Source organism: Geodermatophilus sp. SYSU D00696 (assembly GCF_054050235.1).
Map to the genome: position 1 here is coordinate 1 of NZ_JBJGYY010000001.1, position 114,112 is coordinate 114,112.

General features: G+C 77.0%; 101 protein-coding genes, 1 pseudogene and 1 riboswitch (1 of these 103 cut by a window edge). Of the genes and pseudogenes, 50 read left to right on the plus strand and 52 right to left on the minus strand.

The window, feature by feature from the left end; translation table 11 throughout:
• Positions 1-177: 177 nt before the first annotated feature.
• From ACI79O_RS00005 to xylA, 5 genes are all read right to left on the minus strand, one after another.
• Positions 178-1,458: a hydroxyacid-oxoacid transhydrogenase gene (locus ACI79O_RS00005; protein WP_456885654.1), complete on the minus strand. Its 1,281-nt coding sequence runs from the start codon at positions 1,456-1,458 to the stop codon at positions 178-180.
• A gap of 95 nt (positions 1,459-1,553) precedes the next feature.
• Positions 1,554-2,450, minus strand: coding sequence for a hypothetical protein (locus ACI79O_RS00010; RefSeq protein ID WP_456913046.1), 897 nt, complete (start codon positions 2,448-2,450; stop codon positions 1,554-1,556).
• 105 nt (positions 2,451-2,555) lie between these two features.
• The gene (locus tag ACI79O_RS00015) at positions 2,556-3,359 is read right to left on the minus strand and encodes a sulfite exporter TauE/SafE family protein (protein WP_456885659.1); all 804 of its coding nucleotides are present in this window, start codon (positions 3,357-3,359) and stop codon (positions 2,556-2,558) included.
• Positions 3,360-3,464: 105 nt separating this feature from the next.
• Complete coding sequence (xylB, locus tag ACI79O_RS00020) at positions 3,465-4,862, minus strand: xylulokinase (protein ID WP_456885661.1); 1,398 nt, start codon at positions 4,860-4,862, stop codon at positions 3,465-3,467.
• A complete protein-coding gene (gene xylA, locus ACI79O_RS00025; RefSeq protein WP_456885666.1) occupies positions 4,862-6,049 on the minus strand; it encodes a xylose isomerase in 1,188 nt (395 codons plus the stop codon). Before xylA ends, xylB begins: the two co-directional genes overlap by 1 nt.
• A 103-nt stretch (positions 6,050-6,152) precedes the next feature.
• Between xylA and ACI79O_RS00030 the strand changes: the two genes are divergently transcribed.
• Positions 6,153-7,385 (plus strand): ROK family transcriptional regulator, encoded by a 1,233-nt coding sequence (locus ACI79O_RS00030; RefSeq protein ID WP_456885669.1) that lies wholly within the window; start codon positions 6,153-6,155, stop codon positions 7,383-7,385.
• Here the strand turns inward: ACI79O_RS00030 and ACI79O_RS00035 are convergent.
• From ACI79O_RS00035 to ACI79O_RS00045, 3 genes are all read right to left on the minus strand, one after another.
• Positions 7,373-8,341, minus strand: coding sequence for a hypothetical protein (locus ACI79O_RS00035; RefSeq protein ID WP_456885672.1), 969 nt, complete (start codon positions 8,339-8,341; stop codon positions 7,373-7,375). The genes ACI79O_RS00030 and ACI79O_RS00035 overlap by 13 nt on opposite strands.
• A gap of 253 nt (positions 8,342-8,594) precedes the next feature.
• Positions 8,595-8,748: riboswitch (cyclic di-AMP (ydaO/yuaA leader) on the minus strand.
• 127 nt (positions 8,749-8,875) lie between these two features.
• Positions 8,876-9,472: a DNA-directed RNA polymerase subunit alpha C-terminal domain-containing protein gene (locus tag ACI79O_RS00040; RefSeq protein WP_456913047.1), complete on the minus strand. Its 597-nt coding sequence runs from the start codon at positions 9,470-9,472 to the stop codon at positions 8,876-8,878.
• 25 nt (positions 9,473-9,497) lie between these two features.
• Positions 9,498-11,417: a protein kinase domain-containing protein gene (locus tag ACI79O_RS00045; RefSeq protein WP_456913048.1), complete on the minus strand. Its 1,920-nt coding sequence runs from the start codon at positions 11,415-11,417 to the stop codon at positions 9,498-9,500.
• A gap of 248 nt (positions 11,418-11,665) precedes the next feature.
• Between ACI79O_RS00045 and ACI79O_RS00050 the strand changes: the two genes are divergently transcribed.
• Positions 11,666-12,544, plus strand: a complete 879-nt coding sequence (locus ACI79O_RS00050; protein ID WP_456913049.1) for a bile acid:sodium symporter family protein — start codon at positions 11,666-11,668, stop codon at positions 12,542-12,544.
• Here ACI79O_RS00050 and ACI79O_RS00055 read toward each other — a convergent pair.
• The 3 genes from ACI79O_RS00055 to ACI79O_RS00065 form a co-directional block, all read right to left on the minus strand.
• Positions 12,457-17,076 (minus strand): HAD-IC family P-type ATPase, encoded by a 4,620-nt coding sequence (locus ACI79O_RS00055; protein ID WP_456913050.1) that lies wholly within the window; start codon positions 17,074-17,076, stop codon positions 12,457-12,459. The two genes, ACI79O_RS00050 and ACI79O_RS00055, sit on opposite strands and share 88 nt — an antisense overlap.
• Before the next feature lie 113 nt (positions 17,077-17,189).
• Entirely contained in the window at positions 17,190-18,206 is a 1,017-nt protein-coding gene (locus ACI79O_RS00060) for a serine hydrolase domain-containing protein (protein WP_456913051.1), read from the minus strand.
• A 133-nt stretch (positions 18,207-18,339) separates the two neighbouring features.
• Positions 18,340-19,983 carry a bifunctional 3'-5' exonuclease/DNA polymerase gene (locus ACI79O_RS00065; RefSeq protein ID WP_456885689.1) on the minus strand — a complete coding sequence of 548 codons (1,644 nt, stop codon included), beginning with the start codon at positions 19,981-19,983 and terminating at the stop codon, positions 18,340-18,342.
• A gap of 61 nt (positions 19,984-20,044) precedes the next feature.
• Here ACI79O_RS00065 and ACI79O_RS00070 point away from each other — a divergent pair, with 61 nt between their 5' ends.
• From ACI79O_RS00070 to ACI79O_RS00080, 3 genes are all read left to right on the plus strand, one after another.
• The gene (locus tag ACI79O_RS00070) at positions 20,045-20,326 is read left to right on the plus strand and encodes a hypothetical protein (protein WP_456885691.1); all 282 of its coding nucleotides are present in this window, start codon (positions 20,045-20,047) and stop codon (positions 20,324-20,326) included.
• Positions 20,327-20,393: 67 nt separating this feature from the next.
• Positions 20,394-21,230, plus strand: coding sequence for a helix-turn-helix domain-containing protein (locus ACI79O_RS00075; RefSeq protein ID WP_456885693.1), 837 nt, complete (start codon positions 20,394-20,396; stop codon positions 21,228-21,230).
• A 98-nt stretch (positions 21,231-21,328) separates the two neighbouring features.
• Entirely contained in the window at positions 21,329-21,748 is a 420-nt protein-coding gene (locus ACI79O_RS00080) for a nuclear transport factor 2 family protein (protein ID WP_456885695.1), read from the plus strand.
• Positions 21,749-21,790: 42 nt separating this feature from the next.
• Here the strand turns inward: ACI79O_RS00080 and ACI79O_RS00085 are convergent, their stop codons facing one another.
• A complete protein-coding gene (locus tag ACI79O_RS00085) occupies positions 21,791-22,690 on the minus strand; it encodes a hypothetical protein (protein ID WP_456885696.1) in 900 nt (299 codons plus the stop codon).
• 165 nt (positions 22,691-22,855) lie between these two features.
• On the opposite strand from ACI79O_RS00085, the gene ACI79O_RS00090 reads away from it, so the two are divergent.
• The 7 genes from ACI79O_RS00090 to ACI79O_RS00120 all read left to right on the plus strand — a co-directional run bounded on the left by ACI79O_RS00090 (position 22,856) and on the right by ACI79O_RS00120 (position 30,321).
• Positions 22,856-23,548, plus strand: coding sequence for an IclR family transcriptional regulator (locus ACI79O_RS00090; protein WP_456885698.1), 693 nt, complete (start codon positions 22,856-22,858; stop codon positions 23,546-23,548).
• 112 nt (positions 23,549-23,660) lie between these two features.
• Positions 23,661-24,623 carry an MBL fold metallo-hydrolase gene (locus ACI79O_RS00095; protein WP_456913052.1) on the plus strand — a complete coding sequence of 321 codons (963 nt, stop codon included), beginning with the start codon at positions 23,661-23,663 and terminating at the stop codon, positions 24,621-24,623.
• 5 nt (positions 24,624-24,628) lie between these two features.
• Positions 24,629-26,233 carry an FAD-dependent monooxygenase gene (locus tag ACI79O_RS00100; protein WP_456913053.1) on the plus strand — a complete coding sequence of 535 codons (1,605 nt, stop codon included), beginning with the start codon at positions 24,629-24,631 and terminating at the stop codon, positions 26,231-26,233.
• Between the two features lie 15 nt (positions 26,234-26,248).
• A complete protein-coding gene (locus ACI79O_RS00105; protein WP_456885704.1) occupies positions 26,249-27,454 on the plus strand; it encodes a cupin domain-containing protein in 1,206 nt (401 codons plus the stop codon).
• Positions 27,451-28,290 carry a hypothetical protein gene (locus ACI79O_RS00110; protein ID WP_456913054.1) on the plus strand — a complete coding sequence of 280 codons (840 nt, stop codon included), beginning with the start codon at positions 27,451-27,453 and terminating at the stop codon, positions 28,288-28,290. The genes ACI79O_RS00105 and ACI79O_RS00110 overlap by 4 nt, the downstream gene beginning before the upstream one ends.
• Positions 28,287-29,486 carry a fumarylacetoacetase gene (gene fahA / locus ACI79O_RS00115; RefSeq protein ID WP_456885707.1) on the plus strand — a complete coding sequence of 400 codons (1,200 nt, stop codon included), beginning with the start codon at positions 28,287-28,289 and terminating at the stop codon, positions 29,484-29,486. Before ACI79O_RS00110 ends, fahA begins: the two co-directional genes overlap by 4 nt.
• Before the next feature lie 73 nt (positions 29,487-29,559).
• Positions 29,560-30,321 carry an alpha/beta fold hydrolase gene (locus ACI79O_RS00120; protein ID WP_456913055.1) on the plus strand — a complete coding sequence of 254 codons (762 nt, stop codon included), beginning with the start codon at positions 29,560-29,562 and terminating at the stop codon, positions 30,319-30,321.
• Here the strand turns inward: ACI79O_RS00120 and ACI79O_RS00125 are convergent.
• Positions 30,252-31,781, minus strand: coding sequence for a peptide ligase PGM1-related protein (locus ACI79O_RS00125; RefSeq protein ID WP_456885712.1), 1,530 nt, complete (start codon positions 31,779-31,781; stop codon positions 30,252-30,254). The two genes, ACI79O_RS00120 and ACI79O_RS00125, sit on opposite strands and share 70 nt — an antisense overlap.
• Positions 31,782-31,915: 134 nt before the next feature.
• On the opposite strand from ACI79O_RS00125, the gene ACI79O_RS00130 reads away from it, so the two are divergent.
• On the plus strand, positions 31,916-33,268 hold the full coding sequence (locus ACI79O_RS00130; protein WP_456913056.1) for a cytochrome P450: 1,353 nt from the start codon (positions 31,916-31,918) through the stop codon (positions 33,266-33,268).
• A 12-nt stretch (positions 33,269-33,280) separates the two neighbouring features.
• Here ACI79O_RS00130 and paaZ read toward each other — a convergent pair whose 3' ends face one another.
• From paaZ to paaK, 3 genes are read right to left on the minus strand one after another with little or no spacing between them, the layout of a single operon-like run.
• Positions 33,281-35,338: a phenylacetic acid degradation bifunctional protein PaaZ gene (paaZ, locus tag ACI79O_RS00135; RefSeq protein ID WP_456885716.1), complete on the minus strand. Its 2,058-nt coding sequence runs from the start codon at positions 35,336-35,338 to the stop codon at positions 33,281-33,283.
• Positions 35,335-35,952 carry a TetR/AcrR family transcriptional regulator gene (locus ACI79O_RS00140; protein WP_456876142.1) on the minus strand — a complete coding sequence of 206 codons (618 nt, stop codon included), beginning with the start codon at positions 35,950-35,952 and terminating at the stop codon, positions 35,335-35,337. The genes paaZ and ACI79O_RS00140 overlap by 4 nt, the downstream gene beginning before the upstream one ends.
• On the minus strand, positions 35,949-37,289 hold the full coding sequence (paaK, locus tag ACI79O_RS00145) for a phenylacetate--CoA ligase PaaK (protein ID WP_456913057.1): 1,341 nt from the start codon (positions 37,287-37,289) through the stop codon (positions 35,949-35,951). Before paaK ends, ACI79O_RS00140 begins: the two co-directional genes overlap by 4 nt.
• Positions 37,290-37,511: 222 nt before the next feature.
• Here paaK and paaA point away from each other — a divergent pair, with 222 nt between their 5' ends.
• The 6 genes and pseudogenes from paaA to ACI79O_RS00175 all read left to right on the plus strand — a co-directional run.
• Entirely contained in the window at positions 37,512-38,513 is a 1,002-nt protein-coding gene (paaA, locus tag ACI79O_RS00150; protein WP_456913058.1) for a 1,2-phenylacetyl-CoA epoxidase subunit PaaA, read from the plus strand.
• Complete coding sequence (gene paaB, locus ACI79O_RS00155; protein ID WP_456913059.1) at positions 38,510-38,878, plus strand: 1,2-phenylacetyl-CoA epoxidase subunit PaaB; 369 nt, start codon at positions 38,510-38,512, stop codon at positions 38,876-38,878. The genes paaA and paaB overlap by 4 nt, the downstream gene beginning before the upstream one ends.
• Before the next feature lie 101 nt (positions 38,879-38,979).
• Complete coding sequence (gene paaC / locus ACI79O_RS00160) at positions 38,980-39,891, plus strand: 1,2-phenylacetyl-CoA epoxidase subunit PaaC (protein ID WP_456885723.1); 912 nt, start codon at positions 38,980-38,982, stop codon at positions 39,889-39,891.
• 5 nt (positions 39,892-39,896) lie between these two features.
• Positions 39,897-40,403: a 1,2-phenylacetyl-CoA epoxidase subunit PaaD gene (paaD, locus tag ACI79O_RS00165; protein WP_456876147.1), complete on the plus strand. Its 507-nt coding sequence runs from the start codon at positions 39,897-39,899 to the stop codon at positions 40,401-40,403.
• A 1-nt stretch (position 40,404) separates the two neighbouring features.
• The gene (paaE, locus tag ACI79O_RS00170) at positions 40,405-41,481 is read left to right on the plus strand and encodes a 1,2-phenylacetyl-CoA epoxidase subunit PaaE (protein WP_456885725.1); all 1,077 of its coding nucleotides are present in this window, start codon (positions 40,405-40,407) and stop codon (positions 41,479-41,481) included.
• Between the two features lie 20 nt (positions 41,482-41,501).
• A pseudogene (locus ACI79O_RS00175) lies at positions 41,502-41,873 on the plus strand (thioesterase family protein); the annotation flags it as partial.
• A 76-nt stretch (positions 41,874-41,949) separates the two neighbouring features.
• Here the strand turns inward: ACI79O_RS00175 and ACI79O_RS00180 are convergent.
• Both ACI79O_RS00180 and ACI79O_RS00185 read right to left on the minus strand, forming a co-directional pair.
• Positions 41,950-42,816, minus strand: coding sequence for a DivIVA domain-containing protein (locus ACI79O_RS00180; protein ID WP_456885729.1), 867 nt, complete (start codon positions 42,814-42,816; stop codon positions 41,950-41,952).
• Positions 42,813-43,937: a globin domain-containing protein gene (locus ACI79O_RS00185; RefSeq protein WP_456885731.1), complete on the minus strand. Its 1,125-nt coding sequence runs from the start codon at positions 43,935-43,937 to the stop codon at positions 42,813-42,815. The genes ACI79O_RS00180 and ACI79O_RS00185 overlap by 4 nt, the downstream gene beginning before the upstream one ends.
• Before the next feature lie 193 nt (positions 43,938-44,130).
• On the opposite strand from ACI79O_RS00185, the gene ACI79O_RS00190 reads away from it, so the two are divergent.
• Positions 44,131-45,372, plus strand: coding sequence for a globin domain-containing protein (locus tag ACI79O_RS00190; protein WP_456885733.1), 1,242 nt, complete (start codon positions 44,131-44,133; stop codon positions 45,370-45,372).
• Between the two features lie 100 nt (positions 45,373-45,472).
• On the opposite strand, the gene ACI79O_RS00195 is transcribed toward ACI79O_RS00190, so the two are convergent.
• Positions 45,473-46,768: an FAD-binding oxidoreductase gene (locus tag ACI79O_RS00195; RefSeq protein WP_456885735.1), complete on the minus strand. Its 1,296-nt coding sequence runs from the start codon at positions 46,766-46,768 to the stop codon at positions 45,473-45,475.
• Between the two features lie 164 nt (positions 46,769-46,932).
• Here ACI79O_RS00195 and ACI79O_RS00200 point away from each other — a divergent pair, with 164 nt between their 5' ends.
• Complete coding sequence (locus ACI79O_RS00200) at positions 46,933-49,833, plus strand: BTAD domain-containing putative transcriptional regulator (RefSeq protein ID WP_456885737.1); 2,901 nt, start codon at positions 46,933-46,935, stop codon at positions 49,831-49,833.
• A 1-nt stretch (position 49,834) separates the two neighbouring features.
• Here ACI79O_RS00200 and mug read toward each other — a convergent pair whose 3' ends face one another.
• The gene (mug, locus tag ACI79O_RS00205) at positions 49,835-50,353 is read right to left on the minus strand and encodes a G/U mismatch-specific DNA glycosylase (protein ID WP_456913189.1); all 519 of its coding nucleotides are present in this window, start codon (positions 50,351-50,353) and stop codon (positions 49,835-49,837) included.
• Positions 50,350-50,709, minus strand: coding sequence for a hypothetical protein (locus ACI79O_RS00210; protein ID WP_456886259.1), 360 nt, complete (start codon positions 50,707-50,709; stop codon positions 50,350-50,352). The genes mug and ACI79O_RS00210 overlap by 4 nt, the downstream gene beginning before the upstream one ends.
• A gap of 216 nt (positions 50,710-50,925) precedes the next feature.
• On the opposite strand from ACI79O_RS00210, the gene ACI79O_RS00215 reads away from it, so the two are divergent.
• Positions 50,926-51,630: an alpha/beta fold hydrolase gene (locus tag ACI79O_RS00215; RefSeq protein ID WP_456885739.1), complete on the plus strand. Its 705-nt coding sequence runs from the start codon at positions 50,926-50,928 to the stop codon at positions 51,628-51,630.
• A 9-nt stretch (positions 51,631-51,639) separates the two neighbouring features.
• Here ACI79O_RS00215 and ACI79O_RS00220 read toward each other — a convergent pair whose 3' ends face one another.
• Positions 51,640-52,392, minus strand: a complete 753-nt coding sequence (locus ACI79O_RS00220) for an alpha/beta hydrolase (RefSeq protein ID WP_456885740.1) — start codon at positions 52,390-52,392, stop codon at positions 51,640-51,642.
• 62 nt (positions 52,393-52,454) lie between these two features.
• Between ACI79O_RS00220 and ACI79O_RS00225 the strand changes: the two genes are divergently transcribed.
• On the plus strand, positions 52,455-53,657 hold the full coding sequence (locus ACI79O_RS00225) for an MFS transporter (protein WP_456885742.1): 1,203 nt from the start codon (positions 52,455-52,457) through the stop codon (positions 53,655-53,657).
• Positions 53,658-53,673: 16 nt separating this feature from the next.
• On the opposite strand, the gene ACI79O_RS00230 is transcribed toward ACI79O_RS00225, so the two are convergent.
• Together ACI79O_RS00230 and ACI79O_RS00235 are read right to left on the minus strand one after the other, a co-directional pair.
• The gene (locus ACI79O_RS00230; RefSeq protein ID WP_456876157.1) at positions 53,674-53,841 is read right to left on the minus strand and encodes a hypothetical protein; all 168 of its coding nucleotides are present in this window, start codon (positions 53,839-53,841) and stop codon (positions 53,674-53,676) included.
• A 101-nt stretch (positions 53,842-53,942) separates the two neighbouring features.
• Positions 53,943-55,136 (minus strand): FAD-dependent oxidoreductase, encoded by a 1,194-nt coding sequence (locus ACI79O_RS00235; RefSeq protein WP_456913060.1) that lies wholly within the window; start codon positions 55,134-55,136, stop codon positions 53,943-53,945.
• 128 nt (positions 55,137-55,264) lie between these two features.
• Between ACI79O_RS00235 and ACI79O_RS00240 the strand changes: the two genes are divergently transcribed.
• Complete coding sequence (locus ACI79O_RS00240; protein WP_456913061.1) at positions 55,265-56,008, plus strand: dienelactone hydrolase family protein; 744 nt, start codon at positions 55,265-55,267, stop codon at positions 56,006-56,008.
• Here ACI79O_RS00240 and ACI79O_RS00245 read toward each other — a convergent pair.
• Positions 55,998-56,477, minus strand: a complete 480-nt coding sequence (locus tag ACI79O_RS00245) for a VOC family protein (protein WP_456885745.1) — start codon at positions 56,475-56,477, stop codon at positions 55,998-56,000. The genes ACI79O_RS00240 and ACI79O_RS00245 overlap by 11 nt on opposite strands.
• 100 nt (positions 56,478-56,577) lie before the next feature.
• On the opposite strand from ACI79O_RS00245, the gene ACI79O_RS00250 reads away from it, so the two are divergent.
• Positions 56,578-59,391: an AAA family ATPase gene (locus ACI79O_RS00250; RefSeq protein ID WP_456913062.1), complete on the plus strand. Its 2,814-nt coding sequence runs from the start codon at positions 56,578-56,580 to the stop codon at positions 59,389-59,391.
• A 60-nt stretch (positions 59,392-59,451) separates the two neighbouring features.
• On the opposite strand, the gene ACI79O_RS00255 is transcribed toward ACI79O_RS00250, so the two are convergent.
• Entirely contained in the window at positions 59,452-59,733 is a 282-nt protein-coding gene (locus tag ACI79O_RS00255; protein WP_456913063.1) for a PspC domain-containing protein, read from the minus strand.
• 134 nt (positions 59,734-59,867) lie between these two features.
• On the opposite strand from ACI79O_RS00255, the gene ACI79O_RS00260 reads away from it, so the two are divergent.
• Positions 59,868-60,860 (plus strand): YihY/virulence factor BrkB family protein, encoded by a 993-nt coding sequence (locus ACI79O_RS00260; protein WP_456877363.1) that lies wholly within the window; start codon positions 59,868-59,870, stop codon positions 60,858-60,860.
• Positions 60,861-60,953: 93 nt separating this feature from the next.
• Here the strand turns inward: ACI79O_RS00260 and ACI79O_RS00265 are convergent, their stop codons facing one another.
• On the minus strand, positions 60,954-61,982 hold the full coding sequence (locus tag ACI79O_RS00265) for an LLM class flavin-dependent oxidoreductase (RefSeq protein ID WP_456885748.1): 1,029 nt from the start codon (positions 61,980-61,982) through the stop codon (positions 60,954-60,956).
• 518 nt (positions 61,983-62,500) lie between these two features.
• On the opposite strand from ACI79O_RS00265, the gene ACI79O_RS00270 reads away from it, so the two are divergent.
• Positions 62,501-64,141 (plus strand): alpha-amylase family glycosyl hydrolase, encoded by a 1,641-nt coding sequence (locus tag ACI79O_RS00270; protein WP_456885749.1) that lies wholly within the window; start codon positions 62,501-62,503, stop codon positions 64,139-64,141.
• Positions 64,142-64,145: 4 nt separating this feature from the next.
• Positions 64,146-64,529 carry a YchJ family protein gene (locus ACI79O_RS00275; protein WP_456913064.1) on the plus strand — a complete coding sequence of 128 codons (384 nt, stop codon included), beginning with the start codon at positions 64,146-64,148 and terminating at the stop codon, positions 64,527-64,529.
• Here the strand turns inward: ACI79O_RS00275 and ACI79O_RS00280 are convergent.
• Complete coding sequence (locus ACI79O_RS00280; RefSeq protein WP_456913065.1) at positions 64,505-65,179, minus strand: dienelactone hydrolase family protein; 675 nt, start codon at positions 65,177-65,179, stop codon at positions 64,505-64,507. The genes ACI79O_RS00275 and ACI79O_RS00280 overlap by 25 nt on opposite strands.
• Before the next feature lie 111 nt (positions 65,180-65,290).
• On the opposite strand from ACI79O_RS00280, the gene ACI79O_RS00285 reads away from it, so the two are divergent.
• The gene (locus ACI79O_RS00285) at positions 65,291-66,475 is read left to right on the plus strand and encodes a lycopene cyclase family protein (RefSeq protein WP_456885755.1); all 1,185 of its coding nucleotides are present in this window, start codon (positions 65,291-65,293) and stop codon (positions 66,473-66,475) included.
• On the opposite strand, the gene ACI79O_RS00290 is transcribed toward ACI79O_RS00285, so the two are convergent.
• Complete coding sequence (locus tag ACI79O_RS00290; protein WP_456885756.1) at positions 66,441-67,985, minus strand: APC family permease; 1,545 nt, start codon at positions 67,983-67,985, stop codon at positions 66,441-66,443. The two genes, ACI79O_RS00285 and ACI79O_RS00290, sit on opposite strands and share 35 nt — an antisense overlap.
• Before the next feature lie 102 nt (positions 67,986-68,087).
• Between ACI79O_RS00290 and ACI79O_RS00295 the strand changes: the two genes are divergently transcribed.
• The gene (locus tag ACI79O_RS00295; RefSeq protein WP_456913066.1) at positions 68,088-70,400 is read left to right on the plus strand and encodes an ATP-binding protein; all 2,313 of its coding nucleotides are present in this window, start codon (positions 68,088-68,090) and stop codon (positions 70,398-70,400) included.
• Here ACI79O_RS00295 and ACI79O_RS00300 read toward each other — a convergent pair.
• Complete coding sequence (locus tag ACI79O_RS00300; RefSeq protein ID WP_456913067.1) at positions 70,375-71,046, minus strand: hemerythrin domain-containing protein; 672 nt, start codon at positions 71,044-71,046, stop codon at positions 70,375-70,377. The genes ACI79O_RS00295 and ACI79O_RS00300 overlap by 26 nt on opposite strands.
• Positions 71,047-71,174: 128 nt before the next feature.
• Between ACI79O_RS00300 and ACI79O_RS00305 the strand changes: the two genes are divergently transcribed.
• The gene (locus ACI79O_RS00305) at positions 71,175-72,674 is read left to right on the plus strand and encodes a DUF222 domain-containing protein (RefSeq protein WP_456913068.1); all 1,500 of its coding nucleotides are present in this window, start codon (positions 71,175-71,177) and stop codon (positions 72,672-72,674) included.
• 134 nt (positions 72,675-72,808) lie between these two features.
• On the opposite strand, the gene ACI79O_RS00310 is transcribed toward ACI79O_RS00305, so the two are convergent.
• From ACI79O_RS00310 to ACI79O_RS00330, 5 genes are all read right to left on the minus strand, one after another.
• On the minus strand, positions 72,809-73,153 hold the full coding sequence (locus ACI79O_RS00310) for a hypothetical protein (protein ID WP_456913069.1): 345 nt from the start codon (positions 73,151-73,153) through the stop codon (positions 72,809-72,811).
• A 90-nt stretch (positions 73,154-73,243) separates the two neighbouring features.
• A complete protein-coding gene (locus ACI79O_RS00315) occupies positions 73,244-74,443 on the minus strand; it encodes a low temperature requirement protein A (RefSeq protein ID WP_456885767.1) in 1,200 nt (399 codons plus the stop codon).
• Between the two features lie 24 nt (positions 74,444-74,467).
• The gene (locus ACI79O_RS00320; protein ID WP_456913070.1) at positions 74,468-76,192 is read right to left on the minus strand and encodes a potassium channel family protein; all 1,725 of its coding nucleotides are present in this window, start codon (positions 76,190-76,192) and stop codon (positions 74,468-74,470) included.
• 68 nt (positions 76,193-76,260) lie between these two features.
• A complete protein-coding gene (locus ACI79O_RS00325; RefSeq protein ID WP_456877376.1) occupies positions 76,261-76,647 on the minus strand; it encodes a DUF6394 family protein in 387 nt (128 codons plus the stop codon).
• Between the two features lie 121 nt (positions 76,648-76,768).
• The gene (locus ACI79O_RS00330; protein ID WP_456913071.1) at positions 76,769-78,592 is read right to left on the minus strand and encodes a flavin-containing monooxygenase; all 1,824 of its coding nucleotides are present in this window, start codon (positions 78,590-78,592) and stop codon (positions 76,769-76,771) included.
• A gap of 105 nt (positions 78,593-78,697) precedes the next feature.
• Here ACI79O_RS00330 and ACI79O_RS00335 point away from each other — a divergent pair, with 105 nt between their 5' ends.
• The 5 genes from ACI79O_RS00335 to ACI79O_RS00355 all read left to right on the plus strand — a co-directional run bounded on the left by ACI79O_RS00335 (position 78,698) and on the right by ACI79O_RS00355 (position 84,070).
• Positions 78,698-79,897 (plus strand): GAF domain-containing protein, encoded by a 1,200-nt coding sequence (locus ACI79O_RS00335; RefSeq protein WP_456913072.1) that lies wholly within the window; start codon positions 78,698-78,700, stop codon positions 79,895-79,897.
• Between the two features lie 37 nt (positions 79,898-79,934).
• Positions 79,935-80,249 carry a DUF2795 domain-containing protein gene (locus tag ACI79O_RS00340; RefSeq protein WP_456885774.1) on the plus strand — a complete coding sequence of 105 codons (315 nt, stop codon included), beginning with the start codon at positions 79,935-79,937 and terminating at the stop codon, positions 80,247-80,249.
• An 82-nt stretch (positions 80,250-80,331) separates the two neighbouring features.
• Positions 80,332-81,864, plus strand: a complete 1,533-nt coding sequence (locus ACI79O_RS00345; RefSeq protein ID WP_456913073.1) for an ATP-dependent DNA ligase — start codon at positions 80,332-80,334, stop codon at positions 81,862-81,864.
• Between the two features lie 4 nt (positions 81,865-81,868).
• On the plus strand, positions 81,869-83,464 hold the full coding sequence (locus ACI79O_RS00350) for a diguanylate cyclase (protein WP_456913074.1): 1,596 nt from the start codon (positions 81,869-81,871) through the stop codon (positions 83,462-83,464).
• 18 nt (positions 83,465-83,482) lie between these two features.
• Positions 83,483-84,070: a peroxidase-related enzyme gene (locus tag ACI79O_RS00355; protein WP_456913075.1), complete on the plus strand. Its 588-nt coding sequence runs from the start codon at positions 83,483-83,485 to the stop codon at positions 84,068-84,070.
• A gap of 42 nt (positions 84,071-84,112) precedes the next feature.
• On the opposite strand, the gene ACI79O_RS00360 is transcribed toward ACI79O_RS00355, so the two are convergent.
• Positions 84,113-85,291, minus strand: coding sequence for a glycerophosphodiester phosphodiesterase (locus ACI79O_RS00360; RefSeq protein ID WP_456913076.1), 1,179 nt, complete (start codon positions 85,289-85,291; stop codon positions 84,113-84,115).
• A gap of 120 nt (positions 85,292-85,411) precedes the next feature.
• The gene (locus tag ACI79O_RS00365) at positions 85,412-86,527 is read right to left on the minus strand and encodes an alpha/beta hydrolase fold domain-containing protein (protein ID WP_456885783.1); all 1,116 of its coding nucleotides are present in this window, start codon (positions 86,525-86,527) and stop codon (positions 85,412-85,414) included.
• Positions 86,528-86,745: 218 nt separating this feature from the next.
• Between ACI79O_RS00365 and ACI79O_RS00370 the strand changes: the two genes are divergently transcribed.
• Positions 86,746-88,203: a M1 family metallopeptidase gene (locus tag ACI79O_RS00370; RefSeq protein WP_456885786.1), complete on the plus strand. Its 1,458-nt coding sequence runs from the start codon at positions 86,746-86,748 to the stop codon at positions 88,201-88,203.
• Positions 88,204-88,235: 32 nt separating this feature from the next.
• A complete protein-coding gene (locus ACI79O_RS00375) occupies positions 88,236-89,252 on the plus strand; it encodes an LLM class flavin-dependent oxidoreductase (RefSeq protein ID WP_456885788.1) in 1,017 nt (338 codons plus the stop codon).
• On the opposite strand, the gene ACI79O_RS00380 is transcribed toward ACI79O_RS00375, so the two are convergent.
• On the minus strand, positions 89,238-90,161 hold the full coding sequence (locus tag ACI79O_RS00380; RefSeq protein WP_456913077.1) for a diacylglycerol/lipid kinase family protein: 924 nt from the start codon (positions 90,159-90,161) through the stop codon (positions 89,238-89,240). The two genes, ACI79O_RS00375 and ACI79O_RS00380, sit on opposite strands and share 15 nt — an antisense overlap.
• A 57-nt stretch (positions 90,162-90,218) precedes the next feature.
• On the opposite strand from ACI79O_RS00380, the gene ACI79O_RS00385 reads away from it, so the two are divergent.
• Complete coding sequence (locus tag ACI79O_RS00385; protein WP_456885792.1) at positions 90,219-91,361, plus strand: MalY/PatB family protein; 1,143 nt, start codon at positions 90,219-90,221, stop codon at positions 91,359-91,361.
• 12 nt (positions 91,362-91,373) lie between these two features.
• On the opposite strand, the gene ACI79O_RS00390 is transcribed toward ACI79O_RS00385, so the two are convergent.
• The 3 genes from ACI79O_RS00390 to ACI79O_RS00400 form a co-directional block, all read right to left on the minus strand.
• Positions 91,374-91,847, minus strand: coding sequence for a DUF3237 domain-containing protein (locus ACI79O_RS00390; protein WP_456885794.1), 474 nt, complete (start codon positions 91,845-91,847; stop codon positions 91,374-91,376).
• Positions 91,848-92,003: 156 nt separating this feature from the next.
• The gene (locus ACI79O_RS00395; RefSeq protein WP_456885796.1) at positions 92,004-93,380 is read right to left on the minus strand and encodes an FAD-dependent oxidoreductase; all 1,377 of its coding nucleotides are present in this window, start codon (positions 93,378-93,380) and stop codon (positions 92,004-92,006) included.
• A gap of 25 nt (positions 93,381-93,405) precedes the next feature.
• A complete protein-coding gene (locus tag ACI79O_RS00400; RefSeq protein ID WP_456876435.1) occupies positions 93,406-93,846 on the minus strand; it encodes a flavodoxin family protein in 441 nt (146 codons plus the stop codon).
• Positions 93,847-93,902: 56 nt separating this feature from the next.
• Here ACI79O_RS00400 and ACI79O_RS00405 point away from each other — a divergent pair, with 56 nt between their 5' ends.
• The 3 genes from ACI79O_RS00405 (at position 93,903) to ACI79O_RS00415 (ending at position 96,058) form a co-directional block, all read left to right on the plus strand.
• Positions 93,903-94,262 (plus strand): VOC family protein, encoded by a 360-nt coding sequence (locus ACI79O_RS00405; RefSeq protein ID WP_456885797.1) that lies wholly within the window; start codon positions 93,903-93,905, stop codon positions 94,260-94,262.
• A gap of 141 nt (positions 94,263-94,403) precedes the next feature.
• Positions 94,404-94,973, plus strand: a complete 570-nt coding sequence (locus ACI79O_RS00410) for a hypothetical protein (protein ID WP_456885799.1) — start codon at positions 94,404-94,406, stop codon at positions 94,971-94,973.
• Between the two features lie 185 nt (positions 94,974-95,158).
• Positions 95,159-96,058: an SDR family NAD(P)-dependent oxidoreductase gene (locus tag ACI79O_RS00415; protein ID WP_456913078.1), complete on the plus strand. Its 900-nt coding sequence runs from the start codon at positions 95,159-95,161 to the stop codon at positions 96,056-96,058.
• Positions 96,059-96,128: 70 nt separating this feature from the next.
• On the opposite strand, the gene ACI79O_RS00420 is transcribed toward ACI79O_RS00415, so the two are convergent.
• From ACI79O_RS00420 to ACI79O_RS00430, 3 genes are all read right to left on the minus strand, one after another.
• Complete coding sequence (locus ACI79O_RS00420) at positions 96,129-96,824, minus strand: hypothetical protein (RefSeq protein ID WP_456885802.1); 696 nt, start codon at positions 96,822-96,824, stop codon at positions 96,129-96,131.
• Between the two features lie 86 nt (positions 96,825-96,910).
• Positions 96,911-98,284, minus strand: coding sequence for a vanadium-dependent haloperoxidase (locus ACI79O_RS00425; protein WP_456913079.1), 1,374 nt, complete (start codon positions 98,282-98,284; stop codon positions 96,911-96,913).
• 154 nt (positions 98,285-98,438) lie between these two features.
• Positions 98,439-98,765 (minus strand): hypothetical protein, encoded by a 327-nt coding sequence (locus tag ACI79O_RS00430; RefSeq protein ID WP_456913080.1) that lies wholly within the window; start codon positions 98,763-98,765, stop codon positions 98,439-98,441.
• Between the two features lie 104 nt (positions 98,766-98,869).
• On the opposite strand from ACI79O_RS00430, the gene ACI79O_RS00435 reads away from it, so the two are divergent.
• Both ACI79O_RS00435 and ACI79O_RS00440 read left to right on the plus strand, forming a co-directional pair.
• Positions 98,870-99,472, plus strand: a complete 603-nt coding sequence (locus tag ACI79O_RS00435) for a TetR/AcrR family transcriptional regulator (protein ID WP_456913081.1) — start codon at positions 98,870-98,872, stop codon at positions 99,470-99,472.
• Between the two features lie 21 nt (positions 99,473-99,493).
• On the plus strand, positions 99,494-100,159 hold the full coding sequence (locus tag ACI79O_RS00440) for an enoyl-CoA hydratase-related protein (RefSeq protein WP_456913082.1): 666 nt from the start codon (positions 99,494-99,496) through the stop codon (positions 100,157-100,159).
• Between the two features lie 140 nt (positions 100,160-100,299).
• Here ACI79O_RS00440 and ACI79O_RS00445 read toward each other — a convergent pair whose 3' ends face one another.
• The 3 genes from ACI79O_RS00445 to icmF form a co-directional block, all read right to left on the minus strand.
• A complete protein-coding gene (locus ACI79O_RS00445) occupies positions 100,300-101,421 on the minus strand; it encodes an NDMA-dependent alcohol dehydrogenase (RefSeq protein WP_456913083.1) in 1,122 nt (373 codons plus the stop codon).
• A gap of 87 nt (positions 101,422-101,508) precedes the next feature.
• A complete protein-coding gene (locus ACI79O_RS00450) occupies positions 101,509-102,264 on the minus strand; it encodes a helical backbone metal receptor (protein ID WP_456885813.1) in 756 nt (251 codons plus the stop codon).
• The gene (gene icmF, locus ACI79O_RS00455) at positions 102,264-105,500 is read right to left on the minus strand and encodes a fused isobutyryl-CoA mutase/GTPase IcmF (RefSeq protein WP_456913084.1); all 3,237 of its coding nucleotides are present in this window, start codon (positions 105,498-105,500) and stop codon (positions 102,264-102,266) included. Before icmF ends, ACI79O_RS00450 begins: the two co-directional genes overlap by 1 nt.
• Before the next feature lie 155 nt (positions 105,501-105,655).
• Between icmF and ACI79O_RS00460 the strand changes: the two genes are divergently transcribed.
• Together ACI79O_RS00460 and ACI79O_RS00465 are read left to right on the plus strand one after the other, a co-directional pair.
• Positions 105,656-106,435 (plus strand): sporulation protein, encoded by a 780-nt coding sequence (locus ACI79O_RS00460; RefSeq protein ID WP_456885817.1) that lies wholly within the window; start codon positions 105,656-105,658, stop codon positions 106,433-106,435.
• A gap of 68 nt (positions 106,436-106,503) precedes the next feature.
• Complete coding sequence (locus ACI79O_RS00465; RefSeq protein WP_456886246.1) at positions 106,504-107,031, plus strand: NUDIX hydrolase; 528 nt, start codon at positions 106,504-106,506, stop codon at positions 107,029-107,031.
• Between the two features lie 43 nt (positions 107,032-107,074).
• On the opposite strand, the gene ACI79O_RS00470 is transcribed toward ACI79O_RS00465, so the two are convergent.
• From ACI79O_RS00470 to ACI79O_RS00485, 4 genes are read right to left on the minus strand one after another with little or no spacing between them, the layout of a single operon-like run.
• The gene (locus ACI79O_RS00470) at positions 107,075-107,455 is read right to left on the minus strand and encodes a DUF4267 domain-containing protein (protein WP_456885819.1); all 381 of its coding nucleotides are present in this window, start codon (positions 107,453-107,455) and stop codon (positions 107,075-107,077) included.
• Positions 107,452-108,009 (minus strand): hypothetical protein, encoded by a 558-nt coding sequence (locus ACI79O_RS00475; protein WP_456885821.1) that lies wholly within the window; start codon positions 108,007-108,009, stop codon positions 107,452-107,454. Before ACI79O_RS00475 ends, ACI79O_RS00470 begins: the two co-directional genes overlap by 4 nt.
• Positions 108,006-108,638, minus strand: coding sequence for a class I SAM-dependent methyltransferase (locus tag ACI79O_RS00480; RefSeq protein WP_456885823.1), 633 nt, complete (start codon positions 108,636-108,638; stop codon positions 108,006-108,008). The genes ACI79O_RS00475 and ACI79O_RS00480 overlap by 4 nt, the downstream gene beginning before the upstream one ends.
• A gap of 29 nt (positions 108,639-108,667) precedes the next feature.
• The gene (locus tag ACI79O_RS00485) at positions 108,668-109,555 is read right to left on the minus strand and encodes an alpha/beta fold hydrolase (RefSeq protein WP_456885825.1); all 888 of its coding nucleotides are present in this window, start codon (positions 109,553-109,555) and stop codon (positions 108,668-108,670) included.
• A gap of 73 nt (positions 109,556-109,628) precedes the next feature.
• On the opposite strand from ACI79O_RS00485, the gene ACI79O_RS00490 reads away from it, so the two are divergent.
• From ACI79O_RS00490 to ACI79O_RS00505, 4 genes are all read left to right on the plus strand, one after another.
• Positions 109,629-110,513, plus strand: a complete 885-nt coding sequence (locus tag ACI79O_RS00490) for a helix-turn-helix domain-containing protein (RefSeq protein ID WP_456885827.1) — start codon at positions 109,629-109,631, stop codon at positions 110,511-110,513.
• A gap of 159 nt (positions 110,514-110,672) precedes the next feature.
• Positions 110,673-111,380 (plus strand): GAF and ANTAR domain-containing protein, encoded by a 708-nt coding sequence (locus tag ACI79O_RS00495; RefSeq protein WP_456885828.1) that lies wholly within the window; start codon positions 110,673-110,675, stop codon positions 111,378-111,380.
• Positions 111,381-111,402: 22 nt separating this feature from the next.
• On the plus strand, positions 111,403-112,050 hold the full coding sequence (locus tag ACI79O_RS00500) for an endonuclease V (protein WP_456913085.1): 648 nt from the start codon (positions 111,403-111,405) through the stop codon (positions 112,048-112,050).
• Between the two features lie 96 nt (positions 112,051-112,146).
• The gene (locus ACI79O_RS00505; RefSeq protein WP_456913086.1) at positions 112,147-113,598 is read left to right on the plus strand and encodes a dihydrolipoyl dehydrogenase family protein; all 1,452 of its coding nucleotides are present in this window, start codon (positions 112,147-112,149) and stop codon (positions 113,596-113,598) included.
• A gap of 31 nt (positions 113,599-113,629) precedes the next feature.
• On the opposite strand, the gene ACI79O_RS00510 is transcribed toward ACI79O_RS00505, so the two are convergent.
• A protein-coding gene (locus tag ACI79O_RS00510; protein WP_456913087.1) for an MFS transporter crosses the window boundary here: on the minus strand, positions 113,630-114,112 show its end. Its footprint extends 1,041 nt past the window's final position; 483 of the gene's 1,524 nt are visible here — the last part of the coding sequence; its start codon lies off the right edge, out of view; its stop codon occupies positions 113,630-113,632.

Below are 114,112 nucleotides of genomic sequence, written 5' to 3' on the forward strand. Positions count from 1 at the left end.
GCGCCGCCCCCCCCCCCCCCCCCCCCCCCCCCCCCCCCCCCCCCCCCCCCCCCCCCCCCCCCCCCCCCCCCCCCCCCCCCCCCCCCCCCCCCCCCCCCCCCCCCCCCCCCCCCCCCCCCCCCGGCGCGGGGTCGGGGCGCGGGGTCGGGGTCGGCCGCGCTCAGCCGGGCGGCGTCGTCACCACAGCGTCATCGAGCGGCGGAAGATGCCCGCGACGTCGTCCTCGGTCACCTCCCGGGGACAGGTGGCGAGCAGCCGCTGCTGCTTCATCGTCCCCGCGACCAGGTCGGGTACGTCGCCGTCGTCGAAGCCGACCGCGGCGATGCCGTTGGGCATGTCGATGTCGCGCATCAGGTCGGTGAGCACGGTCGGCAGGAACTCGGCGGGGTCGTCGGGCTCGCCGGCGTTGGGCGCGAGCAGCTGCGCGGCGCGCACGTGCCGCTCCGGCGCGGCCGCGAAGGTGAACCGGAAGGCCTCCGGCGCGGTCAGGGCCACCGACATCCCGTGCGGCACCATCGGCTCGCCGGCCGGGTAGTCCTTCGGGTGGAAGTCCTTCACCTGCCCGGCGATCGGGTAGGCGTTGGCGTGCGGGACGTGCACCCCGGCGTTGCCGAACCCCATCCCGGCGAAGGTCGCGGCCATCGCCATGTCCCCCCGCGCCTGCCGGTCGTCGCCGTGGCGGACCGCCCGGCGGAAGGACCCGGCCAGCAGCGACAGCGCCTTCTCCGACCACATGTCCGAGATCGGGTTGGAGCCGCAGTAGGGCACCCGTTGCTCGGCGGTCTTGCGGTCGTAGGTGGTGTACCAGCGCGCCGTGTAGCTCTCCAGCGCGTGGCAGAGGATGTCCATGCCCGACGCCGCGGTCACCCCCGGCGGCTGGGTGAGGGTCAGGTCCGGGTCGACGACGGCGAGGGTCGGGCGCAGCCGGGCGTGGCTGATGCCGGTCTTCACCCGCTGCGCGAGCACGTCCATCACGCAGATGGTGGTGCTCTCCGACCCGGTGCCGGTCGTGGTCGGGACGGCGACCAGCGGCTTGAGCGGCTCGGTCGGCGCCTTGCCCCTCCCCACCGGCACGTTGACGTAGTCCAGGAGCTCGCCGGGGTTGGTGGTGAGCAGGTCGACGGCCTTGGCGGTGTCGATGGCCGACCCGCCGCCCACGGCCACGAACGCGTCCCACGGCCCCGACGCGCGCGCCTCCTCCGCCGCCGCGGTGAGGCTGACGTCGGTGGGCTCGACGTGCACGCCGTCGTACACCCGCGCCTCGATGCCGAAGCGGCCCATCTGGTCGGCCACCCGCTGCGGCAGCCCGGTGGCCGCCACCCCGGGGTCGGTCACCACCAGCACGCGGCGCACGCCGAGCCGGCTGAGGTCGAAGCCGATCTCCTCCGACGCGCCGCTGCCGAACTTGAGCTGCGGCGCTCCGTAGGTGAAGACGGACTCGGGAACGGGGGCGCTCACGGGGACCTCCGGGACGGCCTGGATCGGGGACGGTCGTCGGTGCGTCGATGGTGCCCGCTGGTCGTGCCCGGCACCACAGCGCGGCGACGCCCCGGTCAGCCGGCCGTCTCCGGCGCCGAACTCGTACCGCCGCGCCGGGCGGCCCGGGCGGCGCGGGCGCCGACGGCGCCGGTGACGACGACCGCGACCAGGAACAGGCCGTAGGCCCACACCCACCCGTCGCCGGTGTCCATCTCGGGCAGGTACCAGACCAGCGCCACGAGCTCGAGCGACCCGAAGACGGTGTAGGTGACGCCCGCGACGAACAGCCGGCCGAGGTCCCGGTCACGGAGGACCAGCGCCGCGGCGACGCCGAGGGCGAGCAGCCAGGCACCGATCACCTGGGAGCTGAGCGGGGTGATCTCCCACGGCCAGAACGACGTGACGGTCTCGACGTGGTGGTGCACGAACAGCCCGCCGGCGAAGAGGACCCCGCCGGCCGCGAGCAGCAGCACCCCCTCGACGGCCAGCAGCCCGGCCAGCCAGCCCGGCACCGGCCGCAGCACCGCCGGCCGCCCGGTGCGGCGGACCTCCTGGGCGAGCACCACCGCCAGGCACAGCGCCGGGACGATCAGGTAGACGGCCAGCCAGGTCCAGGCCGTCACCCGGGCCACCGGCCCGCCGCTGAGCAGGTGCAGGCGGTGGGTGTGGACCAGCGTCGCGACGCACGTGACGACGGTGACCGTGAGCACCGGGATCCGGATCCGGCTCCAGCGGTCCTCCCGCAGCGACAGCGCCGACAGCACCGCGCCGGCGCCGTAGGCCGCGCCGAGGAACGCGGCGGTCGGCTCGGTGCGGATCGTCCAGGCCCAGTAGCGGTCGGCCACGTCGGCGAGGACGAACAGCTGGTTGACGGCGAGCAGGGTGAGCACCAGGAAGGCGACCAGCAGGCGCCGGGTGCCGGGGCGGACCTCCTCGCCCGTCTCCCGCGCCCGCTCCTCGACCTGCCCCATCGGCTGCCGCCAGCCCCTCGGCCCGGGTCCCCCTCCTGCGCCGGACACCGCGACCGGCGCCCCAGGCTCGCGCGCCCGCCTCACCTGCGCCAGGGCCCATCGGCCTCAGCCGCGCACGTTCTCCGTCCAGACGTCCCAGCCCAGCCGCACGATGAGCGCGCTCACCACCACGAGGAAGACGACCCGGATGAACCCGGTGCCCCGGCTGGTCGCCGTCCGGGAGCCGACGTAGCCGCCCAGCGTGTTGGCCGCACCGAGCGCGAGGCCCAGGCCCCAGACCACCGACCCGTGCGGCACGAAGAACGCCAGCGCCCCGAGGTTGGTGGCGACGTTGACGATCTTGGCCTTGGCGCTGGCGTTGAGGAAGTCGTAGCCGAGCAGCGACACCAGCGCGAAGACGAGGAACGAGCCCGTGCCCGGCCCCAGGACGCCGTCGTAGAAGCCGATGACCGCCCCGACCGCCAGCGCCGTGCCGTGGTGCCGGCGGCCGGTGTGCCGCAGCGCCGTCACCTCGCCCAGCGACGGGCGGAGCGCGGTGAACAGCGCGATGCCCACCAGCGCGACCACGATGACCGGCTTGAACACCTCCGCCGGCAGCAGCGCCGCCACCGACGCCCCGCAGAACGAGCCCACCAGGGCGACCGCGGCCATCGGCAGCGCCGTGCGCAGGTCGGGGTGCACCCGCCGCTGGTAGGTGACCGCGCTGGTGGTGGTGCCGAACACCGACCCCAGCTTGTTGGTGGCCAGCGCCTGCACCGGGGACAGGCCCGGGACGAGCAGCAGCGCCGGCAGCTGGATCAGCCCGCCGCCCCCGACGACGGCGTCCACCCAGCCGGCCGTCAGCGCGGCGAGCAGGACGAGGGCGAGCAGCGGCCCGGTGAGGCCCTCCGGGAGGAACGCGTCGGTCACCGGCAGCCCGCCCGCACTGCCGGCGTCCCCGTCGTCACGGGGACCCAGTCTCCCCCAGGCGCGCGGCTGCGGAACGGGCGGGTCCGGCCGGGCCGCCGGCCGCGGTCAGACGCGGCCGGCGGTCAGGTCGCGGACCTCGGCGTAGCGCTCGCGCACCGCCGGGGTCGGGTCGGCCTCGTGCAGCTCGGTGCCCGGCCGCTCCCACGCCGGCGGCTCAGCGTCCCCGGACAGCACCCAGGCGGCCTGCCGGGCGGCGCCGTCGGCGACGTACTCCCCCGGCGGCGGCACCAGCACCGGCACGCCGAGCACGGCCGGGGCGATCGCCCGCACCGCGGCCGACCGGGCGCCGCCGCCGACCAGCAGCACCCGCCGCACCTGCGCGCCGGTCGCGCGGACGGCGTCCAGGCCGTCGGCCAGCCCGCACAGCAGCCCCTCGACCGCGGCGCGCGCGAGGTGCGCCGGGGTCGACGTCGCGAGGGTGAGCCCGTGCAGCGCGCCGGTGGAGTCCGGCCGGTCCGGCGTCCGCTCGCCCTCCAGGTACGGGACCAGCGCCAGCCCGCCGGCCCCCGCGGGTGCCGACAGCGCCAGCCGGGACAGCTCGTCGTGGTCGACGCCCAGCAGCCGGGCCGTGGCGTCGAGGACGCGGGCGGCGTTGAGCGTGGCCACCAGCGGCAGGTACCGGCCGGTGGCGTCGGCGAACCCGGCGACCGCACCGGTGGCGTCGGCGGCCGGGGTGTCGGACACGATCGACACCACCCCGGAGGTGCCGACCGAGCAGACGACGTCGCCGGGCTCGGCGGCCAGCCCGAGCGCCGCCGCGGCGTTGTCCCCCGTGCCCGGCCCGAGCACCGCGCCGGTGGCCGAGGTGCCCGCGGCCTCGGCCGGGCCGAGCACCCGCGGGACGGCCGGCGTGCGGCCGAGGGCCCGCTCGAGCAGGTCGGGGCGGTACTCGCCGGTGGCCGCCGACCAGTAGCCGGTGCCGCTGGCGTCGCCGCGGTCGGTGACCAGGGCGCCGAGGCCGGGCGTCCCGGCCAGCACCCAGGTCAGCCAGTCGTGCGGCAGGCACACCGCGGCGGTGCGCTGTGCGTTCTCCGGCTCGTGCTCGGCCAGCCAGCGCAGCTTGGTGACGGTGAACGACGCCACCGGCACCAGGCCGACGGCGTCGGCCCACGCCCGCGGGCCGCCGAGCTCACGGGTGAGGTCGGCGGCCGCGCCGGCGGAGCGGGTGTCGTTCCAGAGCAGGGCGTCGCGCACGACCCGGCCGTCCTCGTCGAGGCAGACCATGCCGTGCTGCTGCCCGCCGACGGCCACGGCGGCGACGTCGTCGAGCCCGCCGGCCTGCGCCACCGCCTGATCCAGGGCGGCCGCCCAGGCCGCGGGGGCCACCTCGGTGCCCTCCGGGTGCGGCGCCCGGCCCTCGCGCACGAGGGCACCGGACGCCGCGTCCCGGACGACGACCTTGCAGGCCTGGGTCGAGGTGTCGACCCCCGCGACCAGAGGCATCAGCGGGCGCCGAGCAGGTGCTCGAGGGCGAGCTGGGACAGCCGCACCTGGCCGCCCCGGCGGGCGCCGGCGGACTCGGCGTCGAAGTCCTCGAACGCCGAGCGGTCGGCCAGCAGCTGCTCGTGGGACTCGCCGTCGCCGAGGGTCGGCTGGGCGAGCTCCGGGACGGCGGCGTCGGCGAGGGCCTCCTGGACCTCCGGGTCGGCGCGGAACGCGGCGGCCCGCTCCTTGAGCAGCAGGTAGGTGCGCATGTTGGCCTCGGCCGACTCCCAGACGCCCTTCAGGTCCTCGGTGCGCAGCGGCTTGTAGTCGAAGTGGCGCGGGCCCTCGTAACGGGGACCCCCGGAGGGGAAGCCGTTCTCCAGCAGGTCGACGGTGGCGAAGGCGGAGAGCAGGTCGCCGTGGCCGAACACGAAGTCCTGGTCGTAGCGCGGGCCCTTCTGGCCGTTGAGGTCGATGTGGAAGAGCTTGTCCTGCCACAGCGCCTGGGCGATGCCGTGGGTGTAGTTGAGGCCGGCCATCTGCTCGTGGCCGACCTCGGGGTTCACACCCACCAGGTCGGCGTGCTCGAGGCCGTGGATGAAGGCGATGGCGTGGCCGATGGTCGGCAGGAAGATGTCGCCGCGCGGCTCGTTGGGCTTGGGCTCCAGGGCGAAGCGCAGGCCGTAGCCGCGGTCCTCGGAGTACTGGGCCAGGGTGTCGATGCCCTCGCGGTAGCGGTCCAGCGCGGCCTTGAGGTCCTTGGCACTGTCGACCTCGGTGCCCTCGCGGCCGCCCCACAGCACGTAGGTGGAGGCGCCGAGCTCGGCGGCGAGGTCCATGTTGCGCATGACCTTGCGCAGCGCGTACCGGCGGACGCCGCGGTCGTTGGCGGTGAGCGCACCCTCCTTGAACACCGGGTGGGTGAACAGGTTGGTGGTCACCATCGGCACGACCAGGCCGGTGTCGGCCAGCGCCTGCTTGAAGCGCTCGATGGTCTTGGCGCGCTGGTCGTCGTCGCTGCCGAACGGGATCACGTCGTCGTCGTGGAAGGTGACGCCGTAGGCGCCCAGCTCGGCGAGCTTCTCGACGGACTCGACCGGGTCGATCGCCGGACGGGTCGCGTCACCGAAGGGGTCGCGGGCCGGCCAGCCGACCGTCCACAGACCGAAGGTGAACCTGTCCTCACGGGTGGGCTGCAGGGGCATGGGGATCCTTCCGCCGGGCACCGGGGCGCTCGTCCGGGTGACGCGGGCCACCGCTTTTGTGCTGCGGTAGAACATAAACGATCCACCCGGCTAACCTCAACCCGTGTCCGACGGCCGCGTCCTCACCGGTGCCCGGCAGTCGACGCTGCGGGCGACCAACCTGGCGCTGGTCCTGCGCGCGGTGTGCGCCGACCCCGGCGAGCTGTCGCGGGCCGGCGTCGCGGCGGCGCTGGGCACCACGCGCGGCACGGCGTCCCGGCTGGTCGACGACCTGGTCGCCGGCGGCCTGCTCGACGAGGTCGAGCGCGGGCCGGCGTCGCGCCGGGGCCGGCCGGCCACCCCGCTGGCACCGGGGTCGGGGCCGGCGGGGCTGGGCATGCAGGTCGACGCCGGGCTGGTCGCGGTCCGGGTGGTCGACCTGCGCGGGCGGACGGTCGCCGAGCGGCTGCACGAGGAGGACCTGCGCGGCAGCGACCCGGTCGCCACGCTGGACCGGCTCGGCCGGCTGGGCGCCGAGGTGCTCGGGTCGCTGCCCGCCGGTGTGCGGGTGGTGGGCGCCGGGCTCGCGCTGCCCGGCCTGGTCGACGCCGGGCGGGGCCTGCTGCTGCGGGCGCCCAACCTCGGCTGGTCGCGGGTGCGCCCCGCCGACGTGCTGGCCGACCTGCTCCCCGACGGGCTGGTCCCGGTGCTCGGCAACGAGGCCGACCTCGCCGCGCGCTGCGTCGCGCAGAGCGCCCCGGGCCGGCCGGGGCCGCACCGGGACTTCGTCTACCTGTCGGGGCAGATCGGCATCGGCGGGGCCGCGGTGCTCGGCGGCCGGGTGATGACCGGCAGCTCGGGCTGGGCCGGCGAGATCGGCCACGTCTGCGTCGACCCGGCCGGGCCGGACTGCCCGTGCGGGTCGACCGGGTGCCTGGAGCGCTACGCCGGCCGGCTGGCGCTGCTGGCCGCCGCCGGGGTGCCCGCCGACGCCGGCCCCGCGGAGCTGCGGGCCCGCGCCGAGGCCGGCGACCCCGGCGCCCGCCGCGCGCTCGACCGCGCGGCGTGGGCGCTGGGCGTCGCGCTGGCCGGGGTGGTCAACGTGCTCGACATCCCCACGGTGGTGCTCGGCGGTCACCTCGCCGAGCTGACCGACCTGCTGCGCCCGGGGCTGGAGGAGCACCTGGCCCGGCGGGTGCTCTCGGCCCGGTGGCGCCGGCCGTTCGTGGCGGCGGGCGGCGCCGTGCCGGCCGCGGGGGCGACCGGCGCGGCGCTGCGCGCGCTCGACGCGGTGCTCGAGGACCCGGTGCGCTGGCTGGCGCCCGCGGCGCGGGAGGTCGCGGCTCAGCCCACGTAGTTGACGTGCACGTGGTCGTAGTGGTTGGCCGTGACGCCGCCCCGGTCGGCCATGGTCGACCACGAGCCACCCGGCGAGGAGAGCATCCGCTGCTCCCAGATGAGGTAGTCGACGCCGAGCTCGTCCCAGTGCTCGACGTGGTACTGCACGATCGCGTCGCCGAGGGCGGCGTCGGTCAGCACCATGTAGTCCAGCGCCAGGCCGGAGGGGTGCCCGCCCGGGTCGGCCGCGCTCGCGCGGGTGCCGCCGAGGGTGATCGACGCGGCGCCGGGGACGTTGCTGACCACGGCGTCGGCGGCGGCCTGCACCACCGAGCGCACCGGGCCCGAGGTGTTGGTGATCCGGGCGACGCGGGAGGCCGTGGTCCCCGACGACGAGGACGAGGCCGACGACGAGGCGGCCGGGGAGGACGCCGCCTCCGACCCGCCGGACTCCCCCTCGGCCTCCTCCGCCGCCGCCTGCGCCTCCGCGGCCTCCGCGGCGGTCTGGGCCTCCGCGGCCGCGGCCGCCTCGGCGGCGGCCCGCTCGGCGGCGGCCTGCGCCTCCGCGGCGGCCTGCGCCTCGGCGGCGAGCCGCGCGGCCTCGGCCGCCTGCGCGTCGCGCACGGCCTGGTCGGCACCGGCCTGCGCCTGTGCGGCGGCGGTCTCGGCGGCCTCGCGGCTGCCGCGGCTGGCCGCCAGCTCCTCGAGCACCTGCAGGTCCTGCGGCTGCACCTGCGGGACCTCGGTCGCGGTGCCGGTCTGCGCGGGCAGGCCCAGCGCCTGGGCGACGGTCACGGTCTCCGACGTCCCCGCCTGCGCCTCGGCGGCCGGGTCGGGGCCGACCAGCACGTTGGCCACCAGCGCGCCGGCGGCGGCGACGCCGAGCAGCAGCGCGGGGCGGCGGACGGGGGCGCGGCGGGACCGGCGGGCGGCGCCGGCGGCGGGCCGCGGGATCTCGGCGGTGGGGGCGTCCATCGGGGGGAGGTGCTCCAGGGGTACGGGCACGGCGCGGCCGGCGGCGGCGCCGTGGAGGGGTGCGGGGCAGTGGGCGGCACCGGCCGTCGGGGCGACGCGGGCGCACCGGCGGGCACCACCCGAGGAGCTCGGGTGGGCGCGGTGCGGCGTCGGGACGGCCGGGCGCGGTCAGATGCGGGAGCGCACCCGGGTGCGGCGGAGCCGGCGGGGTGGTGCGGTCGTGCTGCAGAAGCGCGCCATCCGGCGGGCTCTCCGTTTCTCCCGTGGGCCGCCTACCGGGTCAGCTGACGGGTTCGGGCGGGAAGCAGCCCTACCCGCGGCCGGACGGTGTCCGGCGGGCGGGATTCACCCCAGTGGTGCGGTGGGTCCCCGGCTCGCCCGGGAGGGCGACTCGGCGGCATCCGTCCGGACTCCCCGGACGGGGACTGACGGCCGGTCGGACGGCGGCCACGGTAACCGTCGTTACCGCACCGTGACAATCCCGCGGCGGCGGAGCGTGACGAGCATCGCGTGTCGCGGCGGCGTGTCGGGCCGTCAGGCGCCGAGCAGCCGCCGCAGCCAGTCGACCTGGGTGCGCACCGACCACAGCGCGAGGCGGCCGGGCACGGTCACCGCGGCGCGGGCCACCCGCACCCCGAGCCGCACCAGGTCGGCGTACTCGGCCGGCCGGGGTGCAGGCGCCGGGCGGGCGGCGCGGCGCGGGGCGGACGCGGGCGGGGCCGCCTCCGCCTCGGGCTGCGGACCGGGCGCCGTCCCCTGCTCCGGCGCGGGGGCCCCGGGCACCAGCAGGTCGAGGCCGCTGCGCCGGCGGGGGTCCCGCAGCGAGGCGAAGGAGGGGATCTCCGGCGCGTCGGGCGCCCCGTCGTCCTCGGCCGGCAGCGACAGCTGCCCGTCGCGCGCCGCCGTCCCCGATCGGGGCAGCGGCGTGGGCGGCTCCGGCACGACGCGGCGGATCGCCGTCACCAGGCCCGCGCCCAGCCCGGGCACGGCGGCGAGCTCACGGCGGCTGAGGGCGGCGAGCGCGGCGACGTCGGTGATGCCGGCGCGGGTCAGCGCGGTGACTGCCCGGGTGGGCAGGCCCAGCGTCTCGATCGTCCCCGCCGGAGCGTCCCCCGGTGACCTGGTCGGCATGGCGGAGGACCCTAACCGCCCGCGGTCAGCCGGCCGCACCCGTGTCGGGAGCCGCGCTGCCCCCGTCGGGTGCCGACGACGTCGCCGACCCCGGGGACGTCGCGCCCGACGACCCCGACGGCGCGGGCTCCGAGGGCTCGCTCGGGGCGGGCTCCGACGGCTCGCTCGGGGCCGCCCCGGTCGGGTCGGTCGGGGCCGGCTCGGTCGGGGCGCTGTCCGAGGGCGCCGGCTCGGTCGGCGCGGGCCCGGTGGGGTCGGTCGGGGCCGGCTCGGTCGGGACGCTGTCCGAGGGCGCGGGCTCGGACGGGGCGGGCTCCGAGGACACCGCGTCCGAGGGGGCCGCGTCGGAGGGGGCCGCGTCGGAGGGCGCGGGCTCGGCCGGCGCGGGCTCGGCCGGCGCGGGCTCGGGGGACGCTGCGTCCGGGGACACGGCGGCGTCCGACGGTCCCGGTTCCGCGGGCGCGGGCTCGGCCGGCGCGGGCGCGGCCGGGCCGGACCCGGACGGCACCGACAGCGCCGCCTCGGGACCCTCACCTCCCGCGGGCGCACCGCCCTCGGGCGCCGGTGCCGGTGCTGCCGGGGTGACCGCGACGCGCAGCGTCACGGGGGCGCCGGGCTGCAGCGGGACACCGACCGGGTCGAGGCCCGAGACCGTGCCCGGCTCGACGGCGGTCGTCACCTCGTCCTGCCGCTGCACGGTGAGACCCAGCGCGGTGAGGTCCGCGGCGACGTCGTCAGCAGGGCGCCCGACGTGGTCGTTGGCGGCGAGGACCACCGAGCCGGCCGCCGCGGCGCCCTCGCCGGTGCCGGCGCCGGTCTCCGCGGCCTGCGCGGGAGGCTGCCCGCCGCCGGAGCCACCCGGCCAGAGGAGGACCGCGAGCAGGCCCGCGAGCAGCACCGCCAGCACCGGCACCAGCACCGCCGGGCGCCGGCGCGGCGACCGCGAGGCACCGGACACCTCCGCGGTCTCCCCGGGTGGCAGGTCGTCCGGGGACACCGGCTCCGGGGAGGGCACCGTGACCGCGGCCGTCTCGACCAGCGCGGCCGACGGGGCCGCGGCGACCGCCCGGGAGGGCGACGGCGCCCCGGGGCGCGGCCGGGCGGTCTGCTCGATCGTCTCCTCGACGGCGGTCAGGAACGCGTCCGCGTCGGGCAACCGCTCACCGGGGTCCTTGACCAGGGCGGCGTCGATGAGGGAGCGGACGCCGGGCGGGACGTCCTCGGGCAGTGGCTCGGGAGCCTCGCGCACCTGCTTGAGCGCCACGGTGACCGGGTTGGTGCCGTCGAACGGCGCGTGCCCGGTGAGCGACTCGTAGCCGACCAGGCCGAGGGCGTAGACGTCGCTGGCCGGGCTGACCCGGTCGCCGGCGGCCTGCTCCGGCGACATGTAGCGGGCGGTGCCGATCACCTGCCCGGTGCCGGTCAGCGGCACGCTCTCCGCCGACCACGCGATGCCGAAGTCGGTGAGCTTCACCCGGCCGTCGGGCCGGACCAGGATGTTGGCCGGCTTGACGTCGCGGTGCACCAGGCCCGCGCGGTGGGCCTCGGCCAGACCCGCCGCCGTCTGCTGCAGCACCGAGAGCGCGGCCTCGGGTTCCAGCGGCCCGTCGGTCGAGAGCCGGTCCGACAGCGGCGCGCCGTCGACGAGCTCCATGACCAGGTAGGCCAGGTGCTCGCCGGTCGCCTCGTCGTCGGACTCGCCGTAGTCGAGGACGGCGGCGATGTTCGGGTGGCTCAGCGCCGCGGCGTGCCGGGCCTCGCAGCGGAACCGCTCGAGGAACACCGGGTCGTCGGCGTACTCGCTGCGCAGGACCTTGACCGCGACCGGCCGGAGGAGCAGCCGGTCGCGCCCCCGCCACACCTGGCCCATGCCGCCGCGGGCGATCAGCTCCTGGAGCTCGTAGCGGTCCCCCAGCGTCTGCCGGCCCGTCTCCAGCGAGGTCACGTCCCTGGCTCCGTCCCGTACTGCCCCCGAGGGGCTGTGTCCCCCAGGGCTCCGTCCCCCGATCCACGCGGCCCCCGTCCGGGGGCTCGTGCGGCGTGCCGGTGGTCTGACGCGCCGCTCCCCTGTGGTTCCCACCGGGCACCGTCCTCAACCCCCAGGTGGGACAGCCCTCGCCGTCCGGCAGCCGGTCGGCGAGGATCCCCGGGAAGCCGCGGCACCGGCGCCGCGGAGGCACCCGGAGGTCGCCCGTGGACTCGGCTCTCGCCACCGTCGCCCTGCCCGCGGCCCTGGCCGTGGTCATGCTCGGCCTGGGCCTGTCGCTGACCGTCGACGACTTCGTCCGCGTCACCCGCCGGCCGCGGGCCGCGGTGGTCGCGCTGGCGCTGCAGCTGCTCGTGCTCCCGGCCCTGTGCTTCGGCCTGGTGGTGCTCGCGGGGCTCGAGCCGGTGCTGGCGGTGGGCATGGTGCTGCTGGCCGCCTCCCCCGGCGGGACGACGGCGAACCTGTTCAGCCACCTGTTCCGCGGCGACGTCGCCCTCAACGTGTCGCTGACCGCGGTGAACTCGCTCCTCGCGGTGGTCACCCTGCCCCTGGTCACCAACCTGGCGGTCGCGGTGTTCGACCCGCCCGGCGCCGGGGAGATCGGCCTGCAGTTCGGCAAGACGGTGCAGGTCTTCGCGATCGTGCTGGTGCCGGTGGCGCTCGGCATGCTGGTGCGGCGCTGGTCGCCGGCCTTCGCCGACCGGATGGACAAGCCGGTGCGCGTCCTCTCGGCGGTCGTGCTCGCCCTGGTCATCGTCGGCACCGTCGTCGCCGAGCGGGAGAACGTGGCCGGCTACCTGCGCGAGGTCGGGCTGGTCGCGCTGGCCTTCTGCCTGCTGAGCCTGCTGATCGGGTTCGCCGTCCCCCGGGCGGTCGGCGTCGGGCACCGGCAGGCGGTGGCGTGCGCGTTCGAGATCGGGGTGCACAACAGCACGCTGGCCATCGCCGTCGCGATCAGCGTGCTCGGCAGCGTGGAGCTCGCGGTCCCGGCCGCCGTCTACGGCGTGCTGATGTTCCCGGTGGCGGCCCTCGTCGGGTGGGCCATCACCCGCTCGGCCCGCTCGTCGGAGCGCGTCCCCGCCTGACCGGACCACCGGCGCGCCAGCGCCGGGACGACCTCCGCGCCGGCGGTGCCGGCAGCGGCCCACCCGAGGACGACCAGCCAGGCCAGCGGGTCCAGCGGCGTGCAGCCGAAGAACCGGCTGACCCCCGGGGTCTGCACGACCAGGGCCAGCACCGCCAGCGACCCGGCCGCGGTGGCCAGCACCAGCGGGCTGCGGCGGCCGGCCCAGGCGGTCTGGCCCAGCTGGGTGGCGATCAGCGCGGCGAGGCCCATGGTGCTCGCGCGCCGGCGCAGCAGCGGCGGCCAGCCGGTGGCCCACGCACCCACCGCGCCCGCCGCGGTGGCCGCGCCGCGGACGGCGACCTGGTGCCGCACCGCCTCGGTGAAGCCGCGGTAGGGCCCGGCGAGCAGCACCGGCGCCAGCGGGTGGCCGGCCAGCGGCCCGTCGTCCGCGTCCGGGGCGGCCGCCCGCGGCTGGGCGACCGCGACGGCCAGTGCCGGGAACATGTCGGTGAGCAGGTTGACCAGCAGCAGCTGGCGGGTGCCGATCGGCGCGCGCCCGCCCAGCGCGGTGCCGAGCACGGTGAAGGTGACCTCGCCGGCGTTGCCCCCGACGAGGATGGCGACGGCGTCGCGGACGCGGGACCACAGCGCCCGCCCCTCGGCGACCGCGTCGACCAGCCGGGTCAGGTCCAGGTCGGTGATCACCAGGTCGGCGGCGCTGCGCGCGGCGGGCGACTCGGCGCCGGCCACGCCGACCCCGACGTCGGCCAGGCGGATCGCGGCGGCGTCGTTGACCCCGTCGCCGGTCATCGCCAGCGTGGCCCCGGCGCGGCGCAGCGCGGCCACCAGCGTCACCTTGTGCTCGGGGGTGAGCCGGGCGAACACCGCCGACTCCCGCACCAGGCGGGCCCGCTCCCCCTCCGAGGCCCGGGCCAGCTGCGCGCCGGTGACCACCCGGTCGGCGTCGGGCACGCCCGCCTGCGCCGCGATCGCGGCCGCGGTCTCGGGGTGGTCGCCGGTGGCCACCAGCACCCGGATGCCCGCCGCGCCCAGCTGCTCGACCGCCGCCGCCGACGAGTCGCGCACCGTGTCGGCCAGCCCCACCAGGCCGCGCAGGGTGAGCCCGGCCGCCGCCGCCTCGAGGTCCTCCGGCTGCCCCTCGACCGCCCGGTCGGCGACGGCGAGCACCCGCAGCCCGTCGCAGGCCAGCTCCTGCACCCGGTCGGCGGCGTCCCCGGCGTCGGTGCACAGCCGGAGCACGACCTCGGGCGCACCCTTGACCACCAGCCGGCCCGAGCGCAGCGCCGCGGAGAAGCCGCGCCCGGTGGCGAAGGGCACCGAGGCCTCCGGCTCCCCGTCGCACGCCACGCCGCGGTCGTCGGCGGCGGCCACGACGGCGCGGTCGGTCTCGTGCGCGTCGGTGTCGCCGGTGCCCACCCCGGCCGCGGCGAGGCGGAGCAGGCCGTCCTCGCCGTCCTCGCCGTCCCCGCCGTCGGCCAGCGGCAGCAGCCGCACCACCTGCAGCCGGTTCTCGGTGAGGGTGCCGGTCTTGTCGAAGCAGACGGTGTCCACCCGCCCGAGCGCCTCGAGGACGCGGGCGCTGCGGACCACGGCGCCGCGCCGGGACAGCCGCCGGGCCGCGGCCTGCTGCGCCACCGTGGCGACCAGCGGGAGGCCCTCCGGGACCGCGGCGACCGCGACGGCGACCCCCGCGCTGACCGCCTCGCGCAGCGGCCGCCGCCACAGCACGCCGAGCGCGGTCACCGCGCCGCCCCCGGCCAGGGTCAGCGGGAGCACCGACCGGGTGAGCTCGGCCAGGCGGGCCTGCACGCCCGCCGGCGGCGCCGTCCCCCCGGCCGCCCGCGCGGCCCGCCCGGCCTGGGTGGCCGGCCCGACGGCGACGACGACGGCGCGGCCGCTGCCGGCGACCACGGTCGTCCCGTCGAAGAGCATGCAGCGCCGGTCGGCCACCTCGGCGCCCGGCGTCGCGGCCACGGCCTTGGCCACCGCCAGCGACTCCCCGGTCAGGCTGGACTCGTCGACCTCGAGGTCCTCGGCGGCGAGCAGCCGCGCGTCGGCGGTGACGACGTCGCCGGAGCCCACGAGGAGCACGTCCCCGACCCGCAGCGCGCCCGCGGGCACCTCCTCGGACCCGCCGTCGGTCTCCCGCCGCACGCAGGCGTCCTGCTCCAGCAGCAGCGACTCCAGGGCCGTCTCCGCGCGCATCCGCTGGGCGGCCCCGAGCAGGGCGTTGCCGACGGTGACCCCGCCGACCAGGAACGCGTCCGCGGTCTCGCCGAGCACGGCCGTGGCCCCGGCGCCGGCGCCGAGGACGGGGGTGAGCGGGTCGGCGAGCTCGGCGGCGACCGTGCGCCCGAACCGGACCGGCACCCGGACCACCGCCACGCCGGTCCCCCGCCGCCACGCCCGCGCCAGCGGCCCGGGTGGCGCGTCGTCGGCCCGGGGCAGCTCGGCGAGCCGGCGCAGGACGTCGTCGGGGTCGAGGGCGTGCCACGGCGTGTGCACCGACGGCGCGGGCGGCGGGCGGCGCGCGGCCCGGACCCCCGTCACCGTGCCGTCGAGCATGGTCCAGACGGTCGCGGTCTTGCCCGGCGTCGTCGCCCGCTTCTGCCCGCCGCGGGCCGAGCCGACGGCGGCCAGCAGGCTGCCCAGGACGTTGCCGGTCACCGCGCTCTGCACCGCTCGCCGGGCCACCGCCCGCGCGTCGGTCACCGCCCGCACCACCCGGCAGGCGTCGGCCAGGCCGGACCCGGTGACCAGGTCCGCGCCCCAGGCGGGCGACCGGCCCGGCCGGACGGGGGCCACGGCGACGTCGGCGGCGAGCAGGGCGGCGGTGTCGGCCGCGGCGACGAGCAGCACGCCGGGCCCGTCGGCCTGCAGGCGGCGGACCACGTGCAGCAGCGACTCGTCCGCCGGGGCCACCTCGTCGGCGAGCCCGGCGACCTCGCGCGCACCAGCGTGGGGCGTGAGCACCAGGCGGCACCCGGTCGCGGCCGCGGTGGTCAGCAGCGCCTCGGCGTGCGGGTCGAGCTCGGGGGCGACCAGCACGGAGCCGACCCGGCGGCGCCCGTCGTAGAGGGTCCGCAGCGACGCGCCGGGGGCGTCCGGGGCCTCCCGCGGGTCACCGAGCCGGGTCCCGCGCCGGCCCGCCCCGTCCCCGCCGGTGGCGAGCAGCCGGGCGGCGGCGGTCCAGACGGCGGCGTCGTCCCACCCCTCCGCCTCGGCGGTCGCCTCGAGGACGACCGGCGGGCCGGTGCACAGCGTGCCGCCGTCGACGACCACGACGCCGACGCGGTCGAGGCGGCGGTAGGCCATGCCGTCCAGCGGCAGGACGCCGGCGCGGCACATCAGCAGGTCCAGCGTGGCGGCGAAGCACTCCCGGCCCTGCAGCGCGGCCTTCGGCGAGAGCGCCTTGACCAGGTCGGCCGACCGGCCCGGCCGGCCGGTGAGGGCCAGCACGGTGAGCACGGCGGCGGTCGTCGTCGGCCCGAGCCGGGACTGGTAGCGGCCCACGAGGCCCGGGGCCAGCGGCACCGGCCGCTTCCCGGCGTCGGCGGGGCCGGGGTCGGGGTCGGCCGCGTCCGGCTCGGGGCGGCACAGCTCGTCCTCGCGCCGTTGCCACACCTGGCGCCGGGCGCGCACCTCCAGCACCTGCTGGGCGGAGGCGACGGCGTTGATCGCGGGCACCGTGGGGCTCTGGGTGGCCGAGTGCAGCACCGCCGAGAGCCCCTCGAGGACCAGCCGGGCGCCGAACCGGCCGACCCGCCGGACGAGGAGGTCGGTGAACCAGTCCTGCGAGTCGAGCAGCGTGACCGCCAGCGTGGCGTGCCGGCTGAGGGCGGGGACGGGCAGCACCCGGCCCGTGAGCGCGGCGGCGACGCCCAGCGCGTCCACCGCCGCCGCGGCCGCCGCGGCCAGCAGCGGCTCGAGGTCGGCGGGGTGGTCGGCCGGCTCGTGGAGGACCCCGCTCCGGCGCCCGGCGGTCTGCACCGCCCGGACGCTCTCGACGACGTCCTCCACGTCGACCCGCCGCTCGTCGACGGCGACCAGCACCCGGCCCAGGACGTCGTTGACCGTCGCCCACTGCACGCCCTCGAGGCGCTCGAGCTGCCGGCGCATCGCGCGGCGGGCGTCGGGCGGGGCGTCCGGGGGCGGGGCGGGGACCTCGACCTGCACCAGCCCCCGGTCGGCCCAGACGCGCGGCGTGTGCCGCCCGCCCACCGGCTCGAACATGCCCGAGGCGACCTCGGCCAGTTCGCGCAGCCGGCCGGTGGGCAGCGGGTCGGCACCGGTCACCAGCGTGCCGACCGCCCGCACGCCGGAGGCGGCCGCCGAGGCGAGGTCGACCGGCCGGCCGGCCACCCGGGAGGTCAGCCCGGCGGCGGTCTTGACCGCGGCCCGCGACGAGCCGACGAGCAGCCCGGTGGTGAGCAGGGCCGGGGCGGCGGCCACCTGCGCGCCGGCGACCGCGAGGCGGGCCGTCGCGCGCAGGGCGCGCCGGGCCGTGGCGGCCCGGCGGAGGACGCTCACCCCGCCGTCCCCGTCCGGGTTCCCCGCCGTCCGGCCACTGTTCGCCTCCCCGTGCCCCAGGTCACAGCATCCACCGGACCGGGTCCGTCCGCATCCCCCTCGACGGATCGGGTTCAGGACCACACGCCGGGCAGGACCCGCCAGATGCGCTCGATGTCGGCCACGCCCGGCTCGTCGCCGTTGCAACTGGCCGCCACCGCCGTGTGCCGGTCGGCCGAGACCCGCATGATGCTGAGGGAGCCGGCCCAGTCGCCAGCGTGCTCGAGCGCGCCGCCCCGGGCGAGCCCGATGCCCGCGCCGTAGTCGACGGTGCCGTTGACCGGCGCCGGGTCGGCCAGCCGGGCGGCGAGCAGCGCCTCGCCCCCGAGCCGGGGCGCGCGGTACTCGTCGGCCCAGCGCACCAGCTCTGACGGCGTCGTCACGACCGACCCGGGGCCGAGGGCCTCGAACCGCGAGCCGGCGACCCGCCACGGTGCCGTGGCCGAGTCCCTGAGGTGGCCGCGCGCGGAGGAGTCGTCGGGCGAGTCGGGATCGGCGACCGTGGGATCGAGCTCCATGGCGAGGCCGAGGGGCTCGAAGACCCGGATGCGGAGGAAGTCCCCGAGCGGCTGCCCGGTCGCCGCCCGCACGACCTCGGCCAGCAGCACGTAGTTCGAGTTCGAGTAGGCGAAGCCCTCCGCCTCCGGCAGCTCCGGATGAGCGGCGATCGCCTGCACCGCCTGCTCCTGCGTGGTCACGTCGGTGGCCGCGGACCCGGCGGCCTCGAGGTCGGCGACGTGGTCGGGGATGCCGCTGGTGTGGTGCACGAGCTGGTCGAGCGTCACCTCCTGCGCCCAGGCGGGCAGGCCCGGCAGCCACCGGGACACCGGGTCGCCGAGGGTCAGGACGCCGTCCTGCGCGAGCAGGAGCACGGCCGTGGCGGTGAACTGCTTGCTCACCGACGCGACGTCGAACCTGGTCTCGGGGGTGAGCGGGCGCCCCGTGCGCACGTCGGCGACGCCCCGGGCGGCCGCCCACACCACCTCTCCGTCGACGCCGACCGCCAGGGAGCACCCGGGCTCGTCGTCGGCCAGCACCTCGTCGACGAGCGCCTCGCTGCGGGCGATCCGCTGCTCCAGGCCGGACGCCACCGTCGCCGCGGCCTCCTCCCCGGAGGTCCCGGTGGACGAGGTGCACGCCCCGAGGACCGCGACCGCGGCCGCCAGGGCGGCGGCTCGGCGGAGCGCGGGACGACGGTGGGCCCCCGCACCGGCCGCGGGGAGGTCATCCGGCGTCGGCCCAGGACCGGACGACGGCGACGTCGAGGGGGAAGTCGACCGGGAAGTCGCCGAACAGCAGCCGCCCGGCCGTGCCCGCCGCCGCCCGCACCTGCTCGGTGACCGCGTCGGCCAGGTGCGCCGGGGTGTGGACGACGACCTCGTCGTGGAGGAAGAACACCAGGTGCGGGCGCCGGTCGAGCCGGCCCTCGCCCAGCGACCACAGCCGGTTGCGCAGGTCGGCGAGCCAGCACAGCGCCCACTCCGCGCCGGTGCCCTGGACGACGAAGTTGCGGGTGAACCGGCCCCACGAGCGGCGGGCGCGGTCGGTGTCGCGGCCGCCGGGCTCGGGTGCCTCGCCGAGGTCGGCGTCCCGCTGCGCCCACGCGCCGCCGGGGGCCGGGGAGCCGCGGCCGAGCAGGGTGTGCACCACCGCGCCCCGCTCGCCGGCCCGCGCGGCGTCCTCGACCAGGCCGATGGCCCGCGGGTAGCGGCGGGCCAGGCGCGGCATCACCCGCCCGCTCTCGCCTCGGGTGCCGCCGTAGAGCGCGCCCAGCACGCCGACCTTCGCCTCCGCCCGCGTGCCCACCACCCCGGCGGCGACCATCCCGGCGTAGAGGTCGGCCGCCCGCGCCGCCTCGGCCAGCGCGCCGTCGCGGCTCATGCCGGCGAGCACCCGCGGCTCGAGCTGGGCGACGTCGGCGACGACCAGCCGCCACCCCTCGTCGGCGACCGCCGCCGGCCGCACCTGCACGGGCACCGACAGCGCGCCGCCGCCGGAGGAGGCCCAGCGCCCGGTGACCACGCCGCCGGGGAGGAACACCGGGCGGAACCGGCCCTCGCGCACCCAGGCGTCCAGCCAGCTCCAGCCGTTGGCCGCCAGCAGCCGGGCCAGCCGCCTGTACTCCAGCAGCGGCGGCACCACCGGGTGCTCGAACCGCTCCAGCGTCCACGACCGGGTGTCCTCGACCGGCAGCCCGGCGGTCTGCAGCGCGCGCAGCAGCGCGGCGGGCGAGTCGGGGTTGAGGTCGGGCGCGCGCAGGACCGCGCGCACCTCGCCGGCCAGCCGCTCCAGCACCGGCGGGCGCATCCCGGGCGGTGGCCGGTCGCCGAGCAGCGCGGTGAGCAGCCGGCCGTGTTCGTCGGCGCGCCAGGGCAGCCCGGCCCAGGTCATCTCCGCGGCCGCCAGCGCCCCGGAGGACTCCGCGGCCAGCAGCAGCCCGAGCCGGCCCCGGTGCGCCGACGCGGCGACGGCGGCCTGCTGGCGCCGGTGCTCGGCGACCGGGTCGAGCCGGTCGGCGGGGTCGGCGAGGCAGAACAGCGCCGGGTCGTCCGCGGTCACCGGTTCCAGCGCCGCCCAGCCCGGGTCCTCCGCCGGGCCGGGAGCGGCGAAGGGCGACCCGCGCAGGACGGCGGCACACAGCCGCAGGTCGGTGCACCGCTCCACCCGCACGCCGGCGTCGAGCAGCGCCGGGTACCAGCGGGTGGTGTCGTCCCACACCCAGCGCACCGGGGCCGCCCGCTCCCGCGCGGCGACCCAGCCCGGCAGCTCGCCGGCGGACAGGACGGTGACCGCGCCGGGCGTGCCGTCCTCGGCGCACGCGGTGGCCGTCACCGCCGCGCCGTCGCGGCGCAGCAGCACCCGGTCCACCCGCGCAGTCTCGCCGACCGGTGCGACAGCGCCCGGGACACCGGGCGCGCAGACTGGCGGCGTGCCCGTCTCCGCCGTCACCCGCCGGGGCGTGGTGCGCCTGCTGAACACCTCCGGCGGGCGGGTGCTGGTCCTGGCCGGGGAGGTCGACGCGGCGGCGGTGGAGGCGTTCTGGCGCTGCTATGGCCGCGAGCCGGTGCGGGTCGACGTCGTCGACGCCCGCTCGGTCACCGCGCTGTCGCCCTCGGGCCGGGAGCTGCTGGCCGGCACGCTCGAGTGTGCCGAGCGGTCCGGCCGGCCCGTGGCGCTGCGCTCCTCCCCCGCCGTGCCGGGACCCCGCTGACGGACCCGTCGACGTCGCGGACCGGAGCGGCCACGATCGGCGGCACCCCCGCCGCGAGGAGGTCCCGGTGACCGCACCGCTGCAGCTGCGCCCCGGCCTGACCGTGTCGTCGGTGCGCGGGCCGGTCGGCGAGCGCGCCCGCCCGCCGGCTCCCGAGCACCGGGTGCTGGTCAACGTCGGCCGCCCCTACCGGCTGCTGGAGACCCTCGCCGGGACCGAGCACCGCACGCCCGGCCTGCCCGGCGACGTCGCGGTGGTCCCCGCGGGCGCGCCGTTCGCCGTCCGCAGCCGGGACGGGACGCCGCAGCAGGTCGCCGCGCTCGTCGTCGCGGTGACGCCGGAGCTGCTGGGCGAGGTGCTCGCCGAGGGCGGGGTGCGGCGGGCCGCCGAGCTGCTGCCGGTGGTCGGCGCCCGGTCGCCGGCCGTCGCCGCCCTCGCGGGACTGCTGTCGGCCGGCCTCGACGACCGCACCGACGTCGGCCGGCTGGCCCTGGGGACGTTGGCGCAGGCGCTGGTCGCGGCGCTGGCCCGCGACCACACCACCGCGCCCCCGGCCGCCCCGCGCCCCGGCGGGCTGTCGCCGGCCCAGCTCGACCGCGTGCTGCGGCACGTCGAGGAGCACCTGGCCGGGCCGATCGGCGTCGCCGACCTCGCCGCCCGCGCGCAGGTGAGCGAGTTCCACTTCAGCCGGCAGTTCCGCGCGGCCACCGGCACCAGCCCGCACCGGTACGTGGTGCGGCGCCGCGTCGAGCGCGCCCGCGAGCTGCTCACCCGCTCCGACCTCCCGCTCGCCCAGGTCGCCGTCCGCTGCGGGTTCGCCGACCAGAGCCACCTCACCCGGCACACCCGCCGGGAGCTCGGCGCCGCCCCCGGTGCGCTGCGGGCCGCGGCCCGCGGCCGCTGAGCAGGAACCGACGACCGGACGGCAGGGACGTCCACGCGCACGGCCGGCGCGCCCGGCCAGGCTCGCTGCACCGACACCCGAGAGGACGGAGACCCGCCGTGCAGACCACGACCACCGACCCGCAGGCCGACACCGACGTCGTGGCGGAGGTGTACGCCGCGTTCGCGCGCCGCGACCTCGCCCGCATCGCCGCGCTGTTCGCCGCCGACGGCGTCATCACCCAGTCACCCGCGCTGCCCTGGGGCGGCACGCACACCGGTCCCGAGGGACTGGCGACCTTCCTCGGCACGCTCACCGCGCACCTGGACTCCACCCCGGTGACCGAGCGGCTGTTCGCCGACGGCGCGGGCCGGGTGGTGCAGGTCGGCCGCACCCGCGGCACGGTGCGGGCGACCGGCGCCGCCTTCGACGTCCCCGAGGTGCACCTGTGGACCGTCGCCGACGGGCGGGTGCGGCGGTTCGAGGCCTACGTCGACACCCCGGCCATGCTCGCGGCGCTCGAGCGGCCGGCGTCCTGACCGGCGGGTGCCGGGCACGTCCCCCGCGGGGACGTGCCCGGCTCAGGACCGGTGGCGGGCGGCGTGCGCCGCGCGCTCCGGTACCGGGGCCAGGCGCCAGCCGGCCGCCCCGGTGAGCACGATCGCGACGGCGAAGGCGACGTAGAGCCAGGCGGCCGGGCGGTCCCAGGCCACGTGCTCCCGGTGCAGCAGCACCACGAGCAGCTCGAGGGCGCCGAAGAGGGTGTAGGCGATCGTCGCGGTGCGCAGCCGCTCCAGGTCGCCGGCCAGCGCGGCCAGCGCCGTGGCGATGCCGAACGCGATCAGCCAGGCACCCACCACCCGCGCGGTGAGCGGGGTCAGCGTCCAGGGCCACAGCGTCTCCGAGGTCGTCGGCGACACCGAGATCGCGGCGCCGACGGCCAGGAGCACCACCGACTCGACGGCCAGCGCCGCCCGCAGCACCACCGGGACCGGGAACCGCCGGGGCGGGTCGGTGCCCGGCGCCCGCTCCTGGAAGGCCAGGACGACGAGGATGCCCACCGGGATGAGCACGTAGACGGCGGTCCAGAACCAGGCCGCGCCGCGCGCCAGGGCCGGGGCGTCGGCGAACTCGGCCGCGAAGTGCATGCGGTCGGCGTGCACCAGCGTGGCGACCAGCGTGAGCAGGGTGAACACCAGCACGGTGAGCACCGGCACCCGCGTGTGCGCCCAGACCGGGTCGCGCAGCGACAGGACGACGAGGGTGAAGCCGGCGGCGTAGCCCGCGCCGAGGAAGGCGGCGGTCGCCGGCGGCTGGATGGTCCACGCGAAGCTCTCGGCGGTGCGGCTCGACAGGACGAACAGCGCGCCGAAGCCGAGCGCGGTGAGCACGCTGAAGACGAGCAGCAACCCGCGCATGGCCGGCAGGAGCTCGCGACGACGGTCGGCCGCGGGGCGCACGGCCGTGGTGGCAGGGTCCACCGGGGACCTCCGTACTCGGTTGCCTCCCCGTGCGCGGCCCATTGCAGCACCGCGGCGGGGCCCTGTCACCGGAGTTGCGCCCGCCTCGCGGACGTGGCCGACGACACGGCCGGCCGGGGCGGCGACCGTAGGCTGGACCGGACCCGACCGAGGAGGCACCCGGGGATGGCGGCCGACGACGGCGCGAGCGCGCCCCAGTCCCAGACGCTCGACCGCGGGCTGCGCATCCTCGAGCACCTGGCGACCGCGGGCTCGCCCCGGCCGGTCGCCGAGGTCGCCGCGGCCGTCGGGCTGCACCGTTCCATCGCCTACCGCCTGCTGCGCACGCTGGAGGACCACCAGCTCGTCGAGCGCGACGCCGCGGGCCACTACCGCCTCGGCCTCGGCATGGCCGCACTCGCCCGCGGGGTGCGCGCCGACCTGCAGACCGCGGCGCTCCCCCGGCTCGACGCGCTGGCCGCCGAACTGGGCATGACGGCGTTCCTCGTCGTCCGCGCCGGCGACGAGGCGGTGACCGTGGTCAGCGTGGAGCCGCACGACACCGCCGCCCACGTGGCCTACCGGCCCGGCACCCGGCACCCCGTCGGCCGCGGCGCCCCCGGGCTGGCGCTGCTCGTGCCGCAGCCGCCCGCGCCGGACGACCGCGCCGCGCTCGTCGAGGCGCGGCGCGTGGGCTGGGCCGCCTCGCACGGCGAGGTCGTCCCGGGCCTCCGGTCGGTCGCGGCACCGGTCCTCGGCCCCGACGGCGGGGCGCGCGCCGCGATCGCCGTCGTCTACGTCGACGACGGCGCCGACGTCGACCGGGTGGGCCGCCGCGTGGCCGCCGCCGCCGCCGAGGTCGCTGCCGCGCTGCGCTGAGCCTCTGCCCTGTGCCGAGCCGCCGCCCGTCCTTGTGCCGGCGACCGCGGCGATCTACGGTCGGACCACAACGTGAACGGTTCGTCCGTTTATCGAACAGCCGGGAGATCCCATGGCCGCCAAGCCCTTCGCCTCCTCCGCGGACCTCGGCGTCAAGGAGCAGACCCTCGAGGTGCTCGCCGACGGCGTCTACGCGCTCACCGCCGAGGGCGACCCGAACGTCGGGGCGATCGAGGGCGAGGACTTCCTCGTCTGCTTCGAGGCCCTGGCCACCCCGGTCGCCGCCCGCCGCTGGCTGGCCAGGCTCCGCGAGCACACCGACAAGCCGGTCCGCTACCTGGTGCTCAGCCACTACCACGCCGTCCGGGTGCTGGGCGCCAGCGCGTTCGACGCGCAGGTGGTCGTCAGCTCCGAGCAGACCAGGCACCTGATCGCCGAACGCGGGCAGCAGGACTGGGAGAGCGAGTACGGCCGGATGCCGCGGCTGTTCGAGGAGCCCGAGTCCATCCCCGGCCTGACCTGGCCCACGATGACCTTCCGCGACCGGCTGACCATCGAGCTCGGCGGCGACCGCGGCGAGCTGGTGCTCGAGTTCCTCGGCCGCGGCCACACCGAGGGCGACATCGTGGCCTGGCTGCCGAAGCAGGAGGTCCTCTTCGCCGGCGACCTCGTGGAGTCCCAGGCCGCGCTCTACACCGGCGACGCGTTCCACTTCGACTGGGCCGCCGGCACCCTCGACCGGGTCGCGGCCCTCGGGGCGCAGCAGCTGGTCGGCGGGCGCGGGCGGATCGCCCGGGGCCGTGAGGAGGTCGGCGCCGCGATCGAGCAGACCCGCGACTTCCTGCTCACCATGCAGCACACCGTCGGCGACGTGCACCGCGCCGGCGGCACCCTCCAGCAGGCCTTCGAGGCCACCCACGCCGCGTTGGCCCCGGCGTACGGGCGGTGGCCGATCTTCGAGCACTGCCTGCCCTTCGACGTCTCCCGGCTGTGGGACGAGTTCTCGGGCATCGAGCGCCCCGTCATCTGGACCGCCGAGCGCGACCGCGCCGTCTGGGACCAGCTGCAGGGCTGACGGCGATGACCACCCCGCCGGACGTGCCGGTGCTGGTCCTGGGTGCGGGCCCGGTCGGGCAGACCGCCGCCCTGCTGCTGGCCCGGTGGGGCCTGCCGGTCGTCGTCCTCGACGCCCGCGCCGAACGCGACCCGGTCGGCTCCAAGGCGATCTGCCAGCAGCGCGACGTCCTCGACGTGTGGGACTCCGTCGGCGTCGGCGCCGCGGTCGCCCGCCGCGGGGTCACCTGGACCACCGCGCGGACCTTCCACCGCGACGCCGAGCTGTTCGGCTTCACCTTCGCCGACCGCGGCCGCTCGCCGTTCCCGCCGTTCGTCAACGTCTCCCAGTGCGAGACCGAGGCGCTGCTCGACGAGCGGATCGCCGCCTCGCCGCTGGTCGACGTCCGCTGGGGGCACCGGGTCACCGGCATCGAGCAGGACGACGCCGGCGTCACCGTCACCTGTGAGACCCCCGGCGGCGAGGTGCGGCTGGCCGGCTCGCACGCCGTCGCCTGCCCCGGCCCGCGCAGCGACGCGATCCGCTCGATGCTCGGGCTGACCTTCCCCGGCGAGTCCTTCGACGACTCCTTCCTCATCTGCGACATCCGCACCGACCTGCCCGGGTGGCAGACCGAGCGCCGGTTCTACTTCGACCCGGCGTGGAACCCCGGCCGGCAGGTGCTGATCCACCCGTGCCCGGACTCCACCTTCCGCATCGACTGGCAGGTGCCGCCGGACTTCGACCTGGCCGCCGAGGAGACCTCCGGCGGGCTGGACCGGCGCATCCGCCAGGTCGTCGGCGACCGGCCCTACGAGGTCGTGTGGAAGTCGGTCTACCGCTTCCACTCGCGGCTGGTCGACCGGATGCGGGTCGGCCGGGTGCTGGTCGCCGGCGACGCCGCGCACCTGGTCAGCCCGTTCGGCGCCCGCGGGCTGAACTCCGGCGTCCTCGACGCCGAGAACGCCGCCTGGAAGGTCGCCTTCGTCCGCCGCGGCTGGGCGCCCGAGGAGCTGCTGGAGAGCTACCACGCCGAACGGCACGCGGCGGCGCAGGAGAACATCGACGTCACCACCGCGACCATGCGCTTCCTCGTCCCACGCACCGCCGAGGAGGCCCGCCACCGGCTCGACGTCCTCGAGCGGGCCGCCGGTGACCCCGCGGCCCGCGCCCAGGTCGACTCCGGCCGGCTCGCCGAACCGTTCTGGTACGTCGACTCCCCGCTCACCACCCCCGACCCGGCGCGGCCGTTCCCCGGCCGGCCGGCCCGCGGCGACGTCCCGGTGCCGGCCCCCGGCGTCCTCGTCCCCGACTGGCCGGTGACCGTGCCCGGCCGGCCCGACGTCGTCCGGTTGCGGCAGCTGGCCCGCGAGGGCGTCACCGTCCTGCTCGGCGACGACGCGCCGGCCCCCGAGCTGCCCGACCTCGGCGGCCTGCCGGTGGCCGTCCACCGGATGGGCGACCTGGACACCGCCGGTCTGCTCGGCGAGGCTCTGGGCGCCCGGCCCGGGGAGGCCTGGGTGCTGCGCCCGGACGCGCACGTCGCCGCCGTGCTGACCCGCGCCGCCGACGTCGCCCCCGCGGTGGCCCGCGCGCTCGCCCGTCCGCTCCCCGCTACCGTCCCGGCCTGAACAGGGAGGCACCCGATGGCGTTCTACCGGCAGGTGGGCGAGGTCCCGCCCAAGCGGCACACCCAGTTCCGCCGTCCCGACGGCGGCCTCTACTCCGAGGAGCTGGTCGGCGAGGAGGGCTTCTCCTCGGACTCCTCGCTGCTCTACCACCGCGGCGTGCCGTCGGCGATCGTCGACGCCCGCCCCTGGGAGCTGCCCGACCAGACGCTCACGCCGAACGCGCCGCTGGTGCCGCGGCACCTGAGGCTGCACGACCTGTTCCCCGGCGAGGAGCACAAGGCCACCGACCCGGTCACCGGGCGGCGGCTGGTGCTGGGCAACGCCGACGTCCGCATCTCCTACGCCGTCTCGTCGCTGACCAGCCCGTACTACCGCAACGCCACCGGCGACGAGTGCGTCTACGTCGAGCGCGGCGCCGCCACCGTCGAGACGACCTTCGGCGCGCTGGAGGTCGGCCAGGGCGACTACGTGGTCATCCCGCGCACCACCACCCACCGCTGGATCCCCACCGGCAGCGAGCCGCTGCGCACCTACGCGATCGAGGCCAACAGCCACATCGCCCCGCCCAGGCGCTACCTGTCGCGGTACGGGCAGTTCCTCGAGCACGCCCCGTACTGCGAGCGCGACCTGCGCGGCCCGGCCGAGCCACTGCTCGCCGAGGGCACCGACGTCGAGGTCCACGTCAAGCACCGCGGTCCCGGCCCCGGCGGGCTGGCCGGCACGGTCCACGTCGTCCCGGAGCACCCCTTCGACGTCGTGGGCTGGGACGGGCACCTCTACCCCTACGCCTTCAACATCGCCGACTTCGAGCCGATCACCGGCCGCGTGCACCAGCCGCCGCCGGTGCACCAGGTGTTCGAGGGCGGCAACTTCGTCATCTGCAACTTCGTGCCGCGGAAGGTCGACTACCACCCGCTCGCGGTGCCGGTGCCCTACTACCACTCCAACGTCGACTCCGACGAGATCATGTTCTACGTCGACGGCGACTACGAGGCCCGCAAGGGCTCGGGCATCGGCAAGGGGTCGATCTCGGTGCACCCCGGCGGGCACAGCCACGGCCCGCAGCCGGGCGCCGTCGAGCGGTCGCTGGGCGTGGAGTACTTCGACGAGACCGCCGTCATGGTCGACACCTTCCGCCCGCTCGACCTCGGCGAGGCCGGCCTGGCCGCCGATGACGGGAAGTACGCCTGGACCTGGTCGGGCCGGGGTCCCTCGGCATGACGGCGCTGTTCGCCGGGCTGTTCGACGACGCCGCGCTGTTCCCGCCCGGCGACGCCCCGATGGCCGACGCCGTCCCCGCCCACCGGGAGCTGCGGGCGCGGCTGGGCGACCTGGTCGGGCCCTTCGTCGTCCCCGCCGCCCGGCTCGGCGAGCTGGCCGCGCACCTCGACGACGGCGAGGGGTTCGGCGTGTCCCTCATCGCCGCGGCCGGCGACCTGCCCGCGGCCGCGGCCCGGGCCGGCGCCGACCCGCGGCTGGGGGCGGCGGCCGTCGAGGTGCCCGTCGTGGCCGACGCCGGGGCCGCGGCCGAGGCGGTGCGGGTGCTCGACGGCGTCCTGCCGCCCGGGGTGCCCGCCGCGGTCGAGGTGCCGCGCACCGGTGCCCGCGACGCCGTGCTCGACGTGCTCGCCGGCACCCGGTACCGGGCCAAGCTGCGCACCGGCGGACTGCGGGCCGACCTGTTCCCCTCCGCGGCCGAGCTGGCCGGGACGCTGGCCGCCTGCGTCGCCCGGGGCATCGCGGTCAAGTGCACCGCCGGCCTGCACTGCGCCGTGGCGCACACCGACCCGGCCACCGGCTTCGCCCACCACGGCTTCCTGAACGTGCTGCTCGCCGCGGACGCGCTGGCCTCCGGCGCGCCGCCCGAGGCGGCCGCGGCGGAGCTGGCCCGCACCGACGCCGCCGACGTGGCCGCGGCCGTGCGGGCCTGGCCGGCCGACCGCGCCGCCCGCGCCCGCGCCGTGTTCACCTCCTCCGGCACGTGCAGCGTGCTGGAGCCGGTCGACGACCTCGTGCGCCTGGGCCTGCTCCCGACCCTCGACAGGACCCCTGCATGAGCTGGCTCGACCTCCCTGCCGGCACCGGCTTCGGCGTCGACAACCTCCCCTACGGCGTCTTCTCCACCCCCGGCACCGCGCCGCGCACCGGCGTCGCGATCGGCGACTCCGTGCTCGACCTCGCCGCCGTCACCGGCGACGACGGGCACGGCACCGGCTCGCTCAACGCCTTCATGGCGCGCGGACCGCGGGCCTGGGCCGACCTGCGGGCGCAGCTCACTGAGTGGGTCACCGACGAGCGCCACCGCGACCGGGTGCGGCCGCACCTGGTGCCGCGGTCGGCGGTGACCCTGCACCTGCCGGTCGAGGTCGCCGACTACGTCGACTTCTACAGCTCGAGGCACCACGCGGAGAACCTCGGCCGGATGTTCCGCCCCGACTCCCCGCCGCTGACCCCGAACTGGCAGCACCTGCCGATCGGCTACCACGGCCGCTCCGGCACGGTGGCGGTCTCGGGGACGCCCGTGGTGCGGCCGAGCGGGCAGCGCAAGGCGCCTGCCGACGACGCCCCCACCTTCGGCCCGTCCCAGCGGCTCGACATCGAGGCCGAGGTCGGCTTCGTCGTCGGCGTCGGGTCCGACCTGGGCACCCCGGTGCCGCTCGCGGACTTCGCCGAGCACGTGTTCGGCGTCTGCCTGGTCAACGACTGGTCCGCCCGCGACGTCCAGGCCTGGGAGTACGTGCCGCTGGGCCCCTTCCTCGGCAAGAGCTTCCTCACCTCGGTCTCCCCCTGGGTCGTGCCGCTGGCCGCGCTCGATGCCGCCCGCGTCACGCCGCCGCCCCGCGACGTCCCGCTGCTGCCCTACCTCGACGACACCGGCGCCGACCCGTGGGGCCTCGACATCGCCATCGAGGTACGCCTCGACGGGGAGCTCGTGTCCTGCCCCCCGTTCGACCTCATGTACTGGACCGCCGCCCAGCAGCTGGCGCACACCACCGTCAATGGCGCGTGCCTGCGCACCGGCGACCTGTTCGCCTCGGGCACCGTCTCCGGCCCGGCGCCGGACCAGCGCGGCTCGTTCATCGAGCTGTCCTGGGGCGGGAAGGAGCCGCTGACCCTCGCCGACGGCTCCACCCGGACCTTCCTCGAGGACGGCGACGTCGTCACCCTCACCGCCACCGCGCCGGGCACCGGCGGCGGCCGGATCTCGCTCGGCGAGGTCACCGGCCGGGTGGAGCCGGCCCCCGCGCCCTGACCCCGGGGGATCGTGGCGTCACCGCCCGGGGCGTCGCCTTGTCCGGCTCCGGTGCCGACCCGAGACTCCGGCCATGAGCATCGACCCCGTGGTGATCGGTTCCGGCCCCCGACGCGTCCTGGCCCTGCACGGCTGGTTCGGCTCCGCGACGGGCTGGGGGCCGTTCGCCGACCTGGTCGACGGCGACCGCTACACGTTCGCCTTCCCCGACTTCCGCGGCTACGGCGCCCGGCGCGGCGAGCCCGGCGAGTACACGATCGCCGAGATGGCCGGCGACGCCGTGGCCGCGGCCGACGAGCTGGGCTGGACCGACTTCGCCGTGCTGGGGCACTCCATGGGCGGCAGCGTGATGGAGCGGGTCGCGCTCGACGCCGGCGACCGGGTGACGGGCCTGGTCGGCGTCAGCCCCGTCCCGGCCTCGGGCGTGCCGTTCGACGAGCAGTCCTGGGCGCTGTTCAGCGGCGCGGCGGAGGAGCCGGGCAACCGCCGGGCGATCATCGACCTCACGACCGGCGGCCGGCTCAGCCGCACCTGGCTCGACCGCATGGTGCAGGCCTCGCTCGACACCTCCGACCCGGTCGCCTTCCGGGCCTACCTCGACGCGTGGTCGGGGACCGACTTCGCCGACGAGGTGCGCGGCCGGCGGGTGCCGGTCCTGGTCGTCGTCGGCGAGCACGACCCGGCGCTCTCGGCCGCGGTGATGGAGCAGACCTTCCTGCAGCACCACCCCGAGGCGACCCTCGAGGTGCTGGCCAACGCCGGCCACTACGCGCCGTTCGAGACGCCGGTGGCGCTGCTGACCTGCGTCGAACGGTTCCTCGACGGCCTGGGCTGAACCAGCCGGCGGGCCGCCCGGTCGACGGCGGCGTGGGTGCGCTCGAGCAGGTCGTCCGCCGCCGCGGTCGAGGGCGCGAGGGCGGTCAGGCCGAACCGGCCGTCGATCGCCAGCCCCGAGAGCATGTGCAGGACCACGCCGGACCGGGTCCGGCGGTCGAAGGTCAGCCCGGCTCGGGTCACCGCGTCGACCACGCGCGCGGGCGGCAGGCCCGTCCAGTCGGGGTCGACCAGGTTGTCGGTCGCCGCGTAGCACCGGACGGTGCCGTCGTCGGCGGTCCAGCGGGCCTCGGCCACGTCGTAGCGGCCGGGGACGAGGTTGCGCAGCACCGCGTACGGGTGGGTGGTGCCGCCCTTGCGGAGGTTGATCTCCAGGGCCTGCAGCCGCCACCCGTCCGGACCGCGGGTGGCGACGAAGTCGACGCCGTACCGCCCGCGCGCACCGCGGCGCGCCAGGGCCCGCCCGGCGGCCAGGCCGTACCGGCCGAGGTCGGCGGCGTAGGCCGGGTCGGCCGGGAAGCGGCACCCGAGGTAGACCTGCCCGCTCGGGCCGCCGAGCAGCTGCTCGTGGGTGGCCAGCACGGTCACCCCGCCGTCGGGCGAGATGTCGCCCGTGACGCTGGGGCTGGCCAGCCCGTCCCCGCTGACCAGCTCCTCGACGACGCCGCCGAGGCGCAGCGCCGCGAGGAACCAGGCCGGCAGCCGGCGGACGCGGTCGCGCAGGCCGCCCCCGGTGCCGGGCAGGCCCTCGCAGCGCAGCACCACGTTGCCGTCGCCGGCGCCGCTGTCGTCGAGCTTCAGCACCACCCCCGCGGCGTCCGGCCGCTGCCGCAGGACCTCCTCGATCGCCCGGTCCACGTCCTCCACCGTGCGCACGTCCTCGCAGCCCACCGGCACCGGTACGCCCGCGCCAGCGAGCAGCCGGCGTCCGGCGCTCTTGAACCCGAGCGGCCAGAGCTCGGGGGCGGTGCCGTTGACCGGCACGCCCAGGTGCAGGGCGACGGCGACCTCGTCGGCGGTCACGTTCCACGGCTCGACGAACGCCGGCCGGTCCCCGATGTGCCGCCGGAGCCCGTCGAGCAGGTCGGGCCGGTCGAGCAGCTTGCGGGCCACCGACCGGTGCGAGGCGTCGGGGACGACCAGGAGCTGCAACCGGCGGCGCGCCGACGCCCGGGCGGCGGGGGGCATCAGGGCGAGGTAGTGGTCCAGCAGCGCCACCGGCGGCGCGGCGCTGCCGACGAAGACCAGCTCGCAGCCGGGGACGCGCGGCAGCACCAGCACGGCGACGAGGTACCGGTGCTCCAGGGCCGGGATGCGGTCGGCGTAGTGCGACAGCAGCGACTCACCGATGCTGAACGAGGGCAGCGCCACCAGCACGTGCGGCCGGGAGGAGCCCGGCGCGTTGAGCGCGCACGCCGCCGCCAGTCGCCGCTGCAGCTCGTCGAACTCCTGCACGGCCACCACGTCCCACGCTGCCGGCCCCCGCGCGGGCGCCATCCTCCCGCGTCGCCGGCACCCGGACCAGGCTCCCCGTCGCGGCCGGCCGGCCCGCCGCCGCCCTTGTCCGGTCCCCGCACCGCCACGAGACTCCGGTCGTGAGCACCGACCCCGTCGTGACCGCCGGCGGGCCGGCGCCCGGGGACACCGTGGCCCTCGTCGACCCGGTGACCTACGAGCAGGGCCCACCCCTGGCGCTGCTGCGCCGGCTGCGCGGGCAGGCACCGGTGGCGTGGGTCGAGGAGCCCGCGCTGCACGGCCAGCCGGCCGGCCCGGGCTTCTGGCTGGTGCTGCGGCACGCCGACGTCGAGCGGGTGCTGCGCGACCCGGCGACCTTCTCCTCGTGGCTGGGCGCCACCCAGGTCCGCGACGCCGCCGACCTCGCGTGGGTGCGCCGGATGATGCTCAACACCGACCCGCCCGACCACTCGCGGCTGCGGCGGCTGCTGTCCCGGTCGTTCACCCCGCGGGCGGTCGCCGCGCTCACCGAGGCGATCGGGGCCGCGGCGGCCGGCCTGGTCGACCGCATGGTCGACGGCGCCGCCGAGGGCCGGTGCGACTTCGCGAAGGACGTCGCCGCCGACCTCCCGCTGCTCACCCTCGCCGACGTGCTCGGGGTGCCCGCCGAGGACCGGTGGCTGATGTTCGACTGGTCCAACCGGGTGATCGGCTGGCAGGACCCCGACTACGCCACCTCGGCCGCCTTCGACGGCACCGGCGGGACGGCGATGGCCCGCGCGGCGCTCGCGCTGCGGCCGGTCCCCGACGCCGACGGGCGGATGCCCGACCCGCGCACCCGCGCCGGCATGCCCGACCTCTACGCCTACGCCGGGCTGCTGGCCGAGGAGAAGCGGCGGGCGCCGGGCGACGACGTCATGTCGATCCTGCTGGCGCAGGTCGACGACGACGGCGGGCAGGTGAGCACCGAGGAGTTCGAGAACCTGTTCTGGCTGTTCGCCGTCGCCGGGAACGAGACGCTGCGCAACGGCCTGCCCGGCGGGCTGATCGCGCTGCTGCAGCACCCCGCGCAGCTGGCCGCGGTGCGCGCGGACCCGTCGCTGCTGCCCGGTGCGGTCGAGGAGATGCTGCGCTGGTGGACGCCGGTCATGGTGTTCCGCCGCACCGCCACCACCGACGTCGACCTCGCCGGCGTCCGGGTGCGGGCCGGCGACAAGGTCGTCGTCTCGTTCACCTCGGCCAACCGCGACCCGGCGGTGTTCGCCGACCCCGACGCCTTCGACGTCCGCCGGAGCCCCAACCCGCACCTGTCCTTCGGCCACGGACCGCACTTCTGCCTCGGCGCGCAGCTGGCGCGGGTGCAGATGCGCGCGCTGTTCGCCGAGCTGCTGCGGCGGACGCGCACCGTGGAGCTCGACGGGCCCCCGGCGCTGCTGCGGTCGAACTTCCAGCGCGGGGTCAAGCGGCTGCCGATCCGCTGGGCAGCCGCCTGACCCCGGAACGCCTCAGCTGCCGGCGGCCGCCGGCGGCCAGGTCTTCGCGACCATCGTGAGGACGTCGTAGGTGGCCACCGGCGCGCCCTCGCCGTTGACGACGACGGCGTCCCAGCGCACCTCGCCGTGGTCGGCGCCGCCGCGCGGGGTGATCTGCTTGGCCGTGAGCGTCACGGTCAGCTCCTCCCCCGGCTTGACCGGCGTGAGGAACCGCAGGTTGTCGACGCCGTAGTTGGCCAGCACCGGGCCCGGGTCGGGGTCGACGAACAGCCCCGCCGCCCAGGACACGATCAGGTAGCCGTGCGCGACCCGGCCGCCGAAGAGCGGGTTGGCGCGGGCGGCCTCCTCGTCCGTGTGCGCGTAGAAGGTGTCGCCGGTGAACTCGGCGAAGTGCTCGATGTCGGCCAGCGTCACCGGGCGCGGGCCGGCGGTCACGGAGTCGCCGATGCGCAGCTCGGCCAGCGACTTGCGGAACGGGTGCACGCCGTCGTCGGTGCGGCGCGCGCCGGTCACCCAGCGGCCGCCGACCGCGGTCAGCACGTCCGGCGAGCCCTGCACGGCGGTGCGCTGCATGTGGTGCAGCACGCCGCGGATGCCGCCGAGCTCCTCGCCGCCGCCGGCGCGGCCCGGACCGCCGTGCACGAGGACCGGCAGCGGGGAGCCGTGGCCGGTGTTCTCCCCGGCGTCGTCGCGGTCGAGGACCAGGATCCGGCCGTGGGCGTGCGCGGCGCCGAGCACGAACTCCCGCGCCACCGCCGGGTCGTGGGTGACCAGGGAGCCGACGAGGCTGCCCTGCCCGCGGGCGGCCAGCTCCACGGCCTGCGTCACCGAGTCGTAGGGCAGCACGGTGCTGACCGGCCCGAACGCCTCGACGTCGTGCGGCTCGGCGGCGGACAGGTCGTCGCAGCGCAGCAGCAGCGGCGGCAGGAACGCGCCGCGGTCGCGGTCGGCGCCGACGACGTCGACGTGCTCGGGGTCGCCGGCCACGAGCTCGGCGACGCCGCGCAGCGCCTTGACCGCGCGCAGCACCTCCTCGCGCTGGTCGAGGCTGGCCAGCGCGCCCATGGTCACGCCCTCGGCGCCCGGCGCGCCGACGACGACCTGCGCCAGCCGCTCGCGGGTGGCCTCCACCACGTCGCCGACCAGCTCCCGCGGCACGAACGCGCGGCGGATCGCGGTGCACTTCTGGCCGGCCTTGACCGTCATCTCGGTGACCAGCTGGTCGACGAACAGGCCGAACTCGGGGGTGTCCGGCGTCGCGTCGGGGCCGAGCACCGAGCAGTTGAGCGAGTCGGCCTCGGCGTTGAACCGCACGGAGTTGGCCACGACCGCGGGATGGCTGCGCAGCTTGCGGGCGGTGGCCGCCGAGCCGGTGAAGAAGACGAGGTCCTGTCCGGCGAGCCCGTCGAGGAGCCCGGCGGGGCTGCCGGCCAGCAGCTGCACCGACCCCTCGGGCAGGAGCCCGGACTCGACGATCGCGCGGACCACGGCCTCGGTCAGGTACGCCGTCTGGCTGGCCGGCTTGACGATGGTCGGGACGCCCGCGAGGAACGCCGGCGCGAGCTTCTCCAGGAAGCCCCACACCGGGAAGTTGAACGCGTTGACCTGCACCGCCACGCCGCGCAGCGGGGTGTACAGGTGTTGGCCGGCGAAGGTGCCCCGCCGGCCCAGGGGCTCGACCGCGCCGTCGAGCACGACGGTGTCGTCGGGCAGCTCGCGGCGCCCCTTGCTCGCGTAGGACAGCAGCGTGCCGAAGCCGCCGTCGACGTCGACGGCGTTGTCGCGGTCGGTGGCGCCGGTGCGGTGGGACAGCGCGGAGAAGGCGTCCTTGTCGGCCATCAGCCGCAGGCCCAGCTGCTTGAGCAGCCCGGCGCGCTGGTGGAAGGTCAGCTCCCGCAGCGCCGGCCCGCCCACGGTGCGGGCGTGGTCGAGCATCGCGGCGACGTCGAGGCCGGTGCTGCTGATCCGGGCGACGGTCTCGCCGGTCACGGCGTCGGGCAGCGGCGTGCCCTCGTCGGGCGCGGCGTACCACCGGCCGGCGGCGTAGCTCTCGAGCAGGGGGGCGGTCATCGCAGGTCTCCCGGGGTCGAGCGGGCCCGCAGGCCCTCGAAGGTGGTGGCGACGAGCGCGTCGGCGAGGGCGTCGGCCGACAGGCTGCCGCCGGGGCGGAACCACTCGGTGAGCGAGTTGACGGTGCCGAACAGCAGCCGGCTGGTGACGGCGGGGTCGACGTCGGGGCGCACGTCGCCCTCCTCCTCGGCCGCGCGCACCAGGTCGGTGACGATGCGGTCGAACTCCCGCCGGCGGGCGAGCGCGGCCTCCTCGACCGGGGAGTTGCCGCGCACCCGCAGCAGCAGGGTGACGAAGGGCAGCTCGGCGGCCAGCACCCGCACCGACCCGCGGACGACGTGCTCGAGCCGGTCGATCGCGCGGCCGGTGACCGCCGCCGGTTCCCGCGTGACGGCGAAGAGGGCGTCCAGCGCCCGGTCGAGCGCCATGCGCAGCAGCTCGACCTTGCTGGGCACGTGGTGGTAGATCGCCGACTTGGTGATGCCGAGCCGGGCGGCGAGCTCCTCCATGCTCGTGGCGTCGTAGCCGCGCTCGTTGAAGACGGCGACGGCGACCTCGAGCAGGCTGTCGAGCGAGTGCCCGGGCCGGCCCCGGCGGACCCGGAGCTCCGTCACGCCCGCTCCCGCCGGTCGGTCAGCCGCTGCAGCTTGCCCATCGACCGGGGCAGGGTCTCCGGGTCGACGACGAGCACCTCGATGGTGGTGCCGACGGTGTCCTTGACGCCCGTGGCGACCTCGCGGGCGGCCTCCTCGCGCCGCTCGGGCGGGCAGTCGGGACGCGCCTCGACCCGGACGACGAGGTGGTCCATCCGGCCGCGGGTCAGCAGCTCGAGGGCGAAGTGCGGGGCCAGCCCCGGCGTGCGCAGCACGACCTCCTCGATCTGGGTCGGGAAGAGGTTCACCCCGCGCAGGATGATCATGTCGTCGGTGCGGCCGGTGACCTTCTCCATCCGCCGCATGCCCGGCCGGGCCGTCCCGGGCAGCAGCCGGGTCAGGTCGCGGGTGCGGTAGCGCACGACCGGCATGGCCTCCTTGGTCAGCGAGGTGAACACCAGCTCGCCGACCTCGCCCTCGGGCAGCACCTCGCCGGTGATCGGGTCGATGACCTCCGGGTAGAAGTGGTCCTCCCAGACGTGCAGCCCGTCCTTGGTCTCCACGCACTCCTGCGCGACGCCGGGGCCCATCACCTCCGACAGGCCGTAGATGTCGACCGCCTGGATGCCGGCGCGCTCCTCCATCTCCAGGCGCATCTGCTCGGTCCAGGGCTCGGCGCCGAAGACGCCGATCTCGAGGCTGGACCGCCGGGGGTCGAGGCCCTGCTTCTCGAACTCGTCGAGCAGCGTGAGCATGTAGCTCGGGGTCACCATGATCACGCGGGGCTCGAAGTCGGTGATCAGCTGGACCTGGCGCGGCGTCATGCCGCCGGAGACCGGGATGACCGTGCAGCCGAGCATCTCGGCGCCGTAGTGCGCGCCGAGCCCGCCGGTGAACAGGCCGTAGCCGTAGGCGTTGTGCAGCCGGTCGCCGGGGCGACCGCCGGCGGCGCGGATGGAGCGGGCCATCACGGTGGCCCAGGTGTCGATGTCGCGCCCGGTGTACCCGACGACGGTCGGGCGGCCGGTCGTGCCGGAGGAGGCGTGGATCCGGCGCACCTGCTCCTGGGGGACGGCGAACATGCCGAACGGGTAGGTGTCCCGCAGGTCGGCCTTGCTCGTCGTCGGGAACCGGGCGAGGTCGGCGAGCTCGCGGCAGTCGTCGGGGTGCACGCCCGCGGCGTCGAAGGCGGTCCGGTGGTGGGGCACGTTGTCGTAGGCGTGCCGCAGCGACCACCGCAGCCGCTCGAGCTGCAGCGCGCGCAGCTCGTCGACCGACATCCGCTCGGCGGCGTCGAGCGTCGCGGGGTCGGGGGCGTCCCCGAGGCGCCGTGGGGTCTCGCTGGACAGGACCGTCATCTCGGGAGGCCTCCGGAGGTGGGCAGGCGTCGTCGCCGGACGGCCGGCGGCGGCCGCCTGGGTACGCCATTACCGACCGGATGGTCAGGTATCGGACTCCCCTCCCTCGCCCGCTGTCAAGTCCTCCCCGGCCGCGCTTGTGCCTGCTCCCGGCGTCGGGCACACTGAAACCGACCGTCCGGTCAGTAATTGACCCCCGACGTCGCCCACGAGGAGTGCGAGATGTCCGCGCCCACCCTGGAACGGCCCGCTGCCGACCGCCCCGACGAGGCCGCGCTGCAGCAGCAGTTCGACGCGACCATCGCCGCCGAGCACCGGATCGAGCCGCGCGACTGGATGCCCGAGGGGTACCGCAGGACGCTGGTCCGCCAGATCGCCCAGCACGCGCACTCGGAGATCATCGGGATGCAGCCCGAGGGCGACTGGCTGCTGGCGGCGCCCAGCCTGCGGCGCAAGGCGATCCTGCTGGCCAAGGTGCAGGACGAGGCCGGGCACGGGATGTACCTGTACTCGGCCGCCGAGACCCTCGGCGCCGACCGCGCCGACCTCACCGACAAGCTCATCGAGCAGAAGCAGAAGTACAGCTCGATCTTCAACTACCCGACGCTCACCTACGCCGACGTCGGCGTCATCGGCTGGCTGGTCGACGGCGCGGCGATCTGCAACCAGGTGCCGCTGTGTCGCTCCTCCTACGGGCCCTACGCCCGGGCGATGATCCGGGTCTGCAAGGAGGAGTCGTTCCACCAGCGGCAGGGCTACGAGCTGCTGATGACGATGATGCGCGGCACCCCCGAGCAGCGGGCGATGGTGCAGGACGCCGTCGACCGGTGGTGGCGGCCCTCGCTGATGATGTTCGGCCCGCCCGACGACGACAGCCCCAACTCGGCGCAGTCGATGGCCTGGGGCATCAAGCGGCACAGCAACGACGAGCTGCGCCAGCGCTTCGTGGACATGACCGTGCCGCAGGCGCGGTTCCTCGGCGTGACGCTGCCCGACCCGGACCTGGTGTGGGACGAGGCGGCCGGCCGGCACCGGTTCGGCGCGATCGACTGGGCGGAGTTCAAGCGGGTGGTCAGCGGGAGCGGGCCGATGAACGCCGTCCGCATCGCCCGCCGCCGGGCCGCCCGCGACGACAACGCGTGGGTCACCGAGGCCGCGGGCGCCTACGCGGCCAAGCACGCCGAGCACGCCGAGCACGCCGAGCACGCGGAGGGTGCGGCGTGAGCACCGAGGTCACCGCCGAGGGCGGGCACGGCGCCGTCCCCACCGGGCCCGAGGTCCCCGTGGAGCCGAAGGCGTCCACCGCGCGGCGGGACTGGCCGCTGTACGAGGTGTTCGTGCGCGGCAAGCGTGGCCTCAACCACGTGCACGTGGGCTCGCTGCACGCCCCCGACGACGAGATGGCGGTGCACGCCGCCCGCGACGTCTACACCCGGCGCAACGAGGGCGTGAGCATCTGGGTGGTGAAGGCCGCCGACATCACCGCCTCGAGCCCCGACGAGAAGGACCCGATGTTCGCCCCGAGCGGCGACAAGGTCTACCGGCACCCGACGTTCTACGAGATCCCCGAGGACGTCCCCCACATGTGAGCAAGGACCTCCTCTCCCCCACCGCCCTCGTACCTCGGGCGGCGGGGCCCTGAGAGGGGGCCGACCGGCTGGGCGCGTCCACCACGGAAGGAACGGTTGACATGGGGCACGAGGAGACCGTGTACGAGGCGCTGGACCACGCCCACGGGGGCGAGGGGCACTGGGCCTTCGGCACCGGCTTCGACGAGCCGCTGGCCGGCGTCGACACCACCGTCCCCGACGGGGTCGACCACGCCGACCTCGGCGCCTACTGCCTGATGCTCGGCGACGACGCCCTCGTGCTCGCCCAGCGCCTCACCGAGTGGGTGACCGCCGCGCCCGAGCTCGAGGAGGAGATGGCGATCGCCAACGTCGCCCTCGACCTGCTCGGCCAGGCCCGGCTGCTGCTGGCCCGGGCCGGCTCGGTGGGCGTGCTGGGCCGCTCCCGCGAGAAGGCCACCGAGAGCATCCCCGACGAGGACGCACTGGCCTACTTCCGCGACCCCGACGAGTTCCGCTGCACCGCGCTGACCACGGCGGAGAACGGCGACTTCGGCCGGACGATGGTCCGGCTGCTGGTGGCCGCCACCGTCCGGCTGGCGGTGTTCGCCCGGCTGCGGGACTCCCGCGACCCGGTCCTCGCCGCGATCGCCGCCAAGGGCGTCCACGAGCTCAGCTACCACCGCGACCACGCCGCCCGCTGGGTGCTGCGCCTGGGCGACGGCACGCCGGAGTCCCACCGGCGGGTGCAGGCCGGCGCCGACGCGGTGTGGCCGCTGCTGGCCGACCTGTTCACCGCCACCGACGTCGAGCGGCGGCTGGCCGGCGCCGGGGTCGCGGTCGACCCCGCCGACGTCCGCGACGAGGTGCGCGAGGTGCTCACCGCGGTGCTCGACCGGGCCACCCTGCGCACGCCGCCGTGGCCCGCCGACGTCCCGCCGCGCGGCCGGGCCGGCGAGCACGGCCCGGAGCTGGCCGCGCTGCTGGAGACGCTCCAGGGCCTGGCCCGCCGGCACCCGGCGGCCACCTGGTGACTGCGATGACCGGCCCCGCCACCACCGACCCGCGGGCGGTCGCCGAGACCGTCACCGACCCGGAGCTGCCCACGCTCACCCTGGCCGACCTCGGGGTGCTGCGCGACGTCCGCGTGCACGACGGCACCGTCGTCGTCGACATCACCCCCACCTACAGCGGCTGCCCGGCGATGGGCGTCATGCGCGCCGACCTGCTGCACGCGCTGCACTCGGCCGGGTACGACGACGTCGAGGTGCGCACCGTCCTCTCCCCGGCGTGGAGCACCGACTGGATCAGCGAGGAGGGCCGCCGCAAGCTCGCCGCGGCCGGCATCGCGCCGCCCGGCCGGGCGCCGGTCCGCCCCGCCGGCCCGGTCCCGCTGCAGCTCGGCCCGACCCGGCGCACGGCGGCCTGCCCGCTGTGCGGCTCCCCCGACACCGAGGAGCTCAGCGAGTTCGGGTCCACGGCCTGCAAGGCGCTGCGCCGCTGCCGCAGCTGCCGCGAACCGTTCGAGCACGTCAAGGAGATCTGAGTTGAGCGCACCGACCCGCCGCCGGCCGCAGTTCCACCCGCTGCGGGTCGCCCGCGTCGAGCAGCTCACCGACGACGCCGTCGCGGTCACCTTCGACGTGCCCGAGGAGCTGGCCGAGGACTACGCCTTCCGGCCCGGCCAGGCGCTCACCCTCCGCCGGGTCGACGGCGACCGCGACGAGCGGCGGTCCTACTCGATCTGCGCGCCCGTCGGCGCTCCGCCCCGGGTGGGCGTCCGCGAGGTCCCCGGCGGCTTCTTCTCCTCCTACCTGGTGCACGAGGTGCGGCCCGGCGACGAGATCGAGGTGCTGCCGCCGTCGGGGACGTTCACCGCCGACCTGTCCACCCCGGCCGACCACGTGTTCGTCGTCGCCGGCTCCGGCGTCACCCCGGCGCTGAGCCTGGCGAGCACCGTGCTCCGCGACGGCGAGTCGACCGTCACCGTCTTCTACGGCAACCGGCGCACCAACACGGTGATGTTCGCCGACGAGCTGGCCGACCTGAAGGACCGCTACGGCACCCGGCTGCAGCTGGTGCACGTCCTCTCCCGCGAACCGCGCGACGCCGAGCTGACCACCGGCCGGCTCGACGGCGAGCGGCTGCGCACCCTCGTCGAGACCTTCGTCGACGCCGGGCACGTCGACCACTGGTGGCTGTGCGGCCCGCACGGGATGGTCACCGACGCCCGGGAGCTGCTCGCCGGGCTCGGCGTCCCGCCCGAGCGGGTGCACCAGGAGCTGTTCTACGTCGACGACGTCCCGCCGCAGCCGGTGCGCGGCGACGACCAGCTCGTCGAGGGGCCCAGCAGCCAGGTCACCGTGGTCCTCGACGGCCGCTCGACCACCCTCGCCCTCCCCCGCGACGTGCCCGTGCTCGACTCCGCCCAGCGGGTCCGCTCCGACCTGCCCTTCGCCTGCAAGGGCGGCGTCTGCGGCACCTGCCGCGCGCGGGTCACCGACGGCGAGGTGGAGATGCGGCGCAACTACGCGCTGGAGGCGGCCGAGGTCGAGGCCGGCTACGTGCTGACCTGCCAGACGCTCCCGCTGTCGGACGCGGTCACCGTCGACTTCGACGCGTGACCCCGATCGCCGCCGGCGAGGCCGCCGTCCTCGACGTCGTCGTCACCGAGGCGATGACCGTCGACTTCGACGAGCTCGGCCCGGTGCACCCGGTCTACGCCACCTACGCGATGGCCAAGCACTTCGAGGAGGCCGGGCGCAAGCTGCTGCTGGCCCACCTCGAGCCCGGCGAGGCCGGCATCGGGACGGCGGTGGCGGTCGAGCACCTGGCCCCGGCGTGGCCGGGAGACCGCGTCCGGGTCACCGCCAGCTGCGTCGAGGTGCGCGGCAACCGGCTGACCTGCGCGCTCACCGCGACCGGCGCCGACGGCACGCTGCTCGGCCGCGGGACGACCGGGCAGGCGGTGCTGCCCGCGGACGTCGTCTCGGCCCGGCTGCGCCGGCCGGGCTGACGCGCGCGGTGCCCGACCTCGTGCTGCAGGGTGAGGTCGGGCACCGTGGCGCGGGGTCGGGGAGAAGCCCCGCCGGTCACTGCCGGCGGGTGGTCTCCTCCGCGCGCAGCGACTCGTCGCTGAGCAGCACCGCGGCCGCCTCCACCGTCCTCGGCCCGGCCTGGCCGGACGCCTCTGGACCGGCCTTCGCCTCGGGCGCCGCGATCGCCGCGGCCGGCGCCGGGTCGGACGCCGCGCGTTGGGGCACCGCGACGGGCGCGGCCGGCGTCGCCGCCCGGCCGGCCCGCAGCGGCTCGGCCTGGGCGCGGAGCGCTCCCGGCACACCCTCGGGGTGCGCGGCGCCCCACTCGCGCTCGACGTCGGCGAGCAGCGCCTCCAGGTAGGCGCGCAGCTGCGCGCGGCACGCCTGCCCGAAGGCCTGCAGGTACCGCACCTGCTCCTGCAGCTCCTCCTCGGTCCGGGTGTCGACGCCGACCGCGTCCCCCGCGGCGGCCGCGGCACCCTGCGCGGCGGCGATCCGGGAGGCGGTCTCGTGCGCCGCCTGGATCATCGCGCCGACCTTCTCGCGCGCCTCGCGCACCTGCTCCTCGTAGTGCTCGCGCGCCTCGGCGGTCATCACCCGGCTGATCGCCTCGGCCTCGGCGACGTACTGGTCGGCGGTCTGCTGGGCGGCCGCGAGGATGCCCACGGCCTGCGAGGAGGGGGCCTCGGGCCGCGGGTCGTGGTCGAGGCGGGCCTGCAGGTCGTGCACCCGGTCGCGCAGCTCCGCCTTCTCCGCGTGCAGCCGGGCCAGCTCCTCCCCCACGCGCTCGAGGAAGCGGTCGACCTCGACGTCGTCGTAGCCGTGGCGGAAGACCGAGGACCGGCCGAACCGCACGTCGCGGACGTCCGCCGGGCTCAGCCGCCGGCCGCTCCAGCCGGCGGGCTCGGTGGTCGTGCTCATGTCGTCACCTCTCCGTGCACATCGGGTCCCGGGCGGCTGGGGGCGAACACCTCGGTGCGGATGCGCTCCTCGGGTACCCCCTGCTGCCGCAGCCTCTCGACGGTGTCGTCGACCATCGCCGGCGGACCGGCGACGTAGGCCTCCCTGCTCCCCCACGGCCCCGCGCGGGCCACCACCTCACCGACGTCGCCGTGGGCGAACTGCGAGTGCCCGTCCTCGGAGACGGCGACGGTGACGGTGAGCCAGGGGTTGTCCTGCGTCAGGCGCGTCAGGTCCGCGCGGTCGTAGAGGTCCTCCTCGAGGCGGACGCCGACGAACAGGTCCACCCGCCGGGGCGGGCCGTTGCGGGCCACGTGGTCGACGATCGCCTTGAGCGGCGCCAGGCCCGTCCCGCCCGCCACCAGCAGCAGGTCGCGGTCGGAGTCGGGGTCGAAGCGCATGTGGTCGACCGGGGGGCCGAGGCGCAGCACGTCGCCGACGTGGACCTGCCGGACCAGCGCGGTGCTGACCGGCCCGCCCGGCTGGGCCCGCGCGTGGATCTCCAGCTCGCCGTCGGGCCGGAAGGCGTTGGCCGGGGAGTAGTAGCGCCACAGCCGGGGCCGCAGCTCGGTCTCCAGCGAGATCGACTCCCCGGGGCGGTAGGGCAGCGGGACCTTCGAGCGCAGCCGCAGGACGGCGGTGTCGACGGTGCGCCGCTCGTGCGCGACGACCTCGGCGTCCCACCAGGGCGGCTGGTCGGACATCTCGTCGGCGGCCTGCACCATCACCGAGGCGACCAGCTCGTAGGCCGCCGTCCAGTCCGCGGCCAGCGCCTCGTTCCACTCGTCGTCGAAGTGCTCGAGGGTGGCCAGCAGGCTCGCGCCCACCGCGGGGTAGTGCTCGGCCACGGTGCCGAACTTGCGGTGGTCGCGCCCGAGCTGCTGCAGGATCGGCACGAGGGCGTCGAGGTCGTCGACCCGGGCCACCACCTCACCGAGTGCGGCGAAGAGCCGGTCGCGCTGGTGCGCCATCGAGACCGGGAACAGCTGCCGGGTCTCGGGATGGGCGAGGAACAGGTGCGCGTAGAACCACAGCGGCGCCTCGTCCCCCGCCGCGGCCGCCTTGGCGAAGTTGGCGCGCATCGCAGGAATGTCCACGCAAGCCCCCCGTGCAACGGTCCCGTCGGCCGACCGGGTGGCCGGACCGCCGTCCGGGGCACTGTAACGACGATCACGGCCAGCGGCCAGGGCCGTACCGGTACGGCCGCAGTCGCCGTCCGCAGTCCCTCCTGGCAGGGTCGGTGGCCGCGTCCCGTCGACCGTCCGAGGAGGACCGATGCTGTCCGACCGATCACGACCCGTCATCGAGGCGACGCTGCCGGTCGTCGCCGACCACATCGGCGAGGTCGCCGAGCGGTTCTACGGGCACCTGTTCGGCGCCCACCCGGAGCTGTTCGACGGGGTCTTCAACCGCGGCAACCAGGCCACCGGTGAGCAGCAGGTCGCCCTCGCGGGGTCGGTCGCGGTCTTCGCGAGCACAATGGTGCAGACGCCCGAGCAGGTGCCCGAGCGCCTGCTGTCGCGGATCGCGCACAAGCACGCCTCGTTGGGCGTCACGCCGGCGCAGTACGACGTCGTGCACGAGCACCTGTTCTGGGCCATCGCCGACGTCCTCGGCGACGCGGTCACCCCCGAGGTCGCCGCCGCGTGGGACGAGGTCTACTGGCTGATGGCCTACGCGCTGATCAACCAGGAGCGCGGCCTCTACAGCGCCCGCGGCGTCCGCCCGGAGACGGTGTGGCGCGAGTGGGAGGTGGCCGAGAAGGTCCAGGAGACCCCCGAGGTGGTCACCTTCCGGGTCCGGCGGGTCGACGACCGGCTGGTCAAGACCTCGCTGCCGGGCCAGTACGTGACGGTGCAGGTGCCGATGCCCGACGGGGTCCGCCAGCCGCGGCAGTACAGCCTGACCCGGGCCGACGACGGCGAGCACCGCCAGTTCTCGGTCAAGCGGGTCCGCGGCGGCGGCAAGCCCGACGGCGAGGTCTCCAACCACCTCTGCGACCGGGTCGGGGTGGGCGACCGGCTGACGATGTCGCTGCCCTTCGGCGACGTCGTCCTCGACGACTCCGGCCGCCCGGTGGTGTTCGCCAGCGCCGGCATCGGCATCACGCCGATGGCCGGGATGCTCTCCCACCTGACCGCCGCGGGCTCCCACCTGCCCATCACGCTCCTGCACGCCGACGTCGACGAGGAGTCCTTCGCCCTGCGCGAGCAGGTGCTCGCCGACATCCGGCAGCTGTCCGGCGCGCGGATCCACACCTGGTACGAGCGCGGGGCGACCGGGACGCTGCCGGTCGACGGGGTCCACGCCGGGGTCATGGACCTCGACGCGGTCGACCTCCCGCCCGACGCCGTCTACTACCTGTGCGGTCCGCTGCCGTTCATGCGGGCCGTGCGCAGCGCGCTGCTCGACCGGGGCGTGGCCGCGCGGGACGTCCAGTACGAGGTCTTCGGCCCCGACCTGTGGCAGGCCGACTTCCAGACCGAGCCGGCCCCCGACGCCGTGCACGCCGGCTGACCGGCCGGCACCCCGGCCGCACCGCGCGGTGCCCGACCCCGCGCTGCGGGGTGAGGTCGGGCACCGCGGGACGGGGTCGGCGCGCCCGCCCGGCCGGGGCTCAGGCGCCGCGCCGGTCCCCCGGGACGGCGCCCTCGAGGATGCGGTGCGGGTCGGCGCCGGCCGCCAGCGCGGCCAGCCGCTCGCGGACCGGCCCGGTGGGCGTGCGGGCCAGCACGTCGGGCACCGCGGCGAAGCCGTGGGCCGGGGGCCGGCCGGCGAGGTCGGCACCGAACGCGGCCGCCAGCTCCTCGGCGCAGGCCCGGGTGGCCGCCCGGTCCTCGACACCGGTGCCCCCGACGAGCCGGACCGCCAGCCGGGCGTCGCGGTGGCAGACGGCGCTGGGCCGCTCGGGCACCCAGCCCAGCGCCCCGCCGAGCAGCCGCACCTCCACCGTGCGCGGCCGGGCACCGCGGACGGCCCGCAGCAGCGCCGCGGCCGCCCGGTCGGGGATCCGGGTGGGCAGCAGCGAGGAGCCGGTGCCCAGCTCCTGGTCCCGCGTGGCCAGCCCGGCCGGACCGCGCGGGGCGATCTCGGAGTCCAGGGGGCGGACGGTGGCCGCCAGCGGGCGCAGCAGCCCGTCGAGCACCTCGACGCCGTCCTCGGTGTCCCCGGCCCACGCGAACCGGACCGTCACCCCGCACTCGCCGTGCCGCGGGTGGGTCAGCAGCAGCGAGGTGCCCGCCTGCGACGGCAGCGTCGCCGTCCACGCGCGCCAGGCGTCGAACACCCGCGCGGCGTCGGACGCGGCCCAACGCAGCTGCCCGCCGTAGCGCGGGCCGGCGGCCAGCAGGTCCAGCTCGACGGCGGTGACCACGCCCAGCGCCGCGCCGCCGCCGCGCACGCCCCAGAACAGCTCGGGCTCCTCGGTGGGGGTGACCCGCCGCAGCGCGCCGTCGCCGGTGACCAGCTCCACCGCGCGGACCCGGTCGCAGGCCAGGCCGTAGGTGCGCGCCAGCGGCCCGACGCCGCCCCCGGTCACCGTGTCTGCCACCCGCTCGGCCGCCGACGCGCCGGTCAGCGGGGTCAGGCCGCGCCGGCCCGCCTCCCCCGCCAGGTCGCGCCAGCGCACGCCGGCACCCACCCGCGCCCACCCGGCGGGCGACACGGTCACCTCCGCCAGGCCCGCGGGGTCGACCACCAGCCGGCGCGTCGGGGCGGTGCCGCGCCCGGGTCCCTCGACGGCGAGCGCGACGCCGTGCCGGCCGGCCAGCCGCACGGCCGCGACGACGTCGGCGGCCTCGGCCACCTGCACCACCGACCCCTCGCTCAGCCCGGCCCCGGGCGTGAGCCGGGACCGCAGGGCGGCCGACAGGTCGGGCGGGAGGACGGCGGGCAGGACGGTTCCGGACGTCACGGGAGGTCTCCAGGGTGCGCGGCGACGGTGCCCCAGGAGGGTCGTCCGCCGTCCTTGGTGTCCCCTTGCCGGGCGCTTGGGCGCCAGGTCAGCAGGTCACGGAACCGACTCGATGGAGTGGCTCCAGCACCACGGCGGGGTTCCGGATCCTAGGCTCCCGCGCGATGACCGGCACCTCGTTCCGCGTGCTGGGACCCGTGGAGGTCCGGCGCGACGGCTCCCTCCTCGCCCCCCAGTCCCCGAAGCACCGCGCGGTCCTCGCCGCGCTGCTGGTCGACCCGGGCCGCACCGTGCCGGTCGACCTGCTCGTCGACCGCGTGTGGAGCGGCCAGCCCCCCGCGGCGGTGTCGGCGACGCTGCAGTCGATCGTGTCCCGGCTGCGCCGCGAGCTCGAGCCCGACGTCACCGGCGGCCGCTGGACGCTGCTGGTCACCCGGGAGCCCGGCTACCGGCTCGAGGTCGCCCCGGAGGACGTCGACGCCGTCCGCTTCGTGCAGCTGCTGCGCACCGCCCGCGACCTGGCCGCGCGCGACGAGGTGCAGCAGGCGCGGGAGGCGGTCACCGAGGGCCTGGCGCTGTGGCGCGGTCCCGCCTACGCCGACGTGTCGGCCACCTTCGCCGTCGAGGAGTCCGAGCGGCTCGAGCAGCTGCGGCTGGCCGCCCGCGAGCTCGCCGCCGAGCTGGACCTGCGGCTGGGCCGGCACGCCGAGATCGTCGACGACGTCCGGGAGCTGCTGCGGGCCGAGCCGCTGCGCGAGGGCCTGCGCGCCTCGCTGATGCTGGCGCTGTACCGGTGCGGCCGGCAGGCCGAGGCGCTGGAGGTCTACGAGGAGGGCCGGCGGCTGCTCGCCGACGGCCTCGGCGTCGACCCCGGCCGGGCGCTGCAGACCCTGCACGGCCAGATCCTGCGCCAGGACCCCGCCCTGGCCGGCGCCGGCCGGACCCGCCCCGCGCCGGCCCCGCCCGCCGCGGCCCCGGCGCCGCCCGCACCCGAGCGGCCCGCGGTCCGGCCGCTGGGCCCGCTGCCGGTGCCGCTGACCGCGTTCGTCGGCCGCGAGCGCGAGCTGGCCCAGGTGGCCGCGGCGCTGGCCGGGCAGCGGCTGGTCACGCTGGTCGGCCCCGGCGGCAGCGGCAAGACCCGGCTGGCGCTGGAGGCCGCCCGGCGGCGGCCGGCCGACGCGCCGCCGGCCGCGCTGGTCGAGCTGGCCGGCGTCACCGACCCCGACCTGGTCGCCGCGCAGGTGGCCACCGTCCTGGGCGTCACCCTCGCCGGCGGCGACCCGCTGGGCGCCGTCGCCACCGCCGTGCAGGACCGGCCGCTGCTGCTCGTCCTGGACAACTGCGAGCACGTGGTCGAGGCGGCCGCGACCGTCTGCGCCGAGCTGCTGCCGCGCTGCCCTGAGTTGCGCGTGCTGGCCACCTCGCGCGAGCCGCTGGGCCTGCCCGGCGAGGCGGTGCTGCCCTGCGGGCCGATGCCGGCCGGCGCCCCCGGCAGCGACGCCGAGCGGCTGTTCCTCGACCGCGCCCGGCTGGTCGCCCCGCACCTGGCCGAGCCGTCGGAGGAGGACCTGGCGCAGGTCCGCGAGCTGGTGGCCGCCCTCGACGGGCTGCCGCTGGCCGTCGAGCTGGCCGCGGCCTGCCTGACCACGCTGCCGCTGGCGGAGGTGGCCGGCCGGGTCGACGACCGGTTCGCCCTGCTCTCGGGCGGCTGGCGGACCGCGGTGCCGCACCAGCGCACGCTGGCGGCGACGGTGCAGTGGAGCGTGGACCTGCTCTCGCCGCCGGAGCTGGCGGTCTACCGCGCCGTGGCGGTGCTGCCGGGCACCTTCGGCCCCGACCTGGTCGAGGCCGTCGCCGGGCCGGAGGTCGACGGCGGCGCGCTGGAGCTGCTGCGCGTGCTGGTGGCCAAGTCCCTGGTCGAGCTCGACCACGGCGCCGGCCGCTACCGCATGCTCGAGACGCTGCGGCAGTACGCCGAGCAGGGCCTCGACGAGGCGCAGTCGCGGCGGCTGCGCGACCGGCTGACCGGCTTCGCCGTCGAGCTCAGCGAGCGGCTCGAGCCCACGCTGCGCCGTCCGGAGTGGACCGCCAGCGCCCGCCGGCTCGACACCGAGCAGCCCGCGCTGCGCGCCGCGCTCGGGCACGCGCTGGCCACCGGCCAGGGCGAGCTCGCGCTGCGGATCGGGTCGGCGCTGTCGTGGTGGTGGTACCGCCGCGGGCACGTCGCCGAGGGCCGCCGCTGGCTGGCTGCGGCGCTGGAGGCGACGCCGGACGCGCCGCCCCGGGTGCGCAGCGGCGCCCTGCTCGGCGACGCGCTGCTCGCCTATCTCTCCGGCGACGTCCCCTCGATCTGGGCGCGGACCAACGAGATCGTCACCGCGGCCACCGACGAGTCCGACGGCGTGCTCGCCCTCGCCCTGGTCCTGCGCGGCTTCGTGCGGGCGCTGACCGGCCAGCCCGACCCCGAGGGGCAGACGCCGCACGACATCGCCCGCGGCCTGGAGCTGGCGCAGGCGTCGGGCATCGAGTGGGTGCAGGTCGAGATCGCGATGACCCTCGGCCAGTTCTCCCGGGTCGCCGGCGACGTCGACGGCGCGCTGGACCACCTCGCCCGCGCCGAGCGGCTCGCGGTCGACCTGGGCCACTCGTGGGCGCACTCGTCCGTGCTGTGGATCCGGGCCAAGGTGCTCACCGACGTGGGCCGGCCGGCCGAGGCGCTGGCGGACCTGTGGCAGATGCTCGACCTCACCCACCGCGAGGGCGACCTCACCGGCACCCTCGCCGGGCTGCTGGCCGCCGTCGGCACGGCCACCGCGGCCGGGGAGCCGCGCGCCGCCGGGGTGCTGCTCGGCGCGGTGCAGGCCAACGCCCGGCTGGTCGGCTACGACCCGCTGCGGATGGACCCCATGGACGGGCAGCGCTACGTGGCGGCCACCCGGGCGGCGCTGCCGGCGGACGAGCTGGTCGCCGCGCAGGCCGAGGGCGCCGGACTCGACCTCGGCGGCGCGGTGGCCCTGGTCGGCCGGCTGGCGGAGCAGGCCCGCACCGCGGCGGCCGCCGGCTGAGTCACGGCCGCAGGCCCGCGTACAGGCGGGCCAGGTCGGGCAGCTGGAAGTGGGCGTTGAGCCCGCTGGGGTTGGGCAGCACCCACGTCTGCGCGCCGGCGATCGCGGCGTCCTGGCGGCCCCACCCGTCGCGGGGCCGGCCGGTGGCCAGCCGCCAGGCCGTGATGCCCAGCACCGCCACGACGCGCGGGCGGTACCGCGCCACCAGGTCGCCCAGCGCCGCCGCACCCGCCCGCAGCTCCGCGGGCGTGAGCTCGGCCGCCGTCCGGGTGGGCCGGTCGACCAGGTTGGTCACCCCGAGCCCGTAGCGCAGCAGCTCGCGGTCCTCCTCCGGCGCCAGCCGCCGGGGGGTGAGCCCGGCCAGGTGCAGCGCCGGCCAGAACCGGTTGCCCGGCCGCGCGAAGTGGTGCCCGCGGGCGGCCGAGGTCAGCGACGGGTTGATCCCGCAGAACAGGACGTCGAGGTCCGGCGCGACGACGTCGGGCAGCGGCTTGCCCGCGGGCTCCGGGTCCGCGGTCAGTCCCGCATCGAGCGGACCGCCAGGGCCGCCCCGCCGTAGACGGCCGAGCTGGCCACCGCCCGCACCGTCGTGGCCCGGCCCGACCCGGCGGCCGCCCCGAGGGCGGTGACCACGTCGAGGAGGTTCGCCGCGGCGACCAGGGCCAGGTTGCGGTCGACCTCCTCCGGGGTGCGCGCGGTCAGCGCGGTGACCGAGAGAGCGAGCGCGCGGCTGCCGAAGAGGCGCTGCAGCTGCAGGCCCTGCGGCGTCGGCGGGACGCCGTAGCCGGTCGCGACCGCTCGGGGGGCGAGGACGCTCAGCGCCCCGAACGCCGCGCCGGCGGCGCCCAGCGCCCGCGCCGCCGTCTGCTTGGACATGCCTGCGATGGTGGTGACCACGTCGTCTCCCGGTCGGTGGACCGGGCGGCCGGACTGCTGGGCCGCCCGTCGGGGAGCCAACCAGCCACCCGGACGCCGCGCACCCGGGGGCCGCCGCGACGACACTGGACCCCTGGTGCCGCACCGTCCGGCCGCTGGAGGTACCCCCTGTCGACCGACCTCGTCCCGACCGACCGGGACACCCCGTTCGGCCGGGTGCACAGCCGCTCGGTGGGCCGGCCGCGCGGCGGCGTCGCCGAGGTCGTCGTGGTCCAGGGCATCGGCGTGTCCGACTACCTCGTCCCCGGGCTGCGCGCTCTGGGGACGTGGACCCGTGCCCACCTGGTCGAGCTGCCCGGCTTCTCCGGCAGCGGCGAGCCGCCGCACGAGCTCGACGTCGTCGAGTTCGGGGACGCCGTGGTGGCCTGGCTGGCGGCCGCCGGGCTGGACCGGGTGGTCCTGGCCGGGCACTCCGGTGGCACGCAGGTCGCCGCGCGGGCGGCGCTCCGCCGGCCGGCCGGCGTGCGGGGCCTGGTGCTGGCCGGCCCGACCGTCGACCCGCGCTACCGCAGCCTCGGCGGCGTGCTGCGGGCCTGGTACCGCAACCACCGCCTGGAGCCGCCGGACCTCGACGAGGCCCACCGGCCGGAACGGCAGCGGGCCGGCACCCGCCGCATCGTGCACGCCCTCCGGGTGCACCTGACCGACCGCCTCGAGGACGTCGTCCCCCGGGTGCCGGTCCCGGTGCTGGTGCTGCACGGCGCCGACGACCGGCTGTGCACCGAGGAGTGGGCCCGCGCGTTGACCGGCCGTGCCCGGGACGGCCGGTTCGCGTCCGTGCCCGGCGCGCACAGCTTCGTGTGGACCGCGCCGGCCGCCTGGTCCGACCCGATCCGCGCCCTCGCCGAGGAGGCCGGCTGACCCGCTCGGTCAGCCCAGGAGGTCCACGGCCTCCCGGGCCAGCTCGGGCGGCACGCCGTGGCCGCCGTCGAACTCCCGGTAGGTGACGTCGTACCCGTCGTCGCGGAGGGCGGGCACGATCTCCCGGCTGGTGCGGTCGATCGGCAGCACGTCGTCGGCGGTCCCGTGGGACACGAACACCACCGGCCGGCCGGTGCGCGGCCCCGGGGGCACGAACCCCGGCGAGAACGCCAGCACCCGCCGGAACAGCCGGCCGTTGGCCAGCCCGAGGCCCAGCGCGTAGGACCCGCCGTCGGAGAAGCCGGCGACGGCGATCCGCCCGGGATCGACCGGGACGGTCCCGAGGACGGCGGCCAGCGCCCGGTCGAGCACGGCCACGTCAGGCCCGTAGCCCCGGGAGACGGCGTCCCAGGTCGCGCCGCGGGAGGCCGGCGCGAGGAGCAGCAGCCCCCGCTCGTCGGCCGGCCCGCGCAGCAGCCCGAGCCCGGCCTCGGCGTCGCCGCCCGCCCCGTGCAGGACGACGACCAGCGGGGCGGGCCCGGGGACCCCGGCCGCCGGGACGTGCAGCAGGGGGTCGCGGGTCTCCTCCAGCCCGAGCGGGCGGGTGCCCGGGAGCGGCGGCGGCCCGGTGGGCCGGGCGGTCGGGCGCGCGGTCAGGACGGCCGGGTCCCCGGCCTCCGGCGTCGCGGTGGGCGACCGCACGCCGCACCCGGCCAGCAGTCCGGCGCCGGCGGCCCCCAGCACCTGGCGGCGGGTGGGCACGGCCCCCCGGTACCCGGGGTCCGGCGGGCAGGCACGCCGGGCGACCTGACAGCATCGGCCGCGTGCGGCGACGGGGGGCGGACGAGCTCCCCCGCGAGGTCGGCGTCCTGGCCGTCGTCGCCTTCGTCGTCGCGCTGGGCTTCGGCATCGTCGCGCCGGCCATCCCCCTGTTCGCCCGCTCCTTCGGCGTGGGGACGACGGCCGTCGGCCTGGCCGTGAGCGCGTTCGCCTTCTTCCGCTTCGTCTCCGCGTTCGGCGGGGGCTCGCTGGTCGAGCGGCTCGGGGAACGGCTGGTCCTCGCCGCCGGGCTGGTGCTGGTCGCGCTGACCACCGGCCTGGCCGGGCTGGCGACGTCGTTCCCGGTCTTCCTGGTGCTGCGCGCCGCGGGCGGGATCGGCAGCGCCATGTTCACCGTGGCCGCGCTGGCGCTGCTGCTGCGGGTGTCGCCGCCGACGCACCGGGGCCGGGCGGCGGCCACCTACCAGGGCGGGTTCATCCTCGGCGGCATCGCCGGGCCCGCGGCCGGCGGCCTGCTCACCACCCTGTCCCCGCGGCTGCCGTTCCTCCTCTACGCCGGGTTCCTGCTGGTGGCCGGCGCGGTGGCGATGGTGCTGCTGCGGTCCCCCGACGACGAGGGCGTCGGCGTGGCGGTCGCGGCGCCCGACCTGTCCGACCGGCCGCTGCCGCTGCGGGCCGCGCTGCGCTCCCGGGCCTACGTCGCGGCGCTGGTGGCCAACCTGGGCATCGGCTGGGTGCTCTTCGGCGTCCGCAACTCGCTGGTCCCCCTCTACGTGACCGAGGAGCTCGGCCGGACCGCGGCCTGGGCCGGGGCCGGGCTGCTGGCCGGGTCGGCGGCGCAGGCGCTGGGTCTGCTGCGCTCGGGCCGGCTGGCCGACACCTGGGGCCGCCGGCCGAGCCTGGTGCTGGGCGCGGCGGTCGGGACCGCGGCGATGGCGGTCCTGGTGCTGCCGCCCGCGACCGGGGCGTTCCTGCTGTCGATGGCCACCTACGGGCTGGCCGCCTCGCTGCTGGCCAGCGTGCCGGCGGCCCTGGTCGGCGACGTGAGCCCGGCCCGCGGCGGCCGGGTCGTGGCGGTGTTCCAGATGTCGGCCGACCTCGGCGCGGTCGCGGGCCCACTGGTGGCCGGCTGGCTCACCGACGTCGCCTCCTACCAGGTGGCCTTCGCGGTCAGCACCGCGGTGGTGGCCGCGGGGCTGGTCGCCGCGCTGGCCATCCCGCGGTCGGCGCCGCCCGCCGGGCGCTGACCCGGCCGGGCTCCGGTCAGCCCTGCGGCTCGGCCTCCTGGCCCATCGCCTCGTCGACCGACGTCTCCCCGCCGGTGCGGCCGCCGCCCTCCCGCGCGGGGTCCTGGCCCACGCTGGCGTGCGAGCCCTCGTCCTCGGTGCCCGGCTGGGTCCCCGGCTGTTCGCCCGGATCGGTGCCGCCCACGACCGCCTCCTCGTCCCGTTCGGCCCGCCCGTCCGGCGGAGCCGTGCCGACGGCTCCCCGGTGCCCGCCCGGGGCCGCCGCCACACGCGCCGCCGCGGACGTCAGCCCGCCGGGACCGGCGCGGGCACGGCGGGTGCGTCCCAGTCGACCGAGTGGGCCCGCATCCAGGCCGTCGGGTCGCGGTGGCGCAGCACCAGCGGCATCACCAGGTCGCGGACGAGACGGCCCACGGCCGGGGGCGACTTGGCGCTGCTGGTGGCGAAGCCCTGCGCGACGACCCGCTCCGCGCGCGCCCGGCGCAGGCCGACGAAGGTCCGCAGCGCCTCGCCGACGGGCAGGTCGCGCAGGCAGCGGGCGAGCACGACGGCGTCCTCCACCGCCAGCGACGAGCCCTGCCCGGCCGCCGGCGACGTCGCGTGCGCGGCGTCCCCGACCAGCACCGTGCGCCCGCGGTGCCAGTGGTCCACGCGGGGGACGTCGTGGGTGGTCCACCCGCGCAGCGGACCGGGCGTGGCCTCCACCAGCGCCACCAGCGGCGACCGGTCGCCGCGGTGCAGGTCGTAGAGGCCAGCCCGCCACTGCAGGTCGGAGGTGCCGGCGACCTCCTCCGGCGACGGCTCCGCGGACAACGGCGGATTGGCGAACCACCAGGTCCCGCCGGTGGGCGCGGCGAGGTAGCCGGCGAAGCCGCGCCGGCCGAAGACCATGGTCAGCCGGCCGACCTCGGCGTCGTCGGGTGTGTGCTCGGAGTACCCGGCGGTGTTGAGAACGGGCACGAAGCGGGGCGGCGGGCAGCCGGGGTCGACCAGCGCCCGCACCGTCGACCGGACGCCGTCCGCGCCGACGAGCAGGTCGGCCGTCTCGGTGCGGCCGTCGGCGAACTGCGCGGTGACGCCGGAGCCGGTGTCCTCCGCGCCGGTCAGCCGGGAGCCGTAGCGGACCTCGATGCCGCGGCGCAGCGCCTCGGCGTGCAGGGCCCGGTAGAGGTCCGAGCGCCGCAGCGAGATGCCCGGCGGCCGCCCGGGGTCCCCGGTGGGGAGGACGCCGAGCACCCGGCCGGCCGCGTTGCGGAACTCGATCACGGGCGTGGGGAACCCCGCGGTGCGGACGGCGTCCTCGGCGTCGATCGCCCGCAGCGCGTCGAGGCCGTTGACCTGGACGCCGAGCCACGCGCCGACGTCCCCGGCCGGCGCGGGGTGCGCCTCGTGCACCGTCGCCTCGATGCCGGCCCGCTGCAGCGCCATGGCCGCCACCGGGCCGGCGACCCCGCCGCCGACGACGATCGCCCGTGTCATCCCCCGCACCTCCGGTCCGGCGCCCGCCACCGGGCGCGTACCGGCATCCCCTCACACGGCGCGGCCGGATCCAAGCCCTCCGTGCGCAGCCGGTGTCCGGCGGCGCGCCGCTCTGCCAGCATCGGCGCATGACCGGTCTGCAGCCCGCCACGCTCAGCGACGTCGCGATCCCGGCGGCACCGGACGGGACACCCGGGCTGCGGGGTGTCCTCGGCGTCCCGGAGGGGCCCGGTCCCTGGCCGGGGGTGGTGCTGCTGCACGAGGCCTTCGGGATCGACGGCGTCATGCGCCGGCAGGTGCAGCGGATGGCCGACGCCGGCTACCTGGCGCTGATGCCGGACCTGTTCACCGACGGCGGCGCCCGGCGCAGCCTGGTGCCGACCTTCAAGGCGGTCGCCGCCGGGCGTGGGCGCCCGTTCGCCGACGTCGAGGCGACCCGCGCGCACCTGGCCGCGATGCCCGGCTGCACCGGCCGGCTGGGCGTGCTGGGGTCCAGCGTCGGCGGGGGTCTGGCCCTGCACGTGGCCGCCCGCGGCTTCGACGCGGCCGCGGTCTTCTACGCGCGGCTGCCGGCGGACCCGCACACCGCGCTCCTCGGGTCCTGTCCCGTCGTCGCGGCCTACGGCGGCGCGGACCCGGGCCTGCGCGGCACCGCCGCGGAACTCGGGACCGTGCTCACCCGGCTCGGGGTCCGGCACGACGTGCGGGAGTACCCCGGCGTCGGCCACGGGTTCCTGCACGACGCGCCGGTCGGCCCGCGGCCGCTGCGCCCGCTGCTGCGGAACGTGCTGCGGATCCGGCCGGACGCGGCGGCCGCGGCCGACACCTGGGCCCGTACCGGCGCCTGGTTCGACGAGCACCTCAGGGGCTGACCCCCGCCGCGGCCAGCACCTCGCGGGCCCGCGCCTCGATCCCCGCCGGCGGCAGGTCGGTGTCGCGCAGTTCGGCGTACGCCTGCTCCAGCAGCGCGTTGGGGGCGACGAACTCCAGGGCGATGCCGTCGGGGTCGCGGAAGTTCAGGTGCCACCCGAGGGGCATCTCCCGGACCGGCGTGTACGTCGCGCCCAGCGCCGCCAGCTGCGCCTCCCGGGCCGCCAGCTCCTCTCGGGAAGCGGCGGCGAACCCGAGGTGGTCCAGCCCGGTGCGGGTCTCGTCGAAGCGCCCGCCGCCGGCACCGTGGCGGGCCAGCGAGAGAGTGAAGCCGCTGGCCGGGTGCACCAGCACGCGGACGTCCCCGAAGTCGGCGAGCCGGACCAGGTCCAGGACCGCGCAGTAGAACCGCTGGCTGCGGTCGAGGTCGGTCACCGTCAGGGTCAGGTGGTCGACCGCCGGGGCGGTCACCGGGGCCTCCGGCGCGGCAGCAGCCGCGGGTCCAGCGGCGCTCCGAACCAGGCGGCGATCCACCTCAGCTGGGCCTCGCGCGGCGTTAGGCTGCGCCCCGGTGTCGTGGTCATGGCGTCCTCCCGATGGGCTCCTGCCGGACGAGCGTGCGGCCGGCGGGCAGGCCGTCGCGTCGGGGGAAACCCCCGACCTGGTCGGCCGGACGGCGGAGCTGGCGCGCATCGAGCGGCTCCTCGACGACGCCCGGTCGGGCCGGTCGGGGCTGCTGGTCGTCGAGGGCGAGGCCGGCGTCGGCAAGACCGCGCTGCTGCGGGCCGCGGCCGCGCGCGCCACCGGGTCCACCCTGCTGCAGGCGCGCGGGATCGAGTCGGAGGCGACGCTCCCCCACGCCGTCCTGCTGGAGCTGCTCGGCCCGCTGCGCCCCCTGCTGGCCGGGGTCCCGCCGGGTCAGGCGGCGGCCCTCGCGGCGGCGCTGGGCTGGGGCCCGCCCGACGTCCCGGGCGAGCGGCACCTGGTCGGGGCCGGCACCCTCTCGCTGCTGGCCGCGGCCGCGGCGGCCACGTCCCTGCTGGTCCTGGTCGACGACCTCCAGTGGGCCGACGCCGAGTCCGCGGCCGCGCTGCTGTTCGCCGCCCGCCGGATGCACGGGGACCGGGTCGCGGTCGTGGTCTCCCGGCGGCCGTCCCCGGACCCGGTGCCCGGTGCCGACCTGCTCCCGGTGGGGGCACTGCCCGCCGAGGAGGCCCGCACGCTGCTCGCCGGTCGGGTGGCCCCCGCCGTGGCGCGCCGGCTCGCCGACCGCGTCGGCGGCATCCCGCTCGCGCTCCTGGAGGTGGCCGCGGCGCTCTCCCCGGCGCAGCGTGCGGGCACCGAGCCACTGCCCGCGGACCTGCCCACCGGCCCGGCGCTGGCCGGGGCGTTCGACCCGGAGCTGGCCGCGCTGCCGCCCGGGGCGCGGGAGGCGGTGCTGCTGCTGGCCGCGGCGTACGACGGCAACGCCGCCACGGTGGCCGCGGCGCTCGCCCGCACGGGCACCGACCCCGCCGCGGCGCTGGACGCCGCCGAGCAGCGCGGCGTCGTCGTGCGCACCGGCGACGCCCTGGACTTCCGGCACCCGCTGCTGCGCAGCCTCGTGTGGCGCCGGGCCTCCCCCGCCGACCGCCGCCGCGCCCACCACCTGCTCGCCGAGACCGCGCGCAGCGGCGACGACGTCGCCCGCACCTGGCACCGCGCGCTCGCCGCCGCCGGACCGGACGAGGCGCTGGCCGGCGAGCTGGCGGTGGTCGCCGGCCGGGCGCGCGGCCGCCGCGGGCTCGCCGCCTCCTCGGCGGCCCTCGAGCGGGCCGCGGCACTGACCGGCGACGCCGCCCGGGCCGCGGCGCTGCTCGCCGCGGCCGTGCGCGACGCCGCCGACGGCGGGGACGCCGCCCGCGCCCGCGCGCTGGCGGGCGAGGTGCTGCGCGGTGCGGCTCCCCCTGGGGTGCGCGCCGAGGTGCTGCACGTGCTCGGCCGGGTCGAGCAGGACACCGGCTCGGTGCCCGCCGCGCACGACCTGCTCCGGGCCGCTGCGGAGACCGCGGAGGGCCGCACCGCCGCCTGGGTGCTCACCGACCTCGCCGTCGTGCAGCACCGGCTCGGCGACGTGGCGGGGATGCAGGCGACGGCGCGGCGGATCACCGCGGCCGCGGGGACCGGCGACCCCCTGCAGCGGGTGCTGGCGGCGTGGGTCACCGGGATCGCCGCCCTGCACGTCGGCGACCCCGACCGCGGCCGGCCGCACCTCCGGGCGGCGGTGGAGGGCATGGAGGCCGACCCGGAGCTGCGCGCCGAGCCCCGGCTGCTGCCCCTGCTCGTCCTCGCGCTGGGCTGGCTGGCCGACCCGCTGGCCGCCGTCCCCGTCGTCGAGCGCCGCCTCCGCGAGGCCCGCACCCTCGGCGCCCTCGGGGTGCTGGTGAGCGTGCTGTCGATGACCGCCCACGGCCGGGCCGAGATGCTCGGGGACCACGCGGGCGCCTACGCCGACGCCGGGGAGGCCGTCGAGCTCGCCGAGCAGCTCGGCTACGTCGCCGACGCCGCCCCCGCCCTGGAGCTGCTCGCGTGGGAGGCCGCCGCCCGCGGCCGGCACGACGAGGCGGCGGCGTACCTCGACCGCGCCCGCGCCCTCGTCACCCGGGCCGGCACCGCCGCGGTGGCGGCCCACCTCACGGTCAACGAGGCGTTCTGCGCCCTGTGCCGCGGTGACCTGGCCGCCGTCGCGCGGCTGCTGGAGGCACGGCTGGCCGCCGACGGCGGGGTCGGCCCGCTCGGCGAGCCGCTCGGCGTGGCGCCGGTGCTGGTCGAGGCCTGGGCGGGGTTGGGTCGGGTCGCCGAGGCCGCGGAGCTGGCCGCCGAGTACGAGCGGGTGTCGCGGTCACCGCTGCCGCCGACCGCCGCGCTGGTGGCGCGCTGCCGGGCCCTGGCCTGCCCGGACGACGACGAGGCCACCGCGCTGTTCGAGCGGGCGCTGGCCGCCCACGCCGCGGCCCCGGACGCCTTCGAGACCCCGCACACCCGGCTGCTGTTCGGCGAGCGGCTGCGCCGGTCGGGCCGCCGCACCCGCGCCCGCGAGGAGCTGGCCGCGGCCGCGGACGCGTTCGCCGCCCTGGACCTGGTGCACTGGGCGCGGCGGGCGGAGGAGGAGCTGCGGGCCACCGGGCGGACCGCGCGGCCCCGCCGTCCGCTGCCGGAGGAGCCGCTCACCGCGCAGGAGACGCGGATCGCGCTCCTCGCGGCGCAGGGGGCGTCGAACCGGGAGATCGCCGCGGAGCTGTTCCTCAGCCCGAAGACCGTGGAGCACCACCTGACCAGCGTCTACCGCAAGCGCGGGCTGCGGTCCCGGGTGCAGCTGGCCCGGCTGGTCCCCCCTGGCGGCTGAGCGGCCCGCCCACCCGGCTCGGGCGTCGTCTCGGGCGGCGTCGTCCCGGGCGGCGTCGGCTCAGGCGGCGTCGTCCCGGCCGGCCAGCCGGTCGACGAACCGGTCGAGCGGACGCGGCTGCTCGCCCGGCGCCAGCGGCGCCGGCGGGGTGAGCACCCAGAGGACGGCGTAGAGCACCAGGCCGACGCCGCCGGCGAGGGTCAGCGCCACGAACGCGGCCCGCCACAGCACGGTGTCGATGCCGGTGTGGGCGGCGAGGCCGGTGCTGACGCCGCCGAGCATCGCGCCGGAGCGGACGCGGCGGAGTTCGGGACGGGAGGTGGTGGAGGGGATCGATGTCATGCCACGAGCCTCCCGGGAGCGGCCGCGGCGGGGTATCCGGCGACGCCCGGACCGGTCCCTGGTCCTCGGCGTCCGGGGATCCCCCGACCCGCCCCACCCGCGTGCCGGGACGGCGCAGCGGGCACACTCCGTGCATGGCGGACGCTCGCGGCAGCGGGGCGCCGACCGGCGGGCCGGCCGCGCGCTCCGGGTCGAGCGACGCCACGTCCCCGCACCACCTCTCGCTCCGGGAGTGGTGGCACGTCCTCGGCCGGTCCGCCCGGCAGGCGTTCGGCGAGCGGCTGATGGTGCAGGTCTCGGCGGTCGCCTTCTTCGCCCTGCTGTCGATCGCCCCGGTGCTGGTGACCGCGCTGTCGATCTACGGCGCCGTCAACACCCCGGAGCAGGCCCTCGACCAGCTGTCGGACATGGCCGAGGTGCTGCCCGACGACCTCGAACCCCTCGTCGCCGACCAGCTCACCAGCATCACCACCGCCTCCGGCCAGGTGCTCACCTGGCGGGGGATCAGCGGCCTGGTGGCGGCCCTGTGGACGGCGACGACCGCCGCCACCTACCTCGTCGACGCGCTGACCCTGGCCTACGACGAGCAGGAGACCCGGGGCTTCCTCCGGCGCAGCGGGCTCGGGCTGGCCGTGGTGCTGGGCGGGGCCGCGCTCCTGGGCGGGGTGATCGCCGGCGCCACCCTGCTGTCGTCGGTGGTCGCCGGGGCACCCGGACCGGTCCGCGCCGTCGAACCCGTCCTGCTCTGGCTCGGTCTGGCCGGGCTCATGGTGGTCGTGCTCGCCGTCCTCTACCGGATCGGCCCCGACCGGCGGCAGGCGCGCTGGCGGTGGATCAGCGGGGGCGCGGTGCTCGCGACGGTCCTCTGGCTGGCGACGTCGGCGGCGCTGTTCGGCTACGTGCAGAGCCTCGGGGACTACACGGCCACCTACGGCTCCCTGGCCGGCGTGGCCATCAGCATGGTGTGGCTGTGGCTCAGCGTCTTCCTGGTCGTCCTGGGCGCGGTGGTGAACGCCGAGGCCGAGCGGCAGACCGAGCGCGACTCGACCATCGGGCCCGAGCGCCCCCGGGGTGAGCGGGGTGCGGTGGTGGCCGACGACGCCCCGCCCTTCCCGCGCGACCCCTGACGACGGCGACCCGAGCGCGCAGTTGCGGTCGGCGACACGCGCCGACACGCCGTCCCGAGCGGCGGCAACCGCTCACTCGACGGCGCGGAGGGCTCAGGCGTCGGCCACCTTCGGCGCCACCTCGGTGCCCAGCAGCTCGATGCCGCGCAGCAGGTCGGCGTGCGCCAGCCGCGGGTTGGTCATCTGGATCGACACCCGGTCGACGCCGCCGAGCTGCCCGGACACGCGCACCAGCTTCTCGGCGACGGTGTCGGGGTCGCCCAGGAAGAACGCCCCGTCGGGCCCGCTGGTGGCGTCGAACCGCGCCCGGCTGGGCGGGGGGAACCCGCGCTCCCGGGAGACCTTGGCGAACATCTCGTGCCAGCCGGGGTAGATCGTGTCCGCGGCGGCCTCGGTGCTCTCGGCGACGAAGCCGAACACGTGCAGGCCCACCTTCAGGTCCTCGGGCCGGTGCCCGGCCCGCTCGCCGGCCTGCCGGTACAGGTCGACCAGCGGCGCGAACTGCCGCGGCTCGCCGCCGATGATCGCGACCATCAGCGGCAGGCCGAGCACCCCGGCGCGCACGAAGGACAGCGGCGTGCCGCCGACGCCGACCCAGACCGGCAGCGGGTCCTGCAGCGGCCGGGGGTACACGCCCTGCCCGGTGAGCGCCGGCCGGTGCCGGCCGGACCAGGTGACCTGCTCCGAGGCCCGGATCCGCAGCAGCAGGTCGAGCTTCTCGTCGAACAACTCGTCGTAGTCGGCGAGGGAGAGGCCGAAGAGCGGGAACGCCTCGGTGAACGAGCCCCGGCCCACGACGAGGTCGATGCGGCCGCGGCTGATCAGGTCGAGGGTGGCGAACTGCTGGAAGACCCGGACCGGGTCGGCGGCCGACAGCACGGTGACCGCGCTGCCCAGCCGGATCCGGGAGGTCCGGGCGGCCGCCGCGGCCAGGATCACCGGCGGCGCGGAGTCGTAGTACTCGGGCCGGTGGTGCTCCCCGATGCCGAAGGAGTGCAGCCCCACCCGGTCGGCGGTCTCGATCTCCTCCAGCAGGTCGGCCATCCGCTCCTCCGGTCCCACGGCGCGACCGGTGGCCGGGTCGGTCACCGCCGCCACGAAGCTGTCGATGCCCAGGTGCACGGCGGTCCTCCTGCGGGGTGGGAGCGGGTCGTCGAGCGTTCAACCACCAGTGAACCGCACGGCGCGGCGGCTGGGGACGACGACGCCCCTCGGGCCGGGAGGCCGGAGGGGCGTCGGGAGTGGTTCAGGCCGCCGAGGCGGTCTGCGCGGGGGTGTCCCCCGTCCCGCGGGGACGGGGCGCCGCGCCCTCACCGCGCCGGGCCCGCAGGCCGGCGAGGTGCCAGGAGGTGCAGTCGGGGCAGCTGGCGATCCAGACGTGCCGGGGGTGACGGTGACAGACGGCGCGATCGGCCATCGAGCTGGTCATGGTGCGGGTACTCCCTGCCGCGGCGCTGCCGCGGCTCGTGACTCGTGGGACGGCTGGTGCAACACGGACGGGGCGGTCGCCCATCCGGGTGTGCGGGAGGACACGCACCGACGCCTGCACCTGCACGTTCGGCGAGATGTGACGATCACGACCTCACCCTTTGGCGTCGGGACACTGCCGTCCGACCACGCTGAGTGCCGATCCTGGGCGCATGTCCGCTCGACTCGTCGCGGCCGGCACCGTCGCCGGTCAGCAGCCGTGGCCCCGGGAGACGCCCGCCCAGGACGGCCCGTGGTGGCGCTCGGCCGTCGTCTACCAGGTGTACCTGCGCTCGTTCGCCGACGGCGACGGCGACGGCATCGGTGACCTGGCCGGCCTGCGCGCCCGCCTGCCCTACCTGTCGTGGCTGGGCGTGGACGCGCTGTGGATCAACCCGCACTACCCCTCGGGCGGCGCGGACGGCGGCTACGACGTCACCGACTACCGGGCGGTGGACCCCGAGTACGGCGACGTGTCCGACGTCGAGGCGCTGGTCGCCGACGCGCGACGGCTGGGCCTGCGCGTGGTGCTCGACGTCGTCCCCAACCACACCTCCGACCAGCACCCGTGGTTCCAGGCGGCGCTGGCCGACCCGGACTGCCCCGAGGCGTCCCGGTACCACTTCGCCCCGCCGTCGGAGCAGCCGCCGAACAACTGGCGATCGCTGTTCGGCGGGCCGGCGTGGTCGCGGACCGCCGACGGCCGCTGGTACCTGCACCTGTTCGCCCCCGAGCAGCCCGACCTCAACTGGCGCGACCCCGCCGTCGCCGAGGACTTCGAGCGGACCCTGCGCTTCTGGCTCGACCGGGGCGTGAGCGGCTTCCGGGTCGACGTCGCCTACGGCCTCTACAAGGACGCCGGCCTGCGGGACAACCCCGGCGAGTACTCCCCCACGCTGTTCGGCCACGGCCCCGAGCAGGCGATGACGTGGAACCAGCCCGAGGTGCACGACGTGTGGCGCCGCTGGCGGTCGATCTGCGACGAGTACCCGGACACCATGCTGGTCGGCGAGGTCTGCCTGGCCGACCTCGACGAGGTCGCGCTGTACTCGCGGCCCGACGAGATGCACCAGTCGCTGTCCTTCCGGCTGCTCAAGTCGCGGTGGGAGACCCCCGCCTTCGCCGAGGCGATCGGCAGCGCGCTGGAGGCCTTCGGTCGGGTCGGCGCCCCGGTCAGCTGGGTGCTGGGCAACCACGACAAGGACCGCATGGTCACCCGCTTCGGCGGCGGCGAGACCGGCCTGGCCCGCGCCCGCGCGGCGGCCCTGCTGCTGCTGTCGCTGCCCGGCTCGGCCTACGTCTACGCCGGCGACGAGCTCGGCCTGCCGCAGGCGCACGTGCCCGACGAGTGCAAGCAGGACCCGATCTTCCACCGCAGCGGTGGCGCGCGGGCCGGCCGCGACGGCTGCCGCGTGCCGATGCCGTGGAACGCCACCACCGGCGTCGGCTTCTCCCGCGACCGCTCGGCCAGGCCGTGGCTGCCGGTGCCCGCGGAGTGGAAGCGGCACGCCGTCTCCCGGCAGACCCGCGAGTCCGGCTCGGTGCTGCACCTGTACCGCCAGGCGCTGGCCGTGCGCGCCGAGCACCCCGCGCTGGGGACCGGCGAGGCCACCGTGAGCACCCGCGGCGACGTGCTGACCGTCCGGTGCACCGGCGGCGGCCGCACGGTGCGCTGCGTGGTCAACATGGGCGCCGAGCCGGTGCTGGTCCGCTCGCGCGGGCAGGTGCTGCTCGAGTCGGGCCCGGGCGTGCACTCCTCGGCCCGCTCGGTGGCCCTGCCGCCCGACACCGCCGTCTGGATCGCTGAAGACTGAGGGGGTGCGCCCCCGACGCTGCCCCTGCGGATCCGGCCTGGCCTACGCCGAGTGCTGCGGCCGGCTGCACGACGGGACGGCGACCGCGGCGACCGCCGAGCAGTTGATGCGGTCGCGCTACAGCGCCTTCGCCGTCGGCGACCCGGCCTACCTCCTCGCCACCTGGGACCCCGCCACCCGGCCGCGCACGCTGGACCTCGACCCGGGGGTGCGCTGGATCGGGCTGGAGGTGCTGGGGACGACCGGCGGCGGGCTGTTCGACGCCGAGGGCACGGTCACCTTCCGCGCGTCCGCCCGGGCCGGCGGGGAGCGGCACGTGCAGGGCGAGCGCAGCCGGTTCCGCCGCGTCGGCGGCCGCTGGGTCTACGTCGACGGCGACCCGGCCTGACGCGCCGGCAGCCAGCGCTCCAGCCAGCCGAGCGTCAGCTCGACGACGTGGCGCAGGGCGCCCGGCTCGGGGAACAGGTGGGTCGCGCCGGGGACGACGGCCAGCTCGTGCACCGCCCGCAGGCGCGCGGTGGCCGCGCGGTTGAGCTCGAGCACGCGCTCGTCGGCCCCGCCCACGATCAGCAGCGTCGGCGCCCGCAGCCGCTCCAGCGCCTCCCAGGCCAGGTCGGGACGGCCGCCGCGGGAGACCACCGCCACGACGCGGTCGGGACGGTCGGCCGCCGTGACGACCGCGGCGGCGGCCCCGGTGCTGGCGCCGAAGGTGGCCAGCGGGAGCCCGGCGGTGCCCGGCGCGCCGCCCAGCCAGTCGGCGGCGGCGGTCAGCCGGCCGCCGAGCAGCCGGACGTCGAAGCGCAGTTCCCGCGTGCGGGCGTCGACCTCCTCCTCGGCAGCCGTGAGCAGGTCCAGCAGCAGGGTGCCGAGGTCCGCCCGCTGCAGCGCGGCGGCCACCTCCCGGTTGCGGGGACTGTGCCGACTGCTGCCGCTGCCGTGCGCGAAGAGGACCACCCCGCGGGCACCGGGCGGCACGGTGAGGTCACCGGCCAGCACCGTCCCGGCTGCGGGCAGTTCAACCGGTCCCCCGGCGCGCATCGACGTCCCTCCTCGGGCGACGGACTCCGTCCTCCCGGGTACCCAGACCCGCCCGGACCGACGCGCACCCCCGGCCTGGCGCCCCGACCGGGGGTGTGGTGGTCTGCCGCCGTGCCCCCCGCCGACCTCGACGTCCTGGTGGCGGGGAGTGGTCCCGCGGGCCTGTCCGCCGCGGCCGCGTGCGCCGCGGCGGGCCTGCGGACGGCGCTGGTCACCCCGTCGCTGCGCGCCTGGCCGGCCACCTACTGCCTGTGGGCCGACGAGCTCGACGCCGCGGCCGGGCCGCTCGGCCTCGACCCGGCCGCCGCCGCGGCGCGGTACGCCCCCACCGTCGTCCGCACCGCAGCGGGCGGCGAGCGGCGGCTCGCGCGCGGCTACGCCCGGCTGCGCAACGACGTCGTGCACGCCGCGCTGCTCGACCGGTTCCGGGCGGCCGGCGGGACGGTGGTCACCGGCCGCGTGACGGCCGTCGAGCGCGGGGAGGTCACCGTCCTCGCCGACGGCGGGCGGCTGGCCGCGCGGGTGGTCCTCGACGCCCGCGGCGGCGGGCCGGGGACGGCGCAGCAGCGGGCCTGGGGTGAGGTGGTGGCCGGTCCGGTCCCCGACCTCGTGCCGCCCGGCGGCGCGCTGCTCATGGACTGGACGGCGCTGGCCGCACCCGGTGCGCCACCGGCGTTCCTCTACGGGCTCCCCCTCGACGACGGCACCGTGCTGCTCGAGGCCACCTCCCTCGCCGCCCGGCCGCCGCTGCCGCTGCCCGGCCTGCGGGACCGGCTGGCCGCGCTGCTCGCCGCGCACGGCCTGCGCCCGGCCGGGGCCGCCGAGCGGGTGGCGATCCCGCTCGACGCGCCGTCCCGCGGCGGCGGTCCGGGCACGCCGCTGGGTGCGGCCGCCGGGCTGGTGCACCCGGCCACCGGCTACAGCGTGGCCGCGTCGCTGCGGCTGGGCCCCCGGGTGGCCGCCTCGCTCACCGGCGGGGGCGGCCCGGCCGCGGCCCGGCGGGCGGTGCGCGCGGCCCGGCCCCGGGCGACGGCGGCGCTGCTCGGCCTGGGCCTGGAGGTGCTGCTGCCGCTGGACACCGCCGCCACCGACGCCTTCTTCGCCGCGTTCTTCACCCTGCCCGAGCGGGCGTGGGCGGCCTACCTCGACGTCGGGTCGCCCCCGCCGGCGGTCGCCGGGGCGATGGCGCGGGTGTTCGCCGCCCTCTCCCCCGCGCAGCGCGCCCGGCTGCTGGGCCGCGTCGCGCGGGGGGTGCCCCGGCTCAGGCGGGCGCGGGCGGCGGGGTCGGCTCGATGACGGCGGCGTGCTCGGGCAGCACGCCGGTGCGCTTGCGCTGGCGCAGCAGGTACCAGGCCAGCCCCACCGCGACGATCGCACCGATGAACAGCGGCGCGGCCCACTGCAGGTACCAGTGCTGCGGGCCGGTGGCGTTGTAGATCTCGCGCCGCGGCCAGGCCAGGTTCACCGCCATGCCGGCGCCCCACAGGACGGCGAGCAGGTTGACCGGCAGCCCCCAGCGCCCGAGCGAGAACCGCCCGGCCGGCGCCGGTGCCGGCCAGCGACCGCGCAGCCGGGCGACCAGCATCGGCCCGGTCACCAGCAGGTAGGCCAGGTAGATCATCACCACGGCCATGCTGGTCAGGGCGGTGAACACCTGCGGCTGGCGGACGTTGAGCAGCAGCACGCCCACCGCGAGCGTGCCGACGACGACGGCGGGCACGACCGGCGTCCGCCGCCGCGGGTCGACGTGGGCCAGCCGGGCGCTGGCCGGCAGCACGTTGTCGCGGGCCATGGCGAAGGTCATCCGGATGGCCGCGGTGTGCACCGCCAGGCAGCACACGGTGACCGCGACGACGATGCAGACGAGGAACGCCCGGCCCAGCCCCGTGCCGGCCACCGAGAGCAGGACGTACTGCAGGCCGCCGCCGCCCGAGGACAGCGCCGGGTCGGTGAGGGAGGGGGCGGCCATGAGGCCGAAGAGCAGGATCAGCCCGCCGAGCACGAACGACGCGGTGATCGCCCGGATGATCGCCCGGGGCGCGGTGCGGCCGGGGTCCTTCGTCTCCTCGCCCAGCGAGCTGGCGGTGTCGAAGCCGTACATGACGTAGCCCGAGGCGAGCGCGGCGACCAGGAAGGCGCCGAGGTAGCCCAGCGGCTGCCCCTCGCCACGGCCGCCGGTGTCGAACAGGACGTCCTGCGGCCCGCGGGTGATCGCCAGCGCCAGGACGACGACGATCAGCACCGCCGCGACCAGCTCGATGAACACCCCGGCGCTGTTGATGCGGGACATCAGCCGCACGCCGAAGGCGTTGACCAGCGTGGTGAACGTGATGAGCAGACCGCCCAGCAGCACGGCGTTGACGGCGACGTCGTAGGTGCCGGTGCCGTCGCCGACGACCTGGAAGCCCGACCACAGCTGCGGCAGCGTGATCTGGTAGGCCAGCGCGGTCGCGGCGAGGGTCACGATCGAGGCGGTGAGCATCACCCAGCCGGCCAGCCACGACGTCGTCGCGCTGCCCAGCCGCTTGGTCCAGTTGTAGAGCGACCCGGCCACCGGGTAGCGGGCGGCGAGCTCGGCGAAGCACAGCGCCACCATCAGCTGCCCGGCGAAGACCAGCGGCCAGGACCAGACGTAGGCCGGCCCGCCGGCGCCGAACCCGAAGTAGAAGAGCTGGAACGTGCCGGTGAGGATCGAGATGTAGCTGACGCCGGCCGCGAAGCTGGAGAACCGGCCGATGCTGCGGTCCAGGTGCTGTCGGTAGCCGAACTCCGCGAGGTGGGGGTCGCCGTCGTCCGAGGGGGGCACGTCGAGGGGCCTTTCCGGTGAGTGAGGTGCTGGGCCGCACCACTCTCGCCGACGGCGCGGTCCCCGGCGAACCGGGACCGCGCCCGGTTACCCTCCCCGCCGATGAGCACCTCCCGGCCCGGCCCCGGCCCCCTGGCCGGGATGCTGCGGCAGTGGCGCGAGCGGGCCGCGCTCAGCCAGGAGGAGCTCGCCGCCCGGGCGGGCCTGACCGCCAAGGCCGTGAGCGCGCTCGAGCGCGGGGAGCGGCGCCGCCCGTACCCGCACACCCTCCGCGCGCTGGCCGACGCACTGGCCCTCGACGACGCCGACCGCGCGGCCCTGACCGCGGCCGCGCGTCCCGGCGGACCGGCGCCCGCCGAGACCGGGAGCGCGCGGGACCTCCCCGTCCTCCCGACGCCGCTGGTCGGCCGGGACGCGGAGCTGGCCGAGGTCGGCGGGCTGCTGCGGTCGGGCGCGACCCGGCTGCTCACGCTCACCGGCCCCGGCGGCGTCGGCAAGACGACGCTGGCACTGGCCGCGGCACGGGCGCTGGCCCCGCACTTCCCCGACGGCGTCGCCGTCGTCGAGCTCGCGCCGGTGCGCGAGGCCCGGCTGGTGCTGCCCGAGCTGGCCCGCGCGCTGGGCGGGCAGCGGCCGGCCGGGCCGGTGGCCGACGCCGTCGCCGCGCGGCTGGGCGCCCGCCGGCACCTGGTCGTCCTGGACAACGCCGAGCACGTCCTCGACGCGGCACCGGAGGTCGCCGGCCTGCTGGCCCGCTGCCCGGGGCTCGCCGTGCTGGCCACCAGCCGCGCGCCCCTGCGGGTGCGGGCCGAGCGCGAGTACCCGCTCGGCCCGCTGCGGGTCCCGGCGCGCGCGGACGCCGCGACCGTCGCCGCCTCCCCCGCCGCGCGGCTCTTCCTCGACCGGGCGGCCGCCGCCGGCCGCAGGGTCGCCCTCGACGACGCCGCGGCCGCCGCCGTCGCCGCGATCTGCCGCCGCCTCGACGGGCTCCCGCTGGCCCTGGAGCTGGCCGCGGCGCACGCCCGCTACCTGCCGCCGTCGGCGCTGCTCGGCCGGCTCGACGACGCCCTGGGCGCCGGCCGCTCGCGGGACCTGCCCGAGCGGCAGCGCACGATGCGCGCCGCGCTCGACTGGAGCCACGAGCTGCTCACCGCCGGCGAGCAGGCGCTGCTGCGGCGGCTCGCGGTGTTCGCGGGCGGGTTCGACCTGGGCGCGGCGCGGGCGGTGGCCGGCGGCGACGACGTCGTCCCGGAGCTGGGCGGCCTGGTGGAGCAGTCGCTGGTGGTGGTCGAGGACGGGCCCGAGGCCAGGTACCGGCTGCTCGAGCCGGTCCGCCAGTACGCCGCGGCCCGGCTCGCGGCCTCCGGCGAGGCCGACGCCGTCGCCGGCCGGGCCACCGCCGCCGTCCTCGACCTCGCGGCCGGTGCCCGCGACGGGCTGACCGGGCCGGAGCAGGGGCCGTGGCTGGACCGGCTCGAGCGCGACCACGGCAACCTCGCCGCCGCCCTCGGCCGCCTGGTGGCGGACGGGCGCGTGGCCGACGTCGCCCGGCTCACCGAGGCGACGTGGCTGTACTGGGCGGTGCGCGGCGGCGCCGCCGAGGGGCTGGGCTGGGTGGCGCAGGTGTCCCCGGCCGGGCTGGCCCCCGACGACGCCGCCCGGCTGCTGCTCGGGCTCGCCGCGCTGCGCTACGCGTCGGGCGACATCCCGGGAACCCGGGCGGCCGCCTCCGACGCCGCGGGCGCCGCCGCCGACGCCGGGGCCGCGGACCTGCGGGCGCTCGCGCTGGTGCTCACCGGGTCGGCCGCCGTCTTCCTCGGGGACCTCGACGCCGCCGCCGTCGACCTCGACGAGGCGGAGCGCCGGGCGGACGACACCGGTCAGGCGTGGGCGCGGGCGCACGCGGTGACCGCGCGCGGGCAGCTGCTGCTGCAGGCCGGCGACCTCGGCGGGGGCACCGCCGAGCTCGCCCGCGCCGAGCGGTTGGCCCGCGAGCTGGGCAGCCCGTTCACGCTGGCCACGGTGCTCAACGTGCAGGCCTCGCTCGCCCAGCTGGCCGGCGACGAGGACACCGCGCTGGCCCGGTGGACCGAGGCCGCGGACCTGGCCGCGGAGGTCCGCACCACCTGGACGCTGGCGTACACGCTGCCGGGGCTGGCCGTCGTCGCGGCCCGCCGCGGGTCGCCGGAGCTGGCGGCGCGGCTGTTCGCCGCGGGCTCGGCGACGGCGGAGGCCGCGTCGGTGGCGGTGGCCTTCCCGCCCGACCTGGAGCTGGTCCGCGTGGTGCTGCCGGAGGTGCGCGCGACGCTGGGCGAGGAGGCGTTCGGGCGGGCCTGGGACGCCGGCCGGCTGCTGCGCCCGGAGGACGTCCCGGCCCTGGCCCGCGGGATCAGCGGGTCCCCCGGACGCGGCTGACGTAGCGCCGGTACTGCCGGGCGAAGACGGTCCGCAGCAGGACGCGGACGGGGAACGGGACGACGCCGAGCATCATCTCCCGCTCCTCCGGGCTGCACTCCTCGACGAGCGCGCCGAACAGGATCGGCAGGTCCTTCTTCGCCATCACCTCCTGCCCGTGCTCCCCCAGCCGCGCCCACTCCGCCTGCGTGACGTGCCGCTCGGCGAGCGGGAGGATCTCCCGCTCCTCCTCCGCCAGGTGCACGAGCAGGACCTCGCGGAGCGCGTCGATCGAGCCGGCGACCTCCTCGGCGACGGCCGGCCGGGCCTCGACCTCCCAGCGGTCCAGCGCGGGGCCGAGCCGCTCGATGAGGTGCTCGACCTGCTCGTGCTGGGCCTCCATGCGGTGCACGACCTCGGCGTCGGGCGGGCAGCGCTCGAGCAGCGTCGGCCACAGGTACTCGTCCTCACCGGTGTGGTGCAGGTGCAGGCCCTGCAGCACCAGGCGGGCGTGCCCGGCGAGGACGGCGGCGCGGTCGGTGTCGCCCGGCACGACGGCGCGCACCAGCTCGGGCAGCAGCCGGAACTCGCGGCGGAAGGCGCGGTGGACGACGTACATGTCGCGGACGTCGGCCATCGGGACGGGGGCGGGAGCGGTGTTCGTCATGGCGTCGAGCCTGTCGGCGGCCGTCGGCACGTCCCACCCACAGCGGCCCCACACCTCTCCCACACTCCACGGTGTCCGTGCTGGTCAGGACCCCGTTCCTGTCGTACCCCCGGGCTAGCGTCCGGGACGTGTTCGAGGGCTACGGGGTCGGGCTGGCGGTGGCGGAGGTGCCGCGGCCGCCCGCTGCGGCGTCTGCCCACGAGGACGGCGCCCGGCCCTTCCGGTTGACCGACGTGCTGCAGGTCGGCACCTGGGCACCGGCCACGCAGGCCCTCGAGCTGGGCCGCATCCAGGACGTCCGCTCGGCGCTGGCCGCCTACGAGGTGGCCCTGATCGCCGAGCTGGCCGGCGCCCGGGCCGACTTCTTCGACCCCGGTGACGACCGCCCCGGTCGGGAGCGCCCGGCCTCGTGGTCGGAGGGCGGCCTGGCCGGGATGGGTGAGTTCACCGTCGACGAGGTGGCCCAACTGCTGCGCTGCTCGGTCACCGAGGCCAGCGTGCGGTGCGAGATCGCGCTGCTGCTCACCCGGCACCTCACCGCGACCTGGGCGGCGCTCGCCGACGGCCTCGTCGACTGGTCACGGGCCCGGGCGATCGCCGCGGAGCTGTCCGAGCCGGTCCGCCGCGGTGACCCCGCACGGGTGGTCGCCGCGGTCGAGGCCGCCGTGCTGCCCGGTGCGATGGACCTCGGCGTGCGCGCGCTGCGGGCCGCCGTGCGCCGGGAGTTGGTCCGGCTCGACGCCGGGGCGGCCGAACGGCGGCGGCGGGAGGCCCGGCAGTCGGCGGACGTCCGGGTCCGGCCGGTCGGCGACGGCATGTCCGAACTGGTGACCCTGCTGCCACACGAGGACGCCTGCGCCGTCCGCGACACCCTCGACCGCCACGCCCGGCTGGCCGCCGACGCCGGCGCCACCGCCCCGCTGGGGGTGCTGCGCGCCGGGGTGCTCACCGATCTCGTGCTGCGCCCATGGGACACCACGCGCCCGGCGGTGACCGCGCACGTGACCGTGTCGGCACCGCTCCCGGCCCTGGCCGGGACCCCGGGCGCGGACCCGGCCGAGATCGACGGCGAGCCGATCACCGCCGCCCACCTGCGCGAGGTCCTCGCCCAGCTCGACGCAGCCTGCCCAGGCGGACTACGCGCCCCGGCCGGCGGCTGCCTGGACGTCGCGCTCACCGACCCACGCACCGGCGCCCTGCGCGCCGTGGTCCCCGCAGGTGAACTGGTCAGGCTCGCCCGCCGCGGCTGCACCGACCACCCTGGTCCGGTCTGCCGGTGCACACTGCTGCGCCGACCGGCGGAGGTCGACGGCTACCGGCCCAGCCGACCTCAGCGGCGGTTCGTCGCCACCCGGGACCGCACCTGCCGCATGCCCGGCTGCAGTCGACCGGCCGCCTCGACCGACCTCGACCACGTGGCCCCCCACGGCCGCGGCGGGCTCACCGACTGCACGAACCTCTGCTGTCTGTGCGAACGGCACCACCGGCTGAAGACCCACGCCCGCGGGTGGGCCTTCGCGATGGACGACGACGGCGTCCTGACCGTCACCACACCCAGCGGCGTCACCCGGGTGACGCGACCGCCGGGTCTCCGCCGACCGGCTTCGGACGAACCCCCGCCGTTCTGAGCCGCCCGGGTCGACAAGACGACGACTCGACGTGCGGACACCTCGACGTGCGGACACCTCGACGTGCGGACACCTCGACGTGGCGACGGGTCGACGACTCGACCTGTCGCCACGTCGAGGGAGAGTGCCCGGACTCAGTGCTCCGACGCGTGGTGCCGGAACCGCCGCCACGGGTGCCGTTTGGCGGGCGGGGGCTCGGCGGGCGGCAGCTCGGCCTGCGGCAGGTCGGCGGAGGCCGACGCGACCGGCTCGCGGGCGGGCGGCGCGGCCGTCGCCTGCTCCGGGGGCCGGCGGGCGCCCGACCGGGTCCGGTCGGCGAGCCGCTCGCGGCTGAGCTGGTGCTGCAGGCCCAGCGGGTCGCACCGCGAGCCGCGCGCGGCGACGTCGTGCTGCGCCTCCCACTGCGCGATCAGCTTCTCCTCCGGCGACATGTCCCGGTACCGGCCCTCACCGGGCGGCGGCGTGCTGGACCTCGTCATGGCGCTCCCTCCGTGCACGGCAGGCCGGGTCCAGTGCACGCCGCACCACCGGCCGGCGGGAGGGTCGGAGGTCCCTGCGCACCGCCGGGCTCAGACCTCCTCGGTCTCCAGCTCCCCCGCCGAGCGCTGCACCAGGCCCACGACGACCACCAGCGACACCAGGGCGGCCAGGGCACCGATCACCACCCACGCCGGCAACTCGAGCAGCGCGTCGAGCGCGGCCACCACCGCGGCCACCAGCGGCCACCACCACCCGTGTCGTACCCGTCCCGTCATCGCCGACGCGGTGAGGCTGGCCGAGACGAGGTAGGCCGCCACCCCACCGGCGACCAGCAGCCTGGTCCCGGCCGGCACCTCACCGGCGGCGGCCTCCACCACGGCGAGCTCCAGACCCGCGCCCACCGACGCGAGCGCGAGCGTCAGCGGCAGGTGCCCGAAGACGTAGACGTCGTGGGAGTGCGCGCCGTTGGACTCCCCGGCCTCGCCCAGCAGCTTCTTCGCCCGCGCGCCGGCGAGGTCGAAGTAGCTCCACCACAGCGCCACGGCGAGCACGAACCCCAGGAGGGCCACCGGCAGCGCGGCGGCCGACCACTTCGCGTCGTAGAGCCCGTGGGCGACGGCGGCCACCGGCTCGCCGAGCACGAGGATGACGAACAGCGCGAACCGCTCGGGCAGGTGCTCGACGTGCAGCGGCACGTCGGCCGAGGACCGCGTCGCGAGCAGCGGCACCAGCGCCTCGACCAGGACCGCGGCCGCCCACAGCGCGTACGCGGCCGGCCGGGGGACCGCCAGCGACACCGCCCACAGCACCGCACCGGCGCCCGCGCCGAGCAGGTACAGCCGGGTGATCGGTCGCGCCTCGGGGACGTGCACGTGCGCCCGGCGGTACTGCAGGAGCAGCAGCACCCGCAGCAGGACGTGGCAGAGCACGAAGACGGTGAACCGCTCCCCCGTCGCCTCCGACGCCGACGCCGCCAGCCCCACGACGGCGGCCATGCTGGCGAGCTTGTACAGCCGGTAGACGACGTCGTCGTGGTCGAAGCGGTTGGCGTAGAGCGTCGAGCTCACCCACGACCACCAGACGGTGGCGAACAGGCCCGCGAAGACGGCGAACCCGTGCACGGTCACGTCCTCGCGCAGCGCGATCGCCAGCTCGGCGACCACCAGGACGAACGCGAGGTCGAAGAACAGCTCCAGTCGCGAGGCGGAGCGGTGGTCGTCGGTGCGCAGCCGCGGCGGCCGGACGGCGTCGCCGCCGCGGCCGCCGAAGAAGGTCCGGACGCCGGCCATGGAACTCCCCCCGTAGCGGGCCGGTCAGGGCGCGGGGGTCGCGTCCGGCACGGGCCTCGACCGGCTCAGCTTCCGCCAGATCCAGCTCGACGGCACCCGCTGGCCGGTGACGAGGTAGTCGGCGACGCCGTCGATGAACAGCGTGGCCTCCACCTCCCGGTGCACCGCGGCCCGGCCGGCGAACAGCAGCTCGTCGCCGGGCTCGAGCACCAGGCCGCCGTCGGGCGCCATCAGTGCCTCGTCCCCGCGCAGCGCCAGCAGCGGCACCGCCAGCAGCGTCGTGTCCCGGTCGGCGGGGTTGCGCAGCAGGTGGGCGAGCCGGAACCGCCCGCCGACCAGGTGGGGGTGCAGCGCCGGCGCGTCGTCCGGGGTGAGCCGCACCTTCCACAGCGCCTCGAGGTGGGTGCCGCACGCCTCCAGCAGCCGGTCGATGACGCCGGCCGACCAGTCGTCGGTCTGCCGGGGCAGCTCGCGCAGGAAGCGCCAGAGCAGCGGCGTGCTGAGCCGGGCGTAGGCGTCGTGCGCGACCACCTCGGTGGGCACGAGCAGCGCGTCGACCTCCATCGCGGCGAACAGCGCCGCGTCGGCGGGCTGGTTCTGGCGGGCGGCGACGAACAGGTCGGGGTTGAGCCGCCGCGCCTCGGCCACCAGCGAGAGGTTCGTCGTGTCGTTGTCGGTCGCCGCGACCAGCCCGACCGCCGACGCGGGGTCGGTCCGCCGGATGGTCTCGGGGTCCGCGGAGTCCCCGACGATGGTCGGCTCCTCCTCCGGCGAGGGATCGACCGTGGTCACCTCCAGGCCCTCCGCGCGCAGGTCGGAGGCGAAGTGCCGGCCGAACCGGCCGTAGCCGCACACCAGCCACCGGCCCGGCGCGGGCGCCTTCCCCCGGGGCGGCAGCTCGGCGCCCGGGCCGCTCTCCAGCCAGGTCATGAGCTGGAACGAGGCCGGGGTCCGCAGCGCCAGCCGCAGGTGGTCGCCGAACCGGTCGAAGGGGTTGATGACCGTCGGCGACCCGAAGCCCGACATCCGCTCGGCCACCGTCGCCGACGTCGTGCGGGCCACCACCGGCAGCTCGGGGCGCAGCAGCGCGGCGGCCATCGTGACCGCGAGGTTGGCCTCGTCGTCACCGGTGACGGCCAGCACGCCCTCGCAGTAGGGGTGCCCGAGCCCGGCGACCCCGAGCACGTGCGGGTCGCGGGCGTCACCCACCACCCCGGGGACGTCGGCCCGGTGGCCGGCGATCTCGAGGGCGTCGATGCGGTTCTCCGCGCAGTCGACGACGGCGAACCGGCGGCCCAGGGCGTCGAGGGAGCGCGCGAGCGTCTCGCCGGCCTGCCCGAAGCCGCAGATCAGCAGGAACGGCTCGCGCAGCGCGCTGACCTTGCGGGACACGTGCCGCAGCGCCAGCGCCTGCCGGAACGCGCGGTCCTGCAGCAGCGCCAGCAGCGACCCGATCGCGTAGGCCCAGCCGACGACGGTCAGGTAGATGGTCCCGGTCACCCACAGCCGCTGCCCGTAGCTGAACTCGTACGGGATCTCGCCGAAGCCGATCGTCGTCGCCGTGTAGCTCATGACGTAGAAGGCGTCGAAGAGGCTCAGCCGGGCCGGTCGGCCCTCCGCGTCGACGCCCGGGATCAGCGACAGCCCGAGCACGCTGACGAAGAAGATGGCGATGAGCGTGATCAGCGGCGCCCGCATCCGCCGGAGGACGACGAACACCGTCGCCGACCCCTCGGCGCGCGGCACCACCGGGGCCCGCCGGCGCCGACGCCGTCCGCGGGTCGTGACGGGGGGCGGCGGCGCGGCGTCCACGGCGGTCAGTGCCGCTGGAAGGACACGGTCTCGATGACGAGCAGGACCACCGAGACCACGTTGGCCAGCAGCGCCCCGCCCGACAGCGACACCATGCTCGCCGTCGTCACCTCGGTGAGCCCGTCCGCGGAGACGTGCACCGCCCAGGCCCAGGTGATGGTGGCCGCCACCAGCTGCAGGTCGGCGACCAGGCTGGTGGCGAGGTGGACCGCGCCGATCTGCGTGCGGTCGCCGAACTTGAGCACCGTCGCGATGAGGCTGACCACGAGGGCGGCGAACAGCTCGTAGACGTTGTGCAGCGCGGGGTCGGAGATGTCGCCGAGGAAGAACCCGAAGTTCAGCGTCGCGGCGAGCAGCACGAAGAACCCGAACACGACCTTCTCGAGGTTCATGCGGCTCCTGCGACCGGCCCGGTGCTGACCGCGCCGACCCTAGCGCCGGACACGCACCGGCGCCGGGGAGACCGGACTCCCCGGCGCCGGGCGGGCTCAGCGCGCGCAGTGGCTCGGCGGCTCAGCGCACGTGGTGCACCTCGGCCAGCCGGTACACCGGCGTCGGGATGCCCACCTGCCGGGCCTTGAGCTGCAGCGCGAGGTAGAGCGAGTAGTGCCGCGACTGGTGCAGGTTGCCGCCGTGGAACCACAGCCCCGGCTGCCGGGTGGGCTTCCACATGTTGCGCTGCTCGCCCTCCCAGGGCCCCGGGTCCTTGGTGGTGTCCGAGCCCAGGCCCCACACCTTGCCGACCCGGTCGGCCACCTCCTGGGAGATGAGGTCGGCCGCCCACCCGTTCATCGAGCCGTAGCCGGTGGCGTAGACGACGAGGTCGGCGGGCAGCTCGGTGCCGTCGTCGAGCACGACGGCGTCCTCGGTCAGGTGGTCGACCTGGCCGTGCACCAGCTCCACGTCGCCGTCGGCCACCAGGTCGGCGGCGCCGACGTCGATGTAGTAGCCCGAGCCGCGGCGCAGGTACTTCATGAACAGCCCCGACCCGTCGTCGCCCCAGTCCAGCCAGAACCCGGCCTTCTCGAGCCGGTCGTAGAAGTCGGCGTCGCGCTCCTTCATCTGCTCGTACGCGGGGATCTGGAACTCGTGCAGGATCCGGTACGGCAGCGAGGCGAAGGTGAGGTCGGCCTTCTCCGTGGTCATGCCGGCGGCCACGGCCTCCTCGCTGTAGAGCGCCCCGAGCCCGATCTCCATGAGACTGTCGCTCTTCACGATGTGGGTCGAGGAGCGCTGCACCATCGTCACGTCGGCGCCGTGCTCCCACAGCGCCCCGCAGATGTCGAAGGCGGAGTTGTTGCTGCCGACGACGACCACCCGCTTGCCGGCGTAGGCGTCCGGGCCGGGGTGGGCCGAGGAGTGGTGCTGCTCGCCGCGGAACACGTCCTGGCCCGGCAGCACCGGCACGTTGGGCTTGCCGCTCATGCCGGTGGCCAGCACGAGCTCCCTCGGGTGGAGCGTGAGCTCCTCCCCGTCCCGGACGAGCTCGACGGTCCACTCCCCGGCCGCCTCGTCGTACTCCGCGCGGCGGACCTCGGTGCTGCCCCAGTACGGGATCTCCATGACCTTCACGTAGGACTCGAGCCAGTCGGCGATCTTGTCCTTGGGCGAGAACACCGGCCAGTTGTCCGGGAACGGCAGGTAGGGCAGGTGGTCGTACCAGACCGGGTCGTGCAGGCACAGGGACTTGTAGCGGCCGCGCCACTGGTCGCCGGGCCGGGGGTGCCGGTCGACGACGAGGGCGGGCACGTCCAGCTGGCGCAGCCGGGCGCCCAGTGCGATGCCGCCCTGCCCGCCGCCGACGACGAGGACGTGCGGCTGGGTGGTGCGGCCCAGCTCGGCCGCCTCGCGGGCCCGGCGCTCGGCCCAGGTCCGCCGCTGCCGGTTCGCCCCGTGCTCGGCGCCCATCGGCCGGCCCGGGCCGCGCGGCTCCTCGTGGCCCTTCAGCTCGTACAGGGTGGTGAGGAACGTCCACGCCCGCGGCTGCCCGTCCTCCTCGACCAGGCGCACCAGGCCCTTCCCGCGGCCGACCGCGGTCTCGAAGGTGAACCAGGCCGTGGTGACGCCGTCGGCCTCCTGGGGGTCCTCGCTGACGACGAAGCCGGAGGGATCGGTGCGGTCGAGCGTGGCGGTGAGCAGGTCGGTCACCCCGGCGCGGTCCTCGACGGTGGTCAGGTTCCAGCTGAAGGCGACCAGGTCGCGCCAGAAGCTCGTGGTCGCGAACAGGCCGGCGGCCCGCTCGACGTCGCGGGCGCGCAGCGCGTCCTCGAGGGCGGTGAACCACTCGGCCGCGCGCCGCGCGGGGCTCTGCGGGGGTGCGTCGAGCGTCTGCGTCATGGAGAGACCTCCTCGTCCCGGTCCGACGTGGTGTGATGTCCAGCACAGCGCGCCGCCGACCGGAGCGGGAGCGTTGCAGCGGATTGCACGCCCGAGGAGGCGCCGGTGCCCGCGTGGTCGGCGGTCGCGCCCGGTACCGACCTGTCCACGCACGCCCGGGTGCTCTCCCGGGTGCACGACGCCGTCCTCGCCGGCGGGCGCCCGCCGGTGCGGCCGCGGCGGGTGGTCGAGCGGTCCTGGTCCCGCGTGCTGGGCCTGGGCCTGGACCCCGACCGGCCGCGCCCCCGCGACCCGCTGCCCCCCGACGCGGTGGAGGCGCGCCGCCACGGGTCCGGCCTGGCGCTGGTCGTCGCGGAGCTGCGCCAGGTGCTGGTCGGCGTCGCCGACGCCTCGCACGGGCTGGTCGTCGTCACCGACGCCGACGGCGTCGTGCTGTGGCGGGACGGGTCGGCGGCCACCCGGCGGCGGGCCGACCGGCTCGGCTTCGCCGAGGGGGCGACCTGGACCGAGGCCGCGGTGGGCACCAACGCCATCGGGACGGCGCTGGCCGAGGCCGCGCCGGTGCAGCTGTTCTCCGCCGAGCACTTCGAGCCCGCCCAGCACCCCTGGTACTGCTCGGCCGCCCCGGTCCACTCGCCGGTCACCGGGGAGCTGCTCGGCGTCGTCGACGTCAGCGGCCCGGCGCTCACGCTGCACCCGGCGATCGGCGCGCTGGTGGAGACCTCGGTGCGGCTGGCCGAGACCGGGCTGTGGCGACGGCACGAGCAGCACCTCGACCGGCTGCGGCGGGCCGCCGAGCCGGTGCTGGGGACGGTGCGCGGGCCGGTGCTGGTGGTCGACGACGACGGCTGGGTGGCCGCCCGGTCGGGGATCGCCGCCGGCCCGCGGGTGGCCGCGCCGCGCGCCGGGCTGCCCATGGCGGTGGCCGGGCTCGGGCTGTGCACCCCCGAGCGGCTGGGCGAGGGGTGGCTGCTGCGCTGCCGGGAGTCCCGCGCGCCGGTCACCGCCGAGCTGGACCTCACCGCCCGGCCGGTGCTGCGGGTCACCGGCGGCGAGGGCTCGTGGTCGGCCGCGCTCACCCGGCGGCAGGCGCAGGTCCTCGCCCTCGTGGCCGGCGCCGGCCCGCGGGGGCTGGACGCCGCCGCGCTGGGCCGCGGCCTGTTCGGCGACGACGGGCACGTGGTGACCGCGCGGGCCGAGGTGTCCCGGCTCCGCCGCGTCGTCGGCGACCTGGTCGCCACCGGTCCCTACCGGCTGGCCGACGGCGTCGCGCTGACGGTGCGTACCGGTCCCGGCCGCGGGTAGCCCCGGGGCGTCCCGTCCCGCGTCCCGAGGAGATCCCGTGGCCGACGCCGTTCCCGTGCCGGACGTGCTCGCACACCTGGGCGAGGTCGACTACCCCGCCGACAAGGAGGCGCTGCTGGATGCCGCCCGGCGGCACGGCGCTCCCGACGAGGTGCTGCGCAGCATCCGGACGCTGCCGCCCGGGGAGGCGTTCGCCAACGTCGACGAGGTGGTCCGCTCGCTGCGCCCGGCCGCGGTCCCGCGTTCCGACGTCGAGACCCACGCCGCCGAGGCGACCCGCGCCGACGCGCGCGCGGCCTTCACCGGGCACCCGGACGACGCGGGGTCCGGCACCGGGCGGACCTCGGGCTGACCCCGGCCGGTCTCGCCCGCGGGGGTGGTGCGTTCGGCGCGGGATGTCCCGCGGTGTCGTACCCGGCTGGGAGCATGTCGGCGTGCTGCTCGCCGACGTCGTCGCCGCCTCCGCCGCGGTGGGGGCCACCCGCGCCCGCACGGCGAAGGCCGCGGCGATCGCGGGGGCGCTGCGCGCGGCCGCGCCCGGCGAGGTGGGCCCGGTCGCCGCGTGGCTGGCCGGCGAGCTGCCGCAGGGACGCGTCGGCGTCGGCTGGCGGACGCTGTCGCGGGCGCTGCCGGCTCCCGCGTCCGCGCCGTCGCTGACCGTCGCGGCGGTCGACGCCGCGTTCACCGCGCTCGCCGCCACCTCCGGCAGCGGCGCCACCGCCCGCCGCGAGGCGCTGCTGGGTGAGGTGCTGTCGGCGGCCACCGCCGACGAGCAGCGCTTCCTCACCGGGCTGCTGGGCGGCGAGCTGCGCCAGGGCGCGCTCGAGGGCGTCCTGCTCGACGCCGTGGCCGCCGCCGCGGAGGTGCCGCCGGCCACGGTGCGCCGCGCGGCGATGCTCACCGGCCGGCTCGACGAGACCGCCGCGACCGCCCTCGGCGGCGGGGAGCCGGCGCTGGCCGCCGTCGGCCTGCGGGTGGGCCGGCCGGTGCGGCCGATGCTGGCCGCCCCCGGCTCCTCGCTGGAGGCGGCGCTCGCCGACCTGGGCGGGGAGGTCACCGTGGAGCACAAGCTCGACGGCGCCCGCGTCCAGGTGCACCGCGACGGCGACGACGTCCGGGTGTGGACCCGCACGCTCAGGGAGGTCACCGGCGGGGTGCCCGAGCTGGTGGAGCGGGTGCGCGCGCTGCCCTGCCGCACCGCCGTCCTCGACGGGGAGACGCTCGCGCTCGACGACGACGGCCGCCCGCGCGCGTTCCAGGACACGATGAGCCGCTTCGGCAGCGACGGCGCCGACGCCGGCGTGCTGCTGTCGCCGTTCTTCTTCGACGTGCTGCACCTCGACGGCCGCGACCTGCTCGACGAGCCCCTGGCCACCCGCCTCGAGGTCCTCGACGGGCTGCTGGCCGCCGACGACGCCGCGCCGCTGCGGATGCCCGGCGCCCGCCGGCCCACCCCCGAGCAGGCCGCGGCGGTGCTCGGCGACGCGCTCGCCGCCGGGCACGAGGGCGTGGTGGTCAAGGCGCTGGACGCGCCCTACGCCGCCGGCCGCCGCGGCCGCGCCTGGCAGAAGGTCAAGCCGGTGCACACCCTCGACCTCGTCGTCCTCGGCGTGGAGTGGGGGTACGGCCGGCGCAGCGGCAAGCTGTCCAACATCCACCTCGGCGCCCGCGACCCCGACGGCGGTGACCCGCTGATGGTGGGCAAGACGTTCAAGGGCATGACCGACGAGCTGCTCGACTGGCAGACCCGCACCTTCCCCCGGCACGCCCGCGCCGAGCACCCCTGGGGGCTGGAGCTGCGGCCGGAGCTGGTCGTCGAGGTCGCCCTCGACGGCGCCCAGCGCAGCCCGCGCTACCCCGGCGGCGTCGCGCTGCGCTTCGCGCGGGTGCTGCGCTACCGCCCCGACCGCAGCCCCGCCGACGCCGACACGGTCGACGCGGTCCGCGCGCTGCTGGCAGGAGGCTGAGGCGGTGCTCATCCGTGCGGGCCGGGCCGACGGGCCGGCGCTCCGGTCGGAGCCGGCCGACCCCGTCGCCCCGCTGCTGGCCGCCCTCGACGACCTCGAGACGCTGACCCGGTTCGAGGCCGGGTCGGCGTCGGAGCGCGCCAATACTGTGCTCGAGGCCGCCCGGGACCTCGACCGGCCCGACCTCGAGCACCGCGCCCGGCTGGTCTGCGCCGACCTGCAGCGCCGCCGCGGCGCGGTCGCCGAGGCCGGCCGGACCGCCTCGGAGGTCCACCGCTGGGCCACCGAGGCGCACGACCGGCGCCTGCTGGCCCGCAGCTCCTTCGTGCTCACCGCCGTCTTCCAGGAGGTCGGCGACCTCGCCGGCGCGCTGGAGCACGCCGTCTCCGCGGTCGACCTGCTCGACGACGACGCCCTGCCCGCGCTGCGGGTCGACCACCTGGTGCGGCTGGCCGACGTCCTCGGCCTCGCCCGCGACCCCGCGGCCCCCGAGCGGTACACCGCCGTGCTGCGGCTGGCCGAGGAGCTCGGCGACGTCGACCGGCAGCTGCGCATCCTCAACAACCTCTCCTACACCGACACCCTCGCCGGCCGGTTCGAGGACGCGCTGGTGCACAGCGAGCGACTGCAGGCGCTGGCCGCCGCGCACGGCGCGGAGCTCGAGGTCGGCCGGCTCGACACCGTGGCCCGGGCGCTCATGGGCCTCGACCGGCTGGCCGAGGCCGAGGCCGTGCTGCTGCCCGGGCTCGCGCCCGAGGTGCTCGGTGCCTCCTCCGACGGCGACGCCGGCGCGGACTTCCTGCTCACCCTCGCCGAGGTGCAGCGCCGCCGGGGCGCCCTCGACCACGCGCGGCACGCGCTCACCGAGTGCGTCCGGCGGTGCGCCGAGCACGGCCTGACCTCGATCCGCGTGCGGGCCCGCGCCGAGCAGGCCGAGCTGCACGCCGCCGAGGGCGACCACCGGGCCGCGTTCGAGGAGCACAAGCGCTACGTCGCCGAGCTCGTGGAGCTGCAGTCGGCGCAGCGGGAGGCCCGCGCCCGCGCGCTGCAGGCGGTGTACGAGACCACCGAGGCGCGCCGGCAGAGCCGCCGCTGGCGCGAGCTGTCGCTGCGCGACCCGCTCACCGGCCTGTACAACCGCCGCTACGTCGACGAGGAGCTCCCCCGGCTGCTGGCCGAGGGCGCCGGCCGGGTGTGGGTGGCGCTGCTCGACCTCGACCACTTCAAGCGGGTCAACGACACCTGCTCCCACGCCGTCGGCGACGAGGTGCTGCGCGCGGTGGCCACGCTGCTGCAGGAGACCGGCGCGCCCGGCGGCAGCGGCTCGTTCGCCGCCCGGCTGGGAGGCGAGGAGTTCCTCCTCGTCCTGCCCGACGTCGACGCCGGCGCCGCGACCGCCCACCTCGAGACCGTCCGCCGCACGGTCGCCGCGCACCCGTGGGCCGGGCTCACCGGCGGGCTGCCGGTCACGGTCAGCGTCGGCGCGGCGAGCACCGCCGAGGTGACCGACCGGACGCCGGCGCAGCTGCTCGGCCTGGCCGACGCCCGCCTCTACCGGGCCAAGCGGGCCGGCCGGGACCGGGTCGTCGTCACGGGCTGAACCCGGCAGGCTGGCCGGGTGACCGCCGAGCAGACCCCGATCAGCCGCTTCCCCCTCGCCGACCCCGCCGGCCTGCCGGCCGACCTCGCCGAGCGCTACGCCGACGTGCAGGAGCGCTCGGGGTTCCTGCCGCACGTCTTCGCCGCGCTGGCCTGGCGCCCCGACGAGGCGCGCGCCTTCTTCACGATGCACGACGCGCTCATGGACAAGGACACCCCGGGGCTGTCCACCGGCGAGCGCGAGCTGATCGTGGTGGCCACCAGCGCCGCCAACGACTGCGCCTACTGCGTCGTCGCGCACGGGGCGATCGCGCGCATCCGCACCCGCGACCCGCTGCTGGCCGACCTGGTCTCCGTCGACTGGCGCAAGGCGCCGCTGTCCGAGCGCATGCACACCGTGCTCGACGTCGCCGTCCGGCTGGCCACCGACCCCGCCGCGGTCACCGCCGCCGACCTCGACCGGCTGTGCGCCGTCGGCCTGACCGACGACGACGTGTGGGACGTCGGCGCCATCACCGCCTTCTTCGCGCTGTCCAACCGGCTGGCCCACTTCGCCGCGATCCCGCCCAACCCCGAGTTCCACCTGCTGGGCCGCCTGCCCCGGTGACGGCCGGGGCAGGCGGCCCGCCGCCACCGGGGCGGCGCCGGCTCAGGCGGCGTCGTCGGCCCGCACGCCGTCGGCGAACAGCTGCCGGGACACCACTCCGGTGTCGGGGTTGTCGGTGAACACCCCGTCGATCCCGGTCGCCCAGAACGCCAGGTGCTCCTCGATGGCGCGGCCGTAGTCGGCCGGGTCGTCACCCTCGCGCAGGTCCGTGGGCAGGAACTGGTTCTCGTTGCGGAAGGTGTAGGGGTGGACGAGGAGGTCGGCGGCGTGCGCGTCGTCGACCAGGGACGTGGGCTCGCCCAGGGTGCCGTCGGGCAGCCGCGGGATCACCTGCGCCTTCTCCGGCCCGACCCCGTCGGCGTAGCTCCCGATCTCCGCGAGGCCCTCGGCGGTGGACAGGTCGGCGTAGGTGCGCGGGTCGCCGGCGGCCACCAGGTTGTAGGGCGCGCCGCTGGCCGAGAGCAGCTGCACCAGCGGCACGTCGACGACCTCGTCGAGCTCGCGCAGGTTCGCCGTCTCGAACGACTGCACGAACACCGGCGAGCGGCGCCGGTCCAGGCCTGCCTCGTCCAGGTCGGCGACCAGCGGCTCCTCCAGCGACAGGTCGATGGAGTCGAAGTAGGTCGGGTGCTTGGTCTCGATGTACACGCCGATCTCCCGCCGCAGCTCCCGGCTCAGCCGCTCGCGCAGTTCGAGGACCTCGTCGAGGGTGGGCACCTGGTACAGCCCGTCGTAGAGGGTGTTCTCCTCGCGCAGCTCCGGCAGCCGCTCCACCGCGCGCAGGCCGCGCAGCTCCCCGAGGGTGAAGTCCTCGGTGAACCAGCCGGTCAGCTCGACGCCGTCGATCACCTTGGTGGTGCGCCGGTCGGCGTACTGCGGGCGCTCGGCGACGTCGGTGGTGCCCGAGATCTCGTTCTCGTGCCGGGCGACCAGGACGCCGTCGCGGGTGCTGACCACGTCGGGCTCGATGTAGTCCGCACCCATGCGGGCGGCCAGCTCGTAGGCGGCCAGCGTGTGCTCGGGGCGGTACCCCGACGCGCCCCGGTGGCCGATGACGAGCAGGTCGCCGGCACCGTCGGCGCGCCCGCCGTCGGCGGGTCTGCCCTCGGACTGCCCCGGCGGGGTGGACGGCGGTGCCGCCGCGGCCGGCGCGGCCGGCGCGAGCAGGACGGCGGTCAGCGCGACGACGACGCCGGTGCGGCGACGCGACGGTACGGGCACGGTTGCCTCCGCGGGCTCGCACCGGCGCCCCTCGCCGGCGGCCCGTCAGGCACCTCATCCGGTCGAGGTGGACGGCCCGCCGACGGCGCGGCGAACACCCGGTGAAGCCGGGGCCGCGGGCTACCCGGCCGGCGACAGGCTCCGGGCGAAGCGCGCGATGTCCGCGACGGTCGCGTCGTAGACGTCCCCGACGGCGGTCTTGAAGACCAGCTCGCCGGCGTGGGTGAGCCCCAGGTTCACCCGGCCGATCGTCGGCACGCCGGCCGCCTGCAGCCGGCGGTAGTAGGCGATGCCCTCGTCCCGCAGCGGGTCGAGCTCGTTGACGGTGACCACGTGCGGCGGCATCCCGGTCAGGTCCTCGACGGTGGCGAAGTAGGGCCAGGCCAGCGGGTCGCGGCGGTGCTCGTCGGCGGGGTCGTAGGTCGACACCAGGACGTCCATCATCGCGGTGTTGAGGAACCAGCCCTCGTTCTCCACCAGCGAGGGCAGCTCGGCGCGCTTGGCGTCGTCGTCCCAGCCGTAGCCACCGGAGATGTAGGGGACCATCGCGTAGACGCCGGCGATCGCGTCCAGCCGGCCCTCCCGCTTGGCCAGCAGCGCCGACGCCAGGCACAGGTTCGCCCCGCCGGACTCCCCCTGCAGCACCAGCGAGGTCGCCCCGAGCTCGCCGCGGTGGGCGTCGAGCCAGGTGAGCGCGTCGGCGCAGTCGTGCAGCCCGGTCGGGAACGGGGCGTGGCCGTCGGTGCTCACGGCGTTGCGGAAGTCGACGGCGACGACGACCAGGCCGGTGGCGGCGAGGTCCTCGCACCAGCGGGTGTGCAGCCGGTTGTCGCAGTCGAGGATCGTCATGCCGCCGCCGTGGAGGTACACCAGCCCGGGCAGCGGCTGCCCCTCGGTGCCGGCCGGCCGGAAGACGTACAGCGGGATCGCGTTGCCCCCGCGGCCGGGGGCGGTGTGCGTGGTGCGGGTGACGTCGTCGCGGTGGGTCTCCTCCTGCGCGACCGCGGCGTACAGCTGCTCGAAGGCGTCGTGGGCACCCCGGACGAAGGCCAGCCGGTCCTCCAGCGGCGCGTCCCGCGGGAAGGGCGGCGGCGCGGCCTGGGCGTCGAGGCCGTACCGCGCGAGGGCCTCGCGCAGCCGGCGGTCGGCGCGGTCGTCGGTGCGGTACTCGGCGGCGGGGTCCCCCAGCCGGCCGGGCAGCGGGGTGCGGGTCGTCGGGTCGGACGTCGTCGTCACGGTTCCTCCTGGGCGGTTCCGGGGACCGGCCGCGGCCGCAGGCGCCGTCAGGAACACCCGGGGTGGGGCAGCCGTCGTGCCGGCGACCGTAGTGGCGCGGATCACGCCGGTGTCAGGTCTTCGTCGGCGGGTCGCGACGGAACCGGCCCGTGACGCATCCGTTACGTGGCCCTACGGTGTCCGGACCGGCCCGCCGTGGGCCCTGGAGGAGGAGATACGTGCGCACACCCCGGACAGCCCTGACCACCGCCGCGCTCGTCGCCGCGACCGCCCTCGTCGCCGGAGCCGCTCCGGCCGCCGCCGCTCCCGGAGCGCCCGGCGAGCCGCGCTACGCCGACGGCAGCACCTCCGGCGGGGACCCGTACTTCCCGGCGGCGGGCAACGGCGGGTACGACGTCCAGCACTACGACCTCGGGCTGTCGTGGTTCCCCGGGGCGACGCCCGCGGAGGGCCGGCTCGACGGCACCGCCGTGATGACCCTGACCGCCACGGCCGACCTGGCGAGCTTCTCGCTGGACCTGCGCGGGCTCACGGCCTCCTCGGTGCTGGTCGACGGCAAGCCCGCCCGCTACCAGCAGCTGCTGGTCGGCGCGGACGGCCGCGGCGGCGAACTGGTCGTGCAGGCCGCGCCGAAGCTCAGGGCAGGCACCACCCACCAGGTCACCGTCGTCTACAGCGGCAACCCGGGGCAGCCCACCGACATCGAGGGCGGCCTCTACGGCTGGGTCACCTTCGGCGACGGCGTCCTGGTCGCCAACCAGCCCGAGGGCGCGCCGACGTGGTACCCGGTCAACGACGTGCCGACGGACAAGGCCACCTACGACTTCCGGATCACCGTGCCGGAGGGCAAGACGGCGATCGCCAACGGCGAGCCGGTGGGCGGGCCGGTGACCGTCGACGGCCGCACCACGTGGACCTGGCGGGCCACCGACCCGACGGCGAGCTACCTGACGACCGCGTCGATCGGCGACTACACGCTGAGCACCCAGACCGGCCCCGGCGGGTTGCCGATCCTCAACTACGTGGAGACCGGGCTGACCCCGGCGCAGCGGACCACCACCGAGGCGAGCCTCGGGCAGCAGCCGGCGATGATCGCCTTCTTCTCCGAGCTGTACGGGCCCTACCCGTTCACCTCGTACGGCGCCATCGTCGACGACAACAGCGTCGGCTACGCCCTGGAGACCCAGACCCGGCCGGTGTACTCGGGGCAGGCCCGCGAGGGCACCGTGGCCCACGAGCTGGCCCACCAGTGGCTGGGCAACAGCGTCAGCCCCGAGCGGTGGGCCGACATCTGGCTCAACGAGGGCTTCGCCACCTACTCCGAGTGGATGTGGGAGGAGAGCCGGGGCGGCCGGACCGCGCAGGCGCGCTACACCACCGTCTACGCCCAGCCGGCGACCAGCTCGTTCTGGCGGACGGTGGTCAGCGATCCCGGCCCGACCGGCCTGTTCGCCTCCGCCGTCTACAACCGCGGCGCGGCCACGCTGCACGCCCTGCGCACCCGCATCGGCGACGCGGCCTTCTTCACCCTGCTGGAGCGTTGGGCCACCGAGAACGCCGACAGCACGGTGACCACGGCCGACTTCGTCGCACTGGCCGAGGAGGTCAGCGGGCAGCAGCTCGACGGCTTCTTCACCGACTGGGTGGTGACCCCGGCCAAGCCCGTCGGCTACTGAGCCGACCGCCGGGGGCGGGCAGGATCGGCGTCATGCCCGCCCCCGGCACCCCGCTCGAGCACCTCGGCTTCCTCACCATCGGCTCCTTCGACCCGGCCGAGCCCCGCGCCGGCCACGAGGCCACGCTGCGGATGGTCGAGCTCGGCGAGCGGCTCGGGTTCGACAGCGCCTGGCTGCGCCACCGCCACCTGCAGTACGGCATCTCCTCGCCGGTCGCCGTCCTGGCGGCACTGACCCAGCGGACGTCGCGGATCGCGTTCGGCACCGCCGTCACCCCGCTGGGCTGGGAGAACCCGCTGCGCCTGGCCGAGGACCTCGCCACCGTCGACGTGCTCTCCGGCGGCCGGCTCCACCCCGGGGTCAGCGTCGGGCCGCCGATGCACTGGGACGACGTCAAGGCCGCGCTCTACCCCGACACCGCCGACGCCGAGGACTTCACCCACACCCGGGTCGAGCGGCTGCTGCGGCTCGTAGCGGGCGAGCCGGCCGCCTCCTTCTCCGGGCGCGAGGGGGTCGTCGAGGAGTGGTCGGACCGGGTGCAGCCCCACTCCCCCGGCCTGCGGGGCCGGATCTGGTACGGCGGCGCCAGCACCCGCTCGGCGCGGTGGGCCGGGCGGGCCGGCACGAACCTGCTGACCAGCAGCGTGGTGAAGGCCGAGGACGACCGCAGCGACTTCGCCGCCATCCAGGCCGGGCAGATCCGCGCCTACCGGGACGCCGGTGGCACCGGCCGGGTGTCCCAGGGCCTGGTCGTCATCCCGACCGACGGCGCGACGCCCGAGCAGCGGGAGCGCTACGCCGCCTACGTCGCGGCCCGCACCCCGCGCACCCGGAGCCCGCAGGGCCCGGCGCGGCTGCTGTTCGCCGCCGACCTGCTGGGCACCGCCGAGCAGGTCGCCGAGGCGCTGTACGCGCACGAGGGGTTCCGGGAGGTCACCGAGGTGGTCTTCGCGCTGCCGTTCAGCTTCGCGGAGGCCGACTACGAGCAGATGCTCACCGCCGTCGCCACCCGCCTGGGCCCGCTGCTGGGCTGGTCACCGGCGGCCTGACCCCGCGCGCGGGACGGGCACCGACCAGGCGCCCGCCGCCACCCGCCAGGTGCGCGCCGGCACCGGCGGCAGCAGGTCGCCGTCGGCGTCCAGGGCGACCGGCTCGCCGGACACGGCCACCTCGCGCCCGCGGACGCGGACGACGTCGTCGCGGTCGAGGTGCCGCCCCGCGGTCAGCGCCAGCGCGTAGGCGGCGCGGGCGGCGGGGCCGGTGGCCGCGCTGACCACGACGTCGGCCAGCCCGTCGCCGGGGTCGGCCCCGGGCGCCAGCGCCGTCCCGCCGCCGACCGTCGGCCCGTTGCAGACGCCGACCACGAGCAGCGGCGTGCGGCCGTCGGCCGCCCAGCCGTCCGGCGCGGTGACCACGGCGCCGTCGACGGTGACCCGCAGCCGGTGCTCGGCGCCGGCGAGCCCGGCGACGGCGGCCCCGATGGGGTAGGCCAGCGCGCCGAACCGCTCCTTGAGCCCGGCGGCCTCGTCCGCGGCGCGCACCCCGATGCCGGCGTGCACGGCGTTGACCACCACGCCGCCGGCGTCGTCGCGGAGCAGGTCCAGCCGGCGCGGGTCGCCGCCGAGGACGCACCGCGCGGCGCCGGCCGGGTCGTCGGGCAGCCCGAGCGCGCCGGCGAGGTCGTTGCCGGTGCCGAGAGGGACGATGCCGAGGGGGTCGGCCGGGTCGAGCGCGCCGGCCCGGTCGAGCGTGGCCACGACCGCGTGCACCGATCCGTCGCCACCGGCCACCACCAGCCGGCGGCCCGCGCGGCCGGCGACGACCCGGTCGAGGTCGGCGGCGTCGGCGGTCGCCGCGACCTCGACGTCGGCACCGGCGCGCAGCACCTCCAGGGCCCGGGCCAGGCGCTCCTCGTCGGCGCTCCCGGCGTTGCGGTTGGCCACCACCAGCAGGTCCACGACAGGCACCCTCCCAGCCCGCGCGCCGCCCTGGTGCGCCCGGGCAGGATCGCCACCGTGACGAGCGACGTCGACGACGTGGTGGCCGGCCTGCGGCGGCGCGGGAGCCTCAAGTGGACCCGCCACCCGCAGGCGCTGGGCGCGTGGGTGGCCGAGTCCGACCTCGGGACGGCGCCGGCGGTGACCCGGGCCCTGCAGGAGGCGGTCGGCCGGGGCCTGTTCGGCTACCTGCCCGACTGGCTGGCCGACGACGTGGCCGAGGCCTGGTGCGGCTTCGCCCGCGACCGCTACGGCTGGGCCGTGCCGCCGGAGCGGGTACGGCCCCTGCCCGACGTGCTGGCCGGGCTGGCCGCGGCGATCACCCACCTGTCCCGGCCGGGCTCGCCGGTGGTGCTGCCGACGCCGGCCTACATGCCCTTCCTCGAGGTGCCGCCGGCGCTGGGCCGGGAGGTGATCGAGGTGCCTATGGCCCGCGACGGCGACCGGTACGTCTACGACCTCGACGCGCTCGGCGCCGCCTTCCGCGCCGGCGGGCACCTGCTGGTGCTGTGCAACCCGCACAACCCGATCGGCCGGGTGCTCGAGCCCGCCGAGATGCTCGCCGTGGCCGAGGTCGTCGACCGGCACGGCGGGCGCGTCTTCTCCGACGAGGTGCACGCGCCGCTGGTCTTCCCCGGCCACCGGCACGTGCCCTACGCCTCGCTCGGCGACGTCCCGGCCGCGCACGCGGTCACCGCCACCAGCGCGTCGAAGGCGTGGGACCTCGCCGGGCTCAAGTGCGCGCAGCTCGTGCTCTCCAACGACGCCGACGCGGCGACGTGGGCGCGGGTGGGCCACCCCGTCGAGCACGGCGCCTCGACGCTGGGCGCGGTGGCCAACGCCGCCGCCTACCGCGACGGCGTCGCCTGGCTCGACGACACCCTCGCCGTCCTCGACCGGCACCGCCGGCTGCTCGCCGACCTCGTCGCCGCGCACCTGCCCGGGATCCGGTACCGCCCGCCCGAGGGCACCTACCTGGCCTGGCTGGAGGGGTTCCCCGTCGACGCGCCCGGTGACCTGCTGCTCGCGGAGGCCGGCGTGGCGGTGGTCGACGGCGCCCGGTGCGGCGCCGCCGGCCGGGGCGCGGTGCGGATGGACCTGGCCACGCCCGAGCCGGTGCTGGCCGCGGTGGTCGAGCGGATGGCCGCCGCACTGGGCTGAGGTGCTCCCCGGTCAGGTCGCCTGTTCTCCCGAGGCGACCCGGTAGATCCGGTACTCCACCCGCTTCCCGGGCACCAGGCGCCCCTCCCCCACGAACACCGCCTGGTTCACCCAGGCGTAGCGCTCGTCACCGGTCTCGAGGCGCAGGGTGGTGACGAAGTACTGGTCGCCGAAGTCCGTCGCCGTGTCCCCGCCGCCCATGAGCGCCAGCACGGCCGGGGTCAGCTGCAGGAGCCCGCCGTACTGGAAGTAGACGTGGGCGCCGTCCACCGTCTGCATCGTGGTGCGCACGTCGAGCCGGCCGAACCCGTCGTTGCCGACCAGCATCCAGTCCGCACCGCCACCGACGATCCTGCCCTTGAGGCGCTCGCCGGAGATCTCGCCGCCGGTGATCGTCCCCTCGAGGCGGTTGCCGTAGGGCCCGGGGCCGACCGGGTGGGGCTCGACGTCGGCGTGGTAGTCGAACTCGGGTACCAGGTGCGGCATGGCGTCCCTCCCCAGGACGGGGCGGGCCGGGAGCCCGCCCGGGACCGGGACGGTCCGCCGCGCGGGACGGGGCGTCAAGGGTCCCGTGCACGCCCGGGCGCTCCCGGGACGGCGCGTACGCGTGGTCCGCCTCCCGGTGACCGGCAGACCTGCCGGTCAGCAGGAGCGCAGGTCGGCCTCCACCGCCTCGGACGCCTTGCGGGCGGCGATGAGCACCGGGTCCCAGACCGGGGCGAACGGCGGCGCGTAGGAGAGGTCCAGCGACAGGACCTCGTCGACGGTCATCTCGTTCCAGATGCAGATGGCGAGGGCGTCGATCCGCTTGCCGGCGGCCTCCTTGCCGACGATCTGGGCGCCGAGCAGCCGGCCGGTGCGCCGCTCCGCGGTCATCTTGACCCGGATGGGCTTGGCGCCCGGGAAGTAGCCGGCCTTGGTGGTGGAGTCGACGGCGGCGGTCACGAACTCGTACCCGGCCTCGCGCGCCTCCTCCTCGGCCAGCCCGGTCCGCGCGGCCTCGATCGAGCAGGTGCGGGTGATCGCCGTCCCGATGACGCCCGGGAAGGTGGCGTAGCCGCCGCCGATGTTGATGCCGGCCACCCGGCCCTGCTTGTTCGCGTGCGTGCCCAGCGCGACGACGACCCGCTGCCCGGAGAGCCGGTGCACCGACTCCACGCAGTCGCCGGCCGCCCACACGCCCGGCGTCTGGGTGCGCATCTGCGCGTCGACGGCGATGCCGCCGGAGGTGCCCAGCGGGATGCCGGCCTCCTCCGCCAGCCGCACGTTGGGCCGCACGCCCAGGCCGAGGACGACGAGGTCGGCGGGCAGTTCCCGGCCGCTGCCGGTCACCACCGCGCGGGCCCGCCCGTCGGGGCCGACGTCGATCGCCGCGACGCCGTCGGAGAGCACCAGCTCCACACCCTCCTCCCGCACGGCGTCGGCGATGTACCGGCCGACGTCGGGGTCGAAGGTGCCCACCGGCGTGGCCGACCGGTCGACGACGGTGACGTCGAGGCCGCGCTCCTTGCACGCCTCGGCGATCTCCAGGCCGATGTAGCCGCCGCCGACGACGACCACCCGCCGCACCCGGCCGCTGTCGAGCTCGGCCCGCAGCGCGACGCCGTCGTCGAGCACCTGGACGCCGTAGACGCCCTCGGCGTCGATGCCCTCGACCGGCGGGCGCATCGGCACGCTGCCGGTGGCGTACACCAGGTCGTCGTAGGGCTCGGTGCCCTCGGTGCCGGCGTCGAGGTCGCGCCAGTGCACGACGCCCTTGTCGGTGTCGATGCCGACGACCTCGGTGCGCATGCGGACGTCGAGACCGTTGGCGCGGTGCTGCTCGGGCGTGCGGGCGACCAGGTCGGCCTCGCGCTCCACCGCGCCGGAGATCCAGTACGGGATGCCGCAGGCGGAGTAGGAGGTCGCGCGGCCGCGCTCGAACAGGACGACGTCGAGGTCGGGACGCCGCTTCTTGGCCTGCGACGCCGCGCTGCCTCCGGCGGCGTCGCCACCGATGACGACCAGTCGGGTGCTCACCCCCGCAGGCTAGGACGGTGGGCGGCTACAGGCTCACCGCGACGGTGGCGGCGAGTTCCCGCGCGGCCTCGAGGTCGTCCGCGGTGGGCGGTCCGGTCAGCGACAGCGGCGCGGCCACCTGCTTCCACCGCAGCGCCCCGGTGACCGTGCCGATGGCCTTGAGCGCGCCGGCGGTGTCGTCTCCGCCGTGCACGTAGACCCCGTAGGGCAGGCCGACCGTGGCGTCGAGGCACGGGTAGTAGACGGTGTCGAAGAAGTGCTTGAGCGCCCCGCTCATGTAGCCGATGTTGGCCGGGGTGCCCAGCAGCACGCCGTCGGCGGCGAGCAGGTCGGCCGGCCCGGCCGAGAGCGCCGGGCGCACCTCGAGCTCGACCTCCTCGACCAGCGCCGCGCCCTCGCGCACCGCCTCCAGCACCGCCTGCAGGTTCGGCGAGGGGGTGTGGTGGACGACGAGCAACCGCGGCATGCCCGCCATCGTGCCCCCGGTGCGCGCCCCGCCCGGGCGTGCGGCAGGGTCGGGGCGTGTTCGAGGGACTCCACCACGTGCAGCTGGCCATGCCGCGCGGCGAGGAGGCGGCCGCCCGCGCCTTCTTCGCCGGCGTGCTCGGGATGACCGAGGTGGACAAGCCGCCGGTGCTCGCCGCCCGCGGCGGGGCGTGGTTCCGCTCCGGCGGGCTCGAGCTGCACCTCGGCGTCGAGGACGACTTCGGCCCGGCCCGCAAGGCCCACCCGGGGATCCTGGTCGCCGACCTCGACGAGGTGGTCCGGCGGCTGGCGTCGGCCGGGCAGGACGTCACCTGGGACGCCGACTTCCCGGGCTTCCGCCGGGTGTACGCGCACGACCCCTTCGGCAACCGGCTGGAGTTCCTGCAGCCGGAGTGAGGGCCGGCGCCGCGAGGTCGCCCCCGTGTCGACCTGCGGCGGTCTCAGCCCTCCGGAGACCGCACCAGGTCGACGTCCGGCGCCCGCCGGGCGGCCTCGGCGGCGCCCCGGTGGACTGACCGCAGGGCAGGATCGCAGGTCATGGCGACCAACCCCCGGATCGGCCCGGTCGAGCGGGCCACGAAGCGGACCTGGGACGAGTGGCTCCGCTTCATGGACGCGATCGGCGCGCCGCAGCTCGACCACCGGCAGATCGCGCTGCGGGTCTACGAGGAGCTCGGGGACACCGTCGAGCAGCGCGGCTGGTGGACCCAGTCGGTGACCGTCGCCTACGAGCAGCACATCGGCCGCCGGATCCCGGGGCAGCGGTCCGACGGCACGTTCCAGACCAGCGTCAGCCGGTCGACGCCGCTGGGCATGGCCGAGCTCATGGAGCGGTGGCGCGCCTTCGCCGACGGGGACGCGGCCGTGCAGGAGGTCGTCGCCGGCGCGGACGTGAGGGTCAGCGGCACCGACCGGCGCACCACGTGGCGGACGAGGGCCGCGGACGGTTCGTCGGTCGTGGTCACCAGCGAACCGAAGAAGGACGGGACGGCCTCGCTCGTGGCGACCCAGGTCGGGCTGCCGACCCTCGAGGCGAACGACGCGGCGCGCGAGCGGTGGACGGCGGTCCTCGAGCGGTTCCTGGCGGGGGTGCGGCCGGGCCGCTGAGCGGCGCGTCGAGCCGTCGTCACCGGTCGTCACGTCCGGAGCACGTCCCGGCGGCCCACGCCGTCGCGCGGCCCTCCCGGTGGCCGGGGAGCCGCACCGGTGACCCCGGACGTGGTCCGGCGCCGAGCGACGCGCCAGGCTCGTCGGCACTGCGGACGTCGGATCCGGGCAGCCGGAGGTGGGCCGTGCCCCGAGTGGCGATCGTGACCGGCGGGAGCTCGGGGATCGGGCGGGCCCTGAGCGCGGCCCTGGTGCGCCGGGGTGACGAGGTGGTCCTCACGGGGACCGACGGCGCGGCCGCGGCGAGGGTGGCGGAACAGCTCACCGCGAGCGGGCCGGGAGCGGCCTCGGCGGCCGCCGTGGACGTGCGGGACGCGGCGGCGGTCGACGCCCTGGTGACCGACACCGCGGCGCGGCACGGCGGGCTGGACCTGCTGGTCAACAACGCCGGCGTGGCCATCGCCGGTCCCGTCGAGGAGCTGTCCCTGGCCCACTGGGAGCGGGCCATCGACGTCAACCTGCGCGGTGTGGTGCACGGCGTACAGGCCGCCTATCCGCTGATGGTGCGGCAGGGACACGGGCACATCGTCAACGTCGCGTCCGTCTCCGGGCTGCTGCCCAACCCGGGCTTCGCGCCCTACGCCACGACGAAGTGGGCGGTGGTCGGGCTCTCGCTGGCCCTCCGCGGCGAGGCCGCCTGCCGCGGGGTGCGGGTGAGCGTGGTCTGCCCCGGTGGGGTGGACACCCCGCTCCTCGACAAGGGCATGCCGCGCGACCTCCCGCGGGTGCCCACCGTCGAGTCGGTCGACCCCCGGACGGTGATCACCAAGCTGAACGGAGGCCGCCTGTACGACGCGGACGCCCTGGCCGTCCACGTCCTGCGCGGGGTCGACCGCGACCGGGCGATCATCGTCGCGCCCCGGTACGCCCGGGTCGCGTGGCGCCTGATGCGCCTCTCCCCGTCGTCGTTCATGCGGCTCGGGCAGCTGCTGGTCACCCGTGACGCGGACCTCCGGGCGGCCATCTGCGGGGCGGTGCCCACGTCCACGACCGAGCCGGCGGGGAGTGCCCCGACAGCCGGCTGACGCCGACGGCGTCAGGAGGACCGTGCCGTCCTGCCGGGCCGCCCGCGAACGGCCCGGCAGGCCGGCCGGCTCAGGAGCGCTGGCGGTCCGACGAGCGGTACCTGCCGAGCTGCGACTCGGAGTACTCGCCGGCCTCGTCGTCGAAGACCATCGGCCCGATCCGGCTGCCGGGGGCCACGACGGCCTCCCGGCCGGTGAAGTCGTACCGGTACGTCCAGGTCCCGAACTCGTCGACGATCGTGCCGCTCCGACGCTCGCTGTAGGTGTCCCCCACGCCGGTCCACGTGATCGACACCGGCGGTGCCGAGGTCGGGGTCTCCCCGTGCCCGCTGCCCACCGCGAGCGTCCCGGTGAGGGTCGCCGTCGTGTACTTCCGGTCCATGGTGAAGGTCACCTGGCCGCCCTCGACGAAGCGGACGCCGAGGAGCCGGCAGGGGCCGTCCTCGGGCGCCGGCTCGCCGTGCCCGCCACCGGGCAGGTAGGGGGTCACACCGTCGTCGCACTCGACGTCGGACACGGAGCCGAACACCGACGCCCGGCCGTTGCCCAGGTCGTCGACGAACAGGTCGCCGAAGTGGGCGTTGCCCGGGGCGCCGGCGGCCGGCGGGAGCTCCCCCACCTCGAGCCACGTGACCCAGGCCGTGGTGCCCGAGGTCTTGGAGAAGAACAGGTCACCGGCCAGCGCGGGCGACGGAGTGACGACGACGGCGAGGGCCGCTGCGGAGACGGCGACCGTCCCCAGACGGCGCAGGGTGGAGGCGGACACGCAGACCTTCTCTCGGTAGCGCACGGCCGGGCCGTGCGGGGAGGGCGGGACGCCCGGCGGGCGCCCCGGATCGGGACGAGGGGGAGTCAGCGGCGGGTGCGGATCCGCCGCAGGACCAGGGCGCCGACCTGCTCGCCCTGGACGAGGCCCGCCTCGATGGCGTGCGGGAGGTGGATGCCGCCGTAGAGCCGGGAGTCCGCGGCCTCGCGGGCGGCGTCGCCGAAGGACGCGAAGGTGCGCGGGGCGTGCCCACGGGCGTCGTGCGACCGGTCCGTGAACGGGAAGGTGCCCAGCCGGTCGGTGAGCACGGCGGCCGCCGCCGGGGACGCGACGCTGTGCCCCGACGTGTGCTCCGGGAACTGCGGGCTGTTGACGTACGTGCTCCAGCCCGGGTCGATGTACCGGTTCACGTAGGTGACCGGCCGGAGCAGCTGGTACCGGTACTTCCACGTCCAGCAGTTGAGGAACGCCTCGTGCAGCGCGATGCCGGTCATCGCGAACGTGTCCAGGGCGACGTCGAGCCGCGCGCCGCGCAGCGCGAGGGCCTGCGTGGCGATGAGCATCCAGTGGCCGGAGGGCAGACCGGTCGGCGTGCCGTGGGGCGGGGTGAACGAGCCGGGGTTGTCGGTCCAGAACCGGGCGATGGCCCGGTGCTCGTCGGTGTTCGCGGCCGACTGACGGTGCACCGTCGTCGCCTGGGCGTGGAACACCGATCCCGGCTCGGTCGAGAAGGGCAGGGGCGGCTCGGGCTCGACCTCGTCGGCGCTGGTGAGGACCATCGGGCGGACCTCGGACCAGTACGGCTCGACCGCCGGACGGAAGTTGGGCGGCGTCGAGACCCAGTGCCAGGGCTCGGTGGCGGGCGGCGTGTAGAGCCGGCCGAGGATCCCGGCGTGGCCGTCGGCCGCGATCCACGGCGCCAGGTCCCCCGCGACCGCCCGCCCGTGCGCCGTGGACGCGTCGAGCGCCCGCTCGGACACCCCGGCGGCGCGCCGCCGGGCCAGTGCGTCCGCCTCGGCCGCGTTCAGCCGCTCCCGGGTTCCGGCGCCGGCGAAGGGCAGCACCTGACGGAGCACGGCCGCGGCCGACGTCACCACGGCGGCCGGCCAGTCGACCGGCGCGGCCAGGGGGCGGGGTGCGGGGACCGGCAGGTCCCGCAGCTGACCACCCAGGGACCGGTGGGCGGGCATCCCCCGGACCCCGGCCTCGTACATGGCGATCGCCGTGTGCGCGTAGGTGCGGGCAGCGGCCGGCGGGCTGAGGTTCTCGGCGAGCACCAGGTCGTAGGTGGTCTGCAGCCAGCTCAGCGCCTCGTCGGCCGCGTGCCCGGCGACCGTCGCGCCACCAGGACCGGGGACCCCGGCGGGCGCCGCGGCGGCGGTCCGCGGGAGCGCGACCGCGGCCGCTCCGGTGCCGAGCGCCCCGAGGAGCACCTGTCGTCGGGACACCTGACCGGGCATGGCGCTCCTCCGCGGAGGCGAGCTCTCCCGGCTCCTCCGGGATGCTCCTCCGTGATCGGATCGTGACGGAGAGCACATGCGTTGGGGAACGGCGGTGTCCCGATGTTATCAATCCGTGACCTCATGACCACGGATGGTCATGACGGTCGGCGTCTCAGGCGACGCCGAACAGCAGCGCGCCGGCGGCGAACAGCGGCAGCGACACGAAGAGGAAGACCCCCACCCCGGTCAGCACCCCGCCCTCGGAGCCGTGGTCGTCGAGGATGGGCCCGTGGCCGTGCTCGTAACCGTGGGCCCGGGTGAACACCGCACCGCTGGACAGGCCGAGGGCGCCGGCGGCGACCATCAGCGTGACGGCCAACGTCCGCAGGAACCCGCTCCCCTGGAGCGCCGACCACAGCCCCGCGACCGCCAGCGCCATCCCGGTGGTGGCCAGCAGCACCACCAGTGCCTGCCTGAGTCCCCGGACGACGACGTCCATCCGCGAACGGTAGTGCGCCCGTGCCGCCCGCGGCGGCGTTGCCGTCGCGCCGCCCGTGGACCCTGCGAGCGCTTGTGGAGCGGGCGCTCTACTATGCTGCCGGGGTGCCCCGGCCCCGCGTCCACGCGCCCGAGGCGGTGCTCGACGCCGCCGAGGAGCTGCTCGTGGCGGAGGGCCGCGCGCAGCTCACCGTCCGCGGTCTGGCCGCCCGGTCGGGAGCGTCGAACGGCAGCATCTACCACGCCTTCGGCTCGCTCGAGACGGTCGTCGCCGCGGCCTGGCTGCGCCGCGCGCAGCAGTTCCTCGAGCTGCAGCGGACGGCGGTGGCCGAGGCCGGCGGCGACGGCCGGCGGGCGGTGCAGGCCGCCGCCGACGCCCCGGCCCGCCTCGCCGGGCTGGACCTGCGGGCGGCACAGCTGCTGTTCCGCCTGCAGCGCGACGACCTGCTCACCGACGCGGTCGCGCCGGAGGTCGCCGACGCCCTGCGCTCGCTCGACGCCGCGCTGCTCGACACCCTGCGCCTGCTGGCCCGCGGCGTGTGGGACCGCGACGACGGCGCCGCGGTCGGCGTCGTCACCACCTGCGTCGTGCGGCTGCCGACCGCCCTGCTGCTCCCCGAGATCCGCGCCGGCCGGGTGCGCCCGCACACCCGCGCACAGCTCGCCGCCGCCGTCGCCGCCGTCGTCGACTGCGGCCCGCCCGCCTGACCCCGACCCGAGGAGCCCCCGGTGCCCACGCTCGACCGCCACGACGACGTCTTCGTGCTCGACCTCGGCGACGACGAGAACCGCTTCTCGCCCGGCTGGCTCGACGAGCTCGACGCGGTCCTCGACGAGGTCGAGGGCGCCGAGAGGCCCCGCGCGCTGGTCACCGCCGCCACGGGCAAGTTCTTCTCCAACGGCCTCGACCTCGCCTGGCTGGCCGAGCACGCCGACCAGCGCGACGCCTACGTGGCCAGGGTGCAGCGGCTGTTCGCCCGGGTGCTGGTCCTGCCCGTGTTCGGCGTCGCGGCGATCCAGGGCCACGCCTTCGCCGCCGGGGCGATGCTGTCCCTGGCGCACGACCAGCGGGTCATGCGGGCCGACCGCGGCTTCTGGTGCCTGCCGGAGATCGACATCGACCTCCCGTTCAGCCCCGGCATGTCGGCGCTGGTCCAGGCCCGGCTGACCCCGCAGACGGCGCACGTGGCGATGACCACCGGCCGCCGCTACGGCGGCACCGACGCCCTCGCCGCGGCGATCGTCGACGGCGCCGTCGCCGAGGACGCCGTCCGCTCCTCCGCCGTGGAGCTCGCCGCCGCGCACGCCGGGAAGGCCGGTCCCGTCCTCGGCACGATCAAGTCCCGCCTGTACGCGCCGGTCCTCGCGGCGCTGCGGCAGCCGCCGGCGGGCTGACCGCCCGTCCGGCGGTGCGGTCGAGGGCCCCCACCGATCGGGCGGGTCGACAGGGACCGAGCTCGCCGCGGACCCGCCACCACGGCGTCCGGGACCGGCAGCTGTCCCCGGACGCCGCGATGGCGGCGCGGCACCGGGGCTCAGTCGAAGACGACGACCCCGCGGATGTTCTTGCCGGCCTTCATGTCGTCGTAGCCCTCGGCGACCTGGTCCAGCGTGTAGGTCCGCGTGACGAGCTCGTCGAGCTTGAGGGTGCCCGCCACGTACTGGGACAGCAGGTTGGGGATGTCCCACCGCGGGTTGCACCCGCCGAAGAGGGCGCCCTGCATCCGCTTCTGGAACACCGTGAACATCGTGGGGCTGATCGGGATGCCCGAGTTGCGCATGCTCCCGGTGCCGGTGAGGACGACCGTGCCGGCCTTCCGGATGGACATCGCGGCCTCGGCGATGTGGTCGCCGGTGGTCACGCCGACCGCCACGACCGTGGCGTCGGCCCCCTGGCCGTTGGTCAGGGACCGGGCGAGCTCGGTGGCCTCGGCCATGGTCGCGGCCGTGTGGGTCGCGCCCAGCTGCTTGGCGGTCTCGAGCTTGAACTCGACCGGGTCGACGGCGATCACCGCGCGGGCACCGATGGCCCGGGCGGCCTGCACGCTGTTGATCCCGACCCCGCCGACACCCATGACGATGACCACGTCGCCGTTGCGGGCGTCGGACATGTTGGTGACCGACCCCCACCCGGTGGGGACGCCGCAGGCGACGAGCGCGGCCTTGTCCAGGGGCAGGTCGGGGTCGATCTTCACCACCGACCGGGCGTCGACGACGGTGTGCTCGCTCAGCGCGGCGAGGCCGTATGCCTGGGCCACCGGCCTGCCCTGGTAGGACATCCGGAAGCTGCCGGGGTCCTCGATCCGCGCGCCGGAGAACAGCCGCCCGCCGAGGTCGCAGAGGTTCTGGTGGCCGGTGGAGCACATCCGGCACTGCCCGCAGACCGCGATGAAGGTGAGCACCACGTGGTCACCCTCGGCCCAGCCGCGGGTGTTGGGGCCGACGCCGACGACGACGCCGGCGCCCTCGTGACCGCCGGCGAGGGGCAGCCGCATGGGCGGGGCGCTCCCGGGCGGGACGTCGTGGTCGTCGGTGTGGCACAGCCCGACGGCGGCCATCCTGATCAGCAGCTCGCCCTCGCGGGGTTCGTCGAGGTCGACCTCACCGACCTCGTACCGGCCGGGCTGCGTGTGGAGTAGGGCACTGCGTGTCTTCACGGCTGCTCCTTGCTGGGCATCCGGGGGATCGGGAGGGCCACACTGAGGAACCGGAGAGTATCGACGGACACCCGGACAGGGGAGTGGTCAGCCGCGCACAGCAGCGAGCATCTCGGCGCGGGCGGTGGCCAGCGAGGGACCGTACCAGGTCAGCGCCCGCCCGGACACCAGCACCGACCGCACGCCGGGGAACGCCTCGGGGCCGTCGTCGACGGTGAACAGGTAGGGCTCGTCGGGCAGCAGGACGACGTCGGGTCGGGCGGCCAGGACGTCGGCGACGTCCACGTGCGGGTAGCGGTCCTCCCCAGCGCCGAAGACGTTGACCAGCCCGAGCCGCGCCAGCACGTCCCCGGTGAAGGTGCGCGGGCCGACGACCATCCACGGGTCCCGCCAGACCGGGACGGCGCACCGCAGCGGCGGCTCGGGCACTGGACGGGACCACTTCCGGGCCGCCTCCACCAGCCAGGCGGGCTCGGGGACCCCGAGCGCCTCGGCGAACAGCCGGCGCATCGACGCCAGCGCCTCGTCCACCGACTCGATCACCGTCACCCACACCGGGATCCCGGCCGCCCGCAGCCGGTCGACGTCGAGCCGCCGGTTCTCCTCCCGGTTGCAGACGACCAGGTCGGGTGCCAACGCGGCGATCGCCGCCCGGTCCGGGTTCTTGGTACCCCGGACGCGGGCGACGTCCAGCCCGGCCGGGTGGGTGCACCAGTCGGTGGCGCCGACCAGCCGGTCGGGCACGGTCACCGCGAGCGCCTCGGTCAGCGAGGGCACCAGCGACACCACCCGCCGGGCGGTCCCGGTCAGCGGGACCGGCTCCCCCAGGTCGTCGCTGAGCACTAGACGTTGCGCCGGTACTGCCCGCCCACCTCGAAGAAGGCATCGCTGATCTGGCCGAGCGAGCACACCCGGACGGCGTCCATCAGCGCGGCGAACACGTTGCCGCCCGAGGTGGCCGCCTCCTGCAGCGCGGCCAGCGCGGCGGGTGCCTCGTCGGCGTGCCGGGCCTGGAAGTCGGCCAGCCGGCGCAGCTGCGACCGCTTCTCCTCCTCGGTGGCCCGGGCCAGCTCCAGCGGCTTCGGCGGGGCCTCGTCGCGGTTGGGGTCGAGGAAGGTGTTGACCCCGACGATCGGCAGCGACCCGTCGTGCTTGCGGTGCTCGTAGAGCATCGACTCGTCCTGGATGCGGCCGCGCTGGTAGCCGGTCTCCATCGCGCCCAGCACGCCGCCGCGCTCGGCGATCCGGTCGAACTCGGCCAGCACCGCCTCCTCGACCAGGTCGGTGAGCTCCTCGACGACCGCCGAGCCCTGCAGCGGGTTCTCGTTGCCGGCGAGGCCCCACTCCCTGTCGATGATCATCTGGATCGCCAGCGCCCGGCGCGCCGAGTGCTCCGACGGCGTCGTCACGGCCTCGTCGTAGGCGTTGGTGTGCAGGCTGTTGGCGTTGTCGTAGATCGCGCACAGCGCCTGCAGGGTGGTGCGGATGTCGTTGAAGTCCATCTCCTGCGCGTGCAGCGACCGGCCCGACGTCTGCACGTGGTACTTCAGCTGCTGCGAGCGGGCGTTGGCGCCGTAGCGGTCGCGCATGGCCACGGCCCAGATCCGCCGCGCCACCCGGCCGATCACCGTGTACTCGGCGTCCATGCCGTTGGAGAAGAAGAAGCTCAGGTTCGGCGCGAAGTCGTCGATCGACATCCCGCGGGCCAGGTAGGCCTCGACGTAGGTGAACCCGTTGGCCAGCGTGAACGCCAGCTGGCTGATGGGGTTCGCCCCGGCCTCGGCGATGTGGTAGCCCGAGATCGACACCGAGTAGAAGTTGCGCACCTGGTGGGCGATGAACCACTCCTGGATGTCGGCCATGCAGCGCAGCGCGAACTCGGTCGAGAAGATGCAGGTGTTCTGGCCCTGGTCCTCCTTGAGGATGTCGGCCTGCACCGTGCCGCGGACGGTCGACAGCACCCAGGCGCGGATCTCCTCGGCCTCGGCGGCGTCGGGCTCGCGGCCCTCCTCCTCGCGGAAGGCGTCCAGCCGCTGCTCGATCGCGGTGTTGAGGAACATCGCCAGCACCGCCGGCGCCGGGCCGTTGATCGTCATCGACACCGACGTCGTCGGGGCGCACAGGTCGAACCCGCCGTAGAGCACCCGCATGTCGTCGAGCGTGGCGATCGAGACCCCCGACGTGCCGACCTTGCCGTAGACGTCGGGCCGCGGGTCGGGGTCGCGGCCGTAGAGGGTGACCGAGTCGAACGCCGTGGACAGCCGGGTGGCCTCGTTGCCGGCCGACAGCACCCGGAACCGCCGGTTGGTGCGGAACGCGTCGCCCTCGCCGGCGAACATCCGCGCCGGGGCCTCCCCCGACCGCTTGAACGGGAAGACGCCGGCCGTGTACGGGAAGGCACCGGGCAGGTTCTCCCGCCGCAGGAAGCGCAGCAGGTCACCGTGGTCGGTGGTGCGCGGCAGCGCCACCCGCGGCACCTTCGTCCCGCTCAGCGTCTCGCGGGTCAGCGGCGTGCGGATCTCCTTGCCGCGCACCGTGTAGACGTACTCGTCGCCGGAGTACTGCTCGACCCGCGCCGGCCACTCCTCCAGCAGCGTGCGCACCTCGGGCAGCAGGTCCCGGTCGGCGGCGGCCGCCGCCTCGCGCGCGGCCTCGGCGGCGTCCCCCTCCAGCACCTCCGCGGCGGTGGTCAGGTGCTGCCGGCGCCGCACGAGCGCGGCCTGCTCCTCGGTGACCCGGTGGTGCGCGCGGACGGCGTCGGCGACCTCGGCCAGGTACCGCGCCCGCGACGACGGGACGACGCTGGACAGCCCGGTCGAGGCCCGCACGTCGACCCGCGGCAGCACGCCGGCGCCCGCGGGCAGCCCCTTCTCCACGAGCAGCCCGAGCAGGTGCTGGTAGAGGGCGGTGACGCCGTCGTCGTCGAACCGGGCGGCGCTGGTGCCGAACACCGGCATCTGCTCCCACGGGGTGCCGAACGCCTCGCGGTTGCGCACCATCTGCCGGGCGACGTCGCGGCGGGCGTCCTCGGCACCGCGCCGCTCGTACTTGTTGATCGCCACGACGTCGGCGAGGTCGAGCATGTCGATCTTCTCGAGCTGGGACGCGGCGCCGAACTCCGGCGTCATGACGTAGAGCGAGACGTCGCTGAACGGCACGATCGCCGCGTCGCCCTGCCCGATGCCCGGCGTCTCCACGACCACCAGGTCGAACGCGGCGGCCCGGACCGCGGCGACGACGTCGTCGAGGTGCTCGGGGACCTGCGCGCCGGCGCTGCGGGTGGCCATCGAGCGGAAGAAGGTGTGCGAGCCCTCGCCGGACTCCAGCGCGTTCATCCGGATCCGGTCGCCGAGCAGCGCTCCCCCGCCGCGGCGGCGGGTGGGGTCGATCGCGATGACCGCGACCCGCAGCTTGTCCTCCTGGTCGCGGCGCAGCCGGCGCAGCAGCTCGTCGGTGAGCGAGGACTTGCCCGACCCGCCGGTGCCGGTGATGCCCAGGACCGGCACGGTGCTGCCCGCGGCGGCCTCGCGGACGCGGGCGGCGAGGTCGGCGTCGGCACCGGCCTCCAGCACGCTGATCGTGCGGGCCAGTGCGCGGGGGTCGCCGGTGAGCAGCGCGTCGACGTCGGGCCGCTGCGCGGTGAGGTCGACGTCGCAGGCGCGGATCAGCTCGTTGACCATCCCGGGCAGGCCCAGCCGGGCGCCGTCCTCGGGGCTGAACACCCGCACGCCGCGCTCGGCGAGCAGCGCGATCTCCTCGGGCACGATCACGCCCCCGCCGCCGCCGAACACCTGCACGTGCCCCGCGCCGACCTCGGCCAGCCGCTCCCTGAGGTAGGTGAAGTACTCGACGTGCCCGCCCTGGTAGCTGGAGATGGCGACGCCCTGCACGTCCTCCTCGACGGCGGCCCGCACCACCTCGTCGACCCCGCGGTCGTGGCCGAGGTGCACCACCTCGGCGCCCTGGCTCTGCAGCAGCCGGCGCATGACGTTGATCGCCGCGTCGTGGCCGTCGAAGAGGCTGGCCGCCGTGACGAACCGGACGGGGTGGACGGGCACGTGCAGCTCCGCGGACGCCATGCCCGAACGGTAGGCGCGATTTAGTAGGACGTCCAACTACTCGTCGGTAGCCCGCCGCGCGTCGCCGGGGACGCGCCGCGCGGGAACCCCTCGCCAGCACCCGGGCGTGGTGTCAGAGTGCCCGCCGTCCCCGAACCGAACGGAGCACTCCCCCCATGGCCTTCCGCAACCTGATGGCGAAGCTCGGCGCCGGCAACGCCACCGTCGACGCCGTCCTCGACACCCCGGTCACCACCCCCGGCGGCACCGTCACCGGCACCGTGCACCTCACCGGCGGCCAGATCGCCCAGGAGATCAACGAGCTCCGGGTGTCGCTGCAGGCCACCGTGGAGGTGGAGAGCGGCGACAACGAGTGGCGGGAGAACGTCACCTTCGGCACGGCGGTGATCGCCGGCGCCGGCCGGATCGAGGCGGGCGCCAGGGCCGCGATCCCGTTCAGCTTCCCGGTGCCCTGGCAGTGCCCGTTCACCACGCTCGACGGCTGGACGCTGCGCGGGGTGAAGATCGGCCTGCGCACCAAGGTCGACGTCCCCGGCGGGGTCGACCCCGGTGACCTCGACGCGGTCACCGTCGAGCCGCTGCCGGTCCAGCGCACCGTGATCCAGGCCCTCGCCGGTCTCGGCTTCACCTTCCGCGGCGCCGACGTCGAGAAGGGCCGCCTCGCCGGCAGCGACCTGCCCTTCTACCAGGAGGTCGAGTTCGCCCCGCCGTCGTCGCTGCGCGGCCGGGTCAACGAGCTCGAGGTGACCTTCCTGGCCTCGCCGCACGGCGTCGAGGTCGTCCTCGAGGTCGACCGCCGCGGCGGGCTGCTCACCGAGGGCCGCGACGTCGGCGGCCGGCTGCACTTCGGCCACCACGACACCGACGTCTCCGCGGTGGCCGCGCAGCTCGACGCCGCGGTGCGCCAGCTCGGCGGCCGGCGCGGCTGGTTCTGACGCTCGACCGCGGGACGGCGGCCGCGCGGCTGCAGGGGTTCCCCCGCCGCGCGGCCGGCCGTCCCGAGCTGCGCCAGGCCGCGGTCGCCGTCTGCGTCACCGGGCCGCCGGAGCGGCCGGCGCTGCTGCTGACCCGCCGCGCGGCCGGCCTGCGCGCGCACGCCGGGCAGTGGGCGCTGCCCGGCGGCCGGCTCGACGGCGGCGAGACCCCCGTCGAGGGCGCGCTGCGCGAGCTGGCCGAGGAGGTCGGCCTGCACCGCGGCCCGGGTGACGTTCTGGGCCTGCTCGACGACTACGTGACCCGCTCGGGTTACGTGATGACGCCGGTGGTCGTCTGGGCCGGCGAGGTGGGCGAGCTGTCCCCCGCCGAGGCCGAGGTCGCCGCGGTGCACCAGGTGCCGCTGGCCGACCTCGACGTCGACCCGGTGCTGGTGGCCATCCCCGAGTCCGACGCGCCGGTGATCCGGCTGCCGCTGCTGGGCGGGTGGCTGCACGCCCCCACCGCCGCGGTGGTGCACCAGTTCTGCCAGGTCGCCTGCCGGGGCCGGCACACCCGCGTCGCCCACCTGGAGGCCCCGCCGTTCGCCTGGCGGTGAGCCGATGGGGCGGGCACTGCCGCGGAAGTGCCCGGGAGGGACCTCAGCGGCGGTGCCAGCGGGCGGCGCCGTAGGAGGACAGCCCCAGCACGAGCCCCGACAGGACGGCGCTGCGCGGGCGCACGTCGCCGGTGGCCCGCGAGGTCCACACCACCGCGGCGTCCAGGGCGGTCAGCAGCAACGCGACCTCTGTGGTCCGCCGCGCCTGCGGAGCCGGGGTCGCGAGCAGCGCGGCGCCCATCGCGATGTTGCGGGCCGCGCCCAGCCGCACCAGCAGGGGCAGCGCGACGTCCCCGCGGGCGGCGTCGGGCCGTACGCCGAGGGTGCCGGCGATCCACCGTGGCGCGAACAGCGCCGCCGTCCCGACCCAGATCGACAGCGACCCGACCGTCGTGCGGGTGACGTCCCAGTCCCGACCGCTCACGCCGGGCCCTTGCCCGCGAACCGCCTGGCCGAACCGGCGACGAGCACCAGCACGAGGGCGAGGAAGGGCAGCGTGGCCCAGCTGGCCACGACGTCGCTGACCGTCGCCACGGTGAACGCCGCCGCCGACGGCGCGTCGAGCGGGCCGAGCACACCGTCGGCCCCCAGTGCCGCCACCGACGCCGGCACGGTGAGCAGCGCCGAGACCGCGCCGCCGAGGACGACGCCCGCGAGCACCGTGGCCGGCGAGCTGCGCACCGCCCGCACCGCCGTCGCCGTCCCCCGGCCCAGCGCCCCGCGCGGGCGCACCCGGCCGTCGGCGGGCAGCCCGGTCAGCGCGCCGGTCAGCCACAGCTGGGCGAGCAGCCCGGTGCCGAAGCCGACGACGTCGACCAGCAGCGCGTGCCCGGCGCTCGGGTCGCGGTACACCAGCAACTGACGGAGCACGTCGGGCACGGTGTTGACCAGCGTGACCGCCAGGGACAGCGCGTAGACCGGGCCCGCGTGCCGGCGCAGCAGCGCCAGGGCCTCCCGGACGGTGCCGCCGACGCTCACGCCTTCGTCGCGACGGCCTGGATCCAGCGGTCGCCGGCCGCACGCCGCAACCGGGCGGGCGGCACCTCGAGACCACGCGCCCGCAGCTCCGCCAGGAGCTGGTCGGTGGAGAACCGGTCGGCCGGGTGCCGGGAGACCGCGCGCAGCGCGGGCGCGTCGACGAAGCGGGCGGTCATCTCGGTGAGCGCCAGCTGCCCGCCGGGGCGCAGCACCCGAGCGGCCTCGGCCACGGCGGCCCGCCAGTCGGGGATGTGGTGCAGCGCGTGGAAGTCGACGACGAGGTCGACGCTCGCGTCGTCGACCGGCAGTGCGGTGGCGTCGCCCAGCCGGAAGGTCACCCGGTCGGCGAGGTCGGCGCAGCGCAGCCGGGCGCGGCCGACGCTGGCCGGGTACAGGTCGAACGCCGTCACCTCGGTCGCGCCGAGCCGCTCGACGGCGACCCGGGCGCCCAGGCCGCGGCGGCCGGTGCCGATCTCCACCGCGCGGGCGCCGCGCGCGCCGAGCCGGCGCAGGACCGCGCCCTCCACCCGGTACCCGATCTCGTACCGGAGGCGGGAGTCGACCCACAGCCGGTTCGCGTTCACGTAGGTCGGCGGCACGGCGCGGCTGCCGCGCTGGTCGGGGAGCATGCCGCGCGGCTACCCCGTCCGCCTCGCGGTCACCCCACCAGCGCGCGGTAGACGTCCCGCGCGTGGTCGAAGACGAGGAAGTGCCCCTCCCCGGCGTACCAGTGGGCCGAGCAGCGGGGCAGCATCGCCGCCAGCACCCGGCCCAGCCCGACGGGGACCTGCCAGTCCTGGGTGCCGTGCCAGACGTGCACCTGCTGGCGCACCTCGCCGACCGGGAAGCCCCACGGCCGGAACAGCAGGGCGCGGTCCTCCGCCAGCGACCCGGCGCCCTGGCGCAGCCCCTCGGTGAACGTCGCGGCCAGGACCCGGCGGACGGCCGGCCGGCCGATCACCCGGCGGTCGGCCGGGTTGAGCCGCAGCTGCAGGTACCGCGGCAGCAACGCCGGCCGCACGGTCAGCGGCGCGAACACCGGCCGCAGCAACGCCGACGTCGCCGGGGACGGCCGGTGGACGGCGGCGCGCACCGTCGGCGGCAGCCAGCCCGGCCAGGGCCAGGGCACGTCCGGGGGCGGCGCGCCGCCGAGGACGCCCACCGCGGACACCCGGTCGGGCAGCGCGTGCGCACAGGCCAGCGCGTAGGCCGCGCCGCCGGACAGGCTCAGCGTCGCGAACCGGTCGATGCCCAGGGCGTCGGCCAGCTGGACGACGTCGCCGGGCCAGTCGGTGACCCGCCGGCCCGGCTGCGGGTCGGAGCGGCCGAAGCCGGGCCGGTCGGGGACGACCAGCCGCACGCCCCAGCGGCGGTAGGCGCCGGGGTCGTCGACGTGCCGCTCGAGGCGCGAGCTCGGGGAGCCGTGGCAGCCGAGCACCGGCCGGCCCTCGGGGTCGCCCCACTCGGCGTAGGCCATGGTGCGCCCGTCGCGCAGCTGCAGGCGGCCCTCGCGGGGCCCGTCGGCGGGGTCGCTGGGGGTGTGCACGTCCCCGGGCTACCCGGCTGCCCGGCGGGTCAGGCACCCCGGCCGGGGCGGGCGTGCGGCAGCCTGGCCCTCGATGGACCCCGACAGCGCCCTCCGCCGGCTCGACGTCGACGAACCCGCCCACCTGCGCGACCCGCGCGACGCCACCGCCGTCGTGCACCGCTACGCGGCCGAGGGGCCGGTGGCCGCGCTGGTGCAGCGGTTCTGGATCCCGGTGTGGTCGGTGCCGCCCGGGCGCGCGTCGGTGCAGCGGGTGCTGCAGCACCCGGCCTGCCTGCTGGTCGTCTCCGCGGACTCCGCCCGGTTCCACGGCGTGGTCACCGGCCTGTCGACGACGACGCTCACCGGGGAGGGCTGGGCGGCCGGCGTGATGCTCACCCCGGGCGCGGGGGCGCTGGTGGCCGGCGGGCCGGTGGCCCCCTACACCGACCGGCACGTCGACCTCGCCGAGGTGCTCGGTGACGACGGCGACCGCCTGGCGGCCCGGGTGCGGCAGGAGATGGCCGCCGACCCCTCCTCCCCCGCCGCGCACGCCGCCGTGACCGCCGCCTACGGCGAGGTGCTGTCCCGGTTCCTGCCGCTGGACGAGGAGGGGCGGCTGGTCGACCGGGTGGTGGGGCTGGTGGAGTCGCGCCCGGACACCACCCGGGTGGACCGGCTGTGCGCCGAGACCGGGCTGTCGGAGCGGGCGCTGCAGCGGCTGGTGCACCGCCGGCTGGGGCTCACCCCCCGGTGGCTGGTGCAGCGGCGCCGGCTGCAGGAGGCGGCCGGCCGGCTGCGGGAGCGGACGGTGACCCTCGCCGAGGTCGCCGCCGAGCTCGGCTACGCCGACCAGCCGCACCTGACCCGCGACTTCGCCCGGGTCACCGGCATGACGCCGGGCGTGTTCGCCGCCCGCTACCGCGACTCCCCCGGCGACGGCGCTGCGCCGTCCCGGGCGCCGGGTCCGGGTTGCTGACCCGGTTCGTTCCGGCCCCGGTATCCTGCTGACGCGCGTCACACAGCCGGCGTGCCGGAGGGGTCTCCCCTCACCGACACGGGTCCCTGGAACAACCGGGGCCCCGTTCCTGCAGCCGGCACGCGACCGCCGGCCACCCCGGCCTCCGGAGTTCCACTCGTGACCCGCCCCGACGACCGCTTCGCGGCCGCGCTCCTCGACCTCGGCCTGGTGCCCCTCGACCGGCCGCTGCCGGTGCTGCTCGACCAGGCCGCCGGCCTCGCCGCCGAGGTGCTCGGCGGGCAGCCGGCGTTCTCGGTCACGGTCGTCGGCCCCGAGGGTGGCACCACGGTCGGGACCAGCTCCCAGGTGGCGGCCTCCCTGGACGAGGAGCAGTACCGCGCGGGCGAGGGCCCCTGTCTGGAGGCCGCGACCACCGGGGAGCCGCGGGTCGTCGCCGACACCGAGGGCGACCGGCGCTGGCCCGGGCTGACCGCGGCCGCCGCCGCGGCCGGGCTGCGGAGCGTGGTGTCGATGCCCTTCCCGGCTCCCCGGCCCGTACCGGCGGGCCTCAACCTCTACCTCCAGTCGAGCCTCGCCGCCGACGACGGCCTCCGCGAGCGCGCCGAGCGGTTCGCCCGGCACGCCGCGGTCCCCGTGGCCAACACCCACCTGCACGCCCGCACCGTGCAGCAGGTGCACCACCTGCAGACGGCGCTGGCGTCGCGGGCCGTCATCGACCAGGCCAAGGGCATCCTCGTGGAGCGCTTCCGGTTCACCCCGGCCCAGGCCTTCGACGCGCTGGCCCGCGTCTCCAACAAGACCAACACCAAGCTCCGCGACGTCGCGGCCCGCCTGGTGGACACCGGGGAGTTCCCGCCGCGCTGAGCCGGGCGGAACCTGGGACGCCATGACCACCGGACCCGGCTGGCCGGGCGACGCCGCCGCGCTCGAGGTCCTGCAGGAGCGGCTGGCCGCGCTCCGCCCGCCGCCGTGGCGACCGGCCGGGGAACCGCTGGTCGCCGCGGTCGCGGCCGTCGGTGGCGGCGCCGGGCTGGTGGCCGCCGCCGTCCTCGCCCGCGGGCCGCGGGTCCTCGCCGGGACGACGGTGACCGGCCCGGCGCCGGGTCCGTACGAACCGGCGCTGCTCGCGCTGCGGGAGGGCCCGCTGCTGGCCGCCGCCGTGACCGCGCTCGGGCCTCGTCCCGACGTCCTGCTGGTGCCCGCCGCCGGACGGGACCACCCGCGCCGGGCCGGGCTCGCGCTGCAGCTCGGGGCGGTGCTGGACCTGCCCAGCGCCGGGGTCACCGACCGGCCGCTGGTCGCCGGCGGCCCGGCGCCGGGGCCCGCCCGCGGGGACACCGCGGCGCTGCTCGCCGGCGGCGAGGAGGTGGCCCGGGCGGTGCGGACGGTGCCCGGCGTTCGGCCGCTGGTGGCCTCGGCCGGGTGGCGCACCGACCCGGCCACCGCGGCCGCTCTCGTCCTCGCGACGACCGCCGGCGTCCGCACCCCCGAGCCGCTGCGCGAGGCGCGCCGCCGGGCGCGACAGGGGCGCTGACCGGGGGCCGCGTCGCGCGGCCGGCCGCTCCGTGGGACGTTCGCCCCGGACCCGCGCCGGTGCACCCCGCGCCGGCGCGCCGACGGGAGGAGTGCCGTGCCGTTCGACCGGGCCTGGGACCTGCTGGTGGTCGGCGGCGGCACCGCCGGGCTGGTCGGCGCCCGGACGGCGGCGGCGCTCGGGGCCCGCGTCGCGCTGGTCGAGCGGGACCGGCCCGGCGGTGACTGCCTGTGGACCGGCTGCGTGCCGAGCAAGGCCCTGCTCGCGGCCGCCGCCCGGGCGGCCGGGGCCCGCACCGCCGGTGACCTCGGCGTGCGGGTCGGCGAGGTCGCGGTCGACCTCGCCGCCGTGATGCGGCACGTGCACGGGGCGGTCGCGGCGATCGAGCCCGAGGACTCCCGGGAGTCGCTGGAGGCCGACGGGGTGACCGTGCTGCCCGGCACCGCCCGGCTGACCGGCGCCCGGACCCTCGACGTCGACGGGAGGTCGACGTCCTTCCGGGCGGCGCTGCTGGCCACCGGCGCGGTGCCGGCGCTGCCGCCGGTGCCCGGGCTGCGCGAGGCGGTCCCGCTGACCAGCGAGACGGTGTGGGACCTCGAGGTGCTCCCCCGCCGGCTGGCCGTCCTGGGCGGCGGGGGCATCGGCTGCGAGCTGGGCCAGGCCTTCGCCCGGCTCGGCGCCGAGGTCACGCTGGTCGAGGAGCAGCCCCGGGTGCTGCCGGACGAGGACCCCGACGCCTCGGCGCTGGTGGCCGCGGCCCTCGAGGCCGACGGCGTGCGCCTGCTGACCGGCACCCGGGTGACCGCCGTCGCCGGCACCCCGGGCAGGGCCGGCGAGCTGCACGTGCGGGGCCCCGGCGGGGAGCGCGGCCTCCCCGTCGACCGGCTGCTGGTCGCCGTGGGCCGCCGCCCCGACACCGCGGCGCTCGACCCCGCGGCGGCCGGCGTCGCGCTCGACGACGACGGGTTCGTCCGGGTCGACGCGACCCTGCGCACGACCAACCCGCGGATCTGGGCCGCCGGCGACCTGACCGCGGTCTCCCGGTGGACGCACACCGCCGGCGTGCACGGTGCCACCGCCGCCGTCCACGCCGTCCTCGGCCTGCGCCGCGCGATCGACACCCGCGCCGTCCCCCGGGTGACCTTCACCGATCCCGAGGTGGCCGCGGTCGGGGCGCCGACGTGGGCCCGCGACGGCGCCCGGGCCCCGCGCACGGTGACCCGCCGCGCCGACCGGGTGGACCGCGCCGTCGCCGAGGGGGACACCGCCGGGTTCACCCGCCTGGCGCTCGGACCGCGGTCGCGGATCGAGGGCGCCACCGTCGTGGGGCCGCGGGCCGGCGAGGCGCTGGCCGAGCTCACCCTCGCCGTCCGCACCGGGCTGCGCACCACCGACCTCGCGGCCACGATCCACCCCTACCCGACGCACGCCGACGGGCCGTGGAACGCCGCGCTCGACGACGTCTGGGCCCGGCTGGCCGCCCGCCCGGCGCGGCTGGCCACCGGCACCGTGGTCCGACTGCGCCGGCTGCTCGACCGCGCCCGGTAGCCGTCGGGTCGCGCCGCCCGGTCCCCCCGGGTCAGCCGTGCCAGGCGTGGTCGCGGTCGTCCGCACCGTCGACGTCCGCGCTGCCGGCGTTCCCGCGGTCCTCGGTGCGGCTCCGCCGGAGGTCGACCACGCCCAGCACGAGCGCCGCGACGGCGCCGAGCACCGACACGGCCAGCCCCGCCGCCGCGGCCGTCGGGTGGTCGCCGGTCGCGCCGAGGACCAGGTAGAACAGGCCCGGCAGGGCCGCGGTGCCGACGGCGGCGCCGAAGCGCTGCGCGGTCTGCAGGCCGCCCCCGGCCGAGCCGGCCATGGCCACCGGCACGTCGCGCAGCGTCATCGTGATGTTGGGCGAGATGACCAGGCCGCCGCCGAGGCCGCCCAGCAGCAGCGCCGGGGCGATCGCCCACCCGGCCGCCGACGGCGGGGCCACCAGCAGCACCACCGCGGCCGCGGCCAGTCCGGTGATCACCCCGATGAGCCCGACCACGGTGAGGACCCGCCCGTACCGCTCGAC

Bases quoted from the DNA above. Each gene is read 5' to 3' on its own strand.
- ACI79O_RS00480 (WP_456885823.1), bottom strand. From the start codon at position 108,638: ATGCTCCCCGACCAGCGCGGCAGCCGCGCCGTGCCGCCGACCTACGTG.
- fahA (WP_456885707.1), top strand. From the start codon at position 28,287: ATGAGCTGGCTCGACCTCCCTGCCGGCACCGGCTTCGGCGTCGACAAC.
- icmF (WP_456913084.1), bottom strand. From the start codon at position 105,500: ATGGCGTCCGCGGAGCTGCACGTGCCCGTCCACCCCGTCCGGTTCGTC.
- ACI79O_RS00090 (WP_456885698.1), top strand. From the start codon at position 22,856: ATGGCGGCCGACGACGGCGCGAGCGCGCCCCAGTCCCAGACGCTCGAC.
- ACI79O_RS00040 (WP_456913047.1), bottom strand. From the start codon at position 9,472: ATGCCGACCAGGTCACCGGGGGACGCTCCGGCGGGGACGATCGAGACG.
- ACI79O_RS00300 (WP_456913067.1), bottom strand. From the start codon at position 71,046: ATGACGAACACCGCTCCCGCCCCCGTCCCGATGGCCGACGTCCGCGAC.
- ACI79O_RS00120 (WP_456913055.1), top strand. From the start codon at position 29,560: ATGAGCATCGACCCCGTGGTGATCGGTTCCGGCCCCCGACGCGTCCTG.
- ACI79O_RS00490 (WP_456885827.1), top strand. From the start codon at position 109,629: ATGGACCCCGACAGCGCCCTCCGCCGGCTCGACGTCGACGAACCCGCC.
- paaD (WP_456876147.1), top strand. From the start codon at position 39,897: ATGACCGGCCCCGCCACCACCGACCCGCGGGCGGTCGCCGAGACCGTC.
- ACI79O_RS00400 (WP_456876435.1), bottom strand. From the start codon at position 93,846: ATGCCGCGGTTGCTCGTCGTCCACCACACCCCCTCGCCGAACCTGCAG.
- ACI79O_RS00330 (WP_456913071.1), bottom strand. From the start codon at position 78,592: ATGACGCAGACGCTCGACGCACCCCCGCAGAGCCCCGCGCGGCGCGCG.
- ACI79O_RS00410 (WP_456885799.1), top strand. From the start codon at position 94,404: ATGGCGACCAACCCCCGGATCGGCCCGGTCGAGCGGGCCACGAAGCGG.
- xylB (WP_456885661.1), bottom strand. From the start codon at position 4,862: ATGCCTCTGGTCGCGGGGGTCGACACCTCGACCCAGGCCTGCAAGGTC.
- ACI79O_RS00280 (WP_456913065.1), bottom strand. From the start codon at position 65,179: ATGCGCGCCGGGGGACCGGTTGAACTGCCCGCAGCCGGGACGGTGCTG.
- ACI79O_RS00110 (WP_456913054.1), top strand. From the start codon at position 27,451: ATGACGGCGCTGTTCGCCGGGCTGTTCGACGACGCCGCGCTGTTCCCG.
- ACI79O_RS00010 (WP_456913046.1), bottom strand. From the start codon at position 2,450: ATGGGGCAGGTCGAGGAGCGGGCGCGGGAGACGGGCGAGGAGGTCCGC.
- ACI79O_RS00295 (WP_456913066.1), top strand. From the start codon at position 68,088: ATGAGCACCTCCCGGCCCGGCCCCGGCCCCCTGGCCGGGATGCTGCGG.
- ACI79O_RS00180 (WP_456885729.1), bottom strand. From the start codon at position 42,816: ATGAGCACGACCACCGAGCCCGCCGGCTGGAGCGGCCGGCGGCTGAGC.
- ACI79O_RS00185 (WP_456885731.1), bottom strand. From the start codon at position 43,937: ATGCGCGCCAACTTCGCCAAGGCGGCCGCGGCGGGGGACGAGGCGCCG.
- ACI79O_RS00325 (WP_456877376.1), bottom strand. From the start codon at position 76,647: ATGAACCTCGAGAAGGTCGTGTTCGGGTTCTTCGTGCTGCTCGCCGCG.
- ACI79O_RS00235 (WP_456913060.1), bottom strand. From the start codon at position 55,136: ATGACACGGGCGATCGTCGTCGGCGGCGGGGTCGCCGGCCCGGTGGCG.
- paaA (WP_456913058.1), top strand. From the start codon at position 37,512: ATGTCCGCGCCCACCCTGGAACGGCCCGCTGCCGACCGCCCCGACGAG.
- ACI79O_RS00035 (WP_456885672.1), bottom strand. From the start codon at position 8,341: ATGGACGCCCCCACCGCCGAGATCCCGCGGCCCGCCGCCGGCGCCGCC.
- ACI79O_RS00255 (WP_456913063.1), bottom strand. From the start codon at position 59,733: ATGACATCGATCCCCTCCACCACCTCCCGTCCCGAACTCCGCCGCGTC.
- ACI79O_RS00190 (WP_456885733.1), top strand. From the start codon at position 44,131: ATGCTGTCCGACCGATCACGACCCGTCATCGAGGCGACGCTGCCGGTC.
- ACI79O_RS00460 (WP_456885817.1), top strand. From the start codon at position 105,656: ATGGCCTTCCGCAACCTGATGGCGAAGCTCGGCGCCGGCAACGCCACC.
- ACI79O_RS00210 (WP_456886259.1), bottom strand. From the start codon at position 50,709: ATGTCCAAGCAGACGGCGGCGCGGGCGCTGGGCGCCGCCGGCGCGGCG.
- xylA (WP_456885666.1), bottom strand. From the start codon at position 6,049: ATGCCCCTGCAGCCCACCCGTGAGGACAGGTTCACCTTCGGTCTGTGG.
- ACI79O_RS00390 (WP_456885794.1), bottom strand. From the start codon at position 91,847: ATGCCGCACCTGGTACCCGAGTTCGACTACCACGCCGACGTCGAGCCC.
- paaK (WP_456913057.1), bottom strand. From the start codon at position 37,289: ATGACGGTCCTGTCCAGCGAGACCCCACGGCGCCTCGGGGACGCCCCC.
- ACI79O_RS00375 (WP_456885788.1), top strand. From the start codon at position 88,236: ATGCCCGCCCCCGGCACCCCGCTCGAGCACCTCGGCTTCCTCACCATC.
- ACI79O_RS00500 (WP_456913085.1), top strand. From the start codon at position 111,403: ATGACCACCGGACCCGGCTGGCCGGGCGACGCCGCCGCGCTCGAGGTC.
- paaC (WP_456885723.1), top strand. From the start codon at position 38,980: ATGGGGCACGAGGAGACCGTGTACGAGGCGCTGGACCACGCCCACGGG.
- ACI79O_RS00310 (WP_456913069.1), bottom strand. From the start codon at position 73,153: ATGACGAGGTCCAGCACGCCGCCGCCCGGTGAGGGCCGGTACCGGGAC.
- ACI79O_RS00260 (WP_456877363.1), top strand. From the start codon at position 59,868: ATGGCGGACGCTCGCGGCAGCGGGGCGCCGACCGGCGGGCCGGCCGCG.
- ACI79O_RS00425 (WP_456913079.1), bottom strand. From the start codon at position 98,284: ATGCCCGGTCAGGTGTCCCGACGACAGGTGCTCCTCGGGGCGCTCGGC.
- ACI79O_RS00315 (WP_456885767.1), bottom strand. From the start codon at position 74,443: ATGGCCGGCGTCCGGACCTTCTTCGGCGGCCGCGGCGGCGACGCCGTC.
- ACI79O_RS00430 (WP_456913080.1), bottom strand. From the start codon at position 98,765: ATGGACGTCGTCGTCCGGGGACTCAGGCAGGCACTGGTGGTGCTGCTG.
- ACI79O_RS00095 (WP_456913052.1), top strand. From the start codon at position 23,661: ATGGCCGCCAAGCCCTTCGCCTCCTCCGCGGACCTCGGCGTCAAGGAG.
- ACI79O_RS00105 (WP_456885704.1), top strand. From the start codon at position 26,249: ATGGCGTTCTACCGGCAGGTGGGCGAGGTCCCGCCCAAGCGGCACACC.
- paaZ (WP_456885716.1), bottom strand. From the start codon at position 35,338: ATGACCGCCCCCCTGCTCGAGAGCTACGCCGCCGGCCGGTGGTACGCC.
- ACI79O_RS00240 (WP_456913061.1), top strand. From the start codon at position 55,265: ATGACCGGTCTGCAGCCCGCCACGCTCAGCGACGTCGCGATCCCGGCG.
- ACI79O_RS00200 (WP_456885737.1), top strand. From the start codon at position 46,933: ATGACCGGCACCTCGTTCCGCGTGCTGGGACCCGTGGAGGTCCGGCGC.
- ACI79O_RS00100 (WP_456913053.1), top strand. From the start codon at position 24,629: ATGACCACCCCGCCGGACGTGCCGGTGCTGGTCCTGGGTGCGGGCCCG.
- ACI79O_RS00270 (WP_456885749.1), top strand. From the start codon at position 62,501: ATGTCCGCTCGACTCGTCGCGGCCGGCACCGTCGCCGGTCAGCAGCCG.